At 71.7% G+C, this 101,887-nt stretch carries 95 protein-coding genes (1 of these 95 only partly in view); 34 read left to right on the top strand and 61 right to left on the bottom strand.

All coding sequences use genetic code 11. The features are described from left to right. The 4 genes from CG747_RS27185 to CG747_RS27200 all read right to left on the bottom strand — a co-directional run. On the bottom strand, positions 1-186 hold the 5' portion of the coding sequence (locus tag CG747_RS27185) for an ABC transporter permease (protein WP_100604464.1). 741 nt of this gene lie to the left of the window's left edge; the window shows 186 of its 927 coding nt (coding positions 1-186); the start codon lies at positions 184-186; the stop codon falls past the left edge of the window. Next, positions 173-1,192, bottom strand: coding sequence for an ABC transporter ATP-binding protein (locus CG747_RS27190; RefSeq protein ID WP_100604465.1), 1,020 nt, complete (start codon positions 1,190-1,192; stop codon positions 173-175). Before CG747_RS27190 ends, CG747_RS27185 begins: the two co-directional genes overlap by 14 nt. Positions 1,193-1,317: 125 nt before the next feature. Continuing rightward, complete coding sequence (locus CG747_RS27195; RefSeq protein ID WP_100604466.1) at positions 1,318-2,571, bottom strand: DUF2092 domain-containing protein; 1,254 nt, start codon at positions 2,569-2,571, stop codon at positions 1,318-1,320. Positions 2,572-2,913: 342 nt separating this feature from the next. Further along, positions 2,914-3,927, bottom strand: a complete 1,014-nt coding sequence (locus tag CG747_RS27200; protein ID WP_100604467.1) for a polyprenyl synthetase family protein — start codon at positions 3,925-3,927, stop codon at positions 2,914-2,916. Positions 3,928-4,639: 712 nt separating this feature from the next. Between CG747_RS27200 and fahA the strand changes: the two genes are divergently transcribed. Both fahA and CG747_RS27210 read left to right on the top strand, forming a co-directional pair. After that, on the top strand, positions 4,640-5,860 hold the full coding sequence (gene fahA, locus CG747_RS27205; RefSeq protein WP_100604468.1) for a fumarylacetoacetase: 1,221 nt from the start codon (positions 4,640-4,642) through the stop codon (positions 5,858-5,860). 172 nt (positions 5,861-6,032) lie between these two features. After that, positions 6,033-6,521: a hypothetical protein gene (locus tag CG747_RS27210; RefSeq protein ID WP_100604469.1), complete on the top strand. Its 489-nt coding sequence runs from the start codon at positions 6,033-6,035 to the stop codon at positions 6,519-6,521. 86 nt (positions 6,522-6,607) lie between these two features. Here CG747_RS27210 and nuoN read toward each other — a convergent pair whose 3' ends face one another. Genes nuoN through CG747_RS27280 form a run of 14 tightly spaced genes read right to left on the bottom strand, consistent with a single transcriptional unit; the run spans position 6,608 to position 22,788 of the window. After that, complete coding sequence (gene nuoN, locus CG747_RS27215) at positions 6,608-8,260, bottom strand: NADH-quinone oxidoreductase subunit NuoN (RefSeq protein WP_100604470.1); 1,653 nt, start codon at positions 8,258-8,260, stop codon at positions 6,608-6,610. Continuing rightward, positions 8,257-9,915, bottom strand: coding sequence for an NADH-quinone oxidoreductase subunit M (locus CG747_RS27220; RefSeq protein ID WP_100604471.1), 1,659 nt, complete (start codon positions 9,913-9,915; stop codon positions 8,257-8,259). The genes nuoN and CG747_RS27220 overlap by 4 nt, the downstream gene beginning before the upstream one ends. 3 nt (positions 9,916-9,918) lie before the next feature. Beyond that, positions 9,919-11,826, bottom strand: coding sequence for an NADH-quinone oxidoreductase subunit L (gene nuoL, locus CG747_RS27225; RefSeq protein ID WP_100604472.1), 1,908 nt, complete (start codon positions 11,824-11,826; stop codon positions 9,919-9,921). 13 nt (positions 11,827-11,839) lie between these two features. Then, entirely contained in the window at positions 11,840-12,139 is a 300-nt protein-coding gene (gene nuoK / locus CG747_RS27230) for an NADH-quinone oxidoreductase subunit NuoK (protein ID WP_100604473.1), read from the bottom strand. Continuing rightward, the gene (locus CG747_RS27235; protein WP_100604474.1) at positions 12,136-12,987 is read right to left on the bottom strand and encodes an NADH-quinone oxidoreductase subunit J; all 852 of its coding nucleotides are present in this window, start codon (positions 12,985-12,987) and stop codon (positions 12,136-12,138) included. The genes nuoK and CG747_RS27235 overlap by 4 nt, the downstream gene beginning before the upstream one ends. After that, positions 12,984-13,601 (bottom strand): NADH-quinone oxidoreductase subunit NuoI, encoded by a 618-nt coding sequence (gene nuoI, locus CG747_RS27240; protein ID WP_180985724.1) that lies wholly within the window; start codon positions 13,599-13,601, stop codon positions 12,984-12,986. Before nuoI ends, CG747_RS27235 begins: the two co-directional genes overlap by 4 nt. After that, positions 13,594-14,979 carry an NADH-quinone oxidoreductase subunit NuoH gene (nuoH, locus tag CG747_RS27245; protein WP_100604476.1) on the bottom strand — a complete coding sequence of 462 codons (1,386 nt, stop codon included), beginning with the start codon at positions 14,977-14,979 and terminating at the stop codon, positions 13,594-13,596. Before nuoH ends, nuoI begins: the two co-directional genes overlap by 8 nt. Further along, positions 14,976-17,531, bottom strand: a complete 2,556-nt coding sequence (locus CG747_RS27250) for an NADH-quinone oxidoreductase subunit G (protein ID WP_100604477.1) — start codon at positions 17,529-17,531, stop codon at positions 14,976-14,978. The genes nuoH and CG747_RS27250 overlap by 4 nt, the downstream gene beginning before the upstream one ends. Continuing rightward, positions 17,528-18,910 carry an NADH-quinone oxidoreductase subunit NuoF gene (gene nuoF / locus CG747_RS27255; RefSeq protein ID WP_100604478.1) on the bottom strand — a complete coding sequence of 461 codons (1,383 nt, stop codon included), beginning with the start codon at positions 18,908-18,910 and terminating at the stop codon, positions 17,528-17,530. Before nuoF ends, CG747_RS27250 begins: the two co-directional genes overlap by 4 nt. Beyond that, the gene (gene nuoE / locus CG747_RS27260) at positions 18,910-19,725 is read right to left on the bottom strand and encodes an NADH-quinone oxidoreductase subunit NuoE (RefSeq protein WP_374701821.1); all 816 of its coding nucleotides are present in this window, start codon (positions 19,723-19,725) and stop codon (positions 18,910-18,912) included. Before nuoE ends, nuoF begins: the two co-directional genes overlap by 1 nt. Positions 19,726-19,760: 35 nt before the next feature. Continuing rightward, the gene (locus CG747_RS27265) at positions 19,761-21,095 is read right to left on the bottom strand and encodes an NADH-quinone oxidoreductase subunit D (protein WP_100604480.1); all 1,335 of its coding nucleotides are present in this window, start codon (positions 21,093-21,095) and stop codon (positions 19,761-19,763) included. Next, positions 21,095-21,850: an NADH-quinone oxidoreductase subunit C gene (locus CG747_RS27270; RefSeq protein ID WP_100604481.1), complete on the bottom strand. Its 756-nt coding sequence runs from the start codon at positions 21,848-21,850 to the stop codon at positions 21,095-21,097. The genes CG747_RS27265 and CG747_RS27270 overlap by 1 nt, the downstream gene beginning before the upstream one ends. Next, positions 21,847-22,419, bottom strand: coding sequence for an NADH-quinone oxidoreductase subunit B family protein (locus CG747_RS27275; RefSeq protein ID WP_100604482.1), 573 nt, complete (start codon positions 22,417-22,419; stop codon positions 21,847-21,849). Before CG747_RS27275 ends, CG747_RS27270 begins: the two co-directional genes overlap by 4 nt. A 9-nt stretch (positions 22,420-22,428) precedes the next feature. Continuing rightward, the gene (locus tag CG747_RS27280; RefSeq protein WP_100604483.1) at positions 22,429-22,788 is read right to left on the bottom strand and encodes an NADH-quinone oxidoreductase subunit A; all 360 of its coding nucleotides are present in this window, start codon (positions 22,786-22,788) and stop codon (positions 22,429-22,431) included. A 762-nt stretch (positions 22,789-23,550) separates the two neighbouring features. On the opposite strand from CG747_RS27280, the gene CG747_RS27285 reads away from it, so the two are divergent. Next, positions 23,551-24,366 carry a C40 family peptidase gene (locus CG747_RS27285; RefSeq protein ID WP_100604484.1) on the top strand — a complete coding sequence of 272 codons (816 nt, stop codon included), beginning with the start codon at positions 23,551-23,553 and terminating at the stop codon, positions 24,364-24,366. A gap of 208 nt (positions 24,367-24,574) precedes the next feature. Here the strand turns inward: CG747_RS27285 and CG747_RS27290 are convergent, their stop codons facing one another. Both CG747_RS27290 and CG747_RS27295 read right to left on the bottom strand, forming a co-directional pair. Next, a complete protein-coding gene (locus CG747_RS27290; RefSeq protein WP_100604485.1) occupies positions 24,575-25,390 on the bottom strand; it encodes an alpha/beta fold hydrolase in 816 nt (271 codons plus the stop codon). A 156-nt stretch (positions 25,391-25,546) separates the two neighbouring features. After that, positions 25,547-26,860, bottom strand: coding sequence for a geranylgeranyl reductase family protein (locus CG747_RS27295; protein WP_257980772.1), 1,314 nt, complete (start codon positions 26,858-26,860; stop codon positions 25,547-25,549). A gap of 118 nt (positions 26,861-26,978) precedes the next feature. Here CG747_RS27295 and CG747_RS27300 point away from each other — a divergent pair, with 118 nt between their 5' ends. Next, positions 26,979-27,512, top strand: coding sequence for a GNAT family N-acetyltransferase (locus CG747_RS27300; RefSeq protein WP_100604486.1), 534 nt, complete (start codon positions 26,979-26,981; stop codon positions 27,510-27,512). 164 nt (positions 27,513-27,676) lie between these two features. After that, a complete protein-coding gene (locus CG747_RS27305) occupies positions 27,677-28,588 on the top strand; it encodes a D-alanyl-D-alanine carboxypeptidase family protein (protein WP_180985725.1) in 912 nt (303 codons plus the stop codon). A gap of 147 nt (positions 28,589-28,735) precedes the next feature. Here CG747_RS27305 and CG747_RS27310 read toward each other — a convergent pair whose 3' ends face one another. The 4 genes from CG747_RS27310 to CG747_RS27325 form a co-directional block, all read right to left on the bottom strand. Next, positions 28,736-29,437: a demethylmenaquinone methyltransferase gene (locus tag CG747_RS27310; RefSeq protein WP_100604554.1), complete on the bottom strand. Its 702-nt coding sequence runs from the start codon at positions 29,435-29,437 to the stop codon at positions 28,736-28,738. 308 nt (positions 29,438-29,745) lie between these two features. After that, a complete protein-coding gene (locus tag CG747_RS27315; RefSeq protein WP_100604487.1) occupies positions 29,746-30,330 on the bottom strand; it encodes a hypothetical protein in 585 nt (194 codons plus the stop codon). 33 nt (positions 30,331-30,363) lie between these two features. Next, positions 30,364-31,563: a cyclic dehypoxanthinyl futalosine synthase gene (gene mqnC, locus CG747_RS27320; protein ID WP_100604488.1), complete on the bottom strand. Its 1,200-nt coding sequence runs from the start codon at positions 31,561-31,563 to the stop codon at positions 30,364-30,366. Positions 31,564-31,682: 119 nt separating this feature from the next. Further along, positions 31,683-33,398 (bottom strand): serine/threonine-protein kinase, encoded by a 1,716-nt coding sequence (locus CG747_RS27325; protein ID WP_100604489.1) that lies wholly within the window; start codon positions 33,396-33,398, stop codon positions 31,683-31,685. Positions 33,399-33,560: 162 nt separating this feature from the next. On the opposite strand from CG747_RS27325, the gene CG747_RS27330 reads away from it, so the two are divergent. Then, positions 33,561-34,727 carry an esterase family protein gene (locus CG747_RS27330; protein ID WP_100604490.1) on the top strand — a complete coding sequence of 389 codons (1,167 nt, stop codon included), beginning with the start codon at positions 33,561-33,563 and terminating at the stop codon, positions 34,725-34,727. Positions 34,728-34,797: 70 nt separating this feature from the next. Here the strand turns inward: CG747_RS27330 and CG747_RS27335 are convergent, their stop codons facing one another. Beyond that, a complete protein-coding gene (locus CG747_RS27335; protein ID WP_100604491.1) occupies positions 34,798-35,703 on the bottom strand; it encodes a menaquinone biosynthetic enzyme MqnA/MqnD family protein in 906 nt (301 codons plus the stop codon). Positions 35,704-35,953: 250 nt separating this feature from the next. Between CG747_RS27335 and CG747_RS27340 the strand changes: the two genes are divergently transcribed. The 3 genes from CG747_RS27340 to CG747_RS27345 all read left to right on the top strand — a co-directional run bounded on the left by CG747_RS27340 (position 35,954) and on the right by CG747_RS27345 (position 37,276). Then, complete coding sequence (locus CG747_RS27340; protein ID WP_100604492.1) at positions 35,954-36,157, top strand: cold-shock protein; 204 nt, start codon at positions 35,954-35,956, stop codon at positions 36,155-36,157. A 657-nt stretch (positions 36,158-36,814) separates the two neighbouring features. Next, positions 36,815-36,952, top strand: a complete 138-nt coding sequence (locus CG747_RS48240; RefSeq protein WP_180985727.1) for a hypothetical protein — start codon at positions 36,815-36,817, stop codon at positions 36,950-36,952. Between the two features lie 12 nt (positions 36,953-36,964). Continuing rightward, entirely contained in the window at positions 36,965-37,276 is a 312-nt protein-coding gene (locus CG747_RS27345) for a hypothetical protein (protein ID WP_100604493.1), read from the top strand. A gap of 189 nt (positions 37,277-37,465) precedes the next feature. Here CG747_RS27345 and CG747_RS27350 read toward each other — a convergent pair whose 3' ends face one another. Together CG747_RS27350 and CG747_RS27355 are read right to left on the bottom strand one after the other, a co-directional pair. Then, positions 37,466-39,487 carry a long-chain fatty acid--CoA ligase gene (locus CG747_RS27350; RefSeq protein ID WP_374701819.1) on the bottom strand — a complete coding sequence of 674 codons (2,022 nt, stop codon included), beginning with the start codon at positions 39,485-39,487 and terminating at the stop codon, positions 37,466-37,468. Positions 39,488-39,903: 416 nt separating this feature from the next. Then, on the bottom strand, positions 39,904-40,584 hold the full coding sequence (locus tag CG747_RS27355) for a TetR/AcrR family transcriptional regulator (protein WP_257980774.1): 681 nt from the start codon (positions 40,582-40,584) through the stop codon (positions 39,904-39,906). 158 nt (positions 40,585-40,742) lie between these two features. Between CG747_RS27355 and CG747_RS27360 the strand changes: the two genes are divergently transcribed. Then, positions 40,743-41,660 (top strand): alpha/beta fold hydrolase, encoded by a 918-nt coding sequence (locus tag CG747_RS27360; protein WP_100604494.1) that lies wholly within the window; start codon positions 40,743-40,745, stop codon positions 41,658-41,660. A gap of 120 nt (positions 41,661-41,780) precedes the next feature. Here the strand turns inward: CG747_RS27360 and CG747_RS27365 are convergent, their stop codons facing one another. The 5 genes from CG747_RS27365 to CG747_RS27385 form a co-directional block, all read right to left on the bottom strand. Next, complete coding sequence (locus CG747_RS27365; protein WP_100604495.1) at positions 41,781-43,151, bottom strand: dicarboxylate/amino acid:cation symporter; 1,371 nt, start codon at positions 43,149-43,151, stop codon at positions 41,781-41,783. Positions 43,152-43,584: 433 nt separating this feature from the next. Then, positions 43,585-43,872 carry a DUF4229 domain-containing protein gene (locus tag CG747_RS27370; RefSeq protein ID WP_100604557.1) on the bottom strand — a complete coding sequence of 96 codons (288 nt, stop codon included), beginning with the start codon at positions 43,870-43,872 and terminating at the stop codon, positions 43,585-43,587. A 95-nt stretch (positions 43,873-43,967) separates the two neighbouring features. After that, complete coding sequence (locus tag CG747_RS27375; protein WP_100604496.1) at positions 43,968-44,492, bottom strand: GNAT family N-acetyltransferase; 525 nt, start codon at positions 44,490-44,492, stop codon at positions 43,968-43,970. Positions 44,493-44,535: 43 nt separating this feature from the next. After that, on the bottom strand, positions 44,536-45,699 hold the full coding sequence (gene mqnE, locus CG747_RS27380; protein WP_100604497.1) for an aminofutalosine synthase MqnE: 1,164 nt from the start codon (positions 45,697-45,699) through the stop codon (positions 44,536-44,538). 178 nt (positions 45,700-45,877) lie between these two features. Beyond that, positions 45,878-46,336, bottom strand: a complete 459-nt coding sequence (locus CG747_RS27385; RefSeq protein WP_100604498.1) for an Lrp/AsnC family transcriptional regulator — start codon at positions 46,334-46,336, stop codon at positions 45,878-45,880. A 125-nt stretch (positions 46,337-46,461) separates the two neighbouring features. On the opposite strand from CG747_RS27385, the gene CG747_RS49845 reads away from it, so the two are divergent. Continuing rightward, the gene (locus CG747_RS49845) at positions 46,462-46,596 is read left to right on the top strand and encodes a hypothetical protein (protein WP_257980775.1); all 135 of its coding nucleotides are present in this window, start codon (positions 46,462-46,464) and stop codon (positions 46,594-46,596) included. Here CG747_RS49845 and CG747_RS27390 read toward each other — a convergent pair. Continuing rightward, a complete protein-coding gene (locus tag CG747_RS27390) occupies positions 46,593-47,327 on the bottom strand; it encodes a UbiX family flavin prenyltransferase (RefSeq protein WP_100604499.1) in 735 nt (244 codons plus the stop codon). The genes CG747_RS49845 and CG747_RS27390 overlap by 4 nt on opposite strands. A gap of 110 nt (positions 47,328-47,437) precedes the next feature. Here CG747_RS27390 and CG747_RS27395 point away from each other — a divergent pair, with 110 nt between their 5' ends. Both CG747_RS27395 and CG747_RS27400 read left to right on the top strand, forming a co-directional pair. Next, on the top strand, positions 47,438-48,043 hold the full coding sequence (locus CG747_RS27395) for a rhomboid family intramembrane serine protease (RefSeq protein ID WP_100604500.1): 606 nt from the start codon (positions 47,438-47,440) through the stop codon (positions 48,041-48,043). Positions 48,044-48,165: 122 nt separating this feature from the next. Beyond that, positions 48,166-48,735 carry a DUF4870 domain-containing protein gene (locus CG747_RS27400; RefSeq protein ID WP_100604501.1) on the top strand — a complete coding sequence of 190 codons (570 nt, stop codon included), beginning with the start codon at positions 48,166-48,168 and terminating at the stop codon, positions 48,733-48,735. A gap of 19 nt (positions 48,736-48,754) precedes the next feature. Here the strand turns inward: CG747_RS27400 and mqnP are convergent, their stop codons facing one another. Together mqnP and CG747_RS27410 are read right to left on the bottom strand one after the other, a co-directional pair. Continuing rightward, complete coding sequence (mqnP, locus tag CG747_RS27405) at positions 48,755-49,675, bottom strand: menaquinone biosynthesis prenyltransferase MqnP (RefSeq protein WP_100604502.1); 921 nt, start codon at positions 49,673-49,675, stop codon at positions 48,755-48,757. A 79-nt stretch (positions 49,676-49,754) separates the two neighbouring features. Then, positions 49,755-51,209 carry a menaquinone biosynthesis decarboxylase gene (locus CG747_RS27410; RefSeq protein ID WP_100604503.1) on the bottom strand — a complete coding sequence of 485 codons (1,455 nt, stop codon included), beginning with the start codon at positions 51,207-51,209 and terminating at the stop codon, positions 49,755-49,757. Between the two features lie 87 nt (positions 51,210-51,296). Here CG747_RS27410 and CG747_RS27415 point away from each other — a divergent pair, with 87 nt between their 5' ends. The 5 genes from CG747_RS27415 (at position 51,297) to CG747_RS27435 (ending at position 55,502) form a co-directional block, all read left to right on the top strand. Further along, entirely contained in the window at positions 51,297-51,791 is a 495-nt protein-coding gene (locus CG747_RS27415) for a PLD nuclease N-terminal domain-containing protein (protein WP_100604504.1), read from the top strand. A 68-nt stretch (positions 51,792-51,859) separates the two neighbouring features. Then, on the top strand, positions 51,860-52,423 hold the full coding sequence (locus tag CG747_RS27420; protein ID WP_374701820.1) for a nucleoside deaminase: 564 nt from the start codon (positions 51,860-51,862) through the stop codon (positions 52,421-52,423). 67 nt (positions 52,424-52,490) lie between these two features. Beyond that, entirely contained in the window at positions 52,491-53,102 is a 612-nt protein-coding gene (locus CG747_RS27425) for a DUF4291 domain-containing protein (protein WP_100604505.1), read from the top strand. 101 nt (positions 53,103-53,203) lie between these two features. Next, on the top strand, positions 53,204-53,800 hold the full coding sequence (locus tag CG747_RS27430; RefSeq protein WP_100604506.1) for a lipoprotein: 597 nt from the start codon (positions 53,204-53,206) through the stop codon (positions 53,798-53,800). A gap of 274 nt (positions 53,801-54,074) precedes the next feature. Continuing rightward, complete coding sequence (locus CG747_RS27435; RefSeq protein WP_100604507.1) at positions 54,075-55,502, top strand: alkaline phosphatase family protein; 1,428 nt, start codon at positions 54,075-54,077, stop codon at positions 55,500-55,502. Between the two features lie 130 nt (positions 55,503-55,632). On the opposite strand, the gene ccsB is transcribed toward CG747_RS27435, so the two are convergent. The 7 genes from ccsB to hemL form a co-directional block, all read right to left on the bottom strand. Then, complete coding sequence (gene ccsB, locus CG747_RS27440; RefSeq protein ID WP_100604508.1) at positions 55,633-56,718, bottom strand: c-type cytochrome biogenesis protein CcsB; 1,086 nt, start codon at positions 56,716-56,718, stop codon at positions 55,633-55,635. Beyond that, the gene (locus CG747_RS27445; protein ID WP_100604509.1) at positions 56,715-58,565 is read right to left on the bottom strand and encodes a cytochrome c biogenesis protein ResB; all 1,851 of its coding nucleotides are present in this window, start codon (positions 58,563-58,565) and stop codon (positions 56,715-56,717) included. Before CG747_RS27445 ends, ccsB begins: the two co-directional genes overlap by 4 nt. A 3-nt stretch (positions 58,566-58,568) precedes the next feature. Continuing rightward, positions 58,569-59,333, bottom strand: coding sequence for a cytochrome c biogenesis CcdA family protein (locus CG747_RS27450; protein ID WP_100604510.1), 765 nt, complete (start codon positions 59,331-59,333; stop codon positions 58,569-58,571). Between the two features lie 4 nt (positions 59,334-59,337). Beyond that, on the bottom strand, positions 59,338-59,952 hold the full coding sequence (locus CG747_RS27455) for a TlpA disulfide reductase family protein (protein WP_100604511.1): 615 nt from the start codon (positions 59,950-59,952) through the stop codon (positions 59,338-59,340). A gap of 143 nt (positions 59,953-60,095) precedes the next feature. Further along, positions 60,096-61,316 carry a hypothetical protein gene (locus CG747_RS27460; RefSeq protein ID WP_100604512.1) on the bottom strand — a complete coding sequence of 407 codons (1,221 nt, stop codon included), beginning with the start codon at positions 61,314-61,316 and terminating at the stop codon, positions 60,096-60,098. Positions 61,317-61,463: 147 nt separating this feature from the next. Then, entirely contained in the window at positions 61,464-62,159 is a 696-nt protein-coding gene (locus CG747_RS27465) for a histidine phosphatase family protein (RefSeq protein WP_100604513.1), read from the bottom strand. Positions 62,160-62,194: 35 nt separating this feature from the next. Next, positions 62,195-63,520 carry a glutamate-1-semialdehyde 2,1-aminomutase gene (gene hemL / locus CG747_RS27470; protein ID WP_100604514.1) on the bottom strand — a complete coding sequence of 442 codons (1,326 nt, stop codon included), beginning with the start codon at positions 63,518-63,520 and terminating at the stop codon, positions 62,195-62,197. A gap of 319 nt (positions 63,521-63,839) precedes the next feature. On the opposite strand from hemL, the gene CG747_RS27475 reads away from it, so the two are divergent. After that, positions 63,840-64,433, top strand: a complete 594-nt coding sequence (locus tag CG747_RS27475) for a hypothetical protein (RefSeq protein WP_100604515.1) — start codon at positions 63,840-63,842, stop codon at positions 64,431-64,433. 65 nt (positions 64,434-64,498) lie between these two features. Here the strand turns inward: CG747_RS27475 and CG747_RS27480 are convergent, their stop codons facing one another. After that, the gene (locus CG747_RS27480; protein WP_100604559.1) at positions 64,499-65,278 is read right to left on the bottom strand and encodes an SDR family NAD(P)-dependent oxidoreductase; all 780 of its coding nucleotides are present in this window, start codon (positions 65,276-65,278) and stop codon (positions 64,499-64,501) included. A 212-nt stretch (positions 65,279-65,490) separates the two neighbouring features. Continuing rightward, on the bottom strand, positions 65,491-66,018 hold the full coding sequence (locus tag CG747_RS27485; protein ID WP_100604516.1) for a cupin domain-containing protein: 528 nt from the start codon (positions 66,016-66,018) through the stop codon (positions 65,491-65,493). Positions 66,019-66,156: 138 nt separating this feature from the next. On the opposite strand from CG747_RS27485, the gene CG747_RS27490 reads away from it, so the two are divergent. Further along, complete coding sequence (locus tag CG747_RS27490) at positions 66,157-66,567, top strand: MazG-like family protein (RefSeq protein ID WP_100604517.1); 411 nt, start codon at positions 66,157-66,159, stop codon at positions 66,565-66,567. A 226-nt stretch (positions 66,568-66,793) separates the two neighbouring features. Here the strand turns inward: CG747_RS27490 and CG747_RS27495 are convergent, their stop codons facing one another. Continuing rightward, entirely contained in the window at positions 66,794-67,480 is a 687-nt protein-coding gene (locus tag CG747_RS27495) for a TetR family transcriptional regulator (RefSeq protein WP_100604518.1), read from the bottom strand. A gap of 100 nt (positions 67,481-67,580) precedes the next feature. Between CG747_RS27495 and CG747_RS27500 the strand changes: the two genes are divergently transcribed. From CG747_RS27500 to CG747_RS27515, 4 genes are all read left to right on the top strand, one after another. Next, the gene (locus CG747_RS27500) at positions 67,581-69,305 is read left to right on the top strand and encodes an FAD-dependent oxidoreductase (protein WP_257980776.1); all 1,725 of its coding nucleotides are present in this window, start codon (positions 67,581-67,583) and stop codon (positions 69,303-69,305) included. A gap of 477 nt (positions 69,306-69,782) precedes the next feature. After that, on the top strand, positions 69,783-70,118 hold the full coding sequence (locus CG747_RS27505) for a YnfA family protein (protein ID WP_100604561.1): 336 nt from the start codon (positions 69,783-69,785) through the stop codon (positions 70,116-70,118). A gap of 483 nt (positions 70,119-70,601) precedes the next feature. Then, a complete protein-coding gene (locus tag CG747_RS27510) occupies positions 70,602-71,369 on the top strand; it encodes an SDR family NAD(P)-dependent oxidoreductase (RefSeq protein WP_100604519.1) in 768 nt (255 codons plus the stop codon). Positions 71,370-71,558: 189 nt separating this feature from the next. Continuing rightward, positions 71,559-72,440 (top strand): DUF2306 domain-containing protein, encoded by an 882-nt coding sequence (locus CG747_RS27515; protein ID WP_100604520.1) that lies wholly within the window; start codon positions 71,559-71,561, stop codon positions 72,438-72,440. 140 nt (positions 72,441-72,580) lie between these two features. On the opposite strand, the gene CG747_RS27520 is transcribed toward CG747_RS27515, so the two are convergent. Continuing rightward, positions 72,581-73,774: an RtcB family protein gene (locus CG747_RS27520; protein ID WP_100604521.1), complete on the bottom strand. Its 1,194-nt coding sequence runs from the start codon at positions 73,772-73,774 to the stop codon at positions 72,581-72,583. A gap of 162 nt (positions 73,775-73,936) precedes the next feature. Here CG747_RS27520 and CG747_RS27525 point away from each other — a divergent pair, with 162 nt between their 5' ends. The 3 genes from CG747_RS27525 to CG747_RS27535 all read left to right on the top strand — a co-directional run bounded on the left by CG747_RS27525 (position 73,937) and on the right by CG747_RS27535 (position 77,229). Further along, the gene (locus CG747_RS27525) at positions 73,937-74,854 is read left to right on the top strand and encodes a hypothetical protein (protein ID WP_100604522.1); all 918 of its coding nucleotides are present in this window, start codon (positions 73,937-73,939) and stop codon (positions 74,852-74,854) included. Positions 74,855-75,053: 199 nt separating this feature from the next. Continuing rightward, the gene (locus tag CG747_RS27530; RefSeq protein ID WP_100604523.1) at positions 75,054-75,773 is read left to right on the top strand and encodes a DUF3558 family protein; all 720 of its coding nucleotides are present in this window, start codon (positions 75,054-75,056) and stop codon (positions 75,771-75,773) included. Positions 75,774-75,873: 100 nt separating this feature from the next. Beyond that, positions 75,874-77,229 (top strand): DUF2637 domain-containing protein, encoded by a 1,356-nt coding sequence (locus CG747_RS27535; protein ID WP_257980777.1) that lies wholly within the window; start codon positions 75,874-75,876, stop codon positions 77,227-77,229. Between the two features lie 191 nt (positions 77,230-77,420). Here CG747_RS27535 and lysS read toward each other — a convergent pair whose 3' ends face one another. Next, a complete protein-coding gene (lysS, locus tag CG747_RS27540) occupies positions 77,421-79,148 on the bottom strand; it encodes a lysine--tRNA ligase (protein ID WP_100604524.1) in 1,728 nt (575 codons plus the stop codon). Between the two features lie 218 nt (positions 79,149-79,366). Between lysS and argS the strand changes: the two genes are divergently transcribed. Further along, entirely contained in the window at positions 79,367-81,121 is a 1,755-nt protein-coding gene (gene argS / locus CG747_RS27545; protein WP_100604525.1) for an arginine--tRNA ligase, read from the top strand. A gap of 61 nt (positions 81,122-81,182) precedes the next feature. Here argS and CG747_RS27550 read toward each other — a convergent pair whose 3' ends face one another. After that, positions 81,183-82,625 (bottom strand): helix-turn-helix transcriptional regulator, encoded by a 1,443-nt coding sequence (locus CG747_RS27550; RefSeq protein ID WP_100604526.1) that lies wholly within the window; start codon positions 82,623-82,625, stop codon positions 81,183-81,185. 252 nt (positions 82,626-82,877) lie between these two features. Here CG747_RS27550 and CG747_RS27555 point away from each other — a divergent pair, with 252 nt between their 5' ends. Together CG747_RS27555 and CG747_RS27560 are read left to right on the top strand one after the other, a co-directional pair. Then, a complete protein-coding gene (locus CG747_RS27555; RefSeq protein WP_100604527.1) occupies positions 82,878-83,567 on the top strand; it encodes a DUF4232 domain-containing protein in 690 nt (229 codons plus the stop codon). 101 nt (positions 83,568-83,668) lie between these two features. Beyond that, positions 83,669-84,211: a DUF4232 domain-containing protein gene (locus tag CG747_RS27560; RefSeq protein WP_180985726.1), complete on the top strand. Its 543-nt coding sequence runs from the start codon at positions 83,669-83,671 to the stop codon at positions 84,209-84,211. Positions 84,212-84,314: 103 nt separating this feature from the next. Here the strand turns inward: CG747_RS27560 and hemB are convergent, their stop codons facing one another. The 5 genes from hemB to CG747_RS27585 form a co-directional block, all read right to left on the bottom strand. After that, a complete protein-coding gene (gene hemB / locus CG747_RS27565) occupies positions 84,315-85,307 on the bottom strand; it encodes a porphobilinogen synthase (protein ID WP_100604528.1) in 993 nt (330 codons plus the stop codon). A 133-nt stretch (positions 85,308-85,440) separates the two neighbouring features. Continuing rightward, positions 85,441-87,099, bottom strand: a complete 1,659-nt coding sequence (locus tag CG747_RS27570) for a uroporphyrinogen-III synthase (protein ID WP_100604529.1) — start codon at positions 87,097-87,099, stop codon at positions 85,441-85,443. Beyond that, positions 87,096-88,073, bottom strand: coding sequence for a hydroxymethylbilane synthase (hemC, locus tag CG747_RS27575; RefSeq protein ID WP_100604530.1), 978 nt, complete (start codon positions 88,071-88,073; stop codon positions 87,096-87,098). The genes CG747_RS27570 and hemC overlap by 4 nt, the downstream gene beginning before the upstream one ends. After that, positions 88,070-89,440: a glutamyl-tRNA reductase gene (locus CG747_RS27580; RefSeq protein WP_100604531.1), complete on the bottom strand. Its 1,371-nt coding sequence runs from the start codon at positions 89,438-89,440 to the stop codon at positions 88,070-88,072. Before CG747_RS27580 ends, hemC begins: the two co-directional genes overlap by 4 nt. After that, positions 89,437-90,231, bottom strand: a complete 795-nt coding sequence (locus CG747_RS27585; RefSeq protein WP_100604532.1) for a redox-sensing transcriptional repressor Rex — start codon at positions 90,229-90,231, stop codon at positions 89,437-89,439. The genes CG747_RS27580 and CG747_RS27585 overlap by 4 nt, the downstream gene beginning before the upstream one ends. Positions 90,232-90,563: 332 nt before the next feature. Here CG747_RS27585 and CG747_RS27590 point away from each other — a divergent pair, with 332 nt between their 5' ends. From CG747_RS27590 to CG747_RS27605, 4 genes are all read left to right on the top strand, one after another. After that, entirely contained in the window at positions 90,564-90,842 is a 279-nt protein-coding gene (locus CG747_RS27590) for a glutaredoxin family protein (RefSeq protein ID WP_100604533.1), read from the top strand. 239 nt (positions 90,843-91,081) lie between these two features. After that, positions 91,082-91,951 (top strand): HAD family hydrolase, encoded by an 870-nt coding sequence (locus CG747_RS27595; RefSeq protein ID WP_374701822.1) that lies wholly within the window; start codon positions 91,082-91,084, stop codon positions 91,949-91,951. A 330-nt stretch (positions 91,952-92,281) separates the two neighbouring features. After that, positions 92,282-93,070 carry an ECF subfamily RNA polymerase sigma factor, BldN family gene (locus tag CG747_RS27600; protein ID WP_100604535.1) on the top strand — a complete coding sequence of 263 codons (789 nt, stop codon included), beginning with the start codon at positions 92,282-92,284 and terminating at the stop codon, positions 93,068-93,070. A gap of 267 nt (positions 93,071-93,337) precedes the next feature. Continuing rightward, positions 93,338-94,543 carry a DUF5667 domain-containing protein gene (locus CG747_RS27605; protein ID WP_100604536.1) on the top strand — a complete coding sequence of 402 codons (1,206 nt, stop codon included), beginning with the start codon at positions 93,338-93,340 and terminating at the stop codon, positions 94,541-94,543. A gap of 66 nt (positions 94,544-94,609) precedes the next feature. Here the strand turns inward: CG747_RS27605 and CG747_RS27610 are convergent, their stop codons facing one another. The 8 genes from CG747_RS27610 to CG747_RS27645 form a co-directional block, all read right to left on the bottom strand. Then, positions 94,610-95,605 (bottom strand): lysophospholipid acyltransferase family protein, encoded by a 996-nt coding sequence (locus tag CG747_RS27610; RefSeq protein WP_100604537.1) that lies wholly within the window; start codon positions 95,603-95,605, stop codon positions 94,610-94,612. Positions 95,606-95,619: 14 nt separating this feature from the next. Next, entirely contained in the window at positions 95,620-96,669 is a 1,050-nt protein-coding gene (locus CG747_RS27615) for an NAD-dependent epimerase/dehydratase family protein (RefSeq protein ID WP_100604538.1), read from the bottom strand. Positions 96,670-96,870: 201 nt separating this feature from the next. Continuing rightward, positions 96,871-96,969 (bottom strand): 30S ribosomal protein bS22, encoded by a 99-nt coding sequence (locus CG747_RS27620; RefSeq protein ID WP_003948845.1) that lies wholly within the window; start codon positions 96,967-96,969, stop codon positions 96,871-96,873. Between the two features lie 120 nt (positions 96,970-97,089). Then, entirely contained in the window at positions 97,090-97,299 is a 210-nt protein-coding gene (locus tag CG747_RS27625; RefSeq protein WP_014144137.1) for a helix-turn-helix domain-containing protein, read from the bottom strand. A 128-nt stretch (positions 97,300-97,427) separates the two neighbouring features. Further along, positions 97,428-98,243: a phosphatase gene (locus CG747_RS27630; RefSeq protein ID WP_100604564.1), complete on the bottom strand. Its 816-nt coding sequence runs from the start codon at positions 98,241-98,243 to the stop codon at positions 97,428-97,430. Between the two features lie 324 nt (positions 98,244-98,567). Beyond that, positions 98,568-99,743: an acetoin utilization protein AcuC gene (locus tag CG747_RS27635; protein WP_100604539.1), complete on the bottom strand. Its 1,176-nt coding sequence runs from the start codon at positions 99,741-99,743 to the stop codon at positions 98,568-98,570. Next, positions 99,694-100,953, bottom strand: coding sequence for an MFS transporter (locus CG747_RS27640; RefSeq protein ID WP_100604540.1), 1,260 nt, complete (start codon positions 100,951-100,953; stop codon positions 99,694-99,696). Before CG747_RS27640 ends, CG747_RS27635 begins: the two co-directional genes overlap by 50 nt. A gap of 116 nt (positions 100,954-101,069) precedes the next feature. After that, entirely contained in the window at positions 101,070-101,720 is a 651-nt protein-coding gene (locus tag CG747_RS27645) for an HAD family phosphatase (protein WP_100604541.1), read from the bottom strand. Between the last annotated feature and the right edge of the window lie 167 nt (positions 101,721-101,887).

Consider the following 101,887-nt stretch of genomic DNA (forward strand, 5'->3'; position numbering starts at 1 on the left):
GACCGCCGCCAGGACCGCCAGCAGCACCAGGGTGCGCCAGCGCCGGAAGGTGGTGGCGAGCTCACTGCGCAGCAGGTCCGGCGACCAGCGCGGCCGGAACGCCCGCGGCGCCGCCCCGGCCTGTGGTGCCGCCCCGGTCTGTGGTGCCGCCCCGGTCTGTGGTGCCCGGCTCTCAGCCCGCGACATCGAATCCCTCCCCGGTGAGTCGGACGAAGACGTCCTCCAGGGACGGCCGTTCGGTGCCGAAGGCCCGGACCCGGACGCCGGCGCGGACCAGTGCGGCGTTCAGCTCCGCCGGGTCCGGCGGGGGCGCGCCGTCCGGCGGCGTGTCGGGCAGCTCGCCGGTGACCCGGTCGCCGTCGGCCCGCAGGCCGGTCAGTCCGTGCTCCTTCAGGACCCGGACCGCGTCGGCCGGATCGGGGGTGGTCACCGTCAGCCGGCCGTGGCCGCCGGGGCCGAGGACGGCGGTGGTGAGGCCGGCGACCGGGCCCTGGGTGACCAGGCGGCCCCGGGCCATCACCGCGGCGTGCGTGCAGACCTGCTCGATCTCGTCGAGGAGGTGGGAGGAGAGGAAGACGGTGGTGCCGTCCGCCGCCAGCTCCCGCACCAGGGTGCGGATCTCCCGCATGCCCTGCGGGTCCAGGCCGTTGGTCGGCTCGTCCAGCACCAGCAGCTCACGGGGCTGGAGGAGGGCGGCGGCCAGCCCCAGGCGCTGCTTCATGCCGAGGGAGTAGGTGCGCGCCTTCTTGCCGGCCGCGGCGGACAGTCCCACCCGCTCCAGCGCCTCGCCGACCCGCCGGGTGCGGGTGCGGGGATCGGCGGCCGGGTCGGCGGCGTCGAACCGCCGCAGGTTGTCCCGGCCGCTGAGGAAGCCGTAGAGCGCGGGGCCCTCGATGAGCGCCCCGACCCTGGGGAGCACCTCGCGGACCGCCCGCGGCATCGGCCGGCCGAGCACCCGGGCGGTGCCGGCGGTCGGCTCGATCAGGCCCATCAGCATCCGGATGGTGGTGGTCTTGCCGGAGCCGTTGGGCCCGAGGAAGCCGAAGACGCTGCCGCGCGGCACGGCGAGGTCCAGCCCGTCGACGGCGGGCCGGTCGCCACGATAGGTCTTGGTCAGCCCCCGGGTCGCGATCACCCGGTGCTCGTCGTGCGGTGCCGCGCGCCCCTGGTCCGCGGCGGGTGGTGGTGACACGGTCTCCCCAACTCCTCATGTGCGGTGGCCCCTCGGGCCGCCGGCCGGGCGCGCGGATCGCGGACGGGCCGCGCCGCTCCTCCGGGCGGGAGGTGCGGCGCGGCCCGGCCGCGGGCCGTGGCCCGTTACTTCTTCGCGGCGTCGGCCGCGGCGATCAGGGCCTGCTTGTCGACGGCGCCGACGTAGACCGTGCCGTCGTCGGTCATCAGGGCGTTGACCAGGCGGGTGCTGAAGACGTGCCCGGAGCCGAACGAGCCGGTCACCTTGGTGCCCAGGCTGTCCAGGAACTTCCCGGCGTCGCCCTTGGCGAGCTGGTCCTTGCCGGCGTGGCCGCCGGCGCCCTTGACGGTGGCGATGGACGTCCAGCCCTTGCCGATGACGTCGAGCCCGCCGAAGTCCTTCGGGCCCTTGTGGTCCTTGAGGGCCTTCCCGTGCTGGCGGGCGGCCTGCTCCCCGGCCTTGTCGCCGTTGACGACCTTGGCGCCCTTCGGCGGCGTGAAGCTGAAGGTGTCCGCGGCCGGGCGGGCGAAGTCGACGCGGGTGTAGCCGACGTCGATCGCGGCCGGGCCGCCGCTCTTCGGGGTGAGGGTGAACTTCAGCGGGACGCCGTTGGCGGCGTCCACCGCGACCCGGATCGAGCCGACCGTGGAGGCGGTCTGCTTGGGCTTGATGACGAGCTGGTACGCGTCCCGCCCGGCGACCTTGGCGGTGTCGCCGACCGTCACCGAGGTGGTGTCGCCGGCCTTCTCCAGGGCCGCCTTGGCGAGCTCCTGCGGGGTGGCGCTCTGCAGGCCCTTGGGGAGGCCCTCGGGCGCGCCGCGGTGCGTGCCGCGGTGGCCGTCCCGGGGGGCGGTGTGGTGCACGGCGCTGTTGCTGCCGCTGTCGTACGCCCAGACGTCCGCGCCGTTGTGGACGAGGGTGTAGTCGGCGGAGTTGCCGACGATCGACACCCGCTGCTTCTCCGGGCCGTCGACGGCGACCCGCAGGGTGTGCGTACCGGACGCCAGCTCGGTCAGCTTGCTCTGCGGCGACGCGGCACCGTCCGCACCGCCCCGGCCCTGCTCGGCGCCGCCGAAGCCACCGGCGCCGCCGGCGCCCATGCCACCCGGCAGGGAGGGCAGGCCGAGGTCCGTGGTGACCTGGACGGTGCCGGACAGCTGCTGGACATCGGACTTGGTGATCTTCGCTATCAGGTCCTGGGCGGAGATCTTCGGCAGGTCCGGAGAACCGGATCCGGCGAACGCCGGGACCAGCCCGATCGTCGCGGCCGCCACCCCCGCCACCGCGACCGGCACGCCGTACCGGACCGCCTTACGGCGCTTCGCGGAGCGCTCCCCGTCCCATTCCCCGGTGACCTCAGTCGGTTCGTTCCGTGGCATCTGGCCTACCTCCGTCGTGTGCGGCGGTGCTGTGTCGTCCACTCGTCCACCCGCCGGGCCATGATGACCCGCCCCGCCGCCTCGTGATGCTCTCCATCTCACCAAAAGCCGCGGACCTTGGCGTCAACCCGCAGGGCCAACTCCACGTACTGCTGAGGGATGACATCCGGTCACCGTCCGGCGGAACCCGTACTCCGCCGGTCGCACCGCCCGGCGGGGATGCCTTAGGGGAAGACGTCCGGGACGCCCGGGATGTCAGGGACGAACGGGACGTCAGAGGCGAACGGGGAAGCCCCGCGGCGCCGGGAACGCGACGCGCGGCGCACATCCGCCCCGCGGGACTCAGCCCGCCCGGTGCACCACGGTGTCGCAGAGCCCCACCAGGGCGGCCTTCGCCGTGCACTCGGGCAGCGGCGCCAGCGTGTCGCGGGCCTGCTCGGCGTAGCGCACGGTGTCCCGGCGGGCCTGCTCCAGGGCCGGGTGGGCGCGCAGTCCGGCCAGCGCCTCGGCGTGCCGGGCGTCGTCGGTGAGGTCGCCGGCCAGCAGCTCGCACAGCGCACGGTCCTCGGCGGTGCCGGCGCTGCTCTCGGCCAGCGCCCGCAGCCGCAGGACGGGCAGCGTCGCGATGCCCTCGCGCAGGTCCGTACCGGGCGTCTTGCCGGACTCGTGCGAGTCGCTGGCGATGTCCAGGACGTCGTCGGCCAGCTGGAAGGCGGTGCCCAGCCGCTCGCCGTACTGGGTGAGGATGTTGGCCGTCGACTCCTCGGCGCCCGACATCATGGCGCCGAAGCGGCAGGCCACGGCGACCAGCGAACCGGTCTTGCCCGCGAGGACGTCCAGGTAGTGGTCGATCGGGTCGCGGCCGTCGCGCGGTCCCGCGGTCTCCAGGATCTGGCCGGTCACCAGGCGCTCGAACGCCTCGGCCTGGATCCGGACGGCCTCGGGCCCGAGGTCGGCGAGGATGTGCGAGGCGCGGGCGAAGAGGAAGTCGCCGGTCAGGACCGCGACGGAGTTGCCCCAGCGGGCGTTGGCGCTGGCCACCCCGCGGCGCACGTCGGCCTCGTCCATCACGTCGTCGTGGTACAGCGTCGCCAGGTGCGTCAGCTCCACGACGACGGCGGAGGGCACCACGCCCGGGCTGTGGGGGTCGCCGAACTGGGCGGCCAGCATCACCAGCAGCGGCCGGAACCGCTTGCCGCCCGCGCGCACGAGATGCTGCGCGGCTTCGGTGATGAACGGCACGTCGCTCTTGGTGGCCTCCAGCAGGCCCTCCTCGACAGCCGCCAACCCGGCCTGGACACCGGCCTCAAGAGCCTGGTCCCGCACGCTCAGCCCGAAGGGCCCGACGACGGTCACGAGGGGTACTCCTGTCTGCTGACGATCAAACTGAATGTCGATCTGTCGCTGTCTCCACCATTGGCCAGCGTATCCGGTCACGGTTGGATCACCGCGAGCGCCCGCCCCCCGAACCACTCGCCCAGCACAGAAGCCGTCCCGTGAGTACGTTTCCGAGCGTCGCCCGACGCGGCTTTTCCGTGGGAGGAATGGGGCAGCAGGGGCGTGAAACGACTCAAGAACCTCTGGTGTCACAGCGGTAACAGGCAGACCGGACACCGGCGGGCCGCGGACGCCCCGTCGGCCGCATATCGCCGTTCACTCTCCCCGGTAGGGAGCGGAGTGAGCAATGTCCGTATATCGCTCCCGGCCGCCACTTCCACCGCCCCGGACACCGCGCCCCCGCTCCCCCCACGACCACTTCGACCACCGCGACCGCTCCGACCACTTCCACCACCAGGCGCAGCGTGACCGAATTGCACAGTACGGCAAGGTATTTCCCGGCTTCGGCGGCCCGCTGCGCCCCGGCCCCGCCGCCCCGCCCGGCACTTCCCGGCCCGGGACCGCCCGTTCCCGGCCGAGGACCACCCCACTGATCGCCACCGGCCGTACCCTGATCGCGGACCCACCGGTCCACGGGGCACCTCTCCCCAGGCTCTCCACGCGGTTCGAGCAGGGGACACCCCATCGGCCGGCCGCCCACCGGCGACGACGAACGCGAGGAGCAGACTCCATGCCCGAGCAGAGCCCGTTCGATCTGGCGGAAGGCGACCCCTTCGGCCCGCACACCCTCCCCTACGGCGTCTTCAGCACCGCCGACGCGCCCGGCCTGCGCCGGCTCGGCGTCCGCTACGGCCGCCACGTCCTGGACCTGGCCGCCCTGCCCGACGCCCTGCCCGACGTCGTCCCCGCGCCGCACGCCGCACTGCTCACCGCCGCCACCCTCAACCCGCTGCTGGCCGCCGGCCGCCCCGTCTGGCAGAAGGTCCACGCGGCGGTCCGCACCGCCCTGACCGACCCCGCGCACCGCACCGCGGTGGCCCCGCTGCTGCGCCCGTTGGACGACGGCCTCACCCTCCACCTGCCCTTCGAGGTCGCCGACTACGTCGACTTCTACTCCAGCGAGCACCACGCCACCAACGTCGGCCGGATCTTCCGCCCCGACGGCGCCGCCCTGCCGCCCAACTGGAAGCACCTGCCGATCGGTTACCACGGCCGGGCCGGCACCGTCGTCGTCTCCGGCACCCCGGTGGTGCGGCCGCACGGCCAGCGCAAGACCCCGGCCGACGCCGCGCCGCTCTTCGGCCCGTCCACCCGCCTGGACATCGAGGCCGAGGTCGGCTTCGTCGTCGGCACGCCCTCCGCGCTCCACGCGCCGGTCGGCCTGGACGCCTTCCGGGACCACGTCTTCGGCGTCTGCCTGGTCAACGACTGGTCCGCACGCGACATCCAGGCCTGGGAGTACGTGCCGCTCGGCCCGTTCCTCGGCAAGTCCTTCGCGACCTCCGTCTCCGCCTGGATCACCCCGCTCGACGCCTTCGACGCGGCCCGCACCGCGCCGCCCGCCCGGGACGTACCGGCGCTGCCGTACCTGGACGACACCGCCGCCGAGCCGGGCGGCCTCGACCTGCGGATCGAGGTGCGGCTCAACGGCGAGGTGATCTCCCGCCCGCCGTTCGCCGCGATGTACTGGACGGCCGCCCAGCAGTTGGCCCACATGACCGTCAACGGCGCCTCGCTGCGCACCGGCGACCTCTACGCCTCCGGCACCGTCTCCGGGCCCGAACCCGACCAGCTCGGCTGCCTGCTGGAGCTCACCCAGGGCAAGGGCCCCTACCTCCAGGACGGCGACGAGATCACCCTCACCGCCTGGGCACCCGGCCCGGACGGCGCCCGGATCGGGCTCGGCGAGGTCACCGGCCGGGTGCTGCCCGCCCGGGAGTTCCCGGCGTGACCCCCCGCCCGGCGCCTCCGCTCGCCCTCCCCGAGGAGCTGCCGCCGGGCAACGGACACCGCGCGGCCCGCCGCGAGCCGCGGCGGGCCGGCTGACCGCGTCGCTCACCCGCCGGCCGCCCCGGCCCGCTGCTAGCCTCACGTCTCCCTGTCCCACAACGGAGGAGACGTACGTGCGCAAGGCAGCGCAGTTCGCCGGGGCGGCCACCATCGCCGCGCTGCTGCTCAGCGGTTGCGGAAGCAGCGGCGGCAGCGGCAAGGACGCGAGCGCCCCGAGCAAGGCTCCGGAGGCCACCCCGACGGCCGCGGGCGGCGGCGACGGCAAGGCCGCGGACCCCACCGCCGTCGAGGGCGCCTGGAAGGGCGGCACGCCCGCCAGCCCGCTGGTCCTGGTGGTGGCCCAGGGCACCGTCGCGTTCAGCAACGGGCACAAGGCCGCGTGCATGGGCAAGGTCGAGAAGATGGCCGGGATGGCCATGGCCGTCCTCAAGTGCACCGACGGCGACACCACCCGCACCATGGGCACCCTCAAGCCCGGCGCGGACGGCAAGACCCTGACCGTCCGCTGGAAGGGCGGCCCGACCGACGAGTACACCAAGACCGACGACGGCAGCATCAAGATCCCGGACCTGCCGAAGATCCCGGATATGCCCAAGAGCTGACCGCGGCCCCGTACCGCGGCGCAACGGCCGCCGCCCGGCGCCCCCTTCCGGGGCACCGGGCGGCGGCCGTGCGCCTGGCGGGCGGATCAGCGGATGAAGACCCCCGCGTGCCCGGCCAGGTCGAGGAAGTACTGCGGTGCCACACCCAGCACCAGCGTGGCCGCGACACCGACCGCGATGGCGGTGGACGTCAGCACGCTGGGCACCGCGACCGTCGGACCGTCCGCCTTCGGCTCGCTGAAGAACATCAGCACGATCACCCGGATGTAGAAGAACGCCGCGATCGCCGAGGAGATCACACCGACCACCACCAGCCAGCCCGCGCCGCTCTCCGCCGCCGCCTTGAACACCGCGAACTTCCCGGCGAAGCCGGACGTCAGCGGGATGCCCGCGAAGGCCAGCAGGAAGACCGCGAAGACCGCGGCCACCAGGGGCGAACGCCGCCCGAGCCCGGCCCACTTGGACAGGTGGGTGGCCTCGCCGCCGGCGTCCCGGACCAGCGTCACCACGGCGAACGCGCCGAGCGTGACGAAGGAGTACGCCGCCAGATAGAAGAGCACCGAGGAGATGCCGTCCTGGCTGGCGGCGATGACACCGGCGAGGATGAACCCGGCGTGCGCGATGGAGGAGTAGGCCAGCAGCCGCTTGATGTCGGTCTGGGTGATGGCCAGGACCGCACCGCCCAGCATCGTCAGGATCGCCACGCCCCACATCACCGGCCGCCAGTCCCAGCGCATGCCGGGCAGGGCCACGTACAGTAGCCGCAGCAGCGCGCCGAACGCGGCGACCTTGGTGGCGGCCGCCATGAAGCCCGTCACCGGGGTGGGGGCGCCCTGGTAGACGTCCGGCGTCCACATGTGGAAGGGCACCGCGCCGACCTTGAACAGCAGGCCCATCAGCACCAGCGCCCCACCGATCAGCAGCAGCGCGTCATTGCCCATCGTGCCGGCCAGCGCCGGGTCGACCTGCCGGGCGCCGTCCGAGATCACCTCGGCGATCCCGGCGTACGTCACGGTGCCGGCGTAGCCGTAGAGCAGGGCCACGCCGAACAGCAGGAAGGCCGAGGAGAAGGCCCCGAGGAGGAAGTACTTCACCGCGGACTCCTGCGAGAGCAGCCGCTGGCGGCGGGCCAGCGCGCACAGGATGTACAGCGGGAGGGAGAAGACCTCCAGAGCGATGAAGAGGGTCAGCAGGTCGTTGGCGGCCGGGAAGACCAGCATGCCGCCGACCGCGAAGAGCAGGATCGGGAAGACCTCGGTGGTGGTGAACCCGGCCTTGACCGCGGTCTGTTCGGCCTCCCCGCCGGGGACCGCCGCGGCCTGCGCGGCGAAGGAGTCCACCCGCTTGCCGTGTGCCGCCGGGTCCAGCCGCCGCTCGGCGAAGGTGAAGACCGCGATCAGCGACACCAGCAGGATCGTGCCCTGAAGGAACAGCGCCGGGCCGTCCACCGCGATCGCGCCCATCGCGGCCAGATGCGCCTTGGACGAGCCGAAGCCGCCCGCCGCCAGGCCGATCACCGCGGCGAACGCGGCGGCCAGCGCCACCACGGACAGCAGCAGCTGCGCGTAGTAGCGGCCGCGGCGCGGCAGGAACGCCTCGATCAGGACGCCGACGACCGCGGCGCCCAGGATGATGAGCGTCGGCGACAGCTGTACGTACTCGATCTGCGGGGCCGGGATCTTGCCCGGCGTCCCGGCCGCCGCTGTCCACAGGCTGTGGACACTCGCCACGGAACTCACTTCGCGGCCTCCGCGTCTTGGGAGTGCGCGGTCTGGCCGTGCCGGCCTCCACCGGGCACGGCGTCCACCTGCACGCTGGGCTTGGGATCCTGCTTGTCCACGACGGACAGGGTGTGCTGGACCGCCGGATTGACGATGTCGGTGAGCGGCTTGGGATACACCCCGAGGAAGAGCAGCAGCGCGATCAGCGGCACGACCACCACCAGCTCCCGCGCCTTCAGGTCGGGCATCTTCCCGACCTCCGCCTTGACCGGGCCGGTCATCGTCCGCTGGTACAGCACGAGGACGTAGAGCGCGGCCAGGACGATGCCGAAGGTGGCGATGATCCCGACCGCCGGATAGCGGCTGAACGTGCCGACCAGGACCAGGAATTCACTGACGAACGGGGCCAGGCCGGGCAGCGACAGGGTGGCCAGACCGCCGACCAGGAAGGTGCCGGCGAGGACCGGGGCGACCTTCTGGACGCCGCCGTAGTCCGCGATCAGCCGCGAGCCACGGCGGCTGATCAGGAAGCCGGCCACCAGCATCAGCGCGGCGGTCGAGATGCCGTGGTTGACCATGTAGAGCGTCGCGCCGCCCTGGCCCTGGGAGGTCATCGCGAAGATGCCCAGGATGATGAAGCCGAAGTGCGAGATCGAGGCGTAGGCGATCAGCCGCTTGATGTCCCGCTGGCCGACCGCGAGCAGCGCGCCGTAGACGATGCTGATCAGCGCCAGCGCCAGGATCACCGGAGTGGCCCAGCTGCTGGCCTCCGGGAAGAGCTGGAGGCAGAAGCGGAGCATCGCGAAGGTGCCGACCTTGTCGACGACCGCGGTGATCAGCACCGCGACCGGGGAGGTCGCCTCGCCCATGGCGTTGGGCAGCCAGGTGTGCAGCGGCCACAGCGGGGCCTTCACCGCGAAGGCGAAGAAGAAGCCGAGGAAGAGCAGCCGCTCGGTGCCGGTGCCGATGCTCAGCGCGCCGGACGCCCGGGCGTCGACGATCTGCTGGAGCGAGAAGGTGCCGGTGCCCAACTGGTGGGCGGTGACGGCGTACAGCCCGATCACCGCGGCCAGCATGATCAGACCGCCGACGAGGTTGTAGAGCAGGAACTTCACCGCGGCGTACGAACGCTGGGCGGCGGCCTGCTGCTCGCCCCGTCCGCCGGCCCGGTCCCCGAAGCCGCCGATGAGGAAGTACATCGGGATCAGCATGGCTTCGAAGAAGACGTAGAAGAGGAAGACGTCGGTGGCCTCGAAGGAGAGCACCACCATCGCCTCGACGGCCAGGATCAGCGCGAAGAAGCCCTGGGTGGGCCGCCAGCGGCGATTGGGCTCCGCGCCCTCCAGCGGGTCGGCGTCGTGCCAGCCGGCCAGGATGACGAACGGGATCAGCAGCGCGGTCAGCGCGATCAGGGCGACCGCGATGCCGTCCACGCCGAGGTCGTACCGGACCCCGAAGTCCCGGATCCAGGCATGGGATTCGGTGAGCTGGAACGGCCCCTTGGCACCGGGGTCGAAGCGCACCGCGATCACCAGCGCCAGCGCCAGCGTGGCCAGCGAGAACAGCAGCGCCAGCCACTTGGCGGCGGTGCGCTTGGCGGCGGGCACCGCGGCGGTGGCGATCGCACCGATCGCCGGTACCGCGGCGGTCGCCGTCAGCAGGGGAAACGACATGGCTCAGACACCCCTCATCAGCAGGGTCGCGGCGACGAGAACGGCGGCCCCGCCCAGCATCTGGACCGCGTAGGAGCGGACGAAGCCGGTCTGCAACTGGCGCAGCCGGCTGGAGAGTCCGCCCATCGAGGCCGCCGTGCCGTTGACCGCGCCGTCCACCAGGGAGTGGTCGAGATAGACCAGCGTGCGGGTCAGATGCTCGCCGCCGCGCACCAGGACCACGTGGTTGAAGTCGTCCTGGAGCAGATCGCGGCGGGCCGCCCGGGTGAGCAGCGAACCGCGCGGGGCGGTGGCCGGGACCGGCTTGCGGCCGTACATCAGCCAGGCGATGCCTACGCCGATGAGCAGCACCACCATGGTGGCTCCGGTGACCACCCCGGCGCTCACCGGGGAGTGGCCGTGCGCGAAGGAGGTGACCGGCTCCAGCCAGCGGACGAAGGAGTCGCCCGCGCTGAACAGCCCGCCCGCGAAGACCGAGCCGATGGCCAGCACGATCATCGGGATCGTCATCACCTTCGGCGACTCGTGCGGGTGGAACTCCTGCGGGTCCCAGCGCTTCTCGCCGAAGAACGTCATCAGCATCACCCGCGTCATGTAGAACGCGGTGATCGCGGCGCCCAGCAGGGCCGCGCCGCCGAGGATCCAGCCCTCGGTGCCGCCGCGGGCGAACGCCGCCTCGATGATCTTGTCCTTGGAGAAGAAGCCGGACAGCCCGGGGAAGCCGATGATGGCCAGGTACCCGAGCCCGAAGGTGACGAAGGTGACCGGCATGTACTTTCGCAGTCCGCCGTAACGGCGCATGTCCACCTCGTCGTTCATCCCGTGCATCACGGAACCTGCGCCGAGGAAGAGGCCCGCCTTGAAGAAGCCGTGGGTGACCAGGTGCATGATCGCGAAGGCGTAGCCGATCGGGCCCAGACCGGCGGCCAGGACCATGTAGCCGATCTGCGACATCGTCGAACCGGCCAGCGCCTTCTTGATGTCGTCCTTGGCGCAACCGACGATCGCACCGAACAGCAGGGTGACCGCGCCGACCGCGACCACGGCGGTCTGCGCGTCCGGCGCGGCGTTGAAGATCGCGCCGGAGCGGGTGATCAGGTACACCCCGGCGGTGACCATCGTGGCGGCGTGGATCAGCGCCGACACCGGGGTCGGGCCCTCCATCGCATCGCCCAGCCAGGACTGCAGCGGCACCTGCGCCGACTTGCCGCAGGCGGCCAGCAGCAGCACCAGCCCGATGGCGGTCAGCTTCCCCTCGGAGCCCGGCGCGGCAGCGCCCGATGTCACAGCGCCGGTCGCGGAGAGCACCGGCCCGAAGGCGAACGTGCCGAACGTCGTGAACATCAGCATGATCGCGATGGACAGGCCCATGTCGCCGACGCGGTTGACCAGGAACGCCTTCTTCGCGGCGGTGGCCGCACTGGGCTTGTGCTGCCAGAACCCGATGAGCAGGTACGAGGCCAGGCCCACGCCCTCCCAACCGACGTACAGCAGGAGGTAGTTGTCGGCGAGGACGAGCAGCAGCATCGCCGCCAGGAAGAGATTGAGGTAGCCGAAGAAGCGGCGGCGCCGCTCGTCGTGCTCCATGTAGCCGATCGAATAGATGTGGATCAGTGAGCCGACACCCGTGATCAGCAGGACGAAGGTCATCGACAGCTGGTCGAGCTGGAAGGCGAGATCGGCCCGGAATCCACCGACCGGGATCCAGCTGAACAGGTGCTGGTGCAGCGCCCGGTGCTCGGCGCCCTTGCCGAGCATGTCGACGAAGAGCACCACCGCGACGGCGAACGAGGCCACCGCGAGGAGCGAGCCGATCCAGTGGCCGGTGCGGTCCAGGCGTTTACCGCCGCACAGCAGCAGGGCCGCACCGACCAGCGGTGCCGCGACGAGCAGCGCGATCAAGTTCTCCACTTTGTGCGACCCCTTACAGCTTCATCAGGCTGGCGTCGTCGACCGAGGCCGAATGACGGGTGCGGAAGATCGACACGATGATGGCCAGGCCGACCACGACCTCCGCCGCGGCGACGACCATCGTGAAGAAGGCGATGATCTGGCCGTCCAGATTCCCGTGCATCCGCGAGAAGGTGACAAAGGCGAGGTTGCAGGCGTTCAGCATCAGCTCGATGCACATGAACACCACGATGGCGTTCCGCCTGATCAGCACGCCGGCCGCACCGATGGTGAACAGCAGGGCGGCGAGGTAGAGGTAGTAGACCGGGCTCATTTCTGGGCGCCCTCCTTCGGTGCCGCGGGGCCGGGCCGCTTCTTGCCCGGGCGGCCGGACTCCCGCCCCAGCCACTCCTCGGACCGCTGCTCCAGCGCCTTGAGTTCGGCCAGCGACTGGCCGGAGACGTCCCGGACCTGGCCGCGCTCCCGCAGCGTCGGACTGACCGTCAGCTCGGACGGGGTGCCGTCCGGCAGCAGACCGGGGATGTCGACGGCGTTGTGCCGGGCGTAGACACCCGGTGCGGGCAGCGGCGTCACCTGCTTGCCCTCGCGGATGCGGGCCTCGGACAGCTCCCGCTGGGTCTTGGCGCGCTCGGTGCGCTCCCGGTGGGTGAGCACCATCGCGCCGACCACCGCGCTGATCAGCAGCGCGCCGGTGAGCTCGAAGGCGAAGACGTACTTGGTGAAGATCAGCGCGGCCAGGCCCTGCACATTGCCGCCGGCGTTGGCGTCGCCCAGGCCGTTGAACTCCTTGAGCGAGGCGTTGCCGATCCCGGCGATCAGCAGGATGCCGAAGCCGACGCCCAGTCCGGCGGCGAGCCAGCGCTGGCCCTTGAGGGTCTCCTTGAGGGAGTCCGCCGCGGTGACGCCGACCAGCATCACGACGAACAGGAACAGCATCATGATCGCGCCGGTGTAGACCACGATCTGCACGATGCCGAGGAAGTACGCGCCGTTGGCCAGATAGAAGACCGCCAGGACGATCATGGTCCCGGCGAGCGAAAGGGCGCTGTGCACCGCCCGCTTCATCAGGATCGTGCACAGCGCGCCGGCCACGGCGACGATCCCCAGGATCCAGAACTGCACGGCCTCCCCCGAGGAGGCCGCGGCGGCGAGGCCCGTCATGCGTGCGCCTCCTTGCCCGCGGCGTTCTGCTCTTGTGCGGGCTCGGCCGGGGCGTCCTCGGGCCGCTCGCCCTTGGACACCGCGACCTGCCGGACCGTGCCCGGCGCGGCCTCCGTCACCAGCCCGCTGTAGTAGTCCCGGTCGGTCATGCCCGGGTGGATCGCGTGCGGGGAGTCGACCATCCCCTCCGACAGGCCCACGAGCAGCTCTTCCTTGGTGTAGATGAGCGATTCCCGGGACCGGTCGGCGAGTTCGTACTCGTTGGTCATGGTGAGCGCGCGGGTCGGGCAGGCCTCCACGCACAGGCCGCACAGGATGCAGCGGAGGTAGTTGATCTGGTAGACCGCGCCGTACCGCTCGCCCGGGGAGTAGCGCTCCTCGTCGGTGTTGTCGGCACCCTCGACGTAGATCGCGTCCGCCGGACAGGCCCAGGCGCACAGCTCGCAGCCGATGCACTTCTCCAGCCCGTCCGGATGCCGGTTGAGCTGGTGCCGGCCGTGGAAGCGCGGCGCCGTCGGCTTCTTCTCCTCGGGGTACTGCTCGGTCAGCCGCTTCTTGAACATGGCCTTGAAGGTCACGCCGAAGCCGGCCACCGGGTTCTGGAACTCAGGCACCGTCGCCCCCCTTTCCGTCGCTCTCATCTCCGTCACTCACAGTGTCCACCCGACCACTGACAATCAACTCCCCGTCACGGCGGGGACGCCTGCGCGGCACCGGTGGCAGGGTCTGCCCGGGCAGCGGCGGAACGGGGAACCCGCCGGCCATCGGGTCGAAGGCGGTGTCGCCGTCGGTCTCCTCCTCCGGCTCCACGCGCCGGAAGAAGTCCACGACCAGCGAGATCAGCAGCAGCCCCACCGCGCTGCCGCCCACGTACAGCACGATCTGGGAGAAGTCGTAGCCCTCGTTCTTCAGCGCCCGGACGGTGGCGACGAGCAGCAGCCACACCATCGACACCGGGATGAGGACCTTCCAGCCCAGCCGCATCAGCTGGTCGTAGCGGACCCGTGGAAGGGTGCCGCGCAGCCAGATGAAGAAGAACAGCAGCAGCTGCACCTTGAGGACGAACCAGAGCATCGGCCACCAGCCGTGGTTCGCGCCCTCCCAGAACGTCGAGATCGGCCAGGGCGCCCGCCAACCGCCGAGGAAGAGGGTGACCGCCACCGACGAGACGGTGACCATGTTGACGTACTCGGCGAGCATGAACATCGCGAACTTGATGGACGAGTACTCGGTGTTGAAGCCGCCGACGAGGTCGCCCTCGGACTCCGGCATGTCGAACGGCGCGCGGTTGGTCTCCCCCACCATCGTCACGATGTAGATGAGGAACGACACCGGCAGCAGCAGCACGTACCACTTGTTCTGCTGCGACTCCACGATCGTCGACGTCGACATCGACCCGGAGTAGAGGAAGACCGACGCGAACGCCGCGCCCATCGCGATCTCGTACGAGATCATCTGCGCGCACGAGCGCAGACCGCCCAGCAGCGGGTACGTCGAACCGGACGACCAACCCGCCAGCACGATGCCGTAGATGCCGACCGAGGCCGTGGCCAGGATGTAGAGGACGCCGATCGGGAGGTCGGTGAGCTGCATCGGGGTGCGGTGGCCGAAGATCGAGATCTCGTTGCCCGACGGGCCGAAGGGGATCACCGCGATCGCCATGAAGGCCGGGATCGCCGCCACGATCGGCGCCAGGATGTACACCGCCTTGTCGGCGCGCCGGACGATCAGGTCCTCCTTCAGCATCAACTTGATGCCGTCGGCCAGGGACTGGAGCATCCCCCAGGGCCCGTGCCGGTTGGGGCCGATCCGCAGCTGCATCCAGGCGACGACCTTTCGTTCCCAGACGATCGAGAACAGCACCGTCAGCATCAGGAACGCGAAGCAGAACACCGCCTTGATGACGACCAGCCACCACGGGTCGCGCCCGAACATCGACAGGTCCTCCTGGGCGGCCAGCGCGGCCACCGGAAAACCGGGATGCTGCATCATGCGTCCACCTCCTTGGCCGGCACCGGCGTACCGGGGACTGCGGAGACCTTCACCAGCTCACCGGGGTGCGCCCCGGTGTCGGCGGCGACGCCCCCGCCCACGGAATTCAGCGGCAGCCACACCACGCGGTCGGGCATCGGCGTGACCTGGAGCGGCAGCCGGACCGAACCGGCCGGCCCGGTGACCACCAGCGGGTCGCCGTCCCGCACTCCGGTCTCCTGGGCGGTGGCCGGCGACAGGCGGGCGACCGCCGCGTGCCGGGTGCCGGCCAGCGCCTCGTCGCCTTCCTGAAGCAGCCCCTGGTCCAACAGCAGGCGGTGCCCGGCCAGGACGGCCTCACCGGCGGTCGGGCGGGGCAACGGCCGCCCCGTCTCGACCGGTTCGCCGCCGTACGGGCCGCGCCAGCCGCCGATCCGGTCCACCTCCCGCCGCACGGCGTGGACGTCCGGCAGGTCCAGGGCGCCCGCGGCGGAGCCGCCGGCGCCCTCCGTCATCGCGTCGGCGAGCATCTGGAGGACCCGGGCGTCCGGCGGCAGCTGCCGCCGGGTCATCTGGTCCGGCTTGAGCGCGGCCTCGAACGACCGGGCCCGGCCCTCCCAGTTGAGGAACGTGCCGGCCTTCTCCACCACCGCCGCCACCGGGAGGACCACGTCCGCCCGCTCGGTGACCCGGGAGGGCCGCAGCTCCAGGCTGACCAGGAATCCGACCTCGTCCAGCGCGGTCAGCGCCCGCGCCGGATCGGGCAGGTCGGCCACCTCCACGCCCGCCACCAGCAGGGCGCCCAGCTCACCGGTGGCCGCGGCCTCGATGATCTGGCCGGTGTCCCGGCCGTGCCGGTGCGGCAGCGCGGCCACACCCCAGGCGGCGGCGACCTCGTCCCGGGCCACCGGGTCGGTGGCCGGTCGGCCACCGGGCAGCAGCCCGGGCAGCGCACCGGCCTCGACGGCACCGCGCTCACCCGCCCGGCGCGGAATCCACACCAGGTGGGCGCCGGTGGCGGTGGCGGTGCGGAGCGCGGCGGTCAGCGCCCCGGGCACCGTCGCCAGCCGCTCGCCGACGACGATCACCGCGCCGTCCGCGCGCAACGCCTCGGCCGCGGCGCGCCCTTCACCGTCCAGGCCGACCCCACCCGCCAAGGCGTCCAGCCATTCGGTCTCCGTACCGGGCGCCGCGGGCAGCAGCGTCCCGCCGGCCTTGATCAACCCGCGGGTGGCGTGGCCGGCCAGCCCCCAGGTGCGCTGGCCGTGCCGGCGGTGTGCCTTGCGCAGCCGCAGGAAGACGCCGGGCGCCTCCTCCTCCGCCTCGATCCCGGCCAGCAGGACCGCGGGCGCCTGCTCCAGCGAGGTGTAGGTGACGCCGCTGCCGTCCAGGTCCCGGCCGCGGCCGGCGACCCGGGCCGCCAGGAAGTCGGCCTCCTCGGCGCTGTGCGGCCGGGCCCGGAAGTCGATGTCGTTGGTGTGCAGCGCGACCCGGGCGAACTTGGCGTAGGCGTAGGCGTCCTCGACGGTCAGCCGGCCGCCGGTCAGCACGCCGGCCCGGCCCCGGGCGGCGGCCAGGCCGCGCGCCGCGGCGTCCAGCGCGGCGGGCCAGCTCGCCGGCTCCAGTTCACCGGACTCGGCATTGCGCACCAGGGGGTGCGTCAGCCGGTCGCGCGCCTGCGCGTACCGGAAGGCGAACCGCCCCTTGTCGCAGATCCACTCCTCGTTGACCTCGGGGTCGTCCGCCGCCAGCCGCCGCAGCACCTTGCCGCGCCGGTGGTCGGTCCGGGTCGCGCAGCCGCCCGCGCAGTGCTCGCACACCGACGGCGAGGAGACCAGGTCGAAGGGGCGGGAGCGGAAGCGGTACGCGGCGGAGGTGAGCGCGCCCACCGGGCAGATCTGGATGGTGTTCCCGGAGAAGTACGACTCGAAGGGGTCGCCCTCACCGGTGCCGACCTGCTGGAGGGCGCCGCGCTCGATCAGTTCGATCATCGGGTCGCCGGCGATCTGGTTGCTGAAGCGGGTGCACCGCGCGCACAGCACGCACCGCTCGCGGTCCAGCAGCACCTGCGTGGAGATCGGCACCGGCTTCTCGTAGGTACGCTTCCTGCCCTCGAAGCGGGAGTCGGGGTCACCGACCTGCATCGCCTGGTTCTGCAGCGGGCACTCGCCGCCCTTGTCGCAGACCGGGCAGTCGAGCGGGTGGTTGATCAGCAGCAGCTCCATCACACCGCGCTGCGCCTTCTCGGCCACCGGGGAGGTCAGCTGGGTGCGGACCACCATCCCGTCGGTGCAGGTGATGGTGCAGGAGGCCATCGGCTTGCGCTGGCCCTCGACCTCGACGATGCACTGCCGGCAGGCGCCCGCCGGGTCCAGCAGCGGGTGGTCGCAGAAGCGCGGGATCTCGATGCCGAGGAGTTCGGCGGCCCGGATGACCAGCGTCCCCTTGGGGACGGAGATCTCGATGCCGTCGATCGTCAGGGTGACGAGGTCCTCCGGTGGCACCGCCGCCGCACCGCCCCCGTCGGGGCGCTGGCCCGCGGCAGGGCCGCTGCTTGGCTGGAGCATGGTCATGCGTTCACCCCCAGGTGAGCGTCGTTGCCGGCCCAGAGGGTCGACTTGGCGGGGTCGAAGGGGCAGCCCTTGCCGGTGACGTGCTCCTCGTACTCCGCGCGGAAGTACTTGAGCGAGGAGAAGATCGGCGAGGCGGCGCCGTCGCCGAGGGCGCAGAAGGACTTGCCGTTGATGTTGTCGGCGATGTCGGCGAGCTTGTCGAGGTCGGTCAGCCGGCCGCGGCCCGCTTCGAGGTCCCGGAGCAACTGCACCAGCCAGTACGTCCCTTCACGGCACGGAGTGCACTTGCCGCAGGACTCGTGGGCGTAGAACTCGGTCCAGCGGGTGACCGCCCGGACCACGCAGGTGGTCTCGTCGAAGCACTGCAGCGCCTTGGTGCCGAGCATCGAGCCGGCCGCGCCGACGCCCTCGTAGTCGAGCGGGACGTCGAGGTGCTCCTCGGTGAACATCGGGGTGGAGGAGCCGCCCGGCGTCCAGAACTTCAGCCGGTGGCCGGGGCGCATCCCGCCGCTGATGTCGAGCAGCTGGCGCAGGGTGATGCCCAACGGGCCTTCGTACTGGCCGGGGTTGGCGACGTGGCCGCTGAGCGAGTAGAGCGTGAAGCCCGGGGACTTCTCGCTGCCCATCGACCTGAACCACTCCTTGCCCCGGTTGAGGATCGCGGGAACCGAGGCGATGGATTCGACGTTGTTCACCACAGTGGGGCAGGCGTAGAGGCCGGCCACGGCGGGGAAGGGGGGTCGCAGACGGGGTTGGCCGCGACGACCTTCCAGGGAATCCAGCAGCGCGGTCTCCTCACCGCAGATGTACGCGCCGGCGCCCGCGTGCACCGTGACGTCCAGGTCGAGGCCCGAGCCGAGGACGCCCTTGCCGAGGAAGCCCGCCACGTACGCCTCGCGCACGGCCTCGTGCAGCCGGCGCAGCACGGGCACGACCTCACCGCGCAGATAGATGAAGGCGTGGTTCGAGCGGATCGCGTGAGCGGCGATCACGATCCCCTCGATGAGGGAGTGCGGGTTGGCGAAGAGGAGCGGGATGTCCTTGCAGGTCCCGGGCTCCGACTCGTCGGCGTTGACCACGAGGTAGTGCGGTTTGCCGTCGCCCTGCGGGATGAACTGCCACTTCATGCCGGTCGGGAAGCCGGCGCCGCCGCGGCCGCGGAGCCCGGAGTCCTTGACGTAGGCGATGACGTCGTCCGGGGCCATCGCGAGGGCCTTGCGGGCGCCTTCGTAGCCGTCGTGGCGCAGGTAGGTCTCCAGCGTCCAGGACTCGGGGGCGTCCCAGAAGGCGGACAGGACGGGGGCGAGGACCTTCTCCGGACTGGTCGTTCCTCCGGCGTGCGGCCCGGGGGCCCCGCCGAACTCGGCTGCCACGGTCATCACTCCCCCTCCTCGGATGCAGGACCGGCCGGGTGGCCGGGGTCGGCGGCCGAGGTCTGCTGCGGTGCGTCGTCGGGCCGCCCGGACGGCGGCTCACCGGACGGGCCGTCCGCGGTGCCGCGCGGGGCGACGACGTGACCGGCGTGACCGGGCGGGGTCTCGCCCCGGGCCAGCCGCAGTCCGACCAGGGAGGCGGGTCCGGCACCGCCGGTCGCCCCGACGGCACCGGACCGGCCGTCGGGGAAGCCGGCGAGGATCCGGGCGGTCTCCTTGAAGGAGCAGAGCGGGGCGCCGCGGGTGGGTTCGACGGTCCGGCCGGCCCGCAGGTCGTCGACGAGCTGCCGGGCGGAGCGGGGCGTCTGGTTGTCGAAGAACTCCCAGTTGACCATCACGACGGGGGCGAAGTCGCAGGCGGCGTTGCACTCGATGTGTTCGAGGGTGACCGTGCCGTCCTCGGTGGTCTCGCCGTTGCCGACGCCGAGGTGCTCCTGGAGTTCCTCGAAGATGGCGTCGCCGCCCATCACCGCGCACAGGGTGTTGGTGCAGACCCCGACCTGGTAGTCGCCGCCGGGCTTGCGGCGGTACATGGAGTAGAAGGTCGAGACCGCGGTGACCTCGGCGGTGGTCAGGTCGAGCTGCTCGGCGCAGAAGCGGACGCCGGTGCGGGTGACACAGCCTTCCTCGGCCTGGACGAGGTGGAGCAGCGGCAGCAGCGCCGAGCGGGAGTCGGGGTAGCGGGCGATCACCTCCTTCGCGTCCGCGGCGAGCCGGGCCTTGACGTCGGCCGGGTAGTCGGGTGCCGGAAGCCGGGGCATGCCCAGCTGGACGTCCTTGGGTGCCGGAGTGGCGTTCACCGGTCGACGCCTCCCATCACGGGGTCGATGGACGCGACGGCGACGATGACGTCGGCGACCTGGCCGCCCTCGCACATCGCTGCCATGGCCTGCAGGTTGGTGAACGAGGGGTCGCGGAAGTGCACCCGGTAGGGGCGGGTGCCGCCGTCGCTGACCACGTGCACGCCCAGCTCGCCCTTGGGCGACTCGACGGCGGTGTACGCCTGTCCCGGTGGGACCCGGAAGCCCTCCGTCACCAGCTTGAAGTGGTGGATCAGGGCCTCCATCGAGGTGCCCATGATCTTCTTGATGTGGTCCAGGGAATTGCCGAGGCCGTCGGGGCCGAGGGCCAACTGGGCGGGCCAGGCGATCTTCTTGTCGGCGACCATCACCGGCCCCGGCTCCAGCCGGTCCAGGCACTGTTCGACGATCCTCAGCGACTGGCGCATCTCCTCCAGCCGGATCAGGAACCGGCCGTAGGCATCGCAGGTGTCGGCTGTCGGCACCTCGAAGTCGTAGTTCTCGTATCCACAGTACGGCTGCGTCTTGCGCAGGTCATGGGGCAGTCCGGCGGACCGGACGAGGGGCCCGGTGGCTCCGGTGGCCATACAGCCGGCCAGGTCGAGGTAGCCGATGCCCTCCATGCGCGCCTTGAAGACCGGGTTGCCGGTGGCGAGCTTGTCGTACTCGGCCATGTTCTTGTGCATCTTCTTGACGAAGGCGCGGACCTGGTCGACGGCGCCGGCCGGCAGGTCCTGGGCGAGGCCGCCGGGGCGGATGTAGGCGTGGTTCATCCGCAGGCCGGTGATCAGCTCGTAGATGTCCAGGATCAGCTCCCGGTCGCGGAAGCCGTAGATCATGATCGTGGTGGCGCCGAGCTCCATGCCGCCGGTGGCGATGCACACCAGGTGGGAGGAGAGCCGGTTGAGCTCCATCAGCAGCACGCGGATCACCGAGGCCCGGTCCGGGACGTCGTCGGTGATGCCGAGCAGCTTCTCCACGGCCAGGCAGTACGCCGTCTCGTTGAAGAACGGCGTGAGGTAGTCCATCCGCGTCACGAACGTCGTGCCCTGCGTCCAGGTGCGGAATTCGAGGTTCTTCTCGATGCCGGTGTGGAGGTAGCCGATGCCGCAGCGGGCCTCGGTGACGGTCTCGCCGTCGATCTCCAGGATCAGCCGGAGCACGCCGTGGGTGGAGGGGTGCTGCGGCCCCATGTTGACGATGATCCGCTCGTCGTCGGACTTGGCGGCGGCCGCGGCGATCTCGTCCCAGTCGCCACCGGTGACGGTGTAGACGGGGCCCTCGGTGGTCTCGCGGGGGGTGGCCCGGGACGTCTCGCTGGGAGTGCTCATCAGGTGTACGACCTCCGCTGGTCGGGAGCCGGGATCTGCGCGCCCTTGTACTCGACGGGGATGCCGCCGAGGGGGTAGTCCTTGCGCTGCGGGAAGCCCTGCCAGTCGTCCGGCATCATGATCCGGGTGAGCGCCGGGTGCCCGTCGAAGATCAGGCCGAAGAAGTCGTAGGTCTCGCGCTCGTGCCAGTCGTTGGTCGGGTAGACGTCGACGATCGACGGCAGGTGCGGGTCGGTGTCCGGGGCGGCGACCTCCAGCCGGATCAGCCGGTTGTGGGTGATCGAGCGCAGGTGGTAGACGGCGTGCAGCTCGCGGCCCTTGTCGTCGGGGTAGTGGACGCCGCTGACCCCGGTGCACAGCTCGAAGCGGAGCGCGGGGTCGTCGCGCAGGGTGCGCGCGGTGACCGGCAGGAACTCCCGGTGGATGTGGAAGGTCAGCTCGCCGCGGTCGACGACGGTCTTCTCGATGACGTTCTCGGGCACCAGACCCTGTTCGTCGAGGGCGCCCTCCAGCTCGTCGGCGATCTCGTCGAAGAGGCCGGCTCCCTCGGTGCCGCCCGGTCCGCCGTAGGGGCGGGAGCTGGCGCCGGGCAGCCGGACGGTGCGGACCAGGCCGCCGTAACCGGTGGTGTCACCGCCGTTGGCGGCGCCGAACATCCCGCGGCGGGTCCCGATCACCTCGCCGGTGTCCGCGCGCTGCGCCGGGACGGCCTCGTCGGGGGCGCCCTGGGCGTCGGGGTTCGTCGGCTCGCTCACCGCAGCAGCCCTTTCTTCTCTGACGAGCGGTCCATCTCGATCAGCGGGAGTGCCCTGAGCGCCGCCGCCTCCTCCTCGTGGGCCGCCTGCACGGCGTTGACCCCGAGCTTGCTGCTCTGGATCTTCTTGTGGAGCTTGAGGATGGCGTCCATGAGCATCTCGGGGCGGGGCGGGCAGCCCGGCAGGTAGATGTCGACGGGGACGATGTGGTCGACGCCCTGCACGATCGCGTAGTTGTTGAACATGCCGCCCGAGGAGGCGCAAACCCCCATGGAGATCACCCACTTCGGGTTCGGCATCTGGTCGTAGACCTGCCGCAGCACGGGCGCCATCTTCTGGCTCACCCGGCCGGCCACGATCATCAGGTCGGCCTGCCGCGGGGAGCCGCGGAAGACCTCCATGCCGAAGCGGGCCAGGTCGTAGCGCCCGGCGCCGGTGGTCATCATCTCGATGGCGCAGCAGGCCAGCCCGAAGGTCGCGGGGAAGACCGATGACTTGCGCACCCAGCCCGCGGCCTGCTCGACGGTGGTCAGCAAAAAGCCGCTGGGCAGCTTCTCTTCCAGTCCCATTGGTGCCCCCTAGTCCCATTCCAGGCCGCCGCGACGCCAGACGTAGGCGTAGGCGACGAAGACGGTGAGCGCGAAGAGGAGCATCTCGACGAGCCCGAACAGTCCCAGGGCGTCGAAGCTGACCGCCCAGGGGTAGAGGAAGACGATCTCGATGTCGAAGACGATGAAGAGCATCGCCGTCAGGTAGTACTTGATCGGGAAGCGACCACCGCCGGACGGAAGCGGCGTGGGCTCGATTCCGCATTCGTACGCTTCGAGCTTGGCCCGGTTGTAGCGCCTGGGGCCGATGAGCGTGGCCATGACCACGGAGAAGATCGCAAAGCCTGCCCCGAGGGCTCCCAGTACGAGGATGGGCGCGTAAGCGTTCACCGTCCTCGCTCCCTTCAGTCGACGATGACTGGATGGCGGTCCGCTCGGGCTCGGCTGCCACACGGTGATCGTGGATATGTGAGGCAGTTCACAAGCCCGATGCCCGCATCTTATGCCCGTCGGTCTGTGATCTGCGACACGGGGTGAGCCAACGCCTTTGTGATCTTCACCACCTGACGAAGGATCATGAAGTCGGATGACCGGTGATCTCCGCACACGAAGCGCGCGAGTGATCACCAGAGGTGACATTCGCCGGGGTTACCGCTGGTCAGCGCGTTGGTTTCACTATCAAGGAGTGGGCCGGGCAGGCAAATTGGCGCTGGACGCGCTTCAACTGCTATATGCGCGGCGGCCGTAGACGTGATGCTCTCGTGACCCTCTCGTGATCGTCGGTACGTGCTCCCGTTCACGAGCGGAGGGTGGATCCGCGGAACTCCGGGACGGCGCGAGGCCGGCCGGCGGCCGACGGTCGGTCACGGGAACATAACGGACACTCACGAGTGACCTATCCCACGCGCCTTGGAGCCATAAGACCTTGACGTCCGGGAAGCCTTGGCGTGGCGGATCAAGAAGTGATAAGCGCCCCCGGAGGCCGCGCCGGACATCAAATGCCGTGCGTAGGAACATGATCGCGAAATTCGGACATCGCGTCAGCGGCGCGGCAGCTGACGAAAAGTCCGTTTTATTCGCCGTGAACACGACAAGTGTGGCGCACTCCACCTTTGTTGGCAGCAACCTGCGGCTCCTGATAGCCGTGGTGGCATGTCCCCGAACGCACTCATACCCAGCCACCGGAAGCCCCGCCGCTCCGCGTCCTCGCGGGCCCTGCGTGCGGGCGTGACCGGTGGCTTCCTCACCCTCGCGGTGACCGGCGCGACCGTGCCGGCCAATGCCGCCGAGAAGCCCGTCTCCGAGACCCAGGAGATGCCTACCATCACGACGGCGCTGGCCACCAGTGCCGCCAAGAGCGCCGACGCCGCCCAGCAGGCCGCTTTCAGCTACGAGCGGCAGGCGCTCCAGGACGCGGCCGCCGCCAAGGCCGACAAGGACGCGGGCAAGGCGAAGGCCGCCGCGGAGAAGAAGGCCAAGGCCGAGGCCGAGGCGAAGAAGGCCGCCGACGAGGCCCGCAAGGCCAAGGAAGCCGCGCAGGCCCGCGCCTCCCGCTCCGACGCGCGCACCGCGCTCTCCGCCGTCTCCGACGCCCCCTCCACCGGCAGCAGCAGCGGCAGCGTCTCCACCCTCGTCTCCTTCCTGAAGGCGCAGCTCGGCAAGGCGTACGTGCTCGGCTCCAGCGGCCCGTCCTCGTACGACTGCTCCGGCCTGACCCAGGCCGCGTTCTCCCAGATCGGCATCGACCTGCCGCGCGTCTCGCAGAGCCAGTCGACCACCGGCACCCAGGTCGGCCTCGGCAACCTCCAGGTCGGCGACATCCTCTACTGGGGCAGCGCCGGCAGCGCCTACCACGTCGCCGTCTACGTCGGGAACGGCAACTTCATCGGCGCCCAGAACCCGAGCACCGGCATCGTCGAGCGCCCCCTCAGCTACGACATGCCCACCGGCGCGGTGCGCGTCCTGTAAAGGACCGCGCCCCCGGACCGCTCTACGGAACCGCCCCTTCCCCCGCTCGGGAGGGGCGGTTCCGCGTTGTCCGGGCCGAGCGGGACCACCCGGCGTCCGTCTCGCGCCGCCCGGCGCACCGCCCCCTGCCGACCGCGCCGGTGCCGCGCGCCCGCGCCGCTCTTCGGCCGGGCCGCCACCGCCCGACCCCGGACCCGGCCGCCGGCCGTCAGTCCTTGAGGAACTCCGACAGGTCCGCGTTGAGCCGGGCGTGGTGGCTGGCGTAGAGGCCGTGGCCGGCGTCCGGGTACTCCTTGTAGACGGCGCCCGGGATCAGTTCCGCGGTCCGCCGGCCGGTGACGTCGATCGGCGCGGAGAAGTCGGCCGCGCCGTGCACGACCAGGGTCGGGACGTCGATCTCGCGCAGCCCCGCCCGGTGGTCGGTGTGGAAGACCGCCCGCTGCACCTGCTGGGTCGCGTACGGCGCGCAGGCCATCACCTGCTGGATGGTGAAGTCGACCATGAGGGGGTGGACGTCGTTGCCCAGGTGGGTGGCGAAGAAGACCTGCGCCTGTTGGGCCATCCACCGGGGCCGGTCGGTCCGCAGCAGCGCCATCGACTCCTCGAAGGCGGACTCCGGCAGCCCCTCGGGGTTGTCCTCGGTCCGCTTCATGAACGGCAGGGTCGCCGCGAGGAACACGGCCCGGCGGACCCGCCCGGAACCGTGCCGGGCCAGATAGCGGGCGACCTCCGCACCGCCCAGCGAATGCCCGATCAAGGTCACCCCGTCCAGCCCGAGGTGGTCCAGCAGGGCGGCCAGGTCGTCCGAGGTCGCATCGGTGTCGTAGCCGCCGGAGGGCCGGTCCGAGCGGCCGTGTCCGCGCCGGTCGAACGCGACGCAGCGAAAGCCCCGCTCGACGAAGTAGGGGATCTGGTACTCCCACATGTCGGTGGTGAGCATGGCGCTCGCCACGAACACCAGCGGCTCGCCCTGGCCGTACTCCTCGTACCAGAGCCGGGTCCCGTCGTGGCCTTCGAAGAACATGGCGTTTCCTCCCGTTGCGGTGCGTTCCGTCGCGTCCGCCTGCGACGCGTCCCACGATGCCGGGACGGGAGGAGTGCCTCAATTACCTCCCATGTCATGGGAGGTGGGCCGAGGACCCGAGACCGCCCGCATCCCCTGCGGGCGGCCCGGGGCGGGTCACGCCTTCGGCGCGACCTTGCTCAGGCCGTTGATGATCCGGTCCATCGCGTCGCCGCCCGACGGGTCGGTGAGGTTGGCGAGCATCTTCAGCGTGAAGCGCATCAGCAGCGGGTGGGTCAGGCCGCGCTGGGTGGCGATCTGCATCACCTTGGGGTTGCCGATCAGCTTCACGAACGCCCGGCCGAGGGAGTAGTAGCCGCCGTAGGTGTCCTTGAGGATCTTCGGATAGCGGTGCAGCGCCAGCTCGCGCTGGGCGTACGTGGCACGGGCCTGCGCCTGCACGATCACCTCGGCGGCGAGGGCGCCGGACTCCATGGCGTACGCGATGCCCTCGCCGTTGAACGGGTTGACCAGGCCGCCGGCGTCGCCGACCAGCAGGAGGCCCTTGGTGTAGTGCGGCTGGCGGTTGAAGGCCATCGGGAGGGCCGCGCCGCGGATCGGACCGGTCATGTTCTCCGGGGTGTAGCCCCAGTCGGCGGGCATCGACGCGCACCACGCCTTGAGGATCTCCCGCCAGTCCAGCTCCCGGAAGGCGGAGCTGGAGTTGAGGATCCCGAGGCCGACGTTGCTCGTGCCGTCGCCCATGCCGAAGATCCAGCCGTAGCCCGGCAGCAGCCGGTCCTGGGCGCCCCGGCGGTCCCACAGCTCCAGCCAGGACTCCAGGTAGTCGTCGTCGTGCCGCGGCGAGGTGAAGTACGTCCGCACCGCGACGCCCATCGGCCGGTCCTCGCGCCGGTGCAGCCCCATCGCCAGCGACAGCCGGGTGGAGTTGCCGTCGGCGGCGACCACGATCGGGGCGTGGAAGGTCACCGGCGCCTTCTCCTCGCCGAGCTTGGCGTGCACGCCGGTGATGTGCCCGGTCAGCTCGTTGACGATCGGCGCGCCCACGTTGCACCGCTCGTAGAGCCGGGCGCCGGCCTTCTGCGCCTGCCGGGCCAGCTGCTCGTCGAAGTCGTCCCGCTTGCGGACCAGTCCGTAGTCCGGGAAGGAGGCGAGTTCCGGCCAGTCGAGCTGGAGCCGGGAGCCGCCGCCGATGATGCGCAGACCCTTGTTGCGCAGCCAGCCGGCCTCCTCGGAGATGTCGATGCCCATCGCGATCAGCTGCTTGGTGGCGCGCGGGGTGAGCCCGTCACCGCAGACCTTCTCGCGCGGGAACGCCGTCTTCTCCAGGAGCAGTACGTCCAGGCCGGACTTGGCGAGGTGGTAGGCGGTGGCCGAGCCGGCCGGTCCGGCGCCGACGACGATCACGTCCGCGCGGTGCTCCGATCGGGGCGTGGTCACGGACTCGGTCACGGACGCGGACTCGGTCACGGCGTTTTCTCCCGAAAGTCGATATCTGGATATCCGCGGCGGATATCTGGGTGCCGACCGGCACTGGGCAGGTGCAGTCTATGGGGGCCTTGATGATCGGAAACTGAAGGGTTGTCCCATGACGCCTGCGCCCGCTCCCCGGCCCGCGCGCCCCCTCCCCGCCGTCGAACTGCGGATACCCACCGACGAGGACGCACTGCACTGGCACCGGGTCTTCAACGACCCCGCGGTGATGGAGTTCCACGGCGGCGCCCCCGCCGAACTCTCGGTCTACGAGGAGTTCACCGCCCGCCAGCGCCGCCACCACGCCGAACGGGGCTTCTGCCTCTACACCCTGCTGGACCCGTCGGACGGCGCGGTCATCGGCTTCACCGGCGCCCAGCCCTGGCCGTCGGAGTGGGGCCCGGTCGGCGAGATCGAGATCGGCTGGCGGCTGGGCCGGGCGTACTGGGGCAAGGGGTACGCCACGACGGCCGCGCAGCGGGCGCTGGACGCCGTACGGGCGGCCGGGGTCCGCGAGGTGGTGGCGATGGTGGATTCCCGCAACACCCGGTCGCTCGCGGTGACCCGGCGCCTGGGGATGCGCCTGGACGAGACGTTCCCGACGCCGACCGGCGAGCGGACGGCGCACTGCCACCGGCTGGCCCTCTGACCCGGGTACGGGAGCTCCGGCCCGGCCCGGGAGGAATCCTGGGCCGGCACCGGAAATGACCGAAAGAAAAGCAACGGCGACACATCCATTGCCGCACCCCGAGTGTCTGACCAGAGAGCGGCACTCTCATGTGACCGCACTGCAGGGGCATTTGGAGCATCCACTTGAAAATCGGCATCAAAGGCATCAGGCGCATCAAGGGCATGCGGCGCGCATCCGCGGTGGCCGTCACCACCGGAGCCGTCCTGACCGCCGGGGCGTTCGGCTCCCAGGCGCAGGCCGCGACCCTCCCCACGCCCAGCATCAGCGCCGCCGGCGGCTTCGTGATGAACAACGGCACCGGCTCGACGCTCTTCGCCAAGGCCGCGGACACCCGCCGGTCCACCGGCTCCACCACCAAGATCATGACGGCCCGGGTGGTGCTGGCCCAGAAGAACCTCGACCTGGATTCCAAGGTCACGGTCCAGAAGGCGTACAGCGACTACATCGTCAACAACAACTGGGCCTCGTCGGCCCATCTGATCGTCGGCGACAAGGTGACGGTCCGCCAGCTGCTGTACGGGCTGATGCTCCCGTCCGGCTGCGACGCCGCCTACGCGCTGGCCGACAAGTTCGGCACCGGCTCGACCCGGGACGCCCGGGTGAAGTCGTTCATCGGCCAGATGAACACCACCGCCAAGAGCCTGGGCATGAAGAACAGCCACTTCGACTCGTTCGACGGCATAGGGCGTGGCACGAACTACTCGACGCCGCGCGACCTGACCAAGCTCGCCTCGAACGCGATGAAGTTCTCCACGTTCCGCACGGTCGTGGGCACCAAGTCCACCAAGCAGAAGGTCACGACGAAGAGCGGCGGCTACCGCTACATGTCGTGGACCAACACCAACAACCTGCTCGGCAGCTACCAGGGCACCATCGGTGTGAAGACCGGCTCGGGCCCGGAGGCCAAGTACTGCCTGGTCTTCGCCGCCACCCGCGGCGGCAAGACCGTCATCGGCGCGGTCCTGGCCTCCTCGTCCCTGGACAACCGCACCGCGGACGCCAAGAAGCTGATGGACTACGCGTTCAAGAAGTAGCCGGCGACGGCGGCAGCCCGGGAAGCCGCAGCGCGCCCCGGGGCCGCCGCACTCCGGTCGAAGAAGCCGCCCCCGGCCGTGGGAACACGGTCGGGGGCGGCTTCTTCGCGCGTCGGCGTGCGCCGGCGCCGGGCTCCGGCTCCCGGCTCAGCCCTCGGCCGGCTTGGTGCCCCGGTGCAGCGCCACGATCCCACCGGTCAGGTTGCGCCAGGCGACCCCGGTCCAGCCCGCGCCCTGGAGCCGGGCGGCCAGCTCGGGCTGGTTGGGCCAGGTGCGGATGGACTCCGCGAGGTAGACGTACGCGTCCGGGTTGCTGCTGACCGCACGGGCCACCGGCGGCAGCGCCCGCATCAGGTACTCGGTGTAGACGGTCCGGAACGGCGCCCAGGTCGGCTCGCTGAACTCGCAGATCACCACCCGCCCACCGGGCTTGGTGACGCGGTACAGCTCGGCCAGCGCGGCATCGGTGTCCTGGATGTTGCGCAGTCCGAAGGAGATGGTGACGGCGTCGAACACCCCGTCCGCGAACGGCAGCCGGGTCCCGTCCCCCGCCGCGAACGGCAACCACGGGTGGCGCTTCTTGCCCTCCCGCAGCATTCCCACCGAGAAGTCGCACGGCACGACGTACGCCCCGGTCCGCGCGAACGGCAGCGAGGAGGTGCCGGTCCCGGCCGCGAGGTCGAGTACCCGCTCGGCGGGCCGCGCGGCCACCGCACGCTCCACCTCCTTGCGCCAGAGCCGCGCCTGGCCCAGGGAGAGCACGTCGTTGGTGAGGTCGTACCGTGCCGCCACGTCGTCGAACATCGCGGCGACTTCGTGCGGCTGCTTGTCCAGGGATGCTCGGGTCACCCGGCCATTGTCCACCGTGCGGAACCGGCCCCCGGCACCGGGCGGCCCGACGGGCCCGCGGCGCGGCGGGGCCGGGCGGCGCGGTTGGTCGGGGACGGCCGTCATGCCCCCCTCTGACATTCCGGGCGGTCGAGCGGTGCGTGGCGCATCGTGAGCGGCCGGGCGACGGCCGTCCCCGCGATCAAGATCCTGCCGGGCTGAATCACCCGCTCCGCTTCCGTTGACACCGCCCTGACGTGCGGGCGGCGGGCCCTGACGGGTTCTTGACGGGGACCCGCCGGCGACCGGGAGCGGGACGCGGCCGCAGGTCAGCGGCGGCGGTGGACGAGACGGCCGGCGAGGACGGTGGCCAGGCAGGTGCCGTCCGGGGCGAAGACGGCGAAGTCGGCCGGGGCGCCGGGGGCGAGGACGGTGACCGGGTGGGGCGGGCCCCCGGGGGCCGCGGTCCGGCCCGCGGTCTGCCGGAGGCCGGACCGCTGCACCGCCGTGCGGACCGCGGGGCGGGTGAACGGGCCGGCCAGCGTGGTGGTGCCGGCGGCCAGCAGGCGCTGGAGGCCGCGCCGGGCACTGGCGCCCCAGCGGGTCTCGCTCATGGGGAGGGCGGCCAGCGCCGCGCCGGTCAGCGGTTCGGTGCCGAGTTCGGCGGCCTCGCGCGGATCGGGGTGGTAGGCGCCCTCCAGCAGCGCCGTGCCGTCCGGTTCGTGGCGGCCCGGGGTCAGCGTCCCGTCCCACTCCCGGACCCGGACCCCCGTGCCGTACGCCGCCAGCAGTTCCTCGTACGGGCCGACGGCGGCCAGCCGGTCGCCGTCGACGACGACCGCGTATCCGGGGAGCGGCTCGGCGTCCTCGGTGGAGCCGAGCCGGACGGCCCGTGCCTTGTGGAGCGTCAGCATCCGTTCGACCGCTGCTCGGTGGCGTTCCGGTGGTCAGTTGGCGTCGATGAGCTTCAGTTCCGGGTGGGCGGTGCCGCCCTCGATGGCCGTCGAGGAGAGGTGCGAGACGACCCGGTCGTCGACCGGGTCGTCGGCCGGGTCGACGTGCACGACGAGGTGCTCGTAGGTCGTCGCGCGCTGCGCCGGGACGCGGCCCGCCTTGCGGATCAGGTCGATGATCTCCTGGCGGTTGGAGCGGTGCTTGGCACCGGCCGAGGAGACCACGTTCTCCTCCAGCATGATCGAGCCGAGGTCGTCCGCGCCGTAGTGCAGCGACAGCTGGCCGACCTCCTTGCCGGTGGTCAGCCACGAGCCCTGGATGTGGGCGACGTTGTCGAGGAAGATCCGGGCGATGGCGATCATGCGCAGGTACTCGAAGAGGGTGGCCTGCGTCTGGCCCTTCAGGTGGTTGTTCTCCGGCTGGTAGGTGTACGGGATGAAGGCGCGGAAGCCGCCCGTACGGTCCTGGACGTCGCGGATCATCCGGAGGTGCTCGATGCGCTCGGCGTTGGTCTCGCCGGTGCCCATCAGCATCGTGGAGGTGGACTCGACGCCCAGCTTGTGCGCCGCCTCCATGATCTCCAGCCAGCGCTCGCCGGACTCCTTCAGCGGGGCGATGGCCTTGCGGGGGCGGGCCGGGAGGAGTTCGGCACCGGCGCCGGCGAAGGAGTCCAGGCCCGCGGCGTGGATCCGGGAGATCGCCTCCTCGACGGAGACCTTGGAGATCCGCGCCATGTGCTCGACCTCGGAGGCGCCGAGGGAGTGGATGACCAGCTGCGGGAACGCCTTCTTGATGGCGGAGAAGTGCTCTTCGTAGTACTCGACGCCGTAGTCCGGGTGGTGGCCGCCCTGGAACATGATCTGGGTGCCGCCCAGTTCGACGGTCTCCGCGCAGCGCCGCAGGATGTCGTCGAGGTCGCGGGTCCAGCCCTTGGCGGTGTCCTTGGGCGCGGCGTAGAAGGCGCAGAACTTGCAGGCCGTCACACAGACGTTGGTGTAGTTGATGTTGCGCTCGATGATGTACGTCGCGATGTGCTCCGTACCGGCGTAACGGCGGCGGCGGACGGCGTCGGCGGCCTGGCCCAGTGCGTGCAGCGGCGCGGAGCGGTAGAGGTCGAGCGCCTCCTCCGGCGTGATGCGGCCGCCCTGCGCGGCGCGGTCGAGTACGGACTGGAGGTCGGCGTTCTCGGTCACCGGGGCGTCCCTTTCGGAGGCGGACAGACAGCAAGTACTGCAGAAAAGCAGGACTGAACCAGCGTACGCCAGGGGTCCGACGGCGCGGGTGGGGGTTGGCCCGCGGGCGGAGCGGCCCGTCAGCCGCCGCTCCTCGTCAGGGTCGCCTTCGGGTTGCCGCCCCGCTTGTCGTCCGAGGAGAAGGCGAGCGCGCCGTCCTTGCCGAGGGCGTACGTGACGGTGGAGGTGTTGCCCGTGCAGCCCGGGCCCTGCCTGCCGTCGGGGCTCTCCCGCAGGACCAGCTTGCCGCCGGCGGCCGACACCAGCTTCGCCTCGGCCCGGCAGCTCACCAGCACCACGTCGTACGTGGTCCGTACGACCACGTCGCCCGCGCCGCCGGCCTTGATGACGCTGGTCATGGTGCCGTTGGGGATCCCGTTCGCCATGGTGACGGTGCCGCGCCAGGTGCCCAGGAAGCCCTTGGGGACGCCGGTGGCGGCGGTGGGCGCCGGCCCGGCCGTCGGGGTGTGCCCGGACGGCGGTGTGGCGGTCGAGCCGCCGCCTCCCGGCCCCTTGAGCACGGCGAAGAACACCGCGGTGGTGGTGGCGACCGCCAGCGCGCCGGCCACCGAGAGCACCAGCGTGCAGCTTGTCCGCCGGGGCCGGTCCTTGCCGCCGAGCACGCCGCTGAGCGTGATCCGCCGCTCCTTGGGGACGACGGCCGGGGACACCGCGGAGCCGGTCGGCAGATCGGCGAGACGGGACGAGGACGGGGACGGGGGCGAGGACGGGGGCGGGGGTGTGGCCGCGGGCGGGGGCGTGGGCGGCGGCGGGGGCGCGGCGTACGGGGCACCGGCCACCGGCCAAGCGGACGGTGGCGCTCCGCCGCTCTGCGCCCGCGGATCGAACGGGATCAGCCCGGACACCGCCTCGAAGCCGCCCCCGCCCTCCTCCGCGTCCAGATCCAGCAGCGCCACCACCTGGCGGCTGACCTGCTCGACCAGCGGGCCCGGCAGCCAGCCCGCGCGCACCAGCCCGGCCGCGCCGCCGCCCTCCCCCGCGAGTCGTGCCGCGACCGCGCCGGGAGCGGGCCGCCGGGCGGGGTCCTTGGCCAGGCAGGCGGCCACCAGTTCGCGCAGCTCGCCGCCGAGTTCCGGACCCAGTTCGGGTTCCTCGTGCACCACCTTGTAGAGCAGCGCGGCGGACGAGTCCCCGGAGAACGGGCCGGCCCCGGTTGCCGCGAACGCCAGCACCGCCCCCAGGGAGAAGACGTCGGCGGCGCCCTCCGCGTCCTTGCCGAGGATCTGCTCGGGCGCCATGTAGCCGGGCGAGCCGACCGAGACCCCGGTGGAGGTCAGTGCGGCGGTGCCCTCCGTGGCCCGGGCGATCCCGAAGTCGATCAGCCGGGGTCCGTCGAGCGTCAGCAGCACGTTGGAGGGCTTGACGTCCCGGTGGACGAGCCCGCGCGCATGCACCGCGGTCAGCGCCTCGGCCAGTCCGGCGCCGAGGGCCCGGACGGAGTGTGCGGCGAGCGGGCCGTGGTCGGCGACCGCCCGGGCCAGGGAGGGGCCGGCGACGTAGCCGGTGGCGACCCAGGGGACGGGGGCGTCGGGGTCGGCGTCCAGGACGGGCGCGGTCCAGGCCCCGCCGACCCGCCGCGCCGAGGCGACCTCGCGCCGGAAGCGGGCCCGGAACTGTTCGTCGGCGGCGTACTGGGCGTGCACGGCCTTCACCGCGACGGTCCGCCCGCCGGCGCTGCGCCCCAGGTAGACGCGGCCCATCCCGCCCGCGCCCAGGCGGCCGAGCAGCCGGTATCCGCCCAGGGCCCGTGGGTCCTCGTCGGCCAGCGGTTCCATGGCGCCTCCCCCTCCAAGACGGCGGCCCCAGCTTATGACCCAGTTCATGGCGCGTTCCCGAAACCTCGGTCCCGCTTTCCGCATCAAACAGGGCGCAAGCCGACCATCCGCCCCGCGACTCCTTGCTCAGGGCGCGTCCATCGGGAGATCGGGAGAACGCCCATGCACCGCACCCCCGGTGACCACCCGCACGACCCGCGCCAGGAGCACCGCAGCGGGCGCCGCGGCCTGTTGAGGCACTCCCGCTTCCTCGGGCGCGGCCGTTCCGCCCGGCGTACCGGGGAGGGCCGGCCGGTCGCGCGCCTCCAGTGGCGCGCGTCCTTCCTCACCGGCCTGGTGGCCGTGGTCGGCCTCTGCGCCTATCCGACCGTCAAGTACCTGGACGTGCTGAACGACACCGGTGAGCCGATGTCGTTCAGCCGGGCGCTGCCCGACGGCGTGCCCGGCCCGGTGCGGGCGTCCGCGGCCGATCCGACCGTCCGGATGCCGACCGGCCCGCAGGCCGTGTTCCGTACCACCGCCACGCTCGGCGACGGCACGAAGATCGGCGTCACCACCCTGCACGGCAAGAAGTCCGGGTTCACCGGCAAGGTGTGGGTCTGGGCGCCCAAGGAGTACTACGAGGACCGCTACCGGAACAGCGCCTTCCCGGTCCTGATCGCCCTGCCGGGCAGTTACGGCCACCCCGCCAACTACTGGGCGGCGACCGGCCACAAGCTCCAGCAGACCGTCAGCGACCTGGCGGCCCTGGGCCGCAGCCGGCCGTTCCTCGTCGTGATGCCGGTCCTCAACCCCGACAGGCACTACTACGACGGCAGCGACATCCCGGGGCAGCCGAAGATGGGCACCTGGATGTCCGACGACGTCCCCGACCTGGTCAAGGCGAACTTCCGGACGTTCACCAGCCGCGACGGCTGGGCGTTCATGGGGTCCTCGTCCGGTGGTTTCGTCGCCCTGAAGCAGGTCCTCCAGCACCCGGACCGCTTCAAGGCGGTGATCGCCAGCGGCCCGGACATCCGCCCGGACTCGCCCCTGTGGCGCGGCCACCGGGCGGAGATGCGGGCCAACGACCCGGAGCGGCTGGCGCGGCGCCTGGCCGCCCGCCCCGGCGCCCCCGATGTGTACGTGCAGTTCCAGATCGGCACGAAGGAGGGCGGCCGGGCCAACCTGGAGCGCTTCATGGAGCGGTACGCCAAGGGGCCGGTCCATGCCCGGCTGCACGTCATCGAGGACGGCGGCCACAACGCCCGCAGCTATCTCCGCGGGATGCGGGACGCGAGCCTGGAGGCCGTCAGCCGGGTCCTCCTCGGCCCGACACCGGCGCCGTAGCCGCGCGGGGGCCCGCGGGTGCCCGGTGGGGCCGGCGGGCACCCGTCCGCCGGCCGCGCGGCGAGTCGCCCTAGCCGGCGTCGGCCCCCGCCGGCAGCAGCTCCACCTTCACGTCGGCCGGGAACCCGGTGGTCGGCCCCACCCGCCGGGCGAACTCGGTGACGCCGCGCAGCTGGTCCGGCCCGAACCGGAAGTCCAGGGTGGTGAAGTACCGCTCCAGCAGCGCCTCGTCGAAGTACTCCCAGCGGGCCGCCTGCTCGGCGACCTTGCCGACCTCCTCCAGCGAGAGGTCCCGCGAGGCCAGGAACGCCTCGTGCACCTTCTGGACCACCTGCGGCTCGCGCTCCAGGTAGTCGCGCCGGGCCGCCCAGACGGCGAAGACGAACGGGAGCCCCGTCCAGTCCTTCCACATCTGGCCCAGGTCGTGGACCTCCAGGCCGAGCTTGGGTGCGTCGTGCAGGTTGGCCCGGAGCGCCGCGTCGCCGATCAGCACCGCGGCCTCGGCCTCCTGCATCATCAGCCCGAGGTCCGGCGGGCAGGTGAAGTAGTCGGGCTGCACCCCGATCTTCTCGGCGAGCAGCAGCTGAGCCAGCCGGACGGAGGTCCGCGAGGTCGACCCGAGGGCGACCCGGGCGCCGTCCAGCTTCTCCAGCGGCTTCTGCGAGACGATCACGCAGGACATGACCGGCCCGTCGCAGCCGACCGCGAGGTCGGGGAAGGCCACGAGGTCGTCGGCGGCCCGCAGGAACTCGACGAGCGTGATCGGCGCGATGTCGAGCTCCCCGCGCACCAGCCGCTCGCTGAGCTTCTCGGGGGTGTCCTTGGTGAGGTCCAGGTCGAGGAGGGTGCCCGTACGGGCCAGGCCCCAGTAAAGGGGCAGGCAGTTCAGGAACTGGATGTGGCCCACTCGCGGCCGGCTGCGACGGTGGTCTGCGTCGGCTCCCGCGAGTGCGTCTCCAAAGGTTGAATTGTCCACATGCGGAGGCTAGACCCGGCGCTTCCGGCACCGTACGCCGGGGGCCCGGTGTGGCCTTTTCCACTCCCGGCCAAACGTGATCTTTAGCTCTTCCACCTCCGGAGCTCACCGTGCTAGGCTCAGGCCAAGTTGCAGTTTGGTTTCCCTTGCAGTACAGAGCCTGCGGAGCATGTAACCCGCGGGCTTTTGTAGTTTTCAGACTTCTTTGCAGGTTCTGGAGCAGGGCAACCCTTTGGCCCAAGGAGGGCTCATGGCTACCGGAACCGTCAAGTGGTTCAACGCTGAAAAGGGCTTCGGCTTCATCGCCCAGGACGGCGGCGGCCCGGATGTCTTCGTCCACTACTCCGCGATCAACGCCACTGGTTTCCGCTCCCTGGAGGAGAACCAGCAGGTCAGCTTCGACGTCACCCAGGGCCCGAAGGGCCCGCAGGCGGAGAACGTCACCCCGGCCTGACTCAACCGCTCCGGTCGTTCTCATCTGATCGACCAGTAGCACCCAAGGAGCCCCCCTCCGCCTTCGGGCGGAGGGGGGCTCCTGCCTTTTGTACACCCTTTCGTACACCCTGGCCGCCGCCCGCTTTCCCCGCGCGCCCGCGCGCCGGAAAATGAATACCAGGTGAATAACCCCGCGCGGCGGCCGCGCGGCCGCGCGGCGCACGGATCGCCCGCCGCCGGCGCCGCCCCCTTCCGGTCCGGCACCCGCCCCCGAAGGCCCGCCGGCGATCGCCCTCCGCCGGATACGGAATGAAGAATTCCCCGCACCGGAACGCCCGGAAATACGCATCGGCAGGAAGGCCGGGAAGAGTGGCCGGGGAGATCGGATTGTGCAATTCCGGGATTCCCGCGGCACGGGAAATCCACCCCAATTCCCACCGGAGTCCGCGCCGGGGCCGCCGCACCCACGCCCCGGCACCGGCCCTGGCCTGCGGACTCCCCGCGCCCCTCGGCCCGTCGCGCTCCTCGGCCGGAGACCGCCGCCCGAATTCGGGCGGGCCCGGAAAAACCGGACCACCGGTCGCACCGGAAGGCCGTTCCCGGTGATTGCGGTACCGGTCGATGCGATCACGGAAAGTGGTCGCATGGCCACATGACAAGTCCTACCGTGGGCAGAATGAGCGAGAGCATGCCCCCGCAGAAGCCCTGCCCGGACTGCGGTGGCGCGGGCACCGTCGAGTGGGAGACCCCCGGCGGCCACACGGTCACCACGCAGTGCTCCGGCTGCGCCGGCACCGGAACCGTCCTGGCATAGGGGAGGGAGACCATGGCGGCCTTCAGCAGAAACGGCAAGCCGGTCGGCCTGGACGCGCAGTACGTCGGCAGACTCCCGTGCGCCGTCTGCGGATTGCGGCCCATGAAGCTGCCCGGCCGGGAGGGCGGCGTGTGCATCCCCTGCTACGCCGAGGAGCGGGCGGCGGCGGGGCGGCGGGCCGCGTCGGCCGGGGCGTGGGTGGCCGCGAGTTTCGTCGGCGACCCGTGTCTGGCGTGCGGTTCGCGGTCCGTGGACGCCAACGGGTGGGCGTTCTGGTGCAACTCGTGCCAGATGCAGACGGCGGTGGCGTTGCCCCCGAGGTGAGGCCGGGGAGGCGACGGGCCTTCCGCGGCCGCGGGCGACGCGGGACCGTTCCGGGTGAGTCCGCGGCACGGCAGGGAAGACCCCGTGCCACCTCCCCCACAGAGGTGACACGGGGGTTCCAGTTTGACGCGCGGAGGGCCGTGGCTCCAGAGCCGGGCCACTCACTTTCGCAAACCCCGCCCCTCCCTTTCACTCCCTTTGGTAAAGCCGGGCAATCTCGTGGGCGAAGTCACGTGCGACGACGGCGCGGCGGAGTTTGAGGGACGGGGTGAGGTGTCCGGTCTGCTCGGTGAACTCCGCCGGGAGGACGGCGAAGCGGCGGATGGACTCGGCGCGGGAGACCAGTTCGTTGGCGTCGTCGACGGCGTGCTGGAGGTCGGCGAGGAGCCGCTCGTCGTGGACGAGTTCGGCGAGCGGTACGTCGCGTTTCCGGGTCATCTGGCGCCAGTGGGAGAGGCCGTCGGGTTCCAGGGTGATCAGCGCGGTGACGTACGGGCGGTTGTCGCCGACGACCATGCACTGGCCCACCAGGGGGTGCGCGCGGAGGCGGTCCTCCAGGGGAGCGGGGGCGACGTTCTTGCCGCCGCTGGTCACGATGATCTCTTTCTTGCGGCCGGTGAGGGTGAGGTAGCCGTCGGCGTCGAGGGCACCGAGGTCGCCGGTGGCCAGCCAGCCGTCCTGGTCGGTGGCCGGGCGGACGGCGCTGCGGGCGGCGTCCCAGTAGCCGGCGAAGACGTGGGCGCCGCGGAGGAGGACCTCGCCGTCGTCGGCGATGCGGACGGAGCTGCCGGGCAGCGGCCAGCCGACCGTGCCGATGCGCGGGCGGAGCGGTGGGGTGACGGTGCTCGCGGCGGTGGTCTCCGTCAGGCCGTAGCCCTCGAAGACCTCGATGCCGGCGCCGGAGTAGAAGGCGGCGAGGCGGTGGCCCAGCGGGGAGCCGCCGCAGATCGCGTAGCGGACCCTGCCTCCGAGGGCGGTGCGGATCCGGCGGTAGACGAGCGGGTCGTAGAGCTTGCGGGCGGCCTTGAGGGCGACGCCGGGGCCGGGCCCCGTCCCGTGCTCCCTGGCCTCGACGGCCTCTCCGTAGGCGCGGGCGACGCGGGCCGCGCGGTCGAAGGAGGTGGCCCGGCCCATCTTCTCGGCGGTGGCGCGGCCGGTGTTGAAGACCTTCTCCAGGACGTACGGGATGGCGAGGAGGAAGGTGGGCCGGAAGGCGGCGAGGTCGGCGAGGAGTTCGTCGGTCTGGAGGCTGGCGGCGTGGCCGAGGCGGACCCGGGCGCGCAGGCAGCCGATGGCGACCATGCGGCCGAAGACGTGCGAGAGGGGGAGGAACAGGAGTGTCGCGGCGGGCTCCTCGCTGACCGACGTGAAGACGGGGTGCAGGAGGGCGATGGCGTTGTCGACCTCGGCGAAGAAGTTGGCGTGGGTGAGGGCGCAGCCCTTGGGGTTGCCGGTGGTGCCGGAGGTGTAGACGAGGGTGGCCAGGACGTGGGGGGTGAGGGTGGCGCGGCGTTCTTCCACCACCTCGTCGGGAAGGTCCCGACCGGCGTCGACGAGCTGGGCGATCGCGCCGGTGCTGAGCTGCCAGAGGTGGTCGAGGGCGGGGAGCCGGCCGCGGATCTGGCTGATCAGGCGGGCCTCGTCGACGGTCTCGACGACGCAGGCGCGGGCCGTCGCGTCGTGCAGGATCCACTGCGCCTGATGGGCGGAGGAGGTGGGGTAGAGGGGGACGGTGACCAGGCCGGCGGCCCAGGCGGCGAAGTCGACGAGGGTCCACTCGTAGGTCGTCCGGGCCATGATCGCGAGCCGGTCGCCCGGGCGGAGGCCGTGCGCGATCAGACCCTTGGCGACGGCGCGGACCTCCGCGGCGAACTCGGCGGAGGTGAGGTCGCGCCAGGCGCCGTCGGGCTGCTTGCGGGAGAGGACGGTGGCGTGCGGGGCCTCGGTGGCGTTGGTGAAGGGGATGTCGCCGAGCGAGCCGGTGCGGACGGGCGGGGCGAGGGCGGGTACGGAGACCTCGCGGACGGTGCCGTCGAGCAACGTCTTGTGGGGGGAGGTGAGTTGGGGTGCGGGGGTGAGTGGGGGTGCACTGTCCTGGTTGAACACGAGCGGCTCCTCGGTGTTGCGCGCTGGTGTTGCGGGGTGCGGGTACGGGTGCGGAGGTGTTGGGGGGGAAGTGGGTGGGTGGGTGAGGTGTGCGCGGCGCCCCATATGTACGGGCGCCTGACGCGTGCGGCCGCCCGCGTATGCGGCTGTCCCGCCGTGGTCGCCGCGGGGTCGCCTGCGGGGTGGTTCGCCCCCGGCTGACGGGTGGAGGCCGGCGGAGCTGCCGCGGGATCCTTCCTCGGTGCCGGTCGGCCACGCGGGCGCGTCCCGCGGTGGGCGTGGCCGGGTGCGGGTGGCCCACCTGTGCGGCGGCGGAACGCGGCGGATGCAGCAAGGCACCGGCCCCTTTCAGCGCTGACCCGAAGGTAACCTTACTGCGCGGTAAATTTACGCCCGGTGCCGACTTCCAGCCAATGCCCTTGCAGGGCATTGGTCTGCGGCCGCGGGATTTCGACGCGCCCCGCCCCCGCCCGGGACGCGTCCGGACGGGGGCGGGGCGGGGGCAAGCGCCGTCGGTGGCGTCAGGCCGGGGTCCAGCGCTCGCCGCGCATGAGGCGGCCGAGACCGGACCAGGCGAAGTTCATCAGGGTGTCGGCGGCCTCCTCGGCCGTCGGCCGTGCGCCTTCGCCGGAGGGCCCGAAGGCCGACGCGCCGTCGGCGGTGCGGGCGTTGGCCCACTCGGCGAGCGATTCGGCGGCGCCGACGAGGGCGTGGGCCAGGCCCGCCACCTCGCGGTCGGCCAGTTCGCCGGCGCAGCCCGCCTCCTTCGCGGCGGCCGCGATCAGCCCGGTGACGAACCGGACGATCTCCGCCCGCATCGCGGCCACTTCGACCGCGAACGACTCCCCCTGGGTCCGCGCCTGCTGGTGCAGTACCGCCCAGCCGTCGGGGTGTTCGGCGGTGTGGGCGAAGAAGCCGGTCAGGCCGCTCCAGAGTTGGCGGTCGGCGGCGGCGTCCCGCTCCACGGCGGCGGTCACGGCCGCCACCAGGGCCACGGACTCGCGCCGGATGACCGCGTTGAAGAGGTCTTCCTTGGAGTTGAGGTAGAGGTAGACCAGGGGCTTGGAGACGCCGGCGAGTTCGGCGATCTCGTCCATGGAGGCCGCCCGGTACCCGCGCCGTGCGAACGTCCGCACCGCGGCGTCCATCATCTGCCGCTCCCGGACCGCCCGCGGCACCCGCTTGCTCTTGGCAGCTCCCACCCTGAAGACCCTCCATCATCCCGCCCGTTTACGGCATTTACCGCAAAGTAAGTTTACGATCTTCACCCTCCCCGCCGGCCCACTTGACGAGCGGCGGGCATGGCGAGACGATACGGTTCGTTGCGTTGATGGATATCGGGATTTCAGGAGGTCTGCGCATGTCACAGCGGGGTTCGGCGGGTGCGCCGGTGGTCGAGGAGCACTTCGTCCAGGCCGCTCCGGGGGTCCGGTTGTGGACCGAGCAGCGGGGGCCGCTCGACGCGCCCCCGCTGCTGCTGGTCATGGGCGCGCAGGCCACCGGTGTCGGCTGGCCGGAGCCGCTGGTGGACGCGCTGGCCGCGCACCACCGGGTGATCCGTTACGACCACCGGGACACCGGCCGCTCCACCTGGTCGTTCGAGGACCGGCCGTACCGGATCGCCGACCTCGCCGCCGACGTGGTCGCCGTGCTGGACGGGCTCGGTGTCGACCGCGCGCATCTCGTCGGGCTGTCGCTGGGCGGCATGCTGGCCCAGATGGTCCTCGCCGACCATCCGGACCGGCTGCTCAGCGCCACCCTGATGGGCACCGGCGCGCTCAGCACCGTCCCGTACACCCGGCCCGACGGCTCCACCGTCCCGGTGGACGAGCTGCCGGGCATCGCGCCGGAGGTGCTGGAGATGTGGGCCCGGCCGGTCGTCGACCACGGTGAAGAGGCCGAGATCGAGCGCCGGATCGCGCACTGGCGGGTGCTCGCCGGTGGGCTGCTGCCGTTCGACGCGGCGTACTACCGCGATCTGGAGCGCCGGGTCGTCGCGCACACCGGGCACTACCGCGTGGGCACCGCCCACGGGCGCGCCGACGACGGCGGGATGCTCCGCACCGAGGAGCTGGCGCGGAACACGGTGCCGACGCTGGTGGTCTGCGCCCCGGCCGAGCCGGTGTTCCCGCCGCCGCATCCGCAGCACCTCGCACAGGCGGTCGGGGGCGCGGAGCTGGTGGAGGTCCCGGGGATGGGGCATGCGCTGCCGCCGGCGGTCCACCGGCCGCTGGTGGACGCGATCCTGGCGCACACCGGGGCGGTCCGGGGGCGGTGACGGCCGCCCGCCCGGCCCGCGGCCCCGCGGGTGCACACGGCGGCGCCCCCGCGGCCTCGTACGGGCTGCGGGGGCGCTGTCGGGTGCGGCGGCGGGGCCGGACGGCCCCGGTGGGCGGCGTCAGGCCGCGGCGGTGGCCGGCTCGCGCTCGGTGACGGGCTCGGCGGCGGCGGTGTCGGCGCCGGAGTCGCCGATGCGGATGCTGGTGGCGCTGGCGTAGGCGTCGCGGTCCAGGATCTTCTCCCGGGCGGAGACCAGGATCGGGATGACGGACTGGCCGGCCACGTTGGTGGCGGTCCGCATCATGTCCAGGATCGGGTCGATGGCCATGAGCAGGCCGACGCCCTCCAGGGGGAGGCCCAGCGTGGACAGGGTCAGGGTCAGCATGACCGTGGCGCCGGTGAGGCCGGCGGTGGCGGCGGAGCCGATGACCGAGACGAAGGCGATCAGGACGTAGTCGGCGATGCTCAGGTGGACGTTGAAGATCTGCGCGATGAAGATCGCGGCGATCGCCGGGTAGATCGAGGCGCAGCCGTCCATCTTGGTCGTCGAGCCGAACGGCACCGCGAAGGAGGCGTACTCCTTCGGCACACCGAGGCGCTCGGTGACCTTCTGGGTGACCGGCATGGTGCCGACCGAGGAGCGGGAGACGAAGGCCAGCTGGATGGCGGGCCAGGCACCGCGGAAGAACTGGAGCGGGTTGACCTTGGCGACGGTCGAGAGCAGCAGCGGGTAGACGACGAAGAGGACCAGCGCGCAGCCGACGTAGATGTCGACGGTGAAGGTCGCGTACTTGCCGATGAGGTTCCAGCCGTAGGTGGCGATGGCGTGGCCGATGAGGCCGACGGTGCCGATCGGGGCCAGGCGGATGACCCACCACAGGGCCTTCTGGAGCAGTTCCAGGACGGCGCGGCTGAGCTTGAGGACCGGTTCGGCCTTGTCGCCGAGCTGGAGCGCGGCGATGCCGGCGACGGCCGCGATGAAGACGATCTGCAGGACGTTGAGCTCGGTGAACGGCGTGATGACGTCGGTGGGGACGATGCCGGTGAGGAAGTCGATCCAGGAGCCGGTGTGCTGGGGGAGCTTGCCGTCCTTGGGGGTCAGCCCGGTGCCCGCGCCGGGGTGCGTCAGCAGGCCGATGGCCAGGCCGATCGCGACCGCGATGAGCGAGGTGACCATGAACCACAGCAGGGTGCGGGTGGCCAGTCGCGCGGCGTTGTTGACCTGCCGCAGGTTGGTGATCGAGACCAGGATCGCGAAGAAGACCAGGGGGGCGACGGCCAGCTTCAGCAGCTGGACGAAGAGGTCGCCGATGTGCTCCAGGGTGGAGCCGAGCCAGCCGACGTCACCGCTCTTGGCGACCCAGCCGAGCACCACGCCGAGGACGAGGCCGGCCAGGATCTGCACCCAGAACGGGATCTTGGGTATTCGGGAGGTCTTCGGGGTCTGGGGCGCCTCGGCGGGCGCGGGGGTCTGGGCAGACGTGGACAACGGACACACTCCGGGAACGGGAAGGCGTGGAGACGCGAGGCGTCGGGAACGGCATGACGTGGCGCCAGGAGGTCCGTGCGTAGAGACAGGATCTCCGGCCGCTGGGGAACGGGTCAGCGGCGGCAACAGGCCGCGGACATACAGCGGCAAAGATCGACGTGCAGGCGCACCACGAGCGGGACGCTCATGGGATTCGCGGGCGCGGCTGCGGTCTTCATGACAAGCACGTTAACACTTGAACTTTGAGGAACCCAAAGAAAATCTTTGAGTCGTGATGAGGGTGGACGGGACGGGGCAATATCGGCGGGACCGCGCAAAACGGCGCCCGGTGTGCGGAGTTGGGACTCCGCGCACCGGGCGCCGGACGGGGGTGGGGAACGGACGGCGCGCCGACGTGACGCGTCTTACAGTCCGGAGGGAGCGGGGGTCGGGCCTACAGCCCGTCCTCCATGCGCTGGTTGGCCGCGAGGCGCTCCTTCTGGCGGTCCACCTTGGCCACGATCTGCTCGGACATCGCGTCCCGCTGCTTGCGCAGCAGCACGAAGCTGAGCGGCGCGGAGATCACGATGGCGAGGAGGAGCATCCAGACGAGGTTGGAGTTGCCGACGCCGATCGGGATGATCTGGAAGTACGCCAGCACCCACACGACGGCGAAGCTGGCGGCGAACAGGCCGATGCGAAGGGCGGTGTAGCGGAGCGTCGCGAACTGGGGGCTACTCACGGTCGGGACCTTCTTCTCAACGGCAACCGAAAGGGTCTCCGTCCAGTCAAGCACAGGACGCTGGGCGATCTTCCGGGCCCCCGCCCGAGGGCGGTTCAGGCCAGGTCCAGCCACATCGTGACGTCGTCCCGGAAGTCGCCGTCGGCGAGCTTGATCGCGCGGGGAGCACGGCCGATCTCCTGGTAGCCGCAGGCTTCGTAGAAGCGGGACAGACCGGTGCCGCCGCGGCAGGTGAGGCGCAGTCCGATGATGCCGTCGATGCCGCGGGCGGCGTCGGCGACCGCGGCCATCAGGGCGCGGCCGACGCCCCGGCCCTGGAGGGCGGGGCGGACCATCACGGTGTAGACCCACAGCCAGTGGGTGGACATCCCGTGCCAGTTGAAGGTGAGGAACGCGGTGGCCGCGACCCGGCCGCCGCCGTCCCGGCCGACGAGCAGCCGCTCGCGGCCGTCGGCCATCGCCGCGAGGTGGCGGACGAGGCCGGCGCGGGTGTCCTTCGGGGCCACCGGCGGAACGAAACCGACCGCGCCGCCCGCGTTGGCGACCTCCGCCCACAACGCGCAGATCCCGTCGCGGACCTCCGGGGTGACGGCCGGGTCCAGCTCGAAGCGCACGCTCATGGAGCGGGACCCTACCGGGGCCCCGCGGGGCCCCGGGACATGATCAGAGCCGCATCGGCTGCGGGGACTCGCGGCGCTCCGCGTCGGGGCCGGGGTACTCGCGGATGGTCTCGTAGCGGGTGTTGCGCTCGACGGGGCGGAAGCCGGCGTCGCGGATCAGGTCCAGCAGGTCGTCGCGGGTGAGCTTGTTCGGCGTGCCGTAGTTGTCCGCGTCGTGCGTGATCTTGTACTCGACGACCGAGCCGTCCATGTCGTCCGCGCCGTGCTGAAGGGCGAGCTGGGCGGTCTGGACGCCGTGCATCACCCAGAAGACCTTGACGTGCGGGACGTTGTCGAAGAGGAGCCGGGAGACCGCGAAGGTCTTCAGGGCCTCGGCGCCGCTGGCCATCGTGGTCCGGGCCTGGAGCTTGTTGCGGACCTTGCCGTCCTGCATGTCCACGAAGTCGTGCTGGTACCGCAGCGGGATGAAGACCTGGAAGCCCCCGGTCTCGTCCTGGAGTTCACGCAGCCGCAGGACGTGGTCGACGCGGTGGCGGGGCTCCTCGATGTGCCCGTAGAGCATGGTGCAGGGGGTCTTGAGGCCCTTTTCGTGGGCGAGGCGGTGGATCCGCGACCAGTCCTCCCAGTGGGTGGCGTGGTCGACGATGTGCTGCCGGACCTCCCAGTCGAAGATCTCGGCGCCGCCGCCGGTCAGCGACTCCAGGCCGGCGTCGATCAGCTCGTCGAGGATCTCGGAGGCGGACAGCCCGGAGATGGTCTCGAAGTGGTGGATCTCGGTGGCGGTGAACGCCTTGAGGGAGACGTTCGGCAGCGCGTTCTTCAGCTCCCGCAGCGAGCGCGGGTAGTAGCGCCACGGCAGGGTCGGGTGCAGGCCGTTGACGATGTGCAGCTCGGTGAGGTTGTCGTTCTCCATCGCCTTGGCGAGGCGGACGGCCTCCTCGATGCGCATGGTGTACGCGTCCTTCTCGCCCGGCTTGCGCTGGAACGAGCAGTACGCGCAGGACGCGGTGCACACGTTCGTCATGTTGAGGTGGCGGTTGACGTTGAAGTGGACGGCGTCGCCGTTCTTCCGGGTCCGCACCTCATGGGCGAGGCCGCCCAGCCAGGCCAGGTCGTCGGACTCGTAGAGGGCGATTCCGTCCTCGCGGGTCAGCCGCTCGCCGGCGTGGACCTTCGCCTCCAGCTCGCGCTTGAGGCCGGCATCCATCGACGCAGCCATCGGGTCGCCTCCCACCATCTCTGTCTGTCACCGGCCGTTTCACGTGAAACGCTGGCCTTTTCCTGCGAAAAACGGGCTTCGCCGAGCCTACTCCCCCGGTTCCGCGGCGGGCGGAGGCCCCTTGGCAGTGACCCGGGCCCCCGTCCGCCGTCGGTGCGCACCCTGCTCAGTCGACCTCTTCGGGGAGTTCGCCGACGCGGTTCTCCCACTTGGTGGAGAGCACGATCGTGGTCCGCGTACGGGAGACGCCCTTGGTGCCGGACAGCCGCCGGATGGTGCGCTCCAGCCCGTCGACGTCGCCGACCCGGACCTTGAGCATGTAGGAGTCGTCGCCGGCGATGAACCAGCAGTCCTCGATCTCCTCCAGGTCCTTGAGCCGGCGGGCGACGTCCTCGTGGTCGGCGGCGTCCGACAGGGAGATGCCGACCAGGGCCGTGACGCCGAGTCCGAGCGCGGCGGCGTTGACCGTCGCGCGGTAACCGGTGATCACTCCGGCCGCTTCGAGGCGGTTGATCCGGTCCGTGACGCTGGGGCCGGAGAGGCCGACGAGCCGGCCGAGCTCCGCGTACGAGGCCCTGCCGTTCTCGCGAAGTGCCTGAATGAGCTGCCTATCCACCGCGTCCATGCCCTCAAGCCTTCCAATCTTTCCGCTTTTCTGCGTTCTGCATGTAGAATCTAAGGCATACAGGGTCCGAGCCCTGTGATTCATTTAGAACGATCAAGGACGATCTTTCAACAGGAGTTGTCACCGTGTACTCGATCGAGATGGCCTACGCCCGCATGCGTGAGCTGCAGGACCAGGCCAATCGTTCACGTGCCGCCCAGCTGCCCGCGACCTCGCGGGAGCGGCGCCGCCTGGGCCGCGCCGCCGCCAAGAAGCGCTAACGAGCCTTCGGGGCCTCCCCCTTGGAGCCGCCCCCCAGCTCCCCTTCCCACCGCCGGTACAGCCCGTGCGGCACCTGTGCCGCATCGAGCACCCGGCCCGCGACGAAGTCCACCAGATCCTGGATGTGCGTCGCACCCGCGTAGAACGCCGGCGAGGCGGGCAGCACCACGGCGCCCGCCTCGTCCAGCGCGACCAGATGCTTCAGCGTCGGCCCGTTCAGCGGGGTCTCCCGCACCGCGACGACCAGCGGCCGCCGCTCCTTGAGCGTCACGCTCGCCACCCGCTGCAACAGGTCCTTCGACAGCCCCAGCGCCACGCCGGCCACACACGCCGTGCTCGCCGGGACGATCAACATCCCCTTCGCCGGATACGAACCCGACGACGGCCCCGCCGCCAGGTCCCCGGCCGGCCAGTGCCTGACCCCCGCCAGCGCCTCCTCGGTCACCCGGAAGGCGTCCGGCTTGCCGTCCGCGCCGCGCTCCAGCCACTCCCGCAGGTCGCTGCGCCAGTGCGCGTCCCGGAAGGCGATCCCGGTCTCGTCCATCAGGGTCAGCCGCGACGCCCGGCTGACGACGAGGTCCACCGCCTCCCCGGCCGTGAGCAACCCGCGCAGCACGGATGCGGCATACGGCGTCCCGGACGCACCGGAGACCCCGACGACCCACGGCCGACGGCCCGGATCCTGCTGACCGGTGGCGTTCTTGCTGGTGTTGTTGTGCGGCGGCTCCACGGATCGAGCCTATCCGGCGGAACCACCGGGGCCGTCACGACCGTTACTACCTGTGCGCCGGCACGACGCCGGGGAGCCGGCCGGACACGCCGACGACGAGGGGGCGGACGATGACACCTCGCACCGCACGGGCCGGACCCGCGCTCCTGCTGATGCTGGGCTGGGTCGCGCTGCTGTGGGTCCTGGAGGGCGTCGACACCCTCAGCGGCAACGCCCTCGACGCCTTCGGCATCCAGCCCCGCGATCCGGCCGAGCTGGTCGACGTGATCCCCGCCGCCTTCCTCCACTTCGGCTTCGGCCATCTGGCGGCCAACACCCTCCCGCTGCTGGTGCTCGGCTTCGTCGCCGCGCTGCGCAGCGGGATCCGCCGGTTCCTCGCCGCGGCCCTGCTGATCATCCTCGTCAGCGGCCTGGGCGTGTGGCTGACCGCCGCACCGCACAGCAACACCGCGGGCGCCTCCGGGGTGGTCTTCGGGCTCTTCGGCTATCTCCTCGTCCGCGGCTTCATCGAGCGCAAGCCACTGGACATCGGGATCGGGGTGGGCGTCGCCCTCGTCTACGGCTCGATCCTGTGGGGCGCGCTGCCCACCACCAGCGGGATCAGCTGGCAGGGCCATCTGTTCGGGCTGCTCGGCGGGGTGCTGGCGGCGTTCGTCCTGCGCGAGCGTGGGCGGTCGGTGCGGGCGGCCGACGCCGTTGTCGGACCCGTCCCGTAATCTCGACACACGAGGTTCGGAGCGGTCGCCGGGCGGGTGCGACACCCGCCGCGCGGCCGGCGGAGAGCACCGCCCGCGGGGGCGCGGCGGGACGACGACTCAGTGATTCGGGGGAATACACCATGTCCGACCACCACCAGCCGGGATACGGCCCGTCGGGCTGGCAGCAGCCCACCCCGCCGCCCGCCGGCTACGGCTATCCCGGCGCGCCCGGCTACGGCTACCCCGCCGGCTACGGCGCCCCGTCCCCCTCGCCCTCGACGACCCCGGCGATGTGGTCCCACCTCGGTGCGCTGCTGACCATCACCGCGGGCTCGATGCTCTGCGGTCTGGGCGGTTTCCTCGGCTGGATCGGCCCGCTGTCGATCCGCGGCAACGCCCGCCACAAGCACGACCCGTACGTCCGGCACCACGCCACCCAGGCGCTGAACTTCGGCATCACCCAGGCCATCGTCGCGGCGTTCGGCCTGATCCTCTACTTCGGCAGCGCGATCATCTTCGCCGCGGCCGACGACAGCGGACGCTCCGACGCCCCGCCGGGGCTGGCCGTTCCGCTGGTGACGGTCATGGTGGTCATGCTGGCCTACGCGCTGTCCGGCATGGTCTGCGCCATCATCGGCACGATCAAGGCGACCAAGGGCGAGCTGTGGAGCTATCCGCGGCTGATCGCCTGGCCGCTCAGCAAGGGCTGACCGGCCAGGCGCCAGGGCGTCAGGGCGTCAGGCCGCGGACGAACAGGTCGAGCAGCGCGCAGACGAACAGCGCGATCCCGATGAAGCTGTTGACCTGGAAGAACGCCCGGTTGAGCCGAGAGGTGTCGTGCGGGCGCACGATCGCGTGCTCGTAGCAGAAGGCCACCGCCACGATCACCAGCCCGATCCAGAAGAAGATCCCGGCGCCGATGGCGGCGCCGTACCACGCCAGCAGCGCGGTGGTGGCGACATGGCACCAGCGGGCGCCCCAGAGCGCGCCCGGCACACCGAACCGGGCCGGTACGGACATCACGCCGTGGTGGCGGTCCGCCTCGACGTCCTGGCAGGCGTAGATCAGGTCGAAGCCGCCGATCCAGATGCCGACCGCGAGGCCGAGGATCACCGACTCCCAGGACCACTCGCCGGTGATCGCGATCCAGGCGCCGACCGGGGCCATCGCCTGGGCCAGGCCGAGGATCGCGTGCGGGAAGTTGGTGAAGCGCTTCCCGTAGGGATAGACCACCATCGGGACCACGGCGACCGGCGCCAGCGCCAGGCACAGCGGGTTGAGCAGCGCGGCCGCGCCCAGGAAGACCACCACGGCGACCAGCGCGCCGGTCCAGGCGGACCGGACCGACACCGCGCCGGTGACCAGCTCGCGCCCGGCCGTCCGCGGGTTACGGGCGTCGATCTCCCGGTCGATGATGCGGTTGACGGCCATCGCGAAGGTGCGCAGGCCGACCATGGCGACGGTGACGAGCAGCAGCCGGACCCAGTGGACGCTCTTGTCCAGCTGGTGCATCGCGGTGAAGGCCGCGATGTAGGCGAAGGGCAGCGCGAAGACCGAGTGCTCGATGACGACGAGGCGGAGGAACGCCCGCACCTTGCTGTCCGGTTGCGCGGGCCCCGGCCCGCCGATGACTCCTTCTGCCGCGCTCACAGCCCGTACTCCGGTTCGCCCCCGCGGACGCGGGGAAACCCCGACTCCGCGCTGCCGAGAGTCATCTTCGTACGGAGATTCACAGCCCGTACTCCTTCCAACGCTTCGTCACCCGGTCGGCGACGGCCGGGTCCGACTCGACCATGTCCGGCCAGCCGCCGTCGCGGGTGTAGCCCTCCTCGGGCCACTTCTTCGTGGCGTCGATGCCCGCCTTGCCGCCCCAGAACTGCTGGTAGGAGGCGTGGTCGAGATGGTCGACGGGGCCTTCGACGACGGTCAGGTCGCGGGCGTAGTCGGTGTTGCCCAGCGCCCGCCAGGAGACCTCGTGGAGGTCGTGCACGTCGCAGTCCGCGTCGACCACGACGATCAGCTTGGTCAGCGACATCATGTGGGCGCCCCAGATGGCGTGCATGACCTTCTGGGCGTGCTTGGGGTACTTCTTGTCGATCGAGACGATCGCGCAGTTGTGGAAGCCGCCGGACTCGGGGAGGTGGTAGTCCACGATGTCCGGGACGATGATCTTGAGGAGCGGGAGGAAGAACCGCTCGGTGGCCCGGCCCAGCGGCCCGTCCTCGGTCGGCGGGCGGCCCACGACGATCGACTGGAGCAGCGGGCGCTTCCGCATCGTCACGCAGTCGATCTTCAGCGCCGGGAACGGCTCCTGCGGCGTGTAGAAGCCGGTGTGGTCGCCGAACGGGCCCTCCGGCAGCATCTCGCCGGGCTCCAGCCAGCCCTCGATGACGACCTCGGCATGCGCCGGGACCTGCAGCGGGACGGTCTTGCAGTCCACCATCTCGATCCGCTTGCCCTGGAGGAAGCCGGCGAAGAGGTACTCGTCGATGTCGCCGGGGAGCGGTGCGGTCGAGGCGTAGGTCACCGCCGGCGGGCAGCCGAAGGCGATGGCGACCGGCAGCCGCTCACCGCGCTTGGCGGCGACCTGGTAGTGGTTGCGGCTGTCCTTGTGGATCTGCCAGTGCATCCCGATGGTGCGCTTGTCGTGGCGCTGGAGGCGGTACAGGCCGAGGTTGCGGACGCCGGTCTCGGGGTGCTTGGTGTGGGTCAGGCCGAGGTTGAAGAAGGAGCCGCCGTCCTTCGGCCAGGTGAACAGCGCCGGCAGCTTCTCCAGGTCGACGTCGTCACCGGTGAGCACGACCTCCTGGACGGGCGCCTCGCCCTTGACCTTCTTCGGCGGGACGTGCGTCATGTTCGCGAGCTTGCCGAACGCCTCGCGGACGCCGACGAAGCCGTGTGGGAGCTCGGGCTTGAGCAGCCCGCCGATCTTCCCGCTGATCTCCTCGTACGCGGTGAGGCCGAGGGCCTTCAGGAGCCGGCGGTCGGTGCCGTAGACGTTCATGGCCAGCGGCATCGACGAGCCCTTGACGTTCTCGAAGAGCAGCGCCGGCCCGCCGGCCTTCTGCACCCGGTCCACGATCTCGCCGACCTCCAGGTACGGGTCGACCTCGGCCTTGATGCGCGTCAGGTCGCCCTCGCGCTCCAGGGCCCGCAGCAGGGAGCGAAGATCGTCGTAAGCCATGCGCTCCAGTATCCGGTACGCACTACCCTGTACGGGTCACGGGGCCCCGCCGAGGGCCCGCTCGCACGCGCAGGGGGACCGTCCGCAATGCTCAGGTATCTGCCGTTCCTACTGGTGCTGGCACTGTGGATCTACGCGTTCATCGACTGCCTCAACACCCCCGAGTCGCAGGTGCGCGGCCTGCCCAAGGTGGTGTGGGTGCTGATCATCCTGCTGTTCGGCGAGGTGCTGATCGGGCCGATCGCCTGGCTGGTGGCCGGGAAGCAGCGGTACCGGGTCGCGGGCGGCGGCGGCAGCACGCCCGCCGAGTGGCACCGCAACCGCAGCACCCAGTGGGTGGCGCCGGACGACAATCCCGAGTTCCTGCGGTCCCTGCGCGAGGAGAACAAGAAGGACGAGGCGCTGCTGAAGGACTGGGAGGCCGATCTGCGGCGCCGCGAGGAGGAACTGCGGCGCAAGGAGTCCGGGACCGCCGAGAGCGGGACCGGCACGGACGGCACGGGCAGCTCCGACGGCGGCGACGGGACGCGCGGGAAGAACGGCCGGAAGGGCCCCGAGGACACCCCGCCCACCACCGCCTGAGCGTCCCTCACGGCCGTCCGGCCCAGCCCGCGTTGCCGCGGCCCGGCCGGGCGGGGAGAGTGACCGGCATGGACCAGGCACCGGATCAGGACCGGACGCCGGAGTGGGGGCAGGACCGCGACGCCGCCCGCCGCTACGGCCGCGTCGACGGCCACGACGACCCGTGCGGGCACCCCGACCACCTCCAGGAGCAGGCCCGGGCCATGCTCGCCACGGCGGTCGCCGAGGCACGGGTGGGGCTGGCCGAGGGCGGCATCCCCGTCGGGGCGGCGCTGTACGGGCCGGACGGCGCGCTGCTGGGGCGCGGCCGCAACCGCCGCGTCCAGGACGGCGATCCGTCGCTGCACGCCGAGGTCGCGGCGTTCCGGGCGGCCGGGCGGCAGCGCGACTACCGCGGCACGACGCTGGTCACCACGCTCTCGCCGTGCTGGTTGTGCAGCGGGCTGGTCCGGCAGTTCGGCATCTCCCGGGTCGTCATCGGCGAGGCCCGGACGTTCCACGGCGGCCACGACTGGCTGGCCCGGCACGGCGTGCGGATCGTGCTGCTGGACGATCCCGGGTGCGCGGCGATGATGCGGGACTTCATCGGGGCGCGGCCGGAGCTGTGGCAGGAGGACATCGGCGGCGTCTGAGGCCGGGCCCGCCTTCGGCCGGTAATCCGGTGGCCCGCGGCGTGCGGGCTCGGCAGGATGAGCCGGCATGAGCACCGGCACCACCACCGCCCGTGAGCCGTCCTGCCGCATCCGGGCGCTGCACACCGCGGACACCGTCACCGTCTACCAGGCGTACGCGCCGTCCCTGGGCCTGCCCGCCGCGCGGGACGGCCGGTTCCCCGCCGCCTGGAAGCGCGACCGGATGACGTGGATCAAGCCGTCGTTCCTGTGGATGATGTACCGCTGCGGCTGGGCCACCAAGGCCGATCAGGAGACGGTGCTGGCCGTCGAGATCACCCGCGAGGGCTTCGACCGGGCGCTGGACCACGCGTGCCTGTCGCACTACGTCCCCGGGCTCCACCCGGACCGCGCCGCCTGGCAGCGCGAGCTGCGCCGTTCGCCGGCCCGGGTCCAGTGGGACCCCGAGCGCGATCTGCGTCTGAAGCCGCTCGGCCACCGCTCCCTCCAGCTCGGCCTGTCCGGCGAGATGTCCCGGGCGTACGCGGACGAGTGGACCGTGGCGATCCGCGACGTGACGCCGCTGGCCCGGAAGGTCCACGCGCTGGTGCGCGCGGGCGAGGGCCGGGCCGCGCGGGCGCTGCTCCCCGACGAGCGCCCGTATCCCGCGCCGGAGGCCGCCCTGGCGCGTCTGCGGTGACCGGCCGGCGTCCCCGGCACCACCCTTGATCCGCTTGCCGGGCGTCCGCTACCGTTCGCCGTTTCCCGCAGTGTCAAGAGAAGGTAAAACAGGGGGTTCTGATGCGGAGACGGCTACGAGGGGTCCGGGGCCTGCTGGGCGCCGTACTGCTGACGGGGACGGTGGCCGGGTGCGGGGGCGGCGCCGCGTCGGACGGCGACGGGGTCGTGTCGGTCGGCGCCCAGGGGTCGGGCTGTGCGCTGCCGATGACCTTCGAGGCGGAGAAGCGGTGGACGCGGAAGTCGGTCATGCCGACGTACCAGCCCTCGAAGTCTCCGCCGTTCTCCGTGGTGTGCGAGATCGACGCGGGGGGCGGGAAGAAGGGCACCCCGCCGCTCACCGTCTACCTTGCGGACCGGCCGATCGACGGCGGCCCGAAGCAGATGATGGCCGCCTTCAGGGGCGAGGGCATGGCCAACTACGGCGAGTACCAGAGCGAGGAGCAGGTCAAGGAGACCACGGTCGGGTTCAGTTCCGCCGTGGAAGTGACGTACCGGCTGAGCCCTCCGGACGACCAGAAGCCCTGGAAGGTCACGCTCCTCCTGGTGCTGACACCCAAGGGGCCCATGGTGTTGGAGGTGCGGGGACCCGGCGACCAGGGGCCCGCCCTGAAGGCGTACCAGCGCGCCAGGTCCACCATGCAGCAGGTGCACACCTGACACCCGCCGCCGCCCCTGCCCGGCACACGGGGGAACTCCGAGCCTGAGCGGCGTGTCCCCGTCAACCGCCACACAGGCGTAGCCGGGGTGGTGCACAAGCCGTCGGGCGCTACCTCACGTGACGTACGAGGCGTAGGGCCGGTCGGCCAACTCTGGTCTGTTCATGGCCATTTGACGCGACGTTCAGCAACCTCCCCCTGCCCGGGAAACTGCGCCACCGCCACAGTCGGGACGGCCCACCGAGGGCTTCCGCGACTCAGGGAGAGTGGCACATATGCCGAATATGACCCGACGCAGACTCCTCGGCTCGGCGGCCGGAGCGATCGGCGGCACCGCTGCGCTGTCGTTGCTGCCGCCCAGCGTCCAGAAGGCCGTCGCGGCCGGCCCGCCGCGGCACGGATCGCTGCGCGACATCGAGCACGTCGTTCTCCTGATGCAGGAGAACCGTTCTTTCGATCACTACTTCGGCACCCTGCGCGGCGTCCGCGGCTTCAACGACCCGGACGCGCTCACCCTCTCCACCGGCCGGTCCGTCTTCTACCAGCCGGACGCGGAGAACCCCGACGGCTACCTGCTGCCGTTCCGCCTCGACACCCACGCCACCAGCGCCCAGGCCATCCCCTCCACCAGCCACGCCTGGTCGGTCCAGCACGAGGCGTGGAACGGCGGCCGGATGGACTGCTGGCTGCCCGCGCACCGCAAGGCCGACGGCGTCAACGGCCCGTACGTGATGGGCTACCACACCCGCGCGGACATCCCCTTCCAGTTCGCCCTCGCCGAGGCGTTCACCCTCTGCGACAACTACTTCTGCTCGGTCTTCGGGCCCACCTGGCCCAACCGGCTGTACTGGATGACCGGCACCCTCGACCCGGGCGGCACCCGCGGCGGCCCGGTCCTCAACAACACCGCGCCCAAGCCGTACGGCTGGACGACGTACGCGGAGCGGCTGGAGGCGGCCGGCATCAGCTGGAAGGTGTACCAGGAGGAGGACGACTACGGCTGCAACCTGCTGGAGCAGTTCCAGACGTTCCGGGACGCCAAGCCGGGCAGCCCGCTGTACGAGAAGGGGGTGCGGCCGGGGCCGGCGGGCGCCTTCGAGGAGGACGCCCGCAACGACCGGCTGCCGGCGGTCTCCTGGATCATCCCCACCAGCTACCAGTCGGAGCACCCGGACTACCTGCCGGCCGCCGGCGCGGACTTCGTGGCCAAGAAGATCGAGGCGATCGCCGCCAACCCCAAGGTGTGGGCCAAGACCGCCTTCATCCTGAACTACGACGAGAACGACGGCCTCTTCGACCACGTGCCGCCGCCGGTACCGCCCGCGGGCACCAAGGACGAGTTCGTCGGCGGCCTGCCGATCGGGGCCGGGTTCCGGGTCCCCTGCCTGATCGTCTCGCCCTGGACGGTGGGCGGCTGGGCGGCCGGCGACGCCTTCGACCACACCTCGGTGCTGCAGTTCCTGGAGCGGTTCACCGGCGTGACGGAGCCCAACATCAGCGACTGGCGGCGGGCCGCGTTCGGCGATCTGACCTCGGCGTTCGGCTTCCGCTCGGCGGCGCACCACCCGCCGCGGCTGCCGCGGGACACCGCCGAGAAGCTGGCCGAGGCGCAGTGGGAGGTGGCGCACCTGCCCAAGCCGACGCTGCCGGGGGCGGACCAGAAGCCGCCGCGGCAGGAGCACGGCCGGCGCAAGCGGCGCTGAGGTGCGGCCGCGGCTCCCGTAGGAGCGGCGCGGAGCGTTCCCCTCCACACGACGGTGCCGTAGGGACCGGCCTCCTTGCGGGCGAGGCCGGGTCCCTACGGCACCGGGGTGTTGCGGGTCGGGCGGGGCTTCAGACGCCGGCGTAGGAGTGCAGGCCGGTGACGAAGATGTTCACGCCGTAGTAGTTGAAGAGGTAGCAGGCGAAGGCGATCAGGCCCAGCCAGGCGGCCTTGCGGCCCTTCCAGCCGACGGTCGCGCGGGCGTGCAGGTAGCAGGCGTAGGCGACCCAGGTGATGAAGGACCAGACCTCCTTGGGGTCCCAGCCCCAGTAGCGGCCCCAGGCGGCCTCGGCCCAGATGGCGCCCGCGATGATGGTGAACGTCCACAGCGGGAAGACGGTGGCGTTGACGCGGTAGGCGAACTTGTCGAGCGAGGCGGCCGAGGGCAGCCGCTCCAGCACCGAGGTGGCGAAGTTGCCGGGCTGCGGGCCGTCCGGGTCGGCGAGCTTGGCCTCGTAGCGGTCGCGGAAGAGGAAGAGCAGGGTGGCGACCGCGCCGAGGTAGAGCACCGCGCCGGAGAGGATCGCGCAGGAGACGTGGATCCACAGCCAGTACGAGTGCAGCGCGGGCACCAGCTGGTCGCTGGCGGTGTACAGGACGCTGACGGCCAGGCCCAGGGTGAGCAGGACGGTGGTGACCAGCGGCAGGCCGATCCAGCGGACGTTCTTCTTCAGGAGCAGCAGGACCAGGTAGGCGCCCACCGCGACCGCGGCGAAGGTCGTGGAGAACTCGTACATGTTGCCCCAGGGGGCGCGCTGTACGGACAGGGCGCGGGTGACGATGCCGCCGACGTGCAGTCCCCAGGCCAGGACGGACAGCGAGATCGCGATCCGGCCGTAGAGGTCGCCCTTCTCGGTGCCGCCGTGCGCGCCGGGGCCGTCGGGGACGTCCCGGCTGTCGGTCGCGGACCGGGTGACGACCTTGGGGCGCTCCAGGACGGCGGTGCCGCCCTGCTGCCTGGTCTGGACGGGGGCCGCGGCGGGGGCGGCGGCCTGGGTGGTCAGGGCGGCGGCGGTCCGGCCGACCTTGCTGCGGCTGCCGAACACCCACTCGGCCATGTGGGCGATGAAGGCGAGGGTGTAGACGGCCATCGCCGAATAGACCAGCACATTGCTGTTGTGAGCCAGTGTCTCGTTGGCTGCGGCAGCGAGATTCACGCGCGCGCTCCTTCGGAGGGGTCAGCAGGATCGGCAGAGTCGGTAGGCTCCGTCGGGTCTTCGGCGGACGGGGCGGAGTCCTCCGCGGTGTCCGGGGAGGGCGCGGCGGCGAGCGGGGCGCTGGGCGTCAGCTCGGCCGCGAGGGCGGCGAGTTCCTCCGCCACCCGGGCCGATTCGCTGCGGCCGAGGCCGGCCATCTCGACGACGGTGACGCCGTTCGCGCTGGTCGCGCCGTTCGCGTCGGATCGCTCCGCGCGGATCCAGACCCGTCGCCGCTGGATGAACAGCGAGCCGGCGAGGCCGAGCAGCGCGCAGACCGCGCCGGTCAGGGCGAGGCCGTTGCCGGGCTGGTGGGTGATCTTGAAGCTGGCCCAGGTCTTGATGCCCTCGAAGGTGATGGAGCCCTGGCCGCCCGGGAGGTTCATCGTGGACTCGGCGGCGATCTCCTGGGGCGTCAGCTCGGCGCCGGCGTGGCCGAGCATCTGCGCCGCCCGGTCCTTGGGCAGCAGCATCTTCTTGAAGATGTCGCCGCCGGCGTCCTTGTACTGCTTCAGCCGCTTGGTGTCGAGCTGGTAGACGTTCTGCGGCAGACCGGAGTCCAGGCCGAGGTCGCCGTGCCAGGCGTTGACCGACAGGACGGGGAAGTCCGGGGCGGGGAACTGGGAGAACATCGACCCGGAGTTCTTGCCGCCGAAGGTCGGGACGAACAGCGCCTGGAAGCCGAGCTGGTTGCGCGCGCCGTCCTTGGTCTGCGCGCCCGGGACCTTCACCACGCCGGAGGAGGTGAAGTTCTTCGGGTCCTGCGGGAGGAACGGCACCGCACCGTGGTAGACGACCTTGCCGCGGCCGTCCTTGACGGTGACGACCGGCGCGTAGCCGTGCGAGAGCAGGTAGACCTTGTTGCCGGCGATGTCGAGCGGGGTGTTCACCTCGATCGACTTCTTGTGCTCGGTGCCGTCCGCGCCGGAGAAGTAGGTGATGTTGGCGCGGAAGGTGCGGGGCGTGCCCTTCTGCGGGCCGGTCCGCTCGTAGGTCGCGTCGAACGAGTCCATGGTGAAGCCGAACGGCTCCATGGTGTCGGTGTCGAAGAACGGGCCGGAGGAGAAGTCGTCGTACTGGGTGAGGCTGTTGGAGAAGCCGTCGCCCTCGGTGACCAGCTTGCCGCCCTCGGACTTCCACAGGCCGCCGACGGCGAACGCCACCAGCATCACGATCAGCGCGACGTGGAAGAGGAGGTTGCCGGCCTCGCGCAGGTAGCCCTTCTCGGAGGCCACCGAGGTGTCCTCCCGGCGGACCCGGAAGCGCCGCTTCTTCAGCAGCCGCTCGGCCGCCGCGAGGACCTCCTCCGGCGCCGCCTCGGTACGCCAGGTGGTGTACGCGGGCAGCCGGGTCAGGCGGCGGGGGGCCACCGGCGGGCGGCCGCGGAGCTGGCCGATGAACTGCCAGGCGCGCGGCACGATGCAGCCGATCAGCGAGATGAACAGCAGCAGGTAGATCGCCGAGAACCAGACCGAGCTGTAGACGTGGAACATCCCCAGCTTGTCGTAGACCTCGCCGAGGGTTTCGTGCTTGGCCTTGAACGCGTCGACCTTGACCGGGTCGATGCTGGTCTGCGGGATCAGCGAGCCGGGGATCGCGCCGATGGACAGCAGGAAGAGCAGCAGCAGCGCCACCCGCATGGACGTCAGCTGGCGCCAGAACCAGCGCACCCAGCCGATCGGGCCGAGCGAGGGGAACGAGACGTCCTCTTTGGGGGCGGTGGAGAGCTGGGATCCGGCGGTGCCGAGATCACCGCCCTGGTCGGCGGTGGCGCCCGGCTCGTCCGTGGTGTCGGTCTTGGTGGACATCAATCAGATCCCAACGGTGATGCTTTGCGTCCAGCTCTGTAGCTGGGACATCAGAATGTCCCAGACGCCTGTGAGGAGGAGGACGCCGAGGGCGATCATCATGCCGCCGCCGGCCCTCATCACCCAGACGTAGTGCCGCTTGACCCAGCCGAAGGCGCCCAGCATCCGCCGGAAGGCGACCGCCACCGCGATGAACGGCAGTCCCAGGCCCAGGCAGTACGCCACGGTCAGCAGCGCGCCGCGGCCGGCGCTGGCGTCGTAGAAGGAGAGGGTGTTGACCGCGGTGAGGGTGGGGCCGAGGCAGGGCGTCCAGCCGACGCCGAAGAGCACACCGAGCACCGGCGCGCCGGCCAGCCCCATCGCGGGCTTCTTGTGGAACCGCAGTTCGCGCTGGCCGAACCGCTTCAGGACGCCGGCGAAGGCCAGCCCGAGCAGGATCATCAGCACGCCCAGGACGCGCGAGATGACGTCCTTGTAGTCCTGGAGGGTCTTGCCGAAGAAGCCGAAGAGGGCGCCGCCGGAGACGAAGACGGCGGTGAAGCCGAGGACGAAGAGCAGGGCACCGGCCAGCATCCGGCCGCGCCGGGCCTCGGCGAGGTCGGTGCCGGTGACCCCGGTGACGTACGACATGTAGCCGGGGACGAGGGGCAGGACGCAGGGCGAGAAGAACGAGACCAGGCCGGCGAAGAGGGCGACCGGGACGGCCGCGATCAGGGCGCCGCTGAGGATGGTCTGGTTCTCCGCGGCGTTGGCGGCGAGCGCGATCACGCGATCACTTCTCGGCGATCAGCGGGTCGACCATCTTGCGCAGGTCGTCCTCGGCGAGCGGGCCGATCGAGCGCGCGGCGATCCGGCCGTGCCGGTCGATGGCGATCGTGGACGGGATCGACTGCGGGTTGAGGCTGCCCTTGGGGAAGCGCAGCATCAGCTTGCCGGTGGGGTCGTACAGGCTCGGGTAGGGCACCTTGTGCTGTTCCTCGAACTCGGTGGCCTGCGACTTCTCGGCGTCGCGGGTGTTGATCCCGACGAACTGGACGCCCTTGTCCTTGTCCTCGTTCGCGACCTTGGCGAAGTTGGGGGCCTCGGCGATGCAGGGGCCGCACCACGATCCCCACACGTTGACGATGACGACCTTGCCCTTGTAGTCGGCCACGTCCAGCTTCTTGCCGGTGGTGGTCTCCCCGGACAGGTCGGGGGCCGGCTGTCGCTCGTCGGGCTTGACGGTGTCGACGCCGTTCTTGCCCTGGACGAAGCGGGTCTGCGCCGAGCCGCCGGAGGCACCGTCGCCGCAGGCGCTCAGCGTCAGCGAGGCGGCCGCCGCTCCCGCGGCGAACAGGGCGAGACGGCGGCGGCTGGTGAGGCGGCGGGGGGCGCGGCTGTCACTCATGTGAAAAGTTTCGCATGGGCCATTTGCGGATCTTCCGCGCCCCCCTCGCCCCGCCGTGCCGCTGACGAAGGACCATGTCAGACCCTACGGAACGAGAGCTTCCGGCGCGTCACCCGGGGCCGCGCCCCTGAGGCGCCGGGCGGTCAGACCTCGGAGAGGTACGTCTTCCAGCCGCCGGCCGGCCGCTGTCCGACGCCCATCCCCTGGAGCTTGCGGACGATGCGGGGGTCCTGGGCGTCGAGCCAGTCGGTGAACTGCCGGAAGGAGACCAGCCGGACGTCCGTGCGCTTGTCGTCGGCGATGTGCTTGAGGGCTTCCTCGACGGCGTCCATGTAGATGCCGCCGTTCCACTGCTCGAAGTGGTTGCCTATGAAGAACGGCGCGCGGTTGGTCTCGTAGGCCCGGCGGAATCCGGAGATGTAGGCGTCGGCGGCCTGTCGGCGCCAGCCCGGGTAGTTGGCCGGCGGCGCCTTGGTGGAGTTCTTGGACTGGTTGGCCAGGATGTTGTAGTCCATCGAGAGCACCTCGAAGGAGTGGCCGGGGAAAGGTATCTGCTGGAGCGGGTAGTCCCAGATCCCCTGCTTCTTGCGGGGCCACATCTGCAGGCCGCCGGGCGAGCTCGCGTCGTAGCGCCAGCCCAGTTGGCGGGCGGTGGGGAGCAGGTTCTCCTGGCCGAGCAGGCAGGGCGTCCGGCTGCCGACCAGTTCCTTGCCGTAGTCGAAGGGCAGCGGTTCGGCGTCGGTGAACCCGGTGTGCGTCCGCCACTTCGTGACGAAGCCCATGGCCTGGTCTATCTCGGACCGCCACTGGGCGGGCGTCCAGTGCTTCACGCTGCCCCGGCCGGAGCAGAAGTGGCCGTTGAAGTGGGTGCCTATCTCGTGGCCGTCGAGCCACGCCTGGCGCACGTTGCCGAGGGTCTCCCGTATGTGCGCGTCGCTGAGGTAGCCGATGTCGGAGGCGCCGGGCCGGTTGTTCGGCGGGAGGTAGAGGCGCTTCTTCTCCTCGGGCAGCAGGTACAGCCCGGAGAGGAAGAAGGTCATGGCCGCGCCGTGGTCCTTGGCGAGCTTGCGGAACCGGGGGAAGAGGCCGTTGCCGACCTCTCCCGCCCCGTCCCAGGAGAAGATCACGAACTGCGGCGGGGTCTGCCCCGGCTCCAGCCGCTCGGGCGCGCCGGGCTGGTGGGGCTGCTTGCCGTAGTTCGCGGTCGAGCCGTCGCCTATGAGCTTGGGGCGGGCCGGCGCCGCGTTCTTGACCCGCTGCCCCTCCCCGGCGCCCTCCCCCGAGGCTGAGCACCCGGCGACACCCAGAGCCGCGGCGGCCCCCACTCCCATCCCCAGCAGGCTCCGCCGACTCATCCCGCCCATAGCGCCGTTCCCCATCCGTGCTCACCGAACTCGATATCCATACCAACGGACATCGTTGTAGAGGGCATGCCGGACGATGAGGTTCCGCGTTATTCGCTCATACTTTGCATTTCCGGCGAGTTTGACATTCCGTCATGTGACGGATTATCAGGCCCCGAAAGCCTTGGACTTGCCCTTCGCGGGTTTGGCGCCGGCCAGCAGGTGGGAGGGAACCAGGTCGCGCGCCGGCTCGCTGTACCCCACCGAGATGATCTTGTCGCCGTGGAAGGTGAACGAGGTCAGGGAGGCCAGGGTGCACTGCCGCTTCCGCGGATCGTGCCACAGCCGCCGCCGCTCGGCGAAGCTGCGCACGATCCAGATCGGCAGCTGGTGGCTGACCGCCACCGCCTCGTGTCCGCGGGCCGCGTCCCGGGCCGCGCCGAGCGCCGCCATCATCCGGACGACCTGCTCGATGTACGGCTCGCCCCACGAGGGCCGGAACGGGTTGGTCAGGTACTTCCAGTTGCCCGGCTTCTTCAGCGCGCCGTCGCCCACTCCGAAGGTCTTGCCCTCGAAGACGTTGGCCGCCTCGATCAGCCGCTGGTCGGTGGCGATCTCCAGACCGTGCGCCCCGGCGATCGGCGCCGCGGTCTCCTGCGCGCGCTCCAGCGGCGAGGCCACCACGTGCGTGATGTCCCGCTCCGCGAGGTGCTCGGCGACCCGGTCGGCCATCTTCCGGCCCAGGTCGGAGAGGTGGTAGCCGGGCCGGCGCCCGTAGAGCACGCCCTCCGGGTTGTGGACCTCGCCGTGCCGCATCAGATGCACGACGGTGATCTCGTCGCCGTTCTTCTCGCTGCCGCTCATGTCACCCGTCTTCCGGTCCGTCCCACTCGTGCCGGTCATGCGGTGGCCTCGGCCGCGGCCCGGGCGGCGGCCGGCAGCGCGGCCGCGATCCGCTCGACGGCCGCGTCGTCGTGCGCGGCCGAGACGAACCAGGACTCGAACGCGGACGGCGGGAGGTAGACGCCCTGCGCCAGCATCGAGTGGAAGAAGGCGGTGAAGCGGAACGACTCCTGCGCCTTGGCCTGCTCGTAGTCCGTCACCTCGGCGTCCGTGAAGAACACCGAGAACATGTTCCCGGCGACCTGGAGCCGGTGCGCCACGCCCTCCTTGGCCAGCGCCGCGGTGACCAGCCCGCGGACCTCCGCGGAGACCGCGTCGACCTTCGCGTACGCGGCGTCGTCCAGCAGCCGCAGCTGCGCGACACCGGCGGCGGTGGCGATCGGGTTCCCGGAGAGCGTGCCCGCCTGGTAGACCGGCCCGGCCGGGGCGAGGTGCGCCATGACGTCCGCGCGCCCACCGAAGGCCGCGGCCGGGAAGCCGCCGCCCATGACCTTGCCGAAGGTCATCAGGTCCGGGCGCACCCCGTCGATGCCGTACCAGCCGGCCTTGCTGACCCGGAATCCGGTCATGACCTCGTCGGAGATGTACAGCGCGCCGTTGCGCGAACACAGGTCCGCGAGCCCCTGGTTGAAGCCCGGCAGCGGCGGGACCACACCCATGTTGCCCGGCGACGCCTCGGTGATCACACAGGCGATCTCGCCCTCGTGCGCGGCGAACGCGGCGCGGACGGCAGCCAGGTCGTTGTACGGCAGCACGATCGTGTCGCCGGCCTGCGCACCGGTCACCCCGGGGGTGTCCGGCAGCCCGAACGTCGCGACGCCCGAACCGGCCGCGGCCAGCAGCGCGTCCACGTGCCCGTGGTAGCAGCCGGCGAACTTGACCACCTTGGCCCGGCCGGTGAAGCCGCGCGCCAGCCGGATCGCCGACATCGTCGCCTCGGTGCCGCTGGAGACCAGCCGCACCTGCTCGACCGGCGCGATCCGCGCCACGATCTCCTCGGCCAGCTCGACCTCGCCCGCACCGGGCGTCCCGAAGGACGTCCCGCGGGCGACCGCCTCCTGGACCGCGGCGATCACCTCGGGGTGCGAGTGGCCGAGGATCATCGGCCCCCACGAGCACACCAGGTCGACGTATTCCCGGCCGTCGGCATCAGTGAGGTAAGGACCGGTACCGGACACCATGAACCGGGGCGTACCGCCCACGGCCCGGAAGGCCCGCACCGGAGAATTCACGCCGCCCGGCGTCACCACGGACGCACGGTCGAACAGCGACTGCGAAACAGGGGCTTCATACGGAAAAGACACTGTGATCCTGACCTGCATATACGGGGGGGGGAGGGGCGGCGGCGCGCGGTCACGGCCCGGCTGACTGCGGTACGGGAATCACCCCGCGGACCACCCGGCCCGCCACGCGATTCCTCTTCATTCCCTCTTGGTTTCTTTTTCGTTCCTCTCGCTCGCGACCGGGCCTCAGCCCCCGCGCGTCTGCAAAACTGGGCCGTCGTACGAGTAAGTCACGCAAGCAATGGTCTCAGAGGCGCACGGGGGCGTGCGGCCGGGCGTTTCACGCGCCGGTGACGGGGGAGTCTCTGAGACGATGATCGGGTTGCGCGGCTGGGGCTGCGAGTGGTCGGGTGGAGATATGCATCGCGGTGGCGAACTGGGCGAGGGAACCGATGACCGGGGTCCCGAGCGCGCCCAGCGCGGCCGTCACCGGCGCGAGGGCTCCGAGCACACCGGGGACGACCGGCACAAAAGCACCGAGAGCATTACGGGCGGGGAAAACAGGGGCGGCCGCATGGGGGTGACGTACAAATACTTCGGCGCGCCCAATGGCGCCACGGCCGCCCGGGTCCCGATCTCGATGCGCCCCGAGGAACTCGGCGGTGACGAACTCGGCATGGGCGGCATGTTCACCAAGATCAAGCCGGAGACGATGGCCGCCATGGTCCTCACCGGTATAGAGGGGATACCGCTGCACAAGGTTCCCCCGCTGGAGCTGGTCGTGCTCCACCCCGACTACGCCGTCGTCAAGCTCCCCATGACCGTGGTCGACCCGCTGCGCGGCGTCGGCGAGGAGTCCGTGGGCGCGGCCGCCTTCATCTGGTCCACCGTTCCCGACCGCGGCGGCCCGCAGGACGCCTTCAGCGTCTACCAGCTCCTCCACGAGTGGCAGGACTTCTCCCACCGCCTCCACGAGGCGGGACACCAGGCGTACTGCCTGGTGTGGCCGTAGGGCGCCGGACCGTCCCGGCCCGGGCGGGCCACCGCCGCGGGCCGACGCCGCGCCGTCGGGCCGGCTCACCAGGTGGGCCGGGCCGAGACGCCGCCGTCCACGACCAGGTCGTGGCCGGTGATCCAGGAGGCCATCGGCGAGGCGAGGAAGACGCAGGCGTCGCCGATGTCCTCGGGCCGCCCCAACCGCCCGGTGGGCGCGGCCCGTTGCCAGCGGCGCACCCCCTCCGGCCAGTCGGCCGCCAGTCCGGGCCGCTCGACCAGCCCCGGTGAGACGCTGTTGACGCGGATCCCGTACGGCCCGTACTCCAGCGCCGCCGCCCGGGCATGCATCACCACCGCCGCCTTGGCCGCGCAGTAGTGGGCGTGACCCGGCGCCGGACGGTCCGCCTCGATCGAGGCGATGTGGGTCACCGACCCGCCGCCGCCCGCGCGCAGCACCGGCACCGCGGCCTGGGTGCAGGCGAAGACGCTGTGCACATCGGGGTCGGCGACGGCCCGCCAGTCGGCGAGCGACATCCCGGCCAGCTCCTGGACGGGCTGCACCCCCGCGTTGTTGACCAGCGCGGTCAGCCGCCCCCGCCATCCGGCGGCCGCCGCCACCAGCCGGTGGCACTCCTCCTCCACCCCCAGCTCGGCACGGAGCGCGAGCGCGCTCCCGCCGCCCCGCTCGATCTCCCCGACCAGCGCCCGCGCGGCCTCACCACCCGCCCGGTAGTGCGCCACCACCGCCGCCCCGGCAGCGGCGAACCGCAACGCGATGCCCCGCCCGATCCCACCCGACGCCCCGGTGACCAGGACGACGTGCCCACTGAGGTCGGGGAGGGAGGGGGTGGTGGAGGGGATAGCGGAAGGGCCGGAAGGGCGGGAGGCAGCAGGGGGAGCCGGGCGGGCGGGGGTGGTGCCCGTCGGCTCCGGCGGGCGCTCGGCGGGCCCCGTCAGGCGCTCGGATGGCTCCGTAGGGCGCCGGGGCTGGCCGAATCGGCCCTGGTCGGCGGCCACTTCGGGAGTACCCACCACCCCTGCGCCGTTCGACTCATGAGGGGTCCGCACCACTGTCATGCCCGGCTCAGCGCCCCGATCCGCACCGCTTCCCCGGGAAACCGCGCGGCCAGCCGCCCGGCGTCCCCGTGTTCGTAGTCCGCGAAGGTGAAACCGGGCGCCATCGTGCAGCCGAAGAGCGTCCAGGAACCGCCCGCGGCGACCTCGGCGGCCATCCAGGTGCCGGCCGGAACCGTGAACTGCACGTGCTGGCCGCCCAGTACGTCCGGGCCGAGGACGACCGTACGGGCGAAACCGGCGCCGTCCGCACGGTCGTCCCCGGGCAGCAGGAGCAGGGCGAGCGGGTCGCCCCGGTAGAAGTGCCAGATCTCGTCGGTCGGCAGCCGGTGCAGCGCGGAGAAGACGCCGGGCTCGGCGGTCAGCAGCATCACGATCGCCGACCCCTCGGGCCGGCCGTCCGGGCGCTCCGGCCCGGCCCAGGTCCGCCGGTACCAGCCGCCCTCCCGGGGCAGCCGGTTCAACCCGTAGAACGCGATCAGCTCCTGCGGGAAGCTGTCCCGCGGCATCGCGGGGTGCTCGTCCATCCGTCTGGCCGCCTTCCGCTCGTCCGCCGCGCCGATGCGGTGGTCGCCGGTCTGCCGGGCACTGCCTCTTGGCCGGTTGTCGCCTCACCCTAGGGGCGGAGGGGGCACGGGTCGCGGAACGAGCGGCAGAATCGGGCCATGTCTGATCCCGTCGCCGCCTCCTCGGATCACCTTCCGGACGCCAACTCCCCTTCTCCTGCCGGGCCTTCTGCCGCCGCTCCCATGGATGCGGCCCCGTGGGACACCATCGACGCGCTCGTCGGCTGGCTCGACCGGGAGAGTGTGCTGCCGGAGGAACAGGAACGGCTGCTCCGCGTCCTGAAGCTCTCGGAGGAGGTGGGCGAGGCGGCCCAGGCCGTCATCGGGGCCACCGGCCAGAACCCGCGCAAGGGGCACAGTCACACCTGGGACGACGTGCACGCCGAACTGTGCGATGTGATCGTGACGGCGATGGTGGCCCTGCGGACGCTGACGCCCGAGGCACGGCAGGTCTTCGAGGGGCACCTGCGGCGGATCGCGGGGCGGGGGCCGGGGGCGGGGCAGGGGTAGGCGGTGGGGCAGGGGTAGGCGGTGGGCGGTGGACGGTGGGGACACGGGTAAGGGCCCGGCCGCGGCTCCGGACTGAGGCGCCGGCCGTATTGGCGCATGGCCGCCGGTCGCGTTGCGGCGGTCGTCCGCGTTGCCGCCGCCGGCACTGCCGTCGGCCACGACCGTGCCGTCCGTGCTCTCGCCCGGCACGGTCGTTCGGCCCTGCCGTTCGGCCGCCATCCGGCCCTTACGGTCGCTCCGCCGTCAGATAGCGCTGGATGGTGGGGGCCAGCCAGGCGACGAGTTCGTCATGGCTGAGGTCGACGGCGGGCGTGACGCGCAGGACGTAGCGGCACAGCGCCATGCCCAGGATCTGCGACGCGACCAGGGCGGCGCGGGCCGGCACCTCCTCCGGCACCGTGCAGACCGCGTCGATCATCGGCTGCGTCTGCGCGGCGAAGACCTGCCGCATGCGCTCCGCGCCCGCCTCATTGGTGACGCCGACGCGCATCATCCCGGTCAGCCTCTCGTCGCCCTCCCAGAGCTCGATGAAGTGGCGCACGAGCCGGGCGCCCCGCTCCTCGGGCGGCACCACCGTCAGGTCCGGGGGGCGCAGGTCGATCTCCGAGGCCGCCGCGAAGAGGCCCTCCTTGTTGCCGTAGTAGCGCATCACCATCGACGGGTCGATGCCCGCGTCCCGCGCGATGGCGCGGATGGTGGCGCGGTCGTAGCCTTCGGCGGCGAAGCGGTCCCGGGCGGCGGCGAGGATCGCGGCGCGGGTGGCGTCGGAGCGGCGGGGGCGGGAGTGGGCGCCGACGTCGGGGGCCTCGGTTGCGACGGGCGGCGGACCGGCGTCGATCTCGGGGCTGACGACCGGGGCGGGACTGCCTGGACGAGCACCGGAGGGGGTGGTGGAGGGATCACATTCGGCCATGTCAACAACTGTAGGCCAACGAGCGTTGACTTGCGAGTTGCGAGCGCCGTACGCTTGCCAACAAGCGTTGACCAACACGTGTTGGCAGGAGGCGGCGAAAATGGATGCCCTCAACCGCAAGCCAGGGGACACCGGCAGCGACATCGACAGCAGCGGCACGGCCCACCGGCCGCCTGCCGGTGCCGGCATCGACAGCGGCACCGGCACCCCTGCACAGGCCGGCACTGCCACCCGGACCGGGGTGGACAAGATCGACACCAGAGCGTCCGAGAATGCCGGCACCACGTCCGCCGGTCATGACGCCGACGTGATCGTCGTCGGCGCCGGCCCGACCGGTCTGCTGCTCGCCGGGGATCTCGCCGAGGCCGGTCTCGCCGTCACGCTCCTGGAGCGCCGCGACGGCACGACCAGCAATCTCAGCCGGGCAATGGCCGTGCACGCCCGTTCGCTGGAGCAGTTGGACGCCCGCGGACTCGCCGACGAGCTGATCGGCAGCGGCCACCGGCTGCCCGGCTTCCAGGCGTTCGGGGGCGCGGTGCTCCCCGCGGCCCGGCTCCGCTCCCGTTTCCCCTTCGTCCTGATAACGCCGCAGTACGAGGTCGAGCGGCTACTGGCGCGGCGCGCCCGGCGGGCCGGCGTCACCTTCCGGTACGGGTCCGAGGTGCTGGGACTCGCCCAGGACGCGGACGGCGTGACGGTGCACTTCCGGGCGGCCGAAGGCGCGGCCGAGGATGCGGCCGAGGGCGTCGGGAGCCTGCGCACCGCCTATGCGGTCGGCGCCGACGGGGCCCGCAGTTCCATCCGTGAGGCGGTCGGCCTGCCCTTCCCCGGCAAGGCGGTGGTCCGTTCCGTGGTCCTCGCCGACGTCCGGGTGGCCCAGGCACCCGACTCCCCCTTCGCGCTCCGCGCCACCCGCGACGCCTTCGCGGTGATCGCCTCGTTCGGCGACGGCTGGTACCGCGCCATCGGCTGGAACCGCCATGTGCAGGTCCCCGATGACACGCCCGCCGATCTCGACGAGATCCGCGAGGTCACCCGGCTCGCCTTCGGCACCGACTACGGCATGCACGACGCCCGCTGGATCTCGCGCTTCCGCAGCGACGAGCGGCAGGCCCCGGCCTATCGCGTCGGCCGGGTCCTCCTCGCCGGTGACGCCGCGCACGTCCACTCCCCGGCCGGCGGCCAGGGGATGAACGTCGGCCTCCAGGACGCGGCCAACCTCAGCTGGAAGCTGGCGGCCGTGGTGCGGGGCCACTCCCCCGACAGCCTGCTCGACAGCTATCAGAAGGAGCGGCATCCGGTCGGCGAAGCGGTGCTGCGCAGCAGCGGCGCGCTGATCCGGCTCGCGCTGCTGCGCTCCCCGGCGGGCCGGGCGCTGCGCGATCTCGGCGCGCCGCTCTTGGTGCGCCTGCGGCCTCTGTCCCGGCGGGCGATCGGCGGGGTCTCGGGTATCGACATCGCCTATCCGGCCGGGCCCGGTGCCCATCGGCTGGCCGGCCGGCGCGCCCCCGACATCCGCCTCGCCGGCGGCGGACGGCTCTATGACGTCCTGCGGCAGGGCAAGTTCGTCCTGATCACCCCTGAGGGCGAGTTGCCGCAGGACACACCCCTGGCACCCGCACTCGACCGGGTCGTCACCGCCTCCTGGTCGAGCGGCCGCCGGACGGCCCTCCTGGTGCGCCCCGACGGCTATATCGCCTGGGCCACGGATGCCACCGCCCCCGTCGAGCGCGCCACGGCGCTCCGCACCGCCCTCGACCGCTGGACCGGCACACCCACCGCCCGCACCACCGCACGGGCCCGGCACTCCTCCGGACAGATATGAAGCGCCGGGCGGCCTGGGACCGGTAGGCCGAATCGCCGCGCGCCGAGGCATCACGCCCGGGATCGCCATGCCCCGCACCGGCACGCCCGGAATCACCCCGCCGCGCACCACCACGCCCGGAATCCCCGCGCCCCGAACCGACGGACACCGAGCCGCGAGGCACCGAGCCACAGGCACCGCATCGCCGGACACCTGGACCACCAGGCGCCGCATCGCCCGGCGCCGAGACGTCGGACATCGAAGCACCGGACACGGAGACATTGGGCACCGAGGCACCGATCTCCGAGACGCTGGGCACCGGGACGCCGGAGTGCTGGCGGCGAGGTGCGGCAGCGGGGCGCCGGCGGCCGGGGCGCTGACTTCGAGGCGCCGATGCGCTGTGGGAGCAGGCGCGGTGGCGTGATCGGCTCCGCCCACGGCAGGGCGGACGAGGCCCCGTCCTCGCCCGGCCCGGGTCGGCTCCTTACGCTGAACGGCATGCTCATCGCCCGTTCCGCAGCCCTGTTCGTCGTCGCCGCGCTCTTCGAGATCGGCGGTGCCTGGCTGGTGTGGCAAGGGGTGCGGGAGCACCGGGGATGGGCCTGGATCGGCGCCGGGGTGGTCGCCCTGGGCGTGTACGGCTTCGTGGCCACGCTCCAGCCGGACGCCCAGTTCGGCCGGATCCTCGCCGCGTACGGCGGGGTGTTCGTCGCCGGGTCGCTGGTCTGGGGCATGGTCGCGGACGGTTACCGTCCCGACCGCTGGGACGTGATCGGCGCACTGGTCTGCCTGGTCGGCATGGCCGTGATCATGTACGCGCCCCGCGGCCGCTGAACCGGGGCGGCCACGGGCCACGCCCCCGGCCAGGGCCTAACGGTCGACCCACCCTCCGGCCGCCGACCTGCCGCTCCCCCTCCATATCCTGACCACACACCCCTGACCCGCACCACCGCGCACGAACCAGCTCACCCCTCACCCGCACACAACTCACGAGCCGCATCACAACTCACAAACCGCTCCACCGCTCAGGCACCCCACCACAACTCACAAGCCGCTCCACAACTCGCAAGGCCCACCACCGCTCACGAGCCCCGCCACCGCCCGTGAAGCGCAACACAGTTCAAAAACCACATCGCGGTCCACGAGATACACCTGCACTATGGCTCACGAGCCACACCATGACCCATGGGTTGCACCATGACTCGCGAGTCACACCACAGCCCCACCGGCCACGTCGTAGCCCACCAGCCGCGTCACAGCTCACCAGCCTCACCACGGCTCACTGTCCACTCACGCACCGCGTATAGGGAGAGCAGCATGACCGCCGACACCCCCGGCGTCCGTACCGCCGTCGTCACCGGAGCGAGCAGCGGCATCGGTGCCGCGACCGCACGGGCCCTGGCCGCCGCCGGCTACCGCGTCGTGCTCACCGCCCGCCGCAAGGACCGCATCGAGGCACTCGCCGCCGAGTTGCCGCACGCCGAGGCGTACGCGCTCGACGTCACCGACCGTGCCGCGGTCGACGCGTTCGCGCGCTCCCTCGACCGCTTCCCCTCCGTCGACGTCCTGGTCAACAACGCCGGCGGCGCGGTCGGCGCGGAGCCGGTGGCCACCGGTGATCCGGCCGACTGGCGCGCGATGTACGAGGTCAACGTGCTCGGCGTGCTCCACATGACCCAGGCGATACTGCCCGCGCTGACCGCCTCCGGCGACGGCACCGTCGTCGTCCTCTCCTCCACCGCCGGCCACGGGACGTACGAGGGCGGCGGCGGGTACGTCGCCGCCAAGCACGGCGCCCATGTCATCGCCGAGACGCTCCGCCTGGAGCTGTGCGGCGAGCCGGTACGGGTCATCGAGGTGGCCCCGGGGATGGTCAAGACCGAGGAGTTCGCGACCACCCGCTTCCGCGGTGACGCCGACAAGGCCGCCAAGGTCTACCAGGGCGTGGACGCACCGCTCACCGCGGAGGACGTCGCCGACACCATCGCCTGGGCGGTCACCCGTCCCCCGCACGTCAACATCGACCTGCTCGTCGTCCGCCCCCGGGCGCAGGCGTCCAACACCAAGGTGCACCGCGACAGTTGAGAGGTCGGGGGGGCGGCGGGCCGGTCGCGACGGCCGGCCCGCCGCTCGCCCGCCCGCCAGGACGCCTCCGCCCCGCCTCGCCTCGCCTCGCCTCCGGATGGCCACCGCCGAGACAGGGGGCTTACGTACACCCCCTACCGGGTGTTCGGGCCCCGTGTCCCGGCCTCCCCACGCCGCGACAGTGGACGCATGCCCACCACACCGAGGCCCGCGCCCACACCACCGGCCGCCTCCGCACCCACGCCCGAGCCCACGCCCGAGCCCGTTCCCGCGCCGGCGCCCACACCCGCACCCGCTCCCACACCCGTCGGCACGCGGCGCCGACGCCCCCGTACCGCCCTGTGGCTGGTGCCGCTCGCCGCGATATCGCTGCTCATCACGGCACAGGCGGTCAGCGCCTACCTCCCGCCCGATCTGCACACCAGCCGCGTCCCGCCGCGCAGCGAACTGCACTACGCGCTGCTGGTGGCGCACATCTTCACCGCGGCCGTCGCCGTGGTGACCGGCCTCGCCCAGTGCTGGCCCTGGCTGCGCCGCCGGCATCCCGCCGTCCACCGCCGGACCGGCCGGGTCTACTTCTTCGGCGGCGTCTTCCCGTCCGCCCTGATCGGTATCCCGGTCGTCTACTTCGTCCCGCTGGGGCTGAGCAACCAGCTGTCCCTAGGGGTGCTCGACGCGCTGTGGATCGTCACCGGTGTCGCCGGCTACCGCGCCGCACGCCACCGCCGGTACGCCGACCACCGGGTGTGGATGATCCGCAATGTCGCACTGACTCTGGTCGCGCTCACCTCGCGGATCATCCAACCCGTGGTCGAGCACCTCGTGGCGGCCCAGCTCACCGACCCGGTCGCGTACGCGGGCGACCCGCTCGCGGCCGGCCATGACATCGCCAGCACCTCGTCGTGGTGCGCGCTGCTCCTGAACCTGATCGCCGCCGAGTACCTGATCCAACGCCGGCGACCGGCCCGCCGCCGCCCCACGGAAAGCGGCAGGCGGACCGGCCACGGCAACCACCACGGCAGCCACCACGGCAATCAAGAGGGGCACGTCCGGCGGACACAGAGCGCCTGACGAACGGGAAGCCCCCGGCGGACGCAGAGCACCCAGCCCCACCCCACCCCGAAGCCACCCCGCCCGGCCTCGAAGGCACCCCCGTCCCGAAGGCCCCCGCCCCGGTCCGGCGCACCCCCGCCCCGGTCGCCCCGCCCCGCTCACCCCTTCACGCACACCACCTGCTTGAGCTTGGCGACGACCTCCACGAGGTCCCGCTGCTGCTCCATGACCTTCTCGATCGGCTTGTACGCGCCGGGGATCTCGTCGACGACCCCGGAGTCCTTGCGGCACTCCACGCCCCGCGTCTGCTCCTCCAGATCGCGCGTGGAGAAGCGCTTCTTCGCGGCGTTCCGGCTCATCTTGCGGCCGGCGCCGTGCGAGGCGGAGTTGAAGGACGCCGGGTTCCCCAGCCCGCGGACGATGTACGAGCCGGTGCCCATCGAGCCGGGGATGATCCCGTAGTCGCCGCTGCCGGCCCGGATGGCGCCCTTACGGGTCACCAGCAGGTCCATGCCCTCGTAGGTCTCCTCCGCCACGTAGTTGTGGTGGCAGGAGATCACCGGCTCGAAGGACGGCCGGGCCTTGCGGAACTCCTTGCGGACGACGTCCTGGAACAGGGCCATCATCACTTCGCGGTTGTGCCGGGCGTACTCCTGCGCCCAGAAGAGGTCGTTGCGGTACGCCGCCATCTGCGGGGTGTCCGCGATGAAGACGGCGAGGTCGCGGTCGACCAGCCCCTGGTTGTGCGGCAGCTTCCGGGCCTGCTCGATGTGGTACTCGGCCAGCTCCTTGCCGATGTTGCGGGAGCCGGAGTGCAGCATCAGCCAGACCGCGCCGGTCTCGTCGAGGCAGAACTCGATGAAGTGGTTGCCGGACCCCAGCGAACCCATCTGCTTGACGGCCCGCTCGTGCCGGAACCTGACCGCCTCGGCCACCCCGTCGAAGCGCGCCCAGAAGTCGTCCCAGCCCGCGGCGCGGAATCCGTGCATCCGGCGCGGGTCGACCGGGTCGTCGTGCATCCCCCGGCCCACCGGAATCGCCTGCTCGATCCGGGAGCGCAGCCGGGAAAGGTCACCGGGCAGGTCCTCGGCGGTGAGCGAGGTCCGGACCGCGCTCATTCCGCAGCCGATGTCCACGCCGACGGCGGCCGGGCAGACCGCACCGCGCATCGCGATGACCGAACCGACGGTGGCCCCCTTGCCGAAATGCACGTCCGGCATCACGGCCAGTCCCTTGATCCACGGAAGCGTGGCGACGTTGCGCAGCTGCTGCATCGCGACGCCCTCGACCGTGGCCGGGTCGGCCCACATCCGGATCGGCACCTGGGCGCCGGGCACTTCGGTGTACGACATGTCTTTCTCTTTCCCCCGGAAAACCTAAAAACGCAAAAGCCGGACAATACGCCTGATCTTGGACAGCGGACCGGCGGTCACGGCAAGACGTGCGGTAGACATTGTGTCCATCGGCCGCCACTCGGCGGCAACCGCATTTCCGCAGGGAAGGAGCCGCGAACGATGCCGCGCAAATCGTTCGTACCCGGTGCCGCACTGCTGGTCACCGCGGCCCTGGCCGCCGGCCTGACCGGCTGCTCCGGCGGTTCCGCCACGGGCACCGGCGGCGGCGACGGCAAGGACGGCAACACCACCGCCGCCAGCCAGTCCGCCCAGCCCGGGCGGTACCAGACCCTGCCGGAAGCCTGCGGCCTCCCGGCGCGCGGCACCCTCCGCGACATGCTGCCCGGCGACGGCCAGCCGCTGTCGCAGGCGGACGCGCAGAAGATCTACGGCGGCCGGGCCGACATCACCTACGACACCGACCGCCGGGTCGGCTGCCAGTGGACGCGGGAGACCACCGCGGGCACCCGCCACCTCACGCTCGACATCCAGCGCGTGGTCTCGTACAGCTCTGCGGTGAGCGACGACGACCGGGCGCAGGAGCTCTACCTCGGCAAGGAGCAGGCCGCCAAGATCCCGTCCGCGGGCTCCGGCGCCCCCTCGGCCTCGGCCAGCCCGAAGGACGACCCCAAGGGCCAGCAGAAGCCGACGGACGGCGCCACGGGCAAGGGCGGCGGCAAGGGCGACGCCGCGGGCGGGGCGAAGCCGGACGGCGCCACGGCCGCGACCACCCCGCCGGCCACCCCGTCCCCGAGCCCCTCCGCCCCCACGAGCGACCCCGCGTCCGGCCCCGGCAGCCCGCTCGCCCCGCGCGTCCTGGACGGCCTCGGCGACACGGCCTTCCTCAACGACCAGCTGGTCACCGCGGACTCCGGAGTGCACCGCGACATCACTGTGGTCTTTCGCACGTCGAACGTCATCGTGACGATCACCTACGACCAGTGGTCCACGGACAAGACGCGGCTGCCGGAAAGCCAGGAACTGCAGGACAAGGCCCGTTCCCTGGCGAGCGAACTGGCCGACAGCCTCAGCGAATAGCCCCATAGGCACCGATCACCCCAAACTCGACTTTCGCCAGAGAAACGCCCGATTCGCCCTGCCGTTCACTTGTGAGGAACCGGCCACCCGCCTCGCTCCGCCGCGTACCGTGCCCTAGGACCCGCCCCGACCCCGGGCCGGGCCGAAACGCTCGACAAGGGTCCGCACCGACTCGACGACGACGAACAGCGAAGGAACCATGCACCGATCAGCCAAGCGACTCGCCGGCCTCCTCACCTGCGCAGCAGTACCGGTGCTGCTCGTCGCCGGGTGCTCCGGCTCGGACGGCAAGAGCTCCGGTGACAGCACTCCCTCCGGCTCGTCCAGCGCCACCGCCGCCGGCAGCCCGTCGCCGACCGTCGCCGCCGCCAAGTTCAAGAAGCTGCCGAACCCCTGCGAGGCGTTCTCCAAGGGCACCCTCGACAAGCTGCTGCCCAAGGTGAAGGACGCGGCCGGCAGCCAGGGCAAGTCCACCGACACCAACGCCCGCGGCGCCTGCTCCTGGAGCAGCTCGGACGACCAGGGCGTGGACGGCACCCAGTTCCGCTGGCTGGACGTCGCCTTCCAGCGCTACGACTCCGACCCGACCCTCGGCTCGGGCGAGAAGCGCGCCACGGACTTCTACACCCAGCAGATCAACGACGCCAAGGGCACCAAGGGCGCCAAGAAGGTCGCCGCGGTGCCGACCGCGGGCACCGGTGACGCGGCCACCGCGATCACCTACGACATCGCCAAGGAAGACAACGACTTCAAGAACACGACGATCGTGGCGCGCACCGCCAACATCGTCGTCACCGTCAACTACAACGGCGCGGGCATGGCCGGCGCCGACACCCCCAACGCCAACGACCTCCTGAAGGCCGCCCAGGCCGCCGCCAAGGAAGCCGTCACCGCCGCGACCAAGGCCAACAAGGCCTGACCTCCCGGGGGCCCTCCCCCGCCCGGCCCTCCCCGCCCCGGCAGGAACAGGTGTGCAACGCTATGCGCGCCGATTCGCCGAGTCCGGGGAGGGACCGCGGGTGTCCGCGACACAGACCGCGCAGTTGACCCGTACGCACCGCATCCTGATCGGGGTGGTGATCGCCGGCGCGATCCTGATCGCGGCGATCGGCTTCACCGGCTCCTACGCGGCGGTCCGCGCCCTGGCCGAGAAGAAGGGCTTCGGCGCCTTCGCGGTGGTCTTCCCCATCGGCATCGACGCCGGCATCGTGGTCCTGCTCGCCCTGGACCTGCTGCTCACCTGGACCCGCATCCCGTTCCCGCTGCTGCGCCAGACCGCCTGGCTGCTGACCGCCGCGACCATCGCCTTCAACGGGGCCGCCGCCTGGCCCGACGCGCTGGGCGTGGGGATGCACGCGGTCATCCCGGTGCTGTTCGTCGTCGCCGTGGAGGCCGCCCGGCACGCCGTCGGCCGGATCGCCGACCTCACCGCCGACAAGCACATGGAGGGCGTCCGGCTCGCCCGCTGGCTGCTCGCCTTCCCCTCCACCTTCCGGTTGTGGCGCCGGATGAAACTGTGGGAACTGCGCTCCTACGAGCAGGTCATCCAGCTCGAACAGGACCGCCTCATCTACCAGGCGCGGCTCCGGGCCCGCTACGGACGGGCCTGGCGCCGCCGCGCCCCCGTCGAATCGCTGATGCCGCTGCGGCTGGCCCGGTACGGCGTCCCGCTGGCGAAGACCGCACCGGCCGGGCTGGCCGCGGCCGGGATCGAACTGCCGGCGGACCGGCCGCTCCCGCCCGCCCTTTCCCTTCCCACGGGCCCGGAGGCCCTGCCGGCCGTTCCGGACCCCCGCCCGGCCGCCGCACCCGAGCCGCCGGCCCCGGATCCGGCGGGATCGGAGCCTGCGCCGCGCGGCGAGGAACCGGCGCGGCACGACGGCCGGCCGGACGCCCCGCAGCCCCAGCCGCAGCCCCGGCCCCAACCGCACCCGGAACCCGTGACGGAATCCCCTGCTCCGGTACCCGCACCCGCACCCGCCCCCGTGGAGAACACCGCGGCCGAGGGCGAACCCCCCTCTCCCGCACCCGAGTTGACCGTCCCGGTCGGCCCGGGCCGCCGCCGCCCGCTGGGCACCGCGGGTGCCGCGCTCCCCCACGAAGAACCGGACGCCGACGTCCCGGACCCCGACGTCCCGGACGACGGCCCCGCCGACGACGCGCCCCGGGACGAGAAGTACTTCGCCGCGTACCGCTCCTACGTGGCGGAGAAGAACGACTTCCCCGACTCCCGCCAATTCGGCCGCTACCTGCTGGAGTTCTACGGGTACCAGGGCCGCGACGGCGGCCCGCTCAGCGAGAGCTATCTGCGCGGCTTCCTCCGCGACTTCCGCGCCCGCTTCCGGATGGAGCTGGAGGCGGAACACATCCCGTAGGGCACGAGCCCGGCGGCCGGTGAACGGGCGGGCCCCGCGCCCCTGTTGTGCGGCCGGCCCCGCGCCCTTCCGCCTGCGGTCCCGCTCCCCCACACCACCGCGACGGGTTCGGCCCCGGGAACCCTCGTCCCCGGGGCCGAACCCGTTCTCGCTCTCAGGCGGGGGGGGAAGACCCCGCCGGGCCTCCGCCCTCAGCCGGCCAGCAGCTTGCGGACCCGGTCCGCACCCACCGCGAGCAGCAGCGTGGGCAGCCGGGGGCCGGTGTCCCGGCCGACCAGGAGGTTGTAGAGCAGCGCGAAGAAGGAGCGCTGGGCGACCTTCAGCTCCGGGGTCGGCTTGGCCTCCGGCTTCAGGCCCGCCTGGACCTTCGGGACGCCGTATACCAGGGTGGTCAGGCCGTCCAGCGACCAGTGGTCGTCCAGGCCGTCGAGCAGCAGCCGCAGCGCGCCCCGGGACTGGTCGTCCAGGGTGCCCAGCAGCTCCGCGTCGGGCTCGTCGCGGACGACGGTGCGCTGGTCGGCGGGGACCTGGGTGGTGATCCAGTGCTCGGCCTTGTCGAGCCGCGGCCGGGTCTCGTCCAGGGACGTGACCGGGTTCTCCGGGTCGAGCTCGCTCAGGATGCGCAGGGTCTGCTCGTCGTGGCCCGCGGTGATGTCCGCGACGGAGGCCAGCGTGCGGTACGGCAGCGGGCGCGGCGTCCGCGGGAGTTCGCCGGCGGCGGTGCCGACGGCCCGGGTGTAGGCCGCGGCGTCCGCGGGCTGCACGGTGCCGTCCGCGACCTTGGCCGCGAGCTTGTCCCACTCGTCGTAGAGCCGCTGGATCTCCTGGTCGAAGGCGATCTTGAAGGACTGGTTGGGCTTGCGGCGGGCGTACAGCCAGCGCAGCAGCGGCGCCTCCATGATCTTCAGCGCGTCGCCCGGGGTGGGCACGCCGCCCTTGGAGGAGGACATCTTCGCCATGCCGCTGATGCCGACGAAGGCGTACATCGGGCCGATCGGCTGGTCGGCGCCGAACACCTCGCGGACGATCTGGCCGCCGACGACGAACGACGAGCCGGGCGAGGAGTGGTCCACGCCGGACGGCTCGAAGACCACGCCCTCGTAGGCCCAGCGCATCGGCCAGTCGACCTTCCAGACCAGCTTGCCGTGGTCGAACTCGCGCAGCGCCACGGTCTCGGTGTGGCCGCAGGCGACGCACTCGTAGGCCATCTCCGTGGTCGCGTCGTCATAGGCGATGACCTTGGTGAAGTCCTTGTTGCAGACCGTGCAGTACGGCTTGTACGGGAAGTAGCCCGCACCGCCGGCGCTGCCGTCGTCCTCGGCGGCCGCGCCGGAGCCCTCGGCCGCCTCCAGCTCCGCCTCGTCCACCGGCTTCTGCTGCTGCTTCTTCGGCTTGCCGGTGGCCTTGTCCTTGGTGCGGTAGCGGCCCAGGACGCCGTCGATCTCGGCGCGGTGCTTCATCGCGTGCAGGATCTGCTCGCGGTAGGCACCGGAGGTGTACTGGGCGGTCTGGCTGACGCCGTGGTACTCGATGCCCAGCTCCGCCAGGGACTCCTCCATGGCCGCCTTGAAGTGCTCGGCCCAGGTGGCGTACGCACTGCCGGGCGGGGCGGGCACGGCGGTCAGCGGCTTGCCGATGTGCTCCTCCCAGGACGGGTCGACGCCGGCCGGGACCTTGCGGTACCGGTCGTAGTCGTCCCAGCTCAGAACGTGCACGCAGGCGATGCCGCGGCGGCGGATCTCGTCGGCGACCAGGTGCGGGGTCATCACCTCGCGGAGGTTGCCGAGGTGGATCGGGCCGGACGGGCTCAGGCCCGAGGCGACGACGACAGGTTTGCCGGGGGCGCGGCGCTCCGCCTCGGCAATGACCTCGTCCGCGAACCTGGAGACCCAGTCGGTCTCGGTGCTCTGCTGAGCCACGATCGGCCCTCTCTCTTGCTGGTGTCCCGGTGCTTCTACGGTGCGCCCCGTCGCGCCCTCCGGTACCGCTCCGTCACCCGCGGCACGGGCGGAACGGTCCGGACGGGCAAAAGCCTGGCAGAGCCCATTCTCCCAGACGCCCGCCGCACAGAAATTCAGTGGTAGTGCCGTGGGATACTCGGGGCAAACCCTTTCCACCTCAACGGAACGGCAGTTCAATGGCCTCGGTCCCCTCCCTCGCAGCTACGGTCAACCAGCGCGTCGCGGACGCCCTCTCGGCAGCCCTGCCGGAGGCCGGCGCCGCGGACCCGCTGCTGCGACGTAGCGACCGGGCCGACTTCCAGGCCAACGGCCTGCTCGCGCTGGCCAAGAAGCTGGGGGGCAACCCGCGGGAGCTGGCCGGCAAGGTCGTCGAGACGCTCGGCACCGACGACCTCCTCGCCGACGTCGAGGTCTCCGGCCCCGGCTTCCTCAACATCACCGTCGCCGACCGGGCGATCCTCACCACGCTCGCCGCACGCGCCGCCGACGACCGCCTGGGCGTGCCCCAGGCGGCCACGACCGGTACGACGGTCATCGACTACGCGCAGCCGAACGTCGCCAAGGAGATGCACGTCGGCCACCTGCGGTCGGCGGTGATCGGCGACGCCCTGCGCAACATGCTGGACTTCACCGGCGAGAAGACGATCGGCCGCCACCACATCGGCGACTGGGGCACGCAGTTCGGCATGCTCATCCAGTACCTGATCGAGAACCCGGACCAGCTGGCCCCGGCGACCGACGTGGACGGCGAGCAGGCCATGTCGAACCTCAACCGCGTCTACAAGGCGTCGCGCGCCGTCTTCGACGCCGACGAGGAGTTCAAGGAGCGGGCCCGCAAGCGGGTCGTCGCCCTCCAGTCCGGCGACACCGAGACCCTCGACCTGTGGCAGCGGTTCGTGGACGAGTCGAAGGTCTACTTCTACTCGGTCTTCGAGAAGCTCGACATGGAGATCCGCGACGAGGAGATCGTCGGCGAGTCCGCGTACAACGACATGATGGCCGAGACGGCCCGGATGCTGGAGGAGTCGGGCGTCGCCGTCCGCTCCGAGGGCGCGCTGGTGGTCTTCTTCGACGACATCAAGGGCAAGGACGACAAGCCGGTCCCGCTGATCGTGCAGAAGGCGGACGGCGGCTTCGGCTACGCGGCGTCCGACCTGTCCGCGATCCGCAACCGCGTCTTCGACCTGGCGGCGACGACGCTGCTCTACGTCGTGGACGTCCGCCAGTCGCTGCACTTCCGGATGGTCTTCGAGACGGCCCGCCGGGCGGGCTGGCTGAACGACCAGGTCAAGGCCCACAACATGGGCTACGGCACGGTCCTCGGCGCGGACGGCAAGCCGTTCAAGACCCGGGAGGGCGAGACGGTCCGCCTGGAGGACCTGCTCGACGAGGCCGTGCAGCGCGCCGCCGAGGTGGTGCGCGAGAAGGCGCAGGACCTCACCGAGGACGAGATCCAGGAGCGGGCTGCGCAGGTCGGCATCGGCGCGGTGAAGTACGCGGACCTGTCGACGTCGCCGAGCCGGGACTACAAGTTCGACCTGGACCAGATGGTCTCGCTCAACGGCGACACCAGCGTGTACCTCCAGTACGCGTACGCCCGGATCCAGTCGATCCTGCGCAAGGCCGGCGAGACCGGGCCGGTCGCCCACCCGGAGCTCGAACTCGCCCCGGCGGAGCGGGCGCTGGGCCTGCACGTGGACGCGTTCGGCGGCACCGTCGCCGAGGCCGCGGCGGAGTACGCCCCGCACAAGCTGGCCGCGTACCTCTACCAGCTGGCGTCGCTGTACACGACCTTCTACGACCAGTGCCCGGTCCTGAAGGCGGACACCCCGCAGCAGGTGGAGAACCGCCTCTTCCTCTGCGACCTGACCGCCCGCACCCTGCACAAGGGCATGGCGCTGCTGGGCATCCGCACCCCCGAGCGGCTGTAGGGCCCACCGCTTTGCGACACCCGGGCCCCCTACCGCACCGCGCGGTACGGGGCCCGGTCGTTCACGTGCCCTCCGGCAGCTCGGTCACCGTCCCGTTCGGCTCGCGCCGGATCGGCACCCACCGCTTCTTGTCGAGGGAGTACCCGTACTGCGGCCGGCCCTGCTCGCCGCTGGTGCGGAACGGCCGGCCGGTGTCGTCGATCCGCACCGTCCCGTGCCGGTTGCCGCTGGACCACTGCAGCTCCAGGTACCAGCGCACATGGTGGTCCTTGACGTCCGCGTTCACGTAGAAGGTCTCGGGGTCGTCGGCGCTCACCGTGTAGGGGAAGTCGTCGTTCGTCCCCTCCTCGGGGGTCAGGCGGGGCACCGAGGCGTCGAGGTTCACGTCGAAGGAGTGCTTGGGCACGTTGCCGCCGCAGCCCACCCCGATGTACCCCATCGCGTAGTCGTTCCAGGGCAGCGGCGCGTCGGTGCCGGCGACGCGGACGTGCAGGGCCTCCAGGACGACGGTGCCCCCGCCGATGCCCTGGACGGTCAGCCGGACGCTCTGCCGGCCCGCGGACACCGCGCCGTTGGCGGACACCCAGCCGGGGGCGTCCTGCTCGTTGGGCGGTGGCGCGATGCCGGCCGGGGCCCGGTCGATGAGGTAGGGCGAACCGCAGGGGCTGTCCCAGTACTGCGGCTGGGTGGACACCGTCACCGGCGTACCGGTGGCCGGCGTGCCGCCGTCCTGCCGCGTACTCCCGGGGGACGCGGTGCCGCCGGCGTCCCCGGCCGCGCCGTCCGCGCCCTTGCCGGTGTCGTGCTTGCCGGCCCCGTGCCCGGAGCCGGGCCCGGCCGTGCCGCCCGGGGACCGGTTCGGGCCGCCGCCCGCGCCCTGCTTCCCGGGCACCGACGGCCCGGCCCCGTCCGGCGAGGCTTCCGCGACCGCCCCGGCGCGGTCGTCCTTCGGCGCCAGGAACCCGCCCTGCACGGCGAGGACGGTGGCCCCGAGCGCCAGGGCGACCCCGGCGCCCACCAGTGCGGCGGTCCGCCGCGCACGGTTCGCGGGCCGGGCGGGCCCGGCCGGCGGCGCGGTGCCGTCCGGCGCGGCGGACGGTGCGGTCGCCGCCGCTCCTGCCGCCGCCTCCGCTGCCGGTAACGGCTGCGACCCCGACCCGGACTCCGCCTCCGGCCCGTCCGGAGGCACCCGCTCCGCCCCGGGCACCGGCTGGGGCGCCGGCCTCTGCGGCGCCCGTTCCGCGCCGCGGCGCCCCCGTGCCGCGTCCGCCACGATCCACCGCCGGTGGACCTCCACCAGCTCCTCCGGAGTCGCCCGGCACGCCCGGGCGAACCGCTCCACCGGCGCGAACTCCGTGGGCACCGCGGTCCCGTTCACATACCGGTGCAGTGTCGACGTACTCATGTGCAGCCGCTTGGCGAGCGCCCCGTAGCTCAGCCCCGACCGCCCCTTCAACTCCCGCAGCAATGCGGCGAGATCCCCCGCCCCCACGTGCTCCTCCATTCCCCCCGCCGTTCGGTGCCGCCGTTCCAGCCCGCCGTTCCAGGCACTTCCCCTTCGCGCAGTTCAGCGCCGGTACGGCCGTTCCAGCGTCCCGGATTGCCGGGCGACGCTGGCGACCGGGACGGAACGGGCCGCAAGCTGGGGCCATCCAAACACGCCGCCCCCCTCGAACGGGGAGAGCGCCGCGCGCCTGCCCGGCCAACCGGGCCGCCCATGGTTCAATCCCCGCCGCACAGACAGCGAGATCCAGCCATGCCCACCCCGAGCCTCCGCCGCCCCCGTACCCGGCTGTTCGCCGCCACCACGCTCGCACTCGCCGCGCTCTCGCTCACGGCCTGCGACAGCAGCGCCTCGGGCGTACGGGACGCGGGCGCCGCCCCCTCACGCGACGCCTCGTCCGCCACGGACGCGGCCCCCGGACCGACGACCGGGCCCCGCGGCGGCCCCCCGGACTCGAAGGGCTCCGCCGGCGGCAGCTCCACGCCGACCGCCGCCAAGAAGCACACCACGACCGGCGACCCCTACGCCCCGGACCGCCGCGTGCCCTGCACCGCCGCCAACACCCGGATCAGCGCCGCCCCCGTACAGCGCCCCCTCAACCACATGCTCCTCACGGTCACCAACACCGGCTCCAAGATGTGCGACCTGCCGGGCCACCCGATCGTCCGGTTCGAGCACGCCCAGTCCGTACCGCCGGTCATCGAGGACACCAAGCCCCAGGCGGCCGTCTCGCTCAAGCCCGGCGCGAAGGGCTACGCGGGCGTCGTCCTCTCCGCCGGCGACGGCAGCGGCGGCGAGGGCTACTCGGCACGGAGCCTGCAGGTCGGTTTCCCGGGCACCGACGCGATGGCCGACGCCGCGCTCCAGGCCCGCGAGGTGCACGTCGACGCGGCACTGCGCGTCACCTACTGGCAGTCCGACCCGGCCGACGCGCTCAACTGACCCGCGCCACGGGCACGAACGACCGCGTCGCCCGCGGCACCACCCACGAAAAGCCGTGCCGCGGCACACCCGCGGCACATCGAGGAAGGCAGACCCACCCCATGCAGATCCGCCACCGCCGCAGTGCCGCCCGCGTCCGGGCCGCCGCCGCGACCCTGACCACCGCACTCTCCCTCACCGCGCTCGGCGCCGTCCCGGCCGCCGCCGGCACCCCGACCGCGAAGCCGGTCACCTGCACCGCCGCCACCACCAAGGTGACCGTCCAGAAGGTGCAGCGCCCGCTCAACCACCTGCTCCTGACCGCCACCAACACGGGCAGCAAGCCCTGTTACGCCTACAACGCCCCCTTCCTCCGCTTCGACGAGGACCAGTCCTCCACCACCGTGCTCCGCGACAGCGTGCCGCAGGCCGTCGTCACCCTGGAGCCGGGCCAGAGCGCGTACGCCGCCATCGGCACGGAGTCCCCGGAGGGCACCCACGGGTACCGGGCCCACCGGCTCGGCGTCCTGTTCTCCAACCGCGCGATGGACGGCAGCGTGGGCGGCTGGGCCCGTCCGACGCTGCCGGCGGGCGGTGTGTACGTGGACAGTTCGGCGTTCGTCACCTACTGGCAGACGAACCCGGCCGACGCCCTGATGTGGTGACCCGGCGCCCACCGGGCCCGCCACCGGCCGAGGAACCGCCATGACGAGGCCCCGGGCACCGCGATCCGCTCGCGGCACCCGGGGCCCTCTCGCCGCGGGGCGGCTAGCCCAGCTTCCGCGCGACCTCCGTCGCCCAGTAGGTGAGGATCATGTGGGCACCGGCCCGCTTGATCCCCGTGAGGGTCTCCAGGATCGCCTTGTCCCGGTCGATCCAGCCCTTCTCGGCAGCCGCCTCGACCATCGCGTACTCACCGGAGATCTGGTACGCCGCGACCGGCACGTCCACCTCGTCCGCGATCTTCGCCAGGACGTCCAGGTAGGGCAGCGCCGGCTTGACCATCACCATGTCGGCGCCCTCCTGGAGGTCGAGCGCCAGCTCGCGCAGCGACTCGCGGAGGTTCGCCGGGTCCTGCTGGTAGGTCTTGCGGTCGCCCTTGAGCGACGAGCCGACCGCTTCGCGGAACGGCCCGTAGAACGCCGACGAGTACTTCGCGGTGTACGCCAGGATCGAGACGTCCTCGTGGCCGGTCTGGTCCAGCGCGTCCCGGACGACGCCGACCTGACCGTCCATCATGCCGCTGGGGCCCACCACGTGGACGCCCGCGTCGGCCTGCACCTGCGCCATCTCGGCGTACCGGTCCAGCGTCGCGTCGTTGTCGACCCGCCCGTCGGCGTCCAGCACCCCGCAGTGGCCGTGGTCGGTGTACTCGTCCAGGCACAGGTCCGACATGATCACCAGGTCGTCGCCGACCTCGGACCGCACGTCCCGGATGGCCAGCTGGAGGATGCCGTCCGGGTCGGTGCCCGCCGTACCCGCCGCGTCCTTCTTCTCGTCCTCCGGCACGCCGAACAGCATGATTCCGGCGACCCCGGCCTCGACCGCCTCGACGGCCGCCTTGCGCAGCGTGTCACGCGTGTGCTGGACGACGCCCGGCATGGCGGCGAGGGGCACCGGCTCGGCGATGCCCTCCCGCACGAACGCCGGGAGGATGAGGTCGGCCGGATGCAGGCGGTACTCCGCGACCATCCGCCGCATGGCGGGGGTGGTGCGCAGCCGTCGCGGCCGCGCCCCCGGGAAGCTTCCGTACTTCGTCATGGCGTCCACGCTACGCCCGCCCCGCACCCGCCTTTGCCGACGCAACGTCGGCCGGGCGGGCCCGGACAGCACCGCGGACAAGCCGAAGGGCGCCCCGGGAAGAGGCGCCCTTCAGAGCCGTACGTGCCGCCGCTCAGCTACGCGCCCGCCGGCGCGAGCCGGGCCGGCGCTCACTGGGGCGGGTGACCGGGTCCCCGGCCTCGACGGCGCTGTCGCGCCGCGCCGCCCCGAAGTCCGCGAGCGCCTCGGCCAGCTTGTGCACCGACGGCTCGGGCGACATCACGTCCACCCGCAGCCCGTGCTCCTCGGCCGTCTTGGCGGTGGCCGGGCCGATACAGGCGATCACGGTCACGTTGTGCGGCTTGCCGGCGATCCCGACGAGGTTCCGCACCGTCGAGGACGAGGTGAACAGGACCGCGTCGAAGCCGCCGCCCTTGATCGCCTCGCGGGTGTCGGCCGGCGGCGGCGAGGCGCGCACGGTCCGGTAGGCGGTGACGTCGTCGACCTCCCAGCCCAGCTCGATCAGCCCGGCCACCAGCGTCTCGGTGGCGATGTCGGCGCGCGGCAGGAACACCCGGTCGATCGGGTCGAAGACCGGGTCGTAGGGCGGCCAGTCCTCCAGCAGCCCGGCCGCGGACTGCTCGCCGCTGGGCACCAGGTCCGGCTTCACACCGAAGGCGACCAGCGCCCTGGCGGTCTGCTCGCCGACCGCCGCGACCTTGATCCCGGCGAACGCCCGCGCGTCCAGCCCGTACTCCTCGAACTTCTCCCGGACGGCCTTGACGGCGTTCACCGAAGTGAAGGCGATCCACTCGTAGCGGCCGGTGACCAGGCCCTTGACCGCGCGCTCCATCTGCTGCGGGGTGCGCGGCGGCTCGACGGCGATGGTCGGGACCTCGTGCGGCACCGCGCCGTACGAGACGAGCTGGTCGGAGAGCGACGCGGCCTGCTCCTTGGTCCGCGGGACCAGTACCCGCCAGCCGAACAGCGGCTTGTTCTCGAACCACGAGAGCTGGTCGCGCTGCGCCGCCGCGCTGCGCTCGCCGACCACGGCTATGACCGGCTGGCCGCCGTCCGGCGACGGCAGCACCTTGGCGGCCTTGAGCACCTGGGCGACGCTCCCGAGGGTGGCGGTCCAGGTGCGCTGCCGGGTGGTGGTGCCGGCGACCGTGACGGTCATCGGGGTGTCCGGCTTGCGGCCGGCCGCCACCAACTCCCCGGCGGCCGCGGCCACCGAGTCCAAGGTGGTGGAGACCACCGCGGTGGCGTCGCTGGTGCCCAGCTCGGACCAGCAGCGGTCGTCGGCGCTGCGGGCGTCGATGAAGCGCACGTCGGTGCCCTGGGCGTCGCGCAGCGGCACACCGGCGTACGCGGGCACGCCGACCGCGGCGGCGATACCGGGGATGACCTCGAAGACGATGCCCTCGGCGGCGCACGCCAGCATCTCCTCGGCGACATAGCCGTCGAGCCCGGGGTCACCGGTCACCGCACGGACGACCCGCTTGCCCCCACGGGCGGCCGCCATGACAAGATTGGCGGTGTCCCGAAGGGCGGAAACGCCATGGGGACTGCCGAGGATTGACGCCTCGTCAGCTGACATCTGCAACGGAATGTCCACCTGTGCGCGTGCGTGCACACGCACGACGTCCAGGACTTGCGGATCGGCGACGAGGACGTCCGCGGAGGCCAGTGCCTCCACGGCCCGCAACGTCAGCAGACCCGGGTCTCCCGGCCCGGCACCCAGGAAGGTGACCTGACCGGAGGCGGAGTGGTTTGGGGCGGTGGGGTTCAAAGTGCTCGCTCCCCCATAAGACCGGCCGCACCCTTTGCGAGCATCTCGACGGCGAGTTCCCGGCCCATACGAAGTGGGACCGACTCATCGTCAAGAGAGGCAGGTACGTGCCCGGTGGTGGACAGCTGCACCAGCGTGCTGCCGTCGAGCGTGCCGACGACTCCGCGCAGGTGCATTTCGGTGACAGCCTGCTCGTCAGCCTGCAAGTCGGCCAAGGCCGCCACGGGGGCGGAACAGCCGGCCTCCAGGGCGGCGAGCAGGGAACGCTCGGCGGTCACGGCGGCCCGGGTGACCGGGTCGTCGAGCTCGGCGAGCGCGGCGACGAGGTGCGCGTTGGCCGCGACACACTCGATCGCCAGTGCCCCCTGGCCGGGGGCGGGCAAAACCATGTCGGGCGACAGCAGCTGCGTCGCCTCGTCGATCCGGCCGATCCGGGTCAGGCCGGCGGCGGCCAGTACGACCCCGTCCAACTCGCCCTTCTCGACGAAGCCGATCCGGGTGTCGACGTTGCCGCGGACCGGGACGGTCTCGATGCGCTTACCCAGCGTCCGGGCCCAGGCGTTGAGCTGCGCCATCCGCCGGGGCGAACCGGTGCCCACGCGGGCGCCGTCGGGAAGCTCCTCGAAGGTGAGGCCGTCCCGGGCGATCAGCGCGTCCCGGGGGTCCTCGCGCACCGGTATCGCCGCCAGGGCCAGCTCCGCGGGCTGCGCGGTCGGCAGGTCCTTCAGCGAGTGGACGGCGAAGTCGATCTCGCCGGCCAGCAGCGCGTCGCGCAGCGCCGAGACGAAGACGCCGGTGCCGCCGATCTGCGCCAGGTGCTCACGGGAGGTGTCGCCGAAGGTGGTGATCTCCACCAGGTCGACGGGGCGGCCGGTCAGCTCGCGCACCGCCTCGGCCACCTGCCCGGACTGGGCCATGGCGAGCTTGCTGCGCCTGGTGCCCAGTCGCAGGGGGCTCATCGTGCTGTCGGTCATGCCCGCTCCCGTGCTGCGTCGTGCTGGTCGGCTCGGGTGTCGGCCCTGCTGACGGCGGCGACCGTCTGGGGGTCGAGGTCGAAGAGCTCCCGCAGGGCGTCCGCGTATCCGGCACCGCCGGGCTCGCTGGCGAGCTGCTTGACCCGCACCGTAGGCGCGTGCAGGAGCTTGTCGACGACCCGGCGGACGGTCTGGGTGATCTCCGCCCGCTGCTTGTCGTCGAGGTCGGGGAGGCGGCCGTCGAGCCGGGCGATCTCGCTGCTGACGACGTCCGCGGCCATGGTGCGCAGGGCGACCACGGTGGGGGTGATGTGCGCGGCCCGCTGGGCGGCGCCGAACGCGGCGACCTCGTCGGCGACGATGCCGCGCACCGTGTCCACGTCGGCGGCCATCGGCGCGTCGGCGGACGCCTCGGCCAGCGACTCGATGTCGACCAGGCGGGCCCCGTCGATCCGGTGCGCCGCGGCGTCGATGTCGCGCGGCATGGCCAGGTCGAGCAGCCACATCCGGTCACTGCGCCCGGCCAGCGCGGCGGCGATCCGCTCACCGCTCAGCACCAGTCCGGCCGCCCCGGTACAGGAGATGACGATCTCCGCGCGGGCCAGCTCCGCCTCGACGGCGTCCATGGCGATCGCGCGGGCGCTCAGCCCGGCGACGGCGCCCGGCCCGCCCGGCTCGGTGAGGATCTCGACCAGCCGCTCGGCGCGCGCCACCGTCCGGTTGGCCACGGCCAGCTCGCCGATGCCGTTCCGTACGAGGGTGGTGGCGGCCAGCGAGGACATCGAGCCGGCGCCGATCACCAGCGCCCGCTTGCCGCGCGCCCAGCCGGCCACGTCCGCGCCGCCGGCCAGCTGCTCCAGGCCGAAGGTGACCAGCGACTGGCCGGCCTTGTCGATGCCGGTCTCGCTGTGCGCGCGCTTGCCGACCCGCAGGGCCTGCTGGAAGAGGTCGTTGAGCAGCCGCCCGGCGGTGTGCTGCTCCTGGGCGACGGCCAGCGCGTCCTTGATCTGCCCGAGGATCTGGCCCTCGCCGACCACCATGGAGTCCAGGCCGCAGGCCACCGAGAAGAGGTGGTGGACGGCGCGGTCCTCGTAGTGGACGTAGAGATAAGGGGTCAGCTCCTCCAGGTCGACGCCGCAGTGGCGGACCAGGAGGGTGGACAGCTCGGCGACACCGGCGTGGAACTTGTCCACGTCGGCATAGAGCTCGATGCGGTTGCAGGTGGAGAGCACCGCGGACTCGGTGGCCGGCTCGGCCGACACCACGTCCTGCAGCAGCTTGCCGCGGCTCTCCGGGGCGAGCGCGGCCCGCTCCAGCACGCTCACCGGCGCGCTGCGATGACTCAGTCCGACGACGAGGAGACTCATGCTGGCATCACGGCGGGAACGTCCCCGTCAGGTCCCTTGCGGTCGGTCGCGGCGGTCACGGCACGGTCCGGGGGCGTCGTGGCGCCCGCCGGGCCCTCCGTCGCCTCCGGACCGGTCTGCCCGGTCTCCTCGCCCGCCTTGCGCTGCTCGTGGAAGGCGAGGATCTGCAGCTCTATGGAGAGGTCGACCTTGCGGACGTCCACCCCGTCCGGGACGGTCAGCACGGTCGGCGCGAAGTTGAGGATCGAGGTGACACCGGCGGCGACCAGGCGGTCGCAGACCTGCTGGGCGGCGCCGGCCGGCGTGGCGATCACGCCGATCGAGACGCCGTTGTCCTGGATGATCTGCTCCAGCTCGTCGGTGTGCTGGACCGGGATGCCGGCGACCGGCTTGCCGGCCATGGCCGGGTCGGCGTCGATCAGCGCGGCGACCCGGAAGCCGCGGGAGGCGAAACCGCCGTAGTTGGCGAGTGCGGCGCCGAGGTTGCCGATACCGACGATGACCACGGGCCAGTCCTGGGTGAGGCCGAGTTCCCGCGAGATCTGGTAGACGAGGTACTCCACGTCGTAGCCGACGCCCCGGGTCCCGTAGGAGCCGAGGTAGGAGAAGTCCTTGCGCAGCTTCGCGGAGTTGACTCCCGCGGCGGCCGCGAGCTCTTCGGAGGACACCGTGGGGACCGAACGCTCGGAGAGCGCGGTCAGGGCACGCAGATACAGCGGTAGCCGGGCGACGGTGGCCTCGGGGATGCCTCGGCTTCGGGTCGCCGGTCGGTGAGTTCGGCCAGTTGCCACGGTGCTCCTGCGGGTAGAGCGGGGCTGCGGGCGACCGCCAGAAACCCGACCGCCCTGTCTCTTGCAGGCTATGTCTTTGTGAACGCGTGCACAAAGATGGTGTCCGCTTTGTCCGGCCAAAGTGATGGGGCTCACGCAGCTTTTACGGGGGTCCGCGGAACCAACTCCCACGTCACACCGTTCACGCGCGCCACCGGCGACTCTCGGCAGCACTGACGGGAGCACGCGCCCTCACTCCTCACCGCCATACCCCCGGAAACCTACAAATCGCCCATTGATGGTAAGCGAAACCATCCGGTGGGAGTGCCGCCCCGAACCGGCACAATGACCCCATGGCCCCCTTGTTCAGCCGCACCCCCCGCAAGAGCCCCGCCGACCGCATGGTCACCCTCGTCGGAAAGCCGGGCTGCCACCTGTGCGACGACGCGCAGGCGGTGATCGAGAAGGTGTGCGCGGAGACCGGCGCCTCCTGGGAGAGGAAGGACATCACCGAGGACGCCGAGCTGCACCGCAAGTACTGGGAGCAGATTCCGGTCGTCCTCGTGGACGGCGCCCAGCACGACTTCTGGCGGGTCGACCCCCGGCGCCTGCGCACCGCACTGGGCGCCTGAGCGCCTCCACCCGGCGGGAACCGCCCTCCCCCGGGCGCCCTTCGAGTGGCCGTAACACAGCCGTCGGCGGCCCCGGTGCCTCCGGACACGCGCCCGTAACCGGCTGCACCGAACAAACTGGCTACGCTAGCCGCATGGCCTGCCCGTCGCCCGCTCACCGCCCCGACCGGAGCCCCGCCGGGGCGCTTTTCCCCACGGGGTGGTTCACCCGCCGCAGACGGCCCGCCACGGCACGCAGCGTGCTCGCCGGCGAGGCCGCGGCCGAGGCCGCCCGGAAGTCCTCCCAGGAGGCGCCACCCGCCGAGGCCCCGGCCGAACCGGAGTTCCCGGTCGCCGGGGACACCAGCGCGGCCGCCTTCTTCGACCTCGACAACACCGTCATGCAGGGCGCCGCCCTCTTCCACTTCGGCCGCGGCCTGTACAAGCGGCACTTCTTCCACAAGCGCGACCTGGCCCGCTTCGCCTGGCAGCAGGTCTACTTCCGGCTGGCCGGCTCGGAGAACCCCGAGCACATGGCGGACGTCCGCAACAGCGCGCTCTCCATCGTCCAGGGCCACCGCGTCGCCGAGCTCATGACGATCGGCGAGGAGATCTACGACGAGTACATGGCCGAGCGCGTCTGGCCCGGCACCCGCGCGCTGGCCCAGGCCCACCTCGACGCCGGCCAGAAGGTCTGGCTGGTGACCGCCGCCCCCGTCGAGACCGCGACGATCATCGCCCGCCGGCTGGGCCTGACCGGTGCCCTCGGCACGGTCGCCGAGTCCGTCGGCGGGGTCTACACCGGCAAGCTGGTGGGCGAGCCGCTGCACGGCCCGGCGAAGGCCGAGGCGGTGCGCGCCCTGGCCGGCGCCGAGGGCCTGGACCTGTCGCACTGCGCCGCCTACAGCGACTCGGCCAACGACATCCCGATGCTCTCGCTCGTCGGCCACCCCTACGCGATCAACCCCGACGCCCGGCTGCGCAAGCACGCCCGCGAGCACGGCTGGCGTTTGCGTGACTACCGGACCGGGCGCAAGGCGGTCCGGATCGGCATCCCGGCGGCCGCCGCCGTGGGCGCCCTCGCCGGCGGAGCGGCGGCCGCCGCCGCCCTCCAGCGCCGCCGCCGCTGACCACCCTTGATCACCGGGCCCGGCGGCGGGCCATCCGCACTCCCTACCCCCGCCGTCGCCCCGTCAGTCCCTTTCCTGGTGGTTAACCACAACACGCCCTCCAACCAGGCAGATTGCGCTCCCTTCCGATCAAAAGTTGCTCAGTATTCGATACTTGATCCGCCACCAACCGGACACGGACCGTAAGTAATCGATGATTTGAGCAACTGGGTGTAGCGCTGCCTGTACGAAGCGTTATTCTCCTCAGACGCATTCCGGAACCCACACGTCCCTACGACGAGTGAACGGTCCCGCACTGCACGTGATGGAAGCTCTGCCTCTGGGAGTCCCGTGTACCCACACGTCGGGGTTGACGCCTCGGGCCTGGCTACGCTGCGTACGACACTCGTCGACCACCTGCGCAGTTTTGTCCCCACCGCGTACGCCGTCCCCGCATTCGCCACAGCCGTCCCCACCGGCCCCTGCTACGCACTGGCCGACGGGAGCGCTACGGTCGGCAAGGCCGCCACCGCCGGCAGAACCCGCCGCGCCGGCGCCGGCACCACCACCGCACGGCGCCCCGCGGACAGCGACAGCCGCCGCATGATGGACCTCGTCGAACGCGCACAGGCCGGCGAGGCCGACGCCTTCGGCCGCCTCTACGACCAGTACGCCGACACCGTCTACCGCTACATCTACTACCGCGTGGGCGGCCGCGCCACGGCCGAGGACCTCACCAGTGAGACCTTCCTCCGGGCCCTGCGCCGCATCGGTACGTTCACCTGGCAGGGGCGGGACTTCGGCGCCTGGCTGGTGACCATCGCCCGCAACCTCGTCGCCGACCACTTCAAGTCCTCCCGCTTCCGCCTGGAAGTCACCACCGGAGAGATGCTCGACGCCAACGAGGTCGAGCGCAGCCCCGAGGACTCGGTCCTCGAATCCCTCTCCAACGCCGCCCTGTTGGAGGCGGTACGCAAGCTCAACCCCCAACAGCAGGAATGCGTCACCCTTCGCTTCCTCCAGGGCCTCTCGGTAGCCGAGACCGCCCGCGTCATGGGCAAGAACGAGGGCGCCATCAAGACCCTCCAGTACCGAGCCGTCCGCACCCTGGCGCGGCTCCTCCCCGAAGACGCGCGCTGACACCGCCCGGCCCCTCCGCCCCCAACACCCCGTCCACCGCTCACCGTTGGTGACCAGGCATGCCCTGACGGTCAGATCATCGTGAGTGCGTAACCCGAGTGCCGCGCCGCTCGTTGTGCGGGATGCAGGCTCCACGCGGTCACGCCATGTCCGCTGCCACTCACTCCTTCGAGTGGCCACGGACAACGGCGTGCAACCATCCGGTCCGTCTGGATAGTCAATGCCAGTCCGGGGAGTCGAGCGGGATGACGAGAGGAGGTGCCGCCCGTGATCACGAATGTGTCGGTGCACCGGCGGGCCAACGCCTTCGCCCAGGCCCTGGAGGAGCAGGTGCTCAGGGGCGCGGCGGCCGAGGACCAGGTCGACAGTCCGGCGCAGGCGCCGGTGGACGCACGGCTGTTGGCGGTCGCCGACGGCCTCGGGGAACTCCCGAAGCCGGAGATGGCCGCCGAGGTCAAAACCGTCCAACGTGCCCAACTCATCGCCGCGATGGAGGCCGCCTTCGCCGAAGGCGCCCCGTCCGGCGACGCCCGGGTGCCAGACCAACGCGAAGCCAAGGGCGCGCACCGCGCCACGAAATCACTCGGCCGCCTGCGCCCGCGCTCGCGGCTCTCCAAGGGGCTGGCGGCCGGCGGCCTGACAGTCGGCGTCGCCGCCGGCGCCTTCAGCGGCGTCGCCGCGGCCAGCACCGACGCCCTCCCCGGCGACTCCCTCTACGGCCTCAAGCGCGGCATGGAGGACCTCCAGCTCACCATGGCCGACGACGACTCCGATCGCGGTCGGCTCTACCTCGACCAGGCGTCGACCCGCATGCTGGAGGCCCGTCGCCTGATGGAGCGGGGCCGGTCCGCGCACCTCGACCACGAGGCGCTCGGCGAGGTCCGCAGAGCGCTGGCCGGCGTCCGCCACGACGCGGGCGAGGGACACCGCCTGCTGCACGCGGCCTACAAGCGCGACGGCTCGCTCGGCCCCATCCAGGCGCTGAACTCCTTCACCAGGTCGCACCGCGACACCTGGACGCAGCTGCGCGACCGGCTCCCGGTGCAGCTCACCGACGTGCGCGACGAGGTCAGTTCGGTCTTCGACGCCATAGACGATGAGGTCGGTCCGCTGCGGTCGCTGCTCCCGCAGGGCCCGGACGCCGCCCGCAACCGTCACCGCGAAACACCGGCCGACGGGAGCACCACCGGCAGCGGCCACCGCCCGTCCCCCGCCGGCGACGACTCCGCGTCCGACGCCCACGGCACCGCCGAGCAGGCCCCGCGCCCCTCGGCCTCGCCGTCCCAGCAGCAGGACGGCCTGCTCGGCGGCAGTACGGGCGGTCTGCTCGGCACGCCCGGCAAGGGCAGCGCCTCACCGCACGACGGCAGCCACGGCAAGGAGGGCACCGGTCACCCCGACGTCACGCTGCCGCCGCTACTGCCGGGGCTCCTCCCCGACCTGGGGATCGACGGCGACAACCTGTCCAAGTAGCAGCCGGCCGCCGCGCGGCGGCCGGCGCACCCACCCACCGGCGCTCGGTGTTCTTCCGGTCCTCCCTCAGAAGAACACCGAGCGCCGCTGCACGAGCAGCTTGTAGAGGGTGTGCTGGATGGTCTCCCGGACCTGATCGGTCAGGTTGAACATCAGCATCGGATCGTCGGCCGCCTCCGCCGGATAGCCATCGGTCGGGATGGGCTCGCCGAACTGGATCGTCCACTTCGTCGGCAGCGGCACCCCGCCGAGCGGACCCAGCCACGGGAAGGTCGGCGTGACCGGGAAGTACGGCAGCCCCAGCACCCGCGCCAGGGTCTTGGCGTTCCCGATCATCGGGTAGATCTCCTCGGCGCCCACGATCGAGCACGGCACGATCGGCACCCCGGCCTTCAGCGCCGTGGAGACGAAGCCGCCCCGCCCGAAGCGCTGGAGCTTGTAGCGGTCCGCGAACGGCTTCCCGATGCCCTTGAAGCCCTCCGGCATCACCCCGACGATCTCCCCGCGCTCCAGCAGCCGCTGGGCGTCCTCCGCGCAGGCGAGGGTGTGCCCGGCCTTGCGGGCCAACTCGTTCATCACCGGCAGGACGAACACCAGATCGGCCGCGAGCAGCCGCAGGTGCCGCTGCGCCGGGTGGTTGTCGTGCACCGCGACCTGGAGCATCAGGCCGTCCAGCGGGAGCGTCCCGGAGTGGTTGGCGACGATCAGCGCGCCGCCCTCGGCGGGGATGTTCTCCATCCCCTTCACCTCGACCCGGAAGTACTTCTCGTACAGCGGCCGCAGCAGCGACATCAGGACCTGGTCGGTCAGCTCCTTGTCGTAGCCGAAGTCGTCGACCTCGTAGTCGCCGGTGATCCGCCGGCGAAGGAAGGCCAGCCCGCCCGCGATCCGCTCGTCCAGGGTCCGGCCGCCGGCCGGTCGCGGGGCCGGCGCCTGCTCCGGGCCGGTGCGGGCCTCCGGTACGGGCGCCAGCGCCGTGCCACGCCCGCTGTGCCCGGCCCGCCGGGCCTTGCGGCGCGCCCGCGGTTCCTCGCCGAAGGGAATGACCTTGGCGTCCGCCATCGTGGCTGAACTCCTCACTGGCTCGCGCCGCGACGTGCGGGCAGCACGCCGGCGAGCCGGTCGACGGTGCGGGCGAGGGACTCGGGCGGCAGCAGCCCGGATCCTCGGCTGCGGGCGAATTCCTCGAAGGTCTCCGCCGTCGTGTACGTAGGACGGAAACCCAGTGTCTCGCGCATCTGCGTGGTCTCCACGACCCGGCCGTGGGTCAGCATCCGGATCTGCTCGGGGGAGAAGTCGGTGATGCCGAGGGACCGCAGGACGGTGCCGGCCCAGGTCACGGTGGGCAGGAAGAGCGGGAGCGTGGGCCGCCCCAGGCGCCGGGAGACCTGCGAGAGCAGCAGGACGCCGTCCCCCGCGATGTTGAACGTGCCGCTGTTGAGGGTGCCGCGGCGGGGCTCGGCGGCGGCGATCCGCAGCACGTCGATCGCGTCGTCCTCGTGGACGAACTGCAGCCGCGGGTCGTAACCGAGGACGGTGGGCAGGACGGGCAGCGCGAAGTACTCGGCGAGCGGGGAGTCCGCACACGGGCCGAGGATGTTGGCGAACCGCAGGACGCAGACCGCCACGTCGGGGCGGCGCCGGGCGAAACCGCGGACGTACCCCTCGACCTCGACGGTGTCCTTCGCGAAGCCGCCGCTGGGCAGCGACTTGGGCGGGGTGTTCTCGGTGAAGACGGCCGGGTCGCGGGGTGCGGAGCCGTAGACGCTGGTGCTGGACTTGATCACCACGCGCTGGACGTTCGGCGCCTTCTGGCAGGCGCCGAGCAGTTGCATGGTGCCGATGACGTTGGTCTCCTTGACGGAGGCCCGGCCGCCGCGGCTGCCCAGGGGCGTGCCGTTGATGTCCATGTGGACCACGGTGTCGACGCCCGTCTCGGCCAGGACCCGGGCGATCGCCGGATGCCGGATGTCGGCCTTGAGGAATTCGGCACCACCGAGATGGTGCTCCGGTGCCACGGCATCGACCCCGATCACCCGGTCGACGTCGGGATCGCGCTGGATCCGGCGGACGAACCGGCCCCCCAGCTGCCGTGCGGCGCCCGTGACGAGCACGACGTTGCCCAAGATCGGCCCTCCTTACCGCCGCGGCTTCCGCCTGCGCCGAGTTGTGCAGCTCACGCTATCGGGTCGGTGTTGCGCAGTGATGACCGCACGATGCCCGTAACGACATTTGCGTACCACCACCGTCCATACGGCCCACAAAAGCACCGCGGCCCCTCATCACCCGGGGGCGATGAGGGGCCGCGAAATCGCGATCAGCGTCGCTTACTTCTTGTTACGACGCTGGACGCGGGTGCGCTTGAGCAGCTTGCGGTGCTTCTTCTTAGCCATCCGCTTGCGCCGCTTCTTGATAACAGAGCCCACGACTACCCTCGCTCACTTCGTATCACTCGGTGCGGGGCGTCCGAGCCCACACTACCTACATCGGGCCAGGGTACCCGGCGCCGGCCGTACCGCGTAATCCGAGGGCCCTCGAACGAGCCGTCAGGCCGACTCCACCCCCACATACGATTCGCGAAGATAGTCGTGGACCGCCTGCTCCGGCACCCGGAAGGACCGCCCCACGCGGATCGCGGGCAGATGACCGCTGTGCACCAGGCGGTACACGGTCATCTTCGACACTCGCATCACCGTGGCGACTTCCGCCACTGTCAGAAACACAACCTCGTTCAACGGCCTCTGGTCCGCAGCCATCACACACCTGCACCTTCCGCATAAGACGGGCACCGGCTTCCCCTCCGGTGACTCTTCGTCGCCATGCGTTCACTCCCCAGATTAGGGGCGGGTGATGCGAGTGGGGAAGAGGAGCAGCGAACGACCGTCTATCTGGACAGACTCGCCCTATTGATGACATAGCGCGTCAGAGGGAGGTAGTCCACGGACCGGGCGGCATCATCGAGCGGCACCACCGCGGACAGCCGCCCCTCGGCCTCCCCGACGAACAGCGCGGGGTCGTCGGTGTCCGCCAGCCCGATCGCCTCGATGCCCAGCTGACCTGCCCCGCAGACCCAACCGTGGTCCCCGATGACCAGCCCCGGAAGCGGCCCGGCGGACGTCGCGGCGACCCCCAGAGCGGTCCGCACCGGGAGCGGCGAATGGGTGTGCACGCCCCCCTCCGCGGGTGCGCCCCGCACGCCGGGTTCACGCATCAGCGCGACTCCCCGTACGTAGTCGAGGACCCGGGTGCGTACCCCGAACCGGGTCGCTATGTCGACACGGCAGCCATGCGCGGGGGTGAGGACGGGGCAGCCCGCCGACGAGAGAGCGTCTGCGAGGGCGGCGTAGAACTCCAGCAACCGGTGCGGATGGCCGGTGCCGAGCAGCACCGGGACCCGCCGGCCGACCGCCGCGGCGACCCGGTCGGCGAAAGCGTCCAGTCCGGCGACCGTCCGGTCCGGATCGATCACATCCAGACCGGAAGTATGCGCGGGGTCGGCCGAAATCCCGCACTTCTGCCCCATCAGCCGCAGAACGTCGCCATAGGACCAGTCCCGTTCGGGATCCAGCCCCAGCAGGGCCCGCGGATCGCGGGCCGCGAAGAGCCGGTAGCGCCGCAGGCTCTGCTCCCGCGTCGTCGCGATCGTCCCCGCGAGCCGCGCCTCGATCAGGTGCGCCCGCAGCGCGCCGGTGCCCAACACGGCTCCCATGCTGACCGGTTGACCGGACAGCGGATGCCCTAACCGACGGGTAGTCACACATCTGGGGCAGCGCCTCTTCCTCTGGGCGGGCCCCTCAGAGCGGGCGGGCATCCCTTGGGGAAGGCTCTGGTCGAGCGGGTTCGGCCCTCCTCAGAAAGGCCCAGGGCTTCCCGGAGCGGCCCGCGCCCGGGGGCAGCGGATCGCCGCACGACCGGGTGCCGAGGACGGAATACCCCTCGCCCCGGCCACGTTGTGGCCCCGCAGGGGGCTCCGCCACCCCCTAGGGGATCTGTTCCCCCACCCCCTACGGCACCCGCCACCGCCTCACGGCAACAGACCGTGGGACGGGAACACCGCCCGCCGGGTCGCCAGCACCGCCTGGTCGAGCCGGTCGGCCGGGTCGTAACCGCCGTCGGCGAAATCCCGCCAGCGCGGGGTCCGCCCGTCCGTCATCCGGAGCGGCGCCAACTGCCGCGTCCTACGGAACACTTCGTGCCGCCACGACTCCGGCACCGACGACGTCGGGTCGATCGGCCGGTGCCCGGCGATCGCCGCCAGATGCGTCCAACTGCGCGGCACCACCTCCACCACCGCGTAGCCGCCGCCCCCGAGCGCGACCCAGCGGCCCTCCGTGTGCTCGTGGGCCAGCGCATGGCAGGACTCGGCCACCGCCCGCTGCGCGTCCAGGCTCACCGCCAGATGCGCGAGCGGGTCCTCGAAGTGGGTGTCTGCGCCGTGCTGGGTGACCAGGACCTGCGGACGGAACGCGGTCAGCAGTTCCGGCACCACCGCGTGGAAAGCCCGCAACCAGCCTGCGTCACCGGTCCCGGCCGGCAGCGCCACGTTCACCGCACTGCCCTCCGCGCCCTCCCCACCGGTCTCCTCCGGCCAGCCGGTCTGCGGGAAAAGCGTCCTCGGATGCTCGTGCAGCGAGATCGTCAGCACCCGCGGGTCCTCCCAGAACGCCGCCTGGACGCCGTCGCCGTGATGCACGTCCACATCCACGTACACCACCCGTTCGGCCCCCAGTTCCAGCAGCCGGGCGATCGCCAGCGCCGCGTCGTTGTAGACGCAGAACCCCGCCGCACCGCCGGGCATCGCGTGGTGCAACCCGCCCGCGAAGTTCACCGCATGCTGCGCGTCGCCGCGCCAGACGGCCTCCGCGGCACCCACCGACTGCCCGGCGATCAGCGCCGACGCCTCGTGCATGCCCGCGAACGCCGGGTCGTCCTCGGTCCCCAGCCCGTACGCGAGATCCGCGGAATCCGGGTCGGCGGAGGCCCGGCGGACCGCCTCGATGTAGTCCTCGCGGTGCACCAGGCGCAACGTGGAGTCGCCGGCCGGCTTGGCGGCCACCACCTCCAGCGGCCCGCGGTGGAGCTCGTACGCCTCCACCAGACGCATCGTCAGGGCGAGCCGGACGGGGTCCATCGGATGCCCCGGCCCGAAGTCATAGCCCGTTACTGCCTCGTCCCACATCAGCTGTGCGCGGCCGCTCATGGTCGTCACCGTATCTGGCCGGAGACGACCCGAACGAGCGGGCGTACACCAATGTCACCAGCACCATGGCCATCGGTACGAGCATCGCGCCGCGGTAACTCCAGGCGTCCCCCAGCGCGCCCACCAGCGGAGAACCGATCAGGAACCCGACATAGTTGAAGATGTTCAGCCGCGCGATGGTCGGGTCCGAAGCACCCGGGCCGTGTCGCTCCTCCGCGTACCGCCCGGCCGCCGCGAAGGTCTGCGGCACGATCACACACAGCCCGAGCCCCAGCAGGGTGAATCCCGCCATCCCCACCCAGGCGCCCGGCGCCGCCGCCACCACCACGAAGCCGGCCGCCGCGACCACCGTCCCGGTCCGCACCACCTGGACCGGCCCGAAGCGCCGCACCCCCAGGTCACCGACGGTCCGCCCGAGCAGCGTCATCACCATGTAGACGTTGTACGGAACGGTCGCCAGCTGCTCCGAGCTGCCCAGGACGTCCTGGAGGTACTTCGCACTCCAGTTGGAGACCGTCGAGTCCCCGATGTACACGAACGCCATCACCAGACACAGCGGCAACAGCAGCCGCATGGCAACCGGCGCTGCGGCCGCCCCCCGGCCGCCGCCGTCCCCGTCCGACGCGTCCCGCTGGTCCCGCCCGACGAACCACCGGCCGATGACCAGCACCAACGGAACGAAGACCGCCACCGCCGGCCCGTACAGCACCATCAGCGACAGCCGCCAATGCGCTCCCGCCCAGGCCAGCGAGGCCCCGACGATCCCGCCGAGGCTGTACGCGGCGTGGAAGCCGAGCATGATGCTGCGCCCGTACGCCCGTTGGAGGCTCACCCCGAGCATGTTCATCGACGCATCCAGGGCGCCCACCGTCAGCCCGAACGCCGCCAGCGCCACCGCCACCTGCACCAACGAGCCCACCGCTCCGACGGCCAGCAGCGCCAGGCACACCACCGGCTGGACGCAGCGCAGCACGGTGCTGGGCGAGACCCGCTTCACCAGGTGCTCGGTGCCGACGCTGCCGACCCCGGCGAGCACCGGCACGGCCGCCAGGAAGGCCGGCAGCAGGCTGTCCGAGATCCCGTAGCGCACCTGGATCGCCGGTATCCGGGTCACGAGCAGGGCGAAGACCGCCCCCTGGACGAAGAAGCTCAGGGTGAGCGAGACCCGGCCGTGCCGGAGCCGCGCTCCCGGTACCTGTGGGGGCGTCATGGCGGGTCAGCCTAGAACTCCGGGCTACCACTGGGTAGATGGATCACTGACCCAATTCCGACTGGCGTACGAGGAGTTACACCCGCACGGTGCGCGACCGCCCCGCACCCACCCCCCTACTGCAACAACTGCAGCAGTTCCGCCATATCGGTGAACAGTTCGGTCGCCCCGGCCTCCGCCAGCTTCGCCGTCGGCGTCATCGCCGTGAACCCGTACACGTCCATCCCGGCGGCCACCGCCGCCTGCACTCCGAGCGGACTGTCCTCGACCACGGCACACCGCCCGGGCTCGACACCCATCTCCTTCGCCGCGTGCAGGAACAGATCGGGCGCCGGCTTTCCCCGTCCCACGTCCTGCGACGAGAAGATCCGCCCCTCGCCGAACCGCTCGAACAGCCCGGTCTTCGTCAGCGCCACCCGGATCCGCTCATGGCTCCCCGACGAACCGACGCAGTGCGGCACACCGCCCGCGGCCAGCTTCTCCAGCACCGTCTCCACACCCGGTACCGGCTGCAGCCGCCGGCGGAACTCGTCAAAAACCCTCGTGTGGAAACTGGCATCGAAGTCCACCGGCAGCGCCCGCCCGGACTTCTCCCGCACCACATCGTGAATACGCTGCACCGACCCGCCCATGAAGTCGCGCAACGACTCCTCGTACGTGGTCGGCTGCCCCAGTTCAGTGAGGTAGTCGGCGAGGATCTGGTTGGAGATCGGCTCACTGTCCACCAGGACGCCGTCATTGTCGAAAATGATCAGGTCATAGCGCATTCGTCGAGCCTACCTACGCATTCCGGAAGCACAACGCAAAAAAGCCTCGTTCCCCGAGTCGAAACTCGGGGAACGAGGCTTCATCAAAAACAGACAGACCCCGCACCATCACGGTACGGGGCCCATCCCACAATTAGTTCGGCGGTGTCCTACTCTCCCACAGGGTC

This window comes from Streptomyces sp. CB02959 (genome assembly GCF_002803155.1).
In the GTDB taxonomy this organism is placed as follows: Bacteria; Actinomycetota; Actinomycetes; order Streptomycetales; family Streptomycetaceae; genus Streptomyces.

Coding starts and splice junctions, on each gene's coding strand:
- CG747_RS27315 (WP_100604487.1), bottom strand. CDS start 30,330: ATGCTGACGCTCCACAAGGCACGGGCCGTCCGGCTCGGCTCCACCGAG.
- nuoE (WP_374701821.1), bottom strand. CDS start 19,725: ATGCCCCGGCTTCCGGCACCCGACTACCCGGCCGACGTCAAGGCCCGG.
- CG747_RS27490 (WP_100604517.1), top strand. CDS start 66,157: ATGTCTGATCCCGTCGCCGCCTCCTCGGATCACCTTCCGGACGCCAAC.
- argS (WP_100604525.1), top strand. CDS start 79,367: ATGGCCTCGGTCCCCTCCCTCGCAGCTACGGTCAACCAGCGCGTCGCG.
- CG747_RS27555 (WP_100604527.1), top strand. CDS start 82,878: ATGCCCACCCCGAGCCTCCGCCGCCCCCGTACCCGGCTGTTCGCCGCC.
- hemC (WP_100604530.1), bottom strand. CDS start 88,073: ATGACCGACAGCACGATGAGCCCCCTGCGACTGGGCACCAGGCGCAGC.
- CG747_RS27645 (WP_100604541.1), bottom strand. CDS start 101,720: ATGCGCTATGACCTGATCATTTTCGACAATGACGGCGTCCTGGTGGAC.
- CG747_RS27435 (WP_100604507.1), top strand. CDS start 54,075: ATGCCGAATATGACCCGACGCAGACTCCTCGGCTCGGCGGCCGGAGCG.
- CG747_RS27510 (WP_100604519.1), top strand. CDS start 70,602: ATGACCGCCGACACCCCCGGCGTCCGTACCGCCGTCGTCACCGGAGCG.
- CG747_RS27455 (WP_100604511.1), bottom strand. CDS start 59,952: ATGAGTGACAGCCGCGCCCCCCGCCGCCTCACCAGCCGCCGCCGTCTC.
- CG747_RS27445 (WP_100604509.1), bottom strand. CDS start 58,565: ATGTCCACCAAGACCGACACCACGGACGAGCCGGGCGCCACCGCCGAC.
- CG747_RS27590 (WP_100604533.1), top strand. CDS start 90,564: ATGGCCCCCTTGTTCAGCCGCACCCCCCGCAAGAGCCCCGCCGACCGC.
- CG747_RS27580 (WP_100604531.1), bottom strand. CDS start 89,440: ATGAGTCTCCTCGTCGTCGGACTGAGTCATCGCAGCGCGCCGGTGAGC.
- CG747_RS27290 (WP_100604485.1), bottom strand. CDS start 25,390: ATGTTCTTCGAAGGCCACGACGGGACCCGGCTCTGGTACGAGGAGTAC.
- CG747_RS27360 (WP_100604494.1), top strand. CDS start 40,743: ATGTCACAGCGGGGTTCGGCGGGTGCGCCGGTGGTCGAGGAGCACTTC.
- CG747_RS48240 (WP_180985727.1), top strand. CDS start 36,815: ATGAGCGAGAGCATGCCCCCGCAGAAGCCCTGCCCGGACTGCGGTGGC.
- CG747_RS27640 (WP_100604540.1), bottom strand. CDS start 100,953: ATGACGCCCCCACAGGTACCGGGAGCGCGGCTCCGGCACGGCCGGGTC.
- CG747_RS27235 (WP_100604474.1), bottom strand. CDS start 12,987: ATGACGGGCCTCGCCGCCGCGGCCTCCTCGGGGGAGGCCGTGCAGTTC.
- CG747_RS27420 (WP_374701820.1), top strand. CDS start 51,860: ATGGACCAGGCACCGGATCAGGACCGGACGCCGGAGTGGGGGCAGGAC.
- CG747_RS27425 (WP_100604505.1), top strand. CDS start 52,491: ATGAGCACCGGCACCACCACCGCCCGTGAGCCGTCCTGCCGCATCCGG.
- nuoF (WP_100604478.1), bottom strand. CDS start 18,910: ATGACCGTGGCAGCCGAGTTCGGCGGGGCCCCCGGGCCGCACGCCGGA.
- CG747_RS27550 (WP_100604526.1), bottom strand. CDS start 82,625: ATGGAGGAGCACGTGGGGGCGGGGGATCTCGCCGCATTGCTGCGGGAG.
- CG747_RS27430 (WP_100604506.1), top strand. CDS start 53,204: ATGCGGAGACGGCTACGAGGGGTCCGGGGCCTGCTGGGCGCCGTACTG.
- CG747_RS27560 (WP_180985726.1), top strand. CDS start 83,669: ATGCAGATCCGCCACCGCCGCAGTGCCGCCCGCGTCCGGGCCGCCGCC.
- CG747_RS27525 (WP_100604522.1), top strand. CDS start 73,937: ATGCCGCGCAAATCGTTCGTACCCGGTGCCGCACTGCTGGTCACCGCG.
- CG747_RS27300 (WP_100604486.1), top strand. CDS start 26,979: ATGACGCCTGCGCCCGCTCCCCGGCCCGCGCGCCCCCTCCCCGCCGTC.
- CG747_RS27250 (WP_100604477.1), bottom strand. CDS start 17,531: ATGACCATGCTCCAGCCAAGCAGCGGCCCTGCCGCGGGCCAGCGCCCC.
- hemB (WP_100604528.1), bottom strand. CDS start 85,307: ATGACGAAGTACGGAAGCTTCCCGGGGGCGCGGCCGCGACGGCTGCGC.
- CG747_RS27325 (WP_100604489.1), bottom strand. CDS start 33,398: ATGGAACCGCTGGCCGACGAGGACCCACGGGCCCTGGGCGGATACCGG.
- CG747_RS27195 (WP_100604466.1), bottom strand. CDS start 2,571: ATGCCACGGAACGAACCGACTGAGGTCACCGGGGAATGGGACGGGGAG.
- CG747_RS27395 (WP_100604500.1), top strand. CDS start 47,438: ATGACACCTCGCACCGCACGGGCCGGACCCGCGCTCCTGCTGATGCTG.
- CG747_RS27415 (WP_100604504.1), top strand. CDS start 51,297: ATGCTCAGGTATCTGCCGTTCCTACTGGTGCTGGCACTGTGGATCTAC.
- CG747_RS27505 (WP_100604561.1), top strand. CDS start 69,783: ATGCTCATCGCCCGTTCCGCAGCCCTGTTCGTCGTCGCCGCGCTCTTC.
- fahA (WP_100604468.1), top strand. CDS start 4,640: ATGCCCGAGCAGAGCCCGTTCGATCTGGCGGAAGGCGACCCCTTCGGC.
- CG747_RS27520 (WP_100604521.1), bottom strand. CDS start 73,774: ATGTCGTACACCGAAGTGCCCGGCGCCCAGGTGCCGATCCGGATGTGG.
- CG747_RS27635 (WP_100604539.1), bottom strand. CDS start 99,743: ATGAGCGGCCGCGCACAGCTGATGTGGGACGAGGCAGTAACGGGCTAT.
- CG747_RS27475 (WP_100604515.1), top strand. CDS start 63,840: ATGCATCGCGGTGGCGAACTGGGCGAGGGAACCGATGACCGGGGTCCC.
- CG747_RS27350 (WP_374701819.1), bottom strand. CDS start 39,487: ATGGGGCGCCGCGCACACCTCACCCACCCACCCACTTCCCCCCCAACA.
- CG747_RS27385 (WP_100604498.1), bottom strand. CDS start 46,336: ATGGACGCGGTGGATAGGCAGCTCATTCAGGCACTTCGCGAGAACGGC.
- CG747_RS27495 (WP_100604518.1), bottom strand. CDS start 67,480: ATGGCCGAATGTGATCCCTCCACCACCCCCTCCGGTGCTCGTCCAGGC.
- CG747_RS27500 (WP_257980776.1), top strand. CDS start 67,581: ATGGATGCCCTCAACCGCAAGCCAGGGGACACCGGCAGCGACATCGAC.
- CG747_RS27345 (WP_100604493.1), top strand. CDS start 36,965: ATGGCGGCCTTCAGCAGAAACGGCAAGCCGGTCGGCCTGGACGCGCAG.
- CG747_RS27265 (WP_100604480.1), bottom strand. CDS start 21,095: ATGAGCACTCCCAGCGAGACGTCCCGGGCCACCCCCCGCGAGACCACC.
- CG747_RS27330 (WP_100604490.1), top strand. CDS start 33,561: ATGCACCGCACCCCCGGTGACCACCCGCACGACCCGCGCCAGGAGCAC.
- CG747_RS27410 (WP_100604503.1), bottom strand. CDS start 51,209: ATGGCTTACGACGATCTTCGCTCCCTGCTGCGGGCCCTGGAGCGCGAG.
- nuoH (WP_100604476.1), bottom strand. CDS start 14,979: ATGATGCAGCATCCCGGTTTTCCGGTGGCCGCGCTGGCCGCCCAGGAG.
- CG747_RS27275 (WP_100604482.1), bottom strand. CDS start 22,419: ATGGGACTGGAAGAGAAGCTGCCCAGCGGCTTTTTGCTGACCACCGTC.
- CG747_RS27285 (WP_100604484.1), top strand. CDS start 23,551: ATGTCCCCGAACGCACTCATACCCAGCCACCGGAAGCCCCGCCGCTCC.
- CG747_RS27485 (WP_100604516.1), bottom strand. CDS start 66,018: ATGGACGAGCACCCCGCGATGCCGCGGGACAGCTTCCCGCAGGAGCTG.
- hemL (WP_100604514.1), bottom strand. CDS start 63,520: ATGCAGGTCAGGATCACAGTGTCTTTTCCGTATGAAGCCCCTGTTTCG.
- CG747_RS27460 (WP_100604512.1), bottom strand. CDS start 61,316: ATGGGCGGGATGAGTCGGCGGAGCCTGCTGGGGATGGGAGTGGGGGCC.
- CG747_RS27400 (WP_100604501.1), top strand. CDS start 48,166: ATGTCCGACCACCACCAGCCGGGATACGGCCCGTCGGGCTGGCAGCAG.
- CG747_RS27530 (WP_100604523.1), top strand. CDS start 75,054: ATGCACCGATCAGCCAAGCGACTCGCCGGCCTCCTCACCTGCGCAGCA.
- CG747_RS27515 (WP_100604520.1), top strand. CDS start 71,559: ATGCCCACCACACCGAGGCCCGCGCCCACACCACCGGCCGCCTCCGCA.
- CG747_RS27465 (WP_100604513.1), bottom strand. CDS start 62,159: ATGAGCGGCAGCGAGAAGAACGGCGACGAGATCACCGTCGTGCATCTG.
- nuoK (WP_100604473.1), bottom strand. CDS start 12,139: ATGAGCCCGGTCTACTACCTCTACCTCGCCGCCCTGCTGTTCACCATC.
- CG747_RS27220 (WP_100604471.1), bottom strand. CDS start 9,915: ATGTCGTTTCCCCTGCTGACGGCGACCGCCGCGGTACCGGCGATCGGT.
- CG747_RS27375 (WP_100604496.1), bottom strand. CDS start 44,492: ATGAGCGTGCGCTTCGAGCTGGACCCGGCCGTCACCCCGGAGGTCCGC.
- CG747_RS27610 (WP_100604537.1), bottom strand. CDS start 95,605: ATGGCGGACGCCAAGGTCATTCCCTTCGGCGAGGAACCGCGGGCGCGC.
- CG747_RS27340 (WP_100604492.1), top strand. CDS start 35,954: ATGGCTACCGGAACCGTCAAGTGGTTCAACGCTGAAAAGGGCTTCGGC.
- CG747_RS27625 (WP_014144137.1), bottom strand. CDS start 97,299: ATGGCTGCGGACCAGAGGCCGTTGAACGAGGTTGTGTTTCTGACAGTG.
- mqnE (WP_100604497.1), bottom strand. CDS start 45,699: ATGGATGCCGGCCTCAAGCGCGAGCTGGAGGCGAAGGTCCACGCCGGC.